This is a genomic window from Clostridium sp. NSJ-49, assembly GCF_014287725.1.
Lineage (GTDB): Bacteria > Bacillota > Clostridia > Clostridiales > Clostridiaceae > Clostridium > Clostridium disporicum_B.
This window is the reverse complement of sequence record NZ_JACOOP010000005.1, coordinates 1-112430: the sequence shown is the minus strand read 5'-3', so window position 1 is coordinate 112430 and position 112430 is coordinate 1. Positions and strand designations below refer to the sequence as shown.

General features: G+C 28.4%; 107 protein-coding genes, 2 tRNA genes, 1 pseudogene, 2 CRISPR repeat arrays and 1 riboswitch. Of the genes and pseudogenes, 12 read left to right on the top strand and 98 right to left on the bottom strand.

The genetic code is table 11. The features are described 5' to 3' along the window. Nucleotides 1-369: 369 nt before the first annotated feature. The 3 genes from H8S10_RS03000 to H8S10_RS02990 all read right to left on the bottom strand — a co-directional run bounded on the left by H8S10_RS03000 (nt 370) and on the right by H8S10_RS02990 (nt 2673). Nucleotides 370-1536: an ATP-binding protein gene (locus H8S10_RS03000; RefSeq protein WP_186837904.1), complete on the bottom strand. Its 1167-nt coding sequence runs from the start codon at nt 1534-1536 to the stop codon at nt 370-372. A 417-nt stretch (nt 1537-1953) separates the two neighbouring features. Beyond that, nucleotides 1954-2295 (bottom strand): hypothetical protein, encoded by a 342-nt coding sequence (locus H8S10_RS02995; RefSeq protein ID WP_186837903.1) that lies wholly within the window; start codon nt 2293-2295, stop codon nt 1954-1956. A gap of 186 nt (nt 2296-2481) precedes the next feature. Continuing rightward, complete coding sequence (locus H8S10_RS02990; protein ID WP_055267884.1) at nt 2482-2673, bottom strand: helix-turn-helix transcriptional regulator; 192 nt, start codon at nt 2671-2673, stop codon at nt 2482-2484. Between the two features lie 262 nt (nt 2674-2935). On the opposite strand from H8S10_RS02990, the gene H8S10_RS02985 reads away from it, so the two are divergent. Continuing rightward, complete coding sequence (locus H8S10_RS02985) at nt 2936-3274, top strand: helix-turn-helix transcriptional regulator (RefSeq protein WP_186837902.1); 339 nt, start codon at nt 2936-2938, stop codon at nt 3272-3274. A gap of 331 nt (nt 3275-3605) precedes the next feature. Here H8S10_RS02985 and H8S10_RS18245 read toward each other — a convergent pair whose 3' ends face one another. From H8S10_RS18245 to H8S10_RS02920, 14 genes are all read right to left on the bottom strand, one after another. Beyond that, the gene (locus H8S10_RS18245) at nt 3606-3734 is read right to left on the bottom strand and encodes a hypothetical protein (RefSeq protein WP_279287138.1); all 129 of its coding nucleotides are present in this window, start codon (nt 3732-3734) and stop codon (nt 3606-3608) included. Nucleotides 3735-3754: 20 nt separating this feature from the next. After that, a CRISPR array of direct repeats spans nt 3755-4503; the repeat unit is 30 nt; unit sequence ATTTAAATACAACTCTTGTTAAGGTTAATC. 192 nt (nt 4504-4695) lie between these two features. Then, nucleotides 4696-4986 (bottom strand): CRISPR-associated endonuclease Cas2, encoded by a 291-nt coding sequence (cas2, locus tag H8S10_RS02980; protein ID WP_055268091.1) that lies wholly within the window; start codon nt 4984-4986, stop codon nt 4696-4698. Beyond that, a complete protein-coding gene (gene cas1b / locus H8S10_RS02975; protein ID WP_055268089.1) occupies nt 4986-5984 on the bottom strand; it encodes a type I-B CRISPR-associated endonuclease Cas1b in 999 nt (332 codons plus the stop codon). Before cas1b ends, cas2 begins: the two co-directional genes overlap by 1 nt. Nucleotides 5985-5993: 9 nt before the next feature. After that, entirely contained in the window at nt 5994-6485 is a 492-nt protein-coding gene (gene cas4 / locus H8S10_RS02970) for a CRISPR-associated protein Cas4 (RefSeq protein ID WP_055268087.1), read from the bottom strand. 166 nt (nt 6486-6651) lie between these two features. Beyond that, nucleotides 6652-7944, bottom strand: coding sequence for an ATP-binding protein (locus H8S10_RS02965; protein WP_186837901.1), 1293 nt, complete (start codon nt 7942-7944; stop codon nt 6652-6654). 122 nt (nt 7945-8066) lie between these two features. After that, a CRISPR array of direct repeats spans nt 8067-8476; the repeat unit is 30 nt; unit sequence ATTTAAATACAACTCTTGTTATTGTTAATC. Between the two features lie 123 nt (nt 8477-8599). Further along, nucleotides 8600-11185 (bottom strand): CRISPR-associated helicase Cas3', encoded by a 2586-nt coding sequence (cas3, locus tag H8S10_RS02960; protein WP_186837900.1) that lies wholly within the window; start codon nt 11183-11185, stop codon nt 8600-8602. A gap of 38 nt (nt 11186-11223) precedes the next feature. Further along, a complete protein-coding gene (cas5b, locus tag H8S10_RS02955; protein WP_186837899.1) occupies nt 11224-11955 on the bottom strand; it encodes a type I-B CRISPR-associated protein Cas5b in 732 nt (243 codons plus the stop codon). 3 nt (nt 11956-11958) lie between these two features. Further along, the gene (locus H8S10_RS02950; RefSeq protein ID WP_186837898.1) at nt 11959-12936 is read right to left on the bottom strand and encodes a type I CRISPR-associated protein Cas7; all 978 of its coding nucleotides are present in this window, start codon (nt 12934-12936) and stop codon (nt 11959-11961) included. After that, nucleotides 12929-14725 carry a type I-B CRISPR-associated protein Cas8b/Csh1 gene (locus H8S10_RS02945; RefSeq protein ID WP_186837897.1) on the bottom strand — a complete coding sequence of 599 codons (1797 nt, stop codon included), beginning with the start codon at nt 14723-14725 and terminating at the stop codon, nt 12929-12931. Before H8S10_RS02945 ends, H8S10_RS02950 begins: the two co-directional genes overlap by 8 nt. Before the next feature lie 12 nt (nt 14726-14737). Continuing rightward, a complete protein-coding gene (gene cas6 / locus H8S10_RS02940; protein WP_186837896.1) occupies nt 14738-15436 on the bottom strand; it encodes a CRISPR-associated endoribonuclease Cas6 in 699 nt (232 codons plus the stop codon). A gap of 426 nt (nt 15437-15862) precedes the next feature. Continuing rightward, on the bottom strand, nt 15863-18238 hold the full coding sequence (locus H8S10_RS02935; RefSeq protein WP_186837895.1) for a virulence-associated E family protein: 2376 nt from the start codon (nt 18236-18238) through the stop codon (nt 15863-15865). 18 nt (nt 18239-18256) lie between these two features. Continuing rightward, the gene (locus H8S10_RS02930) at nt 18257-20218 is read right to left on the bottom strand and encodes a DNA polymerase (protein ID WP_186837894.1); all 1962 of its coding nucleotides are present in this window, start codon (nt 20216-20218) and stop codon (nt 18257-18259) included. Nucleotides 20219-20232: 14 nt separating this feature from the next. Continuing rightward, the gene (locus H8S10_RS02925; RefSeq protein WP_186837893.1) at nt 20233-20778 is read right to left on the bottom strand and encodes a DUF2815 family protein; all 546 of its coding nucleotides are present in this window, start codon (nt 20776-20778) and stop codon (nt 20233-20235) included. Nucleotides 20779-21133: 355 nt separating this feature from the next. Next, nucleotides 21134-21448: a hypothetical protein gene (locus H8S10_RS02920; protein WP_055268067.1), complete on the bottom strand. Its 315-nt coding sequence runs from the start codon at nt 21446-21448 to the stop codon at nt 21134-21136. A gap of 233 nt (nt 21449-21681) precedes the next feature. Between H8S10_RS02920 and H8S10_RS02915 the strand changes: the two genes are divergently transcribed. Then, nucleotides 21682-22341, top strand: a complete 660-nt coding sequence (locus H8S10_RS02915; RefSeq protein WP_055268065.1) for an HAD family hydrolase — start codon at nt 21682-21684, stop codon at nt 22339-22341. A gap of 102 nt (nt 22342-22443) precedes the next feature. On the opposite strand, the gene H8S10_RS02910 is transcribed toward H8S10_RS02915, so the two are convergent. The 12 genes from H8S10_RS02910 to H8S10_RS02855 all read right to left on the bottom strand — a co-directional run bounded on the left by H8S10_RS02910 (nt 22444) and on the right by H8S10_RS02855 (nt 31553). Further along, nucleotides 22444-23109, bottom strand: a complete 666-nt coding sequence (locus H8S10_RS02910) for a hypothetical protein (protein WP_186837892.1) — start codon at nt 23107-23109, stop codon at nt 22444-22446. A gap of 105 nt (nt 23110-23214) precedes the next feature. Continuing rightward, nucleotides 23215-24471 (bottom strand): ATP-binding protein, encoded by a 1257-nt coding sequence (locus tag H8S10_RS02905; protein ID WP_186837891.1) that lies wholly within the window; start codon nt 24469-24471, stop codon nt 23215-23217. Next, complete coding sequence (locus tag H8S10_RS02900; protein WP_186837890.1) at nt 24464-25141, bottom strand: response regulator transcription factor; 678 nt, start codon at nt 25139-25141, stop codon at nt 24464-24466. The genes H8S10_RS02905 and H8S10_RS02900 overlap by 8 nt, the downstream gene beginning before the upstream one ends. 12 nt (nt 25142-25153) lie before the next feature. Beyond that, nucleotides 25154-25699, bottom strand: a complete 546-nt coding sequence (locus H8S10_RS02895; protein WP_186837889.1) for a DUF4342 domain-containing protein — start codon at nt 25697-25699, stop codon at nt 25154-25156. Between the two features lie 169 nt (nt 25700-25868). Continuing rightward, nucleotides 25869-26282, bottom strand: coding sequence for a hypothetical protein (locus H8S10_RS02890; protein ID WP_055268055.1), 414 nt, complete (start codon nt 26280-26282; stop codon nt 25869-25871). 37 nt (nt 26283-26319) lie between these two features. Beyond that, nucleotides 26320-26706, bottom strand: a complete 387-nt coding sequence (locus H8S10_RS02885) for a HEPN domain-containing protein (protein ID WP_055268053.1) — start codon at nt 26704-26706, stop codon at nt 26320-26322. A 1-nt stretch (nt 26707) separates the two neighbouring features. Next, a complete protein-coding gene (locus H8S10_RS02880; RefSeq protein ID WP_055268051.1) occupies nt 26708-27064 on the bottom strand; it encodes a nucleotidyltransferase domain-containing protein in 357 nt (118 codons plus the stop codon). A 267-nt stretch (nt 27065-27331) separates the two neighbouring features. Further along, nucleotides 27332-27868 carry a DUF4342 domain-containing protein gene (locus tag H8S10_RS02875; RefSeq protein WP_186837888.1) on the bottom strand — a complete coding sequence of 179 codons (537 nt, stop codon included), beginning with the start codon at nt 27866-27868 and terminating at the stop codon, nt 27332-27334. Nucleotides 27869-28092: 224 nt separating this feature from the next. Next, a complete protein-coding gene (locus H8S10_RS02870; protein WP_055268047.1) occupies nt 28093-28344 on the bottom strand; it encodes a kinase to dihydroxyacetone kinase in 252 nt (83 codons plus the stop codon). Between the two features lie 190 nt (nt 28345-28534). Beyond that, on the bottom strand, nt 28535-29233 hold the full coding sequence (locus H8S10_RS02865; RefSeq protein WP_186837887.1) for a hypothetical protein: 699 nt from the start codon (nt 29231-29233) through the stop codon (nt 28535-28537). Nucleotides 29234-29472: 239 nt separating this feature from the next. Then, on the bottom strand, nt 29473-30360 hold the full coding sequence (locus H8S10_RS02860) for a PHP domain-containing protein (protein ID WP_186837886.1): 888 nt from the start codon (nt 30358-30360) through the stop codon (nt 29473-29475). Between the two features lie 11 nt (nt 30361-30371). Beyond that, nucleotides 30372-31553, bottom strand: coding sequence for an MFS transporter (locus H8S10_RS02855; protein ID WP_186837885.1), 1182 nt, complete (start codon nt 31551-31553; stop codon nt 30372-30374). Nucleotides 31554-31691: 138 nt separating this feature from the next. Between H8S10_RS02855 and H8S10_RS02850 the strand changes: the two genes are divergently transcribed. Both H8S10_RS02850 and H8S10_RS02845 read left to right on the top strand, forming a co-directional pair. Then, nucleotides 31692-32585: an AraC family transcriptional regulator gene (locus tag H8S10_RS02850; RefSeq protein WP_186837884.1), complete on the top strand. Its 894-nt coding sequence runs from the start codon at nt 31692-31694 to the stop codon at nt 32583-32585. 10 nt (nt 32586-32595) lie between these two features. Continuing rightward, the gene (locus H8S10_RS02845; RefSeq protein ID WP_243175821.1) at nt 32596-33414 is read left to right on the top strand and encodes a MurR/RpiR family transcriptional regulator; all 819 of its coding nucleotides are present in this window, start codon (nt 32596-32598) and stop codon (nt 33412-33414) included. Between the two features lie 306 nt (nt 33415-33720). Here the strand turns inward: H8S10_RS02845 and H8S10_RS02840 are convergent, their stop codons facing one another. Further along, nucleotides 33721-34581, bottom strand: coding sequence for a Cof-type HAD-IIB family hydrolase (locus H8S10_RS02840; RefSeq protein WP_186837906.1), 861 nt, complete (start codon nt 34579-34581; stop codon nt 33721-33723). A 536-nt stretch (nt 34582-35117) separates the two neighbouring features. Between H8S10_RS02840 and H8S10_RS02835 the strand changes: the two genes are divergently transcribed. Next, the gene (locus H8S10_RS02835; RefSeq protein WP_186837883.1) at nt 35118-35939 is read left to right on the top strand and encodes a nitroreductase family protein; all 822 of its coding nucleotides are present in this window, start codon (nt 35118-35120) and stop codon (nt 35937-35939) included. Between the two features lie 214 nt (nt 35940-36153). Here the strand turns inward: H8S10_RS02835 and H8S10_RS02830 are convergent, their stop codons facing one another. The 6 genes from H8S10_RS02830 to H8S10_RS02805 all read right to left on the bottom strand — a co-directional run bounded on the left by H8S10_RS02830 (nt 36154) and on the right by H8S10_RS02805 (nt 42824). Continuing rightward, nucleotides 36154-36804 carry a DUF305 domain-containing protein gene (locus tag H8S10_RS02830; protein WP_186837882.1) on the bottom strand — a complete coding sequence of 217 codons (651 nt, stop codon included), beginning with the start codon at nt 36802-36804 and terminating at the stop codon, nt 36154-36156. Nucleotides 36805-37061: 257 nt separating this feature from the next. Continuing rightward, on the bottom strand, nt 37062-37991 hold the full coding sequence (locus H8S10_RS02825) for an ATP-binding cassette domain-containing protein (RefSeq protein WP_055268031.1): 930 nt from the start codon (nt 37989-37991) through the stop codon (nt 37062-37064). After that, nucleotides 37960-39057, bottom strand: coding sequence for an ABC transporter ATP-binding protein (locus H8S10_RS02820; protein WP_186837881.1), 1098 nt, complete (start codon nt 39055-39057; stop codon nt 37960-37962). Before H8S10_RS02820 ends, H8S10_RS02825 begins: the two co-directional genes overlap by 32 nt. Nucleotides 39058-39070: 13 nt before the next feature. Next, nucleotides 39071-40138 (bottom strand): oligopeptide ABC transporter permease, encoded by a 1068-nt coding sequence (gene opp3C / locus H8S10_RS02815; RefSeq protein WP_055268027.1) that lies wholly within the window; start codon nt 40136-40138, stop codon nt 39071-39073. Further along, nucleotides 40131-41072, bottom strand: coding sequence for an ABC transporter permease (locus H8S10_RS02810; RefSeq protein WP_186837880.1), 942 nt, complete (start codon nt 41070-41072; stop codon nt 40131-40133). The genes opp3C and H8S10_RS02810 overlap by 8 nt, the downstream gene beginning before the upstream one ends. Nucleotides 41073-41141: 69 nt before the next feature. Continuing rightward, nucleotides 41142-42824 (bottom strand): peptide ABC transporter substrate-binding protein, encoded by a 1683-nt coding sequence (locus tag H8S10_RS02805; RefSeq protein ID WP_055268023.1) that lies wholly within the window; start codon nt 42822-42824, stop codon nt 41142-41144. Nucleotides 42825-43255: 431 nt separating this feature from the next. On the opposite strand from H8S10_RS02805, the gene H8S10_RS02800 reads away from it, so the two are divergent. Next, nucleotides 43256-43966, top strand: a complete 711-nt coding sequence (locus H8S10_RS02800; RefSeq protein ID WP_207731824.1) for a DUF434 domain-containing protein — start codon at nt 43256-43258, stop codon at nt 43964-43966. 147 nt (nt 43967-44113) lie between these two features. On the opposite strand, the gene H8S10_RS02795 is transcribed toward H8S10_RS02800, so the two are convergent. The 14 genes from H8S10_RS02795 to H8S10_RS02730 all read right to left on the bottom strand — a co-directional run bounded on the left by H8S10_RS02795 (nt 44114) and on the right by H8S10_RS02730 (nt 59128). Beyond that, complete coding sequence (locus tag H8S10_RS02795) at nt 44114-44899, bottom strand: glycyl-radical enzyme activating protein (protein ID WP_186837879.1); 786 nt, start codon at nt 44897-44899, stop codon at nt 44114-44116. A gap of 16 nt (nt 44900-44915) precedes the next feature. Continuing rightward, nucleotides 44916-47441, bottom strand: coding sequence for a glycyl radical protein (locus tag H8S10_RS02790; RefSeq protein WP_186837878.1), 2526 nt, complete (start codon nt 47439-47441; stop codon nt 44916-44918). A gap of 261 nt (nt 47442-47702) precedes the next feature. Then, nucleotides 47703-48332 carry an ATP-binding cassette domain-containing protein gene (locus tag H8S10_RS02785; RefSeq protein WP_186837877.1) on the bottom strand — a complete coding sequence of 210 codons (630 nt, stop codon included), beginning with the start codon at nt 48330-48332 and terminating at the stop codon, nt 47703-47705. Then, on the bottom strand, nt 48322-49263 hold the full coding sequence (locus H8S10_RS02780; protein ID WP_186837876.1) for an ABC transporter ATP-binding protein: 942 nt from the start codon (nt 49261-49263) through the stop codon (nt 48322-48324). The genes H8S10_RS02785 and H8S10_RS02780 overlap by 11 nt, the downstream gene beginning before the upstream one ends. 76 nt (nt 49264-49339) lie before the next feature. Continuing rightward, a complete protein-coding gene (locus tag H8S10_RS02775; RefSeq protein WP_186837875.1) occupies nt 49340-50206 on the bottom strand; it encodes an ABC transporter permease in 867 nt (288 codons plus the stop codon). Beyond that, nucleotides 50199-51182, bottom strand: a complete 984-nt coding sequence (locus H8S10_RS02770; protein ID WP_186837874.1) for an ABC transporter permease — start codon at nt 51180-51182, stop codon at nt 50199-50201. The genes H8S10_RS02775 and H8S10_RS02770 overlap by 8 nt, the downstream gene beginning before the upstream one ends. Then, the gene (locus H8S10_RS02765) at nt 51175-52815 is read right to left on the bottom strand and encodes an ABC transporter substrate-binding protein (RefSeq protein WP_186837873.1); all 1641 of its coding nucleotides are present in this window, start codon (nt 52813-52815) and stop codon (nt 51175-51177) included. The genes H8S10_RS02770 and H8S10_RS02765 overlap by 8 nt, the downstream gene beginning before the upstream one ends. A gap of 140 nt (nt 52816-52955) precedes the next feature. Continuing rightward, entirely contained in the window at nt 52956-53705 is a 750-nt protein-coding gene (locus H8S10_RS02760) for an ABC transporter permease (RefSeq protein ID WP_186837872.1), read from the bottom strand. Further along, nucleotides 53698-54612 (bottom strand): ATP-binding cassette domain-containing protein, encoded by a 915-nt coding sequence (locus tag H8S10_RS02755; RefSeq protein ID WP_186837871.1) that lies wholly within the window; start codon nt 54610-54612, stop codon nt 53698-53700. Before H8S10_RS02755 ends, H8S10_RS02760 begins: the two co-directional genes overlap by 8 nt. A gap of 157 nt (nt 54613-54769) precedes the next feature. Beyond that, nucleotides 54770-55384, bottom strand: coding sequence for a helix-turn-helix transcriptional regulator (locus H8S10_RS02750; protein WP_186837870.1), 615 nt, complete (start codon nt 55382-55384; stop codon nt 54770-54772). 414 nt (nt 55385-55798) lie between these two features. Further along, nucleotides 55799-57166 (bottom strand): 23S rRNA (uracil(1939)-C(5))-methyltransferase RlmD, encoded by a 1368-nt coding sequence (gene rlmD, locus H8S10_RS02745; RefSeq protein WP_186837869.1) that lies wholly within the window; start codon nt 57164-57166, stop codon nt 55799-55801. A 104-nt stretch (nt 57167-57270) separates the two neighbouring features. Continuing rightward, nucleotides 57271-57627: a hypothetical protein gene (locus tag H8S10_RS02740; protein ID WP_186837868.1), complete on the bottom strand. Its 357-nt coding sequence runs from the start codon at nt 57625-57627 to the stop codon at nt 57271-57273. 42 nt (nt 57628-57669) lie between these two features. Beyond that, nucleotides 57670-58332, bottom strand: a complete 663-nt coding sequence (locus tag H8S10_RS02735) for a hypothetical protein (protein ID WP_186837867.1) — start codon at nt 58330-58332, stop codon at nt 57670-57672. Between the two features lie 157 nt (nt 58333-58489). Next, nucleotides 58490-59128, bottom strand: a complete 639-nt coding sequence (locus H8S10_RS02730) for a helix-hairpin-helix domain-containing protein (RefSeq protein ID WP_186837866.1) — start codon at nt 59126-59128, stop codon at nt 58490-58492. A 156-nt stretch (nt 59129-59284) separates the two neighbouring features. Here H8S10_RS02730 and H8S10_RS02725 point away from each other — a divergent pair, with 156 nt between their 5' ends. Next, a complete protein-coding gene (locus H8S10_RS02725) occupies nt 59285-60568 on the top strand; it encodes a D-alanyl-D-alanine carboxypeptidase family protein (protein ID WP_186837865.1) in 1284 nt (427 codons plus the stop codon). A gap of 212 nt (nt 60569-60780) precedes the next feature. Here the strand turns inward: H8S10_RS02725 and H8S10_RS02720 are convergent, their stop codons facing one another. The 26 genes from H8S10_RS02720 to H8S10_RS02595 all read right to left on the bottom strand — a co-directional run bounded on the left by H8S10_RS02720 (nt 60781) and on the right by H8S10_RS02595 (nt 85527). Continuing rightward, on the bottom strand, nt 60781-61677 hold the full coding sequence (locus H8S10_RS02720) for an RluA family pseudouridine synthase (RefSeq protein ID WP_186837864.1): 897 nt from the start codon (nt 61675-61677) through the stop codon (nt 60781-60783). Nucleotides 61678-61695: 18 nt separating this feature from the next. Continuing rightward, on the bottom strand, nt 61696-63030 hold the full coding sequence (locus H8S10_RS02715) for an LCP family protein (protein WP_186837863.1): 1335 nt from the start codon (nt 63028-63030) through the stop codon (nt 61696-61698). Nucleotides 63031-63053: 23 nt separating this feature from the next. Next, on the bottom strand, nt 63054-63629 hold the full coding sequence (gene yqeK / locus H8S10_RS02710) for a bis(5'-nucleosyl)-tetraphosphatase (symmetrical) YqeK (RefSeq protein ID WP_186837862.1): 576 nt from the start codon (nt 63627-63629) through the stop codon (nt 63054-63056). Between the two features lie 2 nt (nt 63630-63631). After that, nucleotides 63632-64234 carry a nicotinate-nucleotide adenylyltransferase gene (gene nadD, locus H8S10_RS02705; protein WP_186837861.1) on the bottom strand — a complete coding sequence of 201 codons (603 nt, stop codon included), beginning with the start codon at nt 64232-64234 and terminating at the stop codon, nt 63632-63634. 2 nt (nt 64235-64236) lie between these two features. Beyond that, nucleotides 64237-64542 (bottom strand): ribosome assembly RNA-binding protein YhbY, encoded by a 306-nt coding sequence (gene yhbY, locus H8S10_RS02700; RefSeq protein WP_055265499.1) that lies wholly within the window; start codon nt 64540-64542, stop codon nt 64237-64239. A gap of 14 nt (nt 64543-64556) precedes the next feature. Next, nucleotides 64557-65843: a GTPase ObgE gene (gene obgE / locus H8S10_RS02695; protein ID WP_055265501.1), complete on the bottom strand. Its 1287-nt coding sequence runs from the start codon at nt 65841-65843 to the stop codon at nt 64557-64559. A gap of 250 nt (nt 65844-66093) precedes the next feature. Beyond that, nucleotides 66094-66393 (bottom strand): 50S ribosomal protein L27, encoded by a 300-nt coding sequence (rpmA, locus tag H8S10_RS02690; protein ID WP_055265503.1) that lies wholly within the window; start codon nt 66391-66393, stop codon nt 66094-66096. A 4-nt stretch (nt 66394-66397) separates the two neighbouring features. Next, nucleotides 66398-66772, bottom strand: a complete 375-nt coding sequence (locus H8S10_RS02685) for a ribosomal-processing cysteine protease Prp (RefSeq protein ID WP_186837860.1) — start codon at nt 66770-66772, stop codon at nt 66398-66400. An 8-nt stretch (nt 66773-66780) separates the two neighbouring features. Continuing rightward, nucleotides 66781-67092 carry a 50S ribosomal protein L21 gene (gene rplU, locus H8S10_RS02680; RefSeq protein ID WP_055265507.1) on the bottom strand — a complete coding sequence of 104 codons (312 nt, stop codon included), beginning with the start codon at nt 67090-67092 and terminating at the stop codon, nt 66781-66783. A gap of 141 nt (nt 67093-67233) precedes the next feature. Further along, nucleotides 67234-68667, bottom strand: coding sequence for an Rne/Rng family ribonuclease (locus H8S10_RS02675; RefSeq protein ID WP_186837859.1), 1434 nt, complete (start codon nt 68665-68667; stop codon nt 67234-67236). An 11-nt stretch (nt 68668-68678) separates the two neighbouring features. Then, nucleotides 68679-69380 (bottom strand): TIGR03936 family radical SAM-associated protein, encoded by a 702-nt coding sequence (locus H8S10_RS02670; protein WP_186837858.1) that lies wholly within the window; start codon nt 69378-69380, stop codon nt 68679-68681. Continuing rightward, nucleotides 69364-71217: a TIGR03960 family B12-binding radical SAM protein gene (locus H8S10_RS02665; RefSeq protein ID WP_055265513.1), complete on the bottom strand. Its 1854-nt coding sequence runs from the start codon at nt 71215-71217 to the stop codon at nt 69364-69366. The genes H8S10_RS02670 and H8S10_RS02665 overlap by 17 nt, the downstream gene beginning before the upstream one ends. Before the next feature lie 209 nt (nt 71218-71426). After that, a complete protein-coding gene (locus H8S10_RS02660) occupies nt 71427-72293 on the bottom strand; it encodes a site-2 protease family protein (protein WP_055265515.1) in 867 nt (288 codons plus the stop codon). A 45-nt stretch (nt 72294-72338) separates the two neighbouring features. Further along, nucleotides 72339-72755: a hypothetical protein gene (locus H8S10_RS02655; protein WP_055265517.1), complete on the bottom strand. Its 417-nt coding sequence runs from the start codon at nt 72753-72755 to the stop codon at nt 72339-72341. Between the two features lie 115 nt (nt 72756-72870). Continuing rightward, nucleotides 72871-74010: a rod shape-determining protein RodA gene (gene rodA, locus H8S10_RS02650; RefSeq protein ID WP_186837857.1), complete on the bottom strand. Its 1140-nt coding sequence runs from the start codon at nt 74008-74010 to the stop codon at nt 72871-72873. Between the two features lie 236 nt (nt 74011-74246). Then, nucleotides 74247-74516 carry a cell division topological specificity factor MinE gene (gene minE / locus H8S10_RS02645; protein WP_055265520.1) on the bottom strand — a complete coding sequence of 90 codons (270 nt, stop codon included), beginning with the start codon at nt 74514-74516 and terminating at the stop codon, nt 74247-74249. Between the two features lie 15 nt (nt 74517-74531). Then, nucleotides 74532-75329: a septum site-determining protein MinD gene (gene minD, locus H8S10_RS02640; RefSeq protein WP_055265522.1), complete on the bottom strand. Its 798-nt coding sequence runs from the start codon at nt 75327-75329 to the stop codon at nt 74532-74534. A gap of 16 nt (nt 75330-75345) precedes the next feature. Next, a complete protein-coding gene (gene minC / locus H8S10_RS02635) occupies nt 75346-75990 on the bottom strand; it encodes a septum site-determining protein MinC (RefSeq protein WP_055265524.1) in 645 nt (214 codons plus the stop codon). A gap of 192 nt (nt 75991-76182) precedes the next feature. Further along, nucleotides 76183-79134 (bottom strand): penicillin-binding transpeptidase domain-containing protein, encoded by a 2952-nt coding sequence (locus tag H8S10_RS02630; protein WP_186837856.1) that lies wholly within the window; start codon nt 79132-79134, stop codon nt 76183-76185. Next, nucleotides 79131-79622 (bottom strand): rod shape-determining protein MreD, encoded by a 492-nt coding sequence (gene mreD / locus H8S10_RS02625; RefSeq protein ID WP_055265528.1) that lies wholly within the window; start codon nt 79620-79622, stop codon nt 79131-79133. Before mreD ends, H8S10_RS02630 begins: the two co-directional genes overlap by 4 nt. A 10-nt stretch (nt 79623-79632) precedes the next feature. Beyond that, nucleotides 79633-80478: a rod shape-determining protein MreC gene (gene mreC / locus H8S10_RS02620; RefSeq protein ID WP_055265530.1), complete on the bottom strand. Its 846-nt coding sequence runs from the start codon at nt 80476-80478 to the stop codon at nt 79633-79635. Beyond that, nucleotides 80478-81497 (bottom strand): rod shape-determining protein, encoded by a 1020-nt coding sequence (locus H8S10_RS02615; protein ID WP_186837855.1) that lies wholly within the window; start codon nt 81495-81497, stop codon nt 80478-80480. The genes mreC and H8S10_RS02615 overlap by 1 nt, the downstream gene beginning before the upstream one ends. Before the next feature lie 18 nt (nt 81498-81515). Further along, on the bottom strand, nt 81516-82205 hold the full coding sequence (radC, locus tag H8S10_RS02610; protein WP_055265534.1) for a DNA repair protein RadC: 690 nt from the start codon (nt 82203-82205) through the stop codon (nt 81516-81518). Between the two features lie 36 nt (nt 82206-82241). Next, nucleotides 82242-82808 carry a Maf-like protein gene (locus tag H8S10_RS02605; protein WP_055265536.1) on the bottom strand — a complete coding sequence of 189 codons (567 nt, stop codon included), beginning with the start codon at nt 82806-82808 and terminating at the stop codon, nt 82242-82244. A 223-nt stretch (nt 82809-83031) separates the two neighbouring features. Then, nucleotides 83032-83772, bottom strand: a complete 741-nt coding sequence (locus H8S10_RS02600; protein WP_186837854.1) for an SPOR domain-containing protein — start codon at nt 83770-83772, stop codon at nt 83032-83034. A 303-nt stretch (nt 83773-84075) separates the two neighbouring features. Beyond that, nucleotides 84076-85527 carry an aminoacyl-histidine dipeptidase gene (locus H8S10_RS02595; RefSeq protein ID WP_055265540.1) on the bottom strand — a complete coding sequence of 484 codons (1452 nt, stop codon included), beginning with the start codon at nt 85525-85527 and terminating at the stop codon, nt 84076-84078. A gap of 126 nt (nt 85528-85653) precedes the next feature. Between H8S10_RS02595 and pyk the strand changes: the two genes are divergently transcribed. Continuing rightward, nucleotides 85654-87072: a pyruvate kinase gene (gene pyk, locus H8S10_RS02590; RefSeq protein WP_186837853.1), complete on the top strand. Its 1419-nt coding sequence runs from the start codon at nt 85654-85656 to the stop codon at nt 87070-87072. 35 nt (nt 87073-87107) lie between these two features. Here pyk and rpsA read toward each other — a convergent pair whose 3' ends face one another. The 9 genes from rpsA to H8S10_RS02545 all read right to left on the bottom strand — a co-directional run bounded on the left by rpsA (nt 87108) and on the right by H8S10_RS02545 (nt 96616). Continuing rightward, the gene (gene rpsA, locus H8S10_RS02585; protein ID WP_186837852.1) at nt 87108-88256 is read right to left on the bottom strand and encodes a 30S ribosomal protein S1; all 1149 of its coding nucleotides are present in this window, start codon (nt 88254-88256) and stop codon (nt 87108-87110) included. Nucleotides 88257-88551: 295 nt separating this feature from the next. Continuing rightward, a complete protein-coding gene (locus H8S10_RS02580; RefSeq protein WP_055265546.1) occupies nt 88552-88971 on the bottom strand; it encodes a CBS domain-containing protein in 420 nt (139 codons plus the stop codon). 104 nt (nt 88972-89075) lie between these two features. Continuing rightward, on the bottom strand, nt 89076-89975 hold the full coding sequence (locus tag H8S10_RS02575) for a 3'-5' exonuclease (RefSeq protein ID WP_186837851.1): 900 nt from the start codon (nt 89973-89975) through the stop codon (nt 89076-89078). Nucleotides 89976-89987: 12 nt separating this feature from the next. Beyond that, nucleotides 89988-91784, bottom strand: a complete 1797-nt coding sequence (locus tag H8S10_RS02570; protein ID WP_186837850.1) for a MutS family DNA mismatch repair protein — start codon at nt 91782-91784, stop codon at nt 89988-89990. A gap of 53 nt (nt 91785-91837) precedes the next feature. Continuing rightward, on the bottom strand, nt 91838-91987 hold the full coding sequence (locus H8S10_RS02565) for a hypothetical protein (protein ID WP_156334261.1): 150 nt from the start codon (nt 91985-91987) through the stop codon (nt 91838-91840). A gap of 45 nt (nt 91988-92032) precedes the next feature. Further along, a complete protein-coding gene (locus H8S10_RS02560; RefSeq protein ID WP_186837849.1) occupies nt 92033-94738 on the bottom strand; it encodes an AAA family ATPase in 2706 nt (901 codons plus the stop codon). Further along, nucleotides 94728-95858, bottom strand: a complete 1131-nt coding sequence (locus tag H8S10_RS02555; RefSeq protein WP_186837848.1) for a DNA repair exonuclease — start codon at nt 95856-95858, stop codon at nt 94728-94730. Before H8S10_RS02555 ends, H8S10_RS02560 begins: the two co-directional genes overlap by 11 nt. A gap of 191 nt (nt 95859-96049) precedes the next feature. Then, nucleotides 96050-96232, bottom strand: coding sequence for an alpha/beta-type small acid-soluble spore protein (locus H8S10_RS02550; RefSeq protein ID WP_032117290.1), 183 nt, complete (start codon nt 96230-96232; stop codon nt 96050-96052). Nucleotides 96233-96370: 138 nt separating this feature from the next. After that, entirely contained in the window at nt 96371-96616 is a 246-nt protein-coding gene (locus H8S10_RS02545) for a hypothetical protein (RefSeq protein WP_055265556.1), read from the bottom strand. A gap of 149 nt (nt 96617-96765) precedes the next feature. On the opposite strand from H8S10_RS02545, the gene H8S10_RS02540 reads away from it, so the two are divergent. Then, the gene (locus H8S10_RS02540) at nt 96766-97632 is read left to right on the top strand and encodes a phosphatase (protein WP_186837847.1); all 867 of its coding nucleotides are present in this window, start codon (nt 96766-96768) and stop codon (nt 97630-97632) included. A 26-nt stretch (nt 97633-97658) separates the two neighbouring features. Here the strand turns inward: H8S10_RS02540 and H8S10_RS02535 are convergent, their stop codons facing one another. The 11 genes from H8S10_RS02535 to H8S10_RS02485 all read right to left on the bottom strand — a co-directional run bounded on the left by H8S10_RS02535 (nt 97659) and on the right by H8S10_RS02485 (nt 108166). Next, entirely contained in the window at nt 97659-98507 is an 849-nt protein-coding gene (locus tag H8S10_RS02535; protein ID WP_186837846.1) for a PRD domain-containing protein, read from the bottom strand. Between the two features lie 246 nt (nt 98508-98753). Beyond that, nucleotides 98754-98828: transfer RNA gene (locus tag H8S10_RS02530), tRNA-Trp, on the bottom strand. 173 nt (nt 98829-99001) lie between these two features. Beyond that, complete coding sequence (locus H8S10_RS02525) at nt 99002-99316, bottom strand: PTS lactose/cellobiose transporter subunit IIA (protein WP_032117287.1); 315 nt, start codon at nt 99314-99316, stop codon at nt 99002-99004. A gap of 94 nt (nt 99317-99410) precedes the next feature. Then, entirely contained in the window at nt 99411-100742 is a 1332-nt protein-coding gene (locus H8S10_RS02520) for a PTS sugar transporter subunit IIC (RefSeq protein WP_055265562.1), read from the bottom strand. Nucleotides 100743-100785: 43 nt separating this feature from the next. Then, a complete protein-coding gene (locus H8S10_RS02515; RefSeq protein ID WP_055265564.1) occupies nt 100786-101091 on the bottom strand; it encodes a PTS sugar transporter subunit IIB in 306 nt (101 codons plus the stop codon). 68 nt (nt 101092-101159) lie between these two features. Next, complete coding sequence (locus H8S10_RS02510; protein WP_186837845.1) at nt 101160-102596, bottom strand: glycoside hydrolase family 1 protein; 1437 nt, start codon at nt 102594-102596, stop codon at nt 101160-101162. A gap of 265 nt (nt 102597-102861) precedes the next feature. After that, on the bottom strand, nt 102862-103602 hold the full coding sequence (locus H8S10_RS02505) for a MurR/RpiR family transcriptional regulator (protein ID WP_186837844.1): 741 nt from the start codon (nt 103600-103602) through the stop codon (nt 102862-102864). A gap of 200 nt (nt 103603-103802) precedes the next feature. After that, nucleotides 103803-105209: a GH1 family beta-glucosidase gene (locus H8S10_RS02500; RefSeq protein ID WP_055265573.1), complete on the bottom strand. Its 1407-nt coding sequence runs from the start codon at nt 105207-105209 to the stop codon at nt 103803-103805. Nucleotides 105210-105300: 91 nt separating this feature from the next. Beyond that, a complete protein-coding gene (locus H8S10_RS02495; RefSeq protein ID WP_055265575.1) occupies nt 105301-105537 on the bottom strand; it encodes a hypothetical protein in 237 nt (78 codons plus the stop codon). A gap of 201 nt (nt 105538-105738) precedes the next feature. Continuing rightward, nucleotides 105739-107895, bottom strand: a complete 2157-nt coding sequence (gene recQ / locus H8S10_RS02490; protein ID WP_186837843.1) for a DNA helicase RecQ — start codon at nt 107893-107895, stop codon at nt 105739-105741. Between the two features lie 196 nt (nt 107896-108091). After that, nucleotides 108092-108166 (bottom strand) — tRNA-Trp (locus H8S10_RS02485). 200 nt (nt 108167-108366) lie between these two features. On the opposite strand from H8S10_RS02485, the gene tsaE reads away from it, so the two are divergent. Genes tsaE through rimI form a run of 3 tightly spaced genes read left to right on the top strand, consistent with a single transcriptional unit; the run spans nt 108367 to nt 109974 of the window. After that, nucleotides 108367-108828 (top strand): tRNA (adenosine(37)-N6)-threonylcarbamoyltransferase complex ATPase subunit type 1 TsaE, encoded by a 462-nt coding sequence (tsaE, locus tag H8S10_RS02480; RefSeq protein WP_055265579.1) that lies wholly within the window; start codon nt 108367-108369, stop codon nt 108826-108828. Beyond that, nucleotides 108825-109541, top strand: a complete 717-nt coding sequence (tsaB, locus tag H8S10_RS02475; protein WP_186837842.1) for a tRNA (adenosine(37)-N6)-threonylcarbamoyltransferase complex dimerization subunit type 1 TsaB — start codon at nt 108825-108827, stop codon at nt 109539-109541. Before tsaE ends, tsaB begins: the two co-directional genes overlap by 4 nt. After that, nucleotides 109525-109974: a ribosomal protein S18-alanine N-acetyltransferase gene (gene rimI, locus H8S10_RS02470; protein WP_055265583.1), complete on the top strand. Its 450-nt coding sequence runs from the start codon at nt 109525-109527 to the stop codon at nt 109972-109974. The genes tsaB and rimI overlap by 17 nt, the downstream gene beginning before the upstream one ends. Nucleotides 109975-110070: 96 nt before the next feature. Here the strand turns inward: rimI and H8S10_RS02465 are convergent, their stop codons facing one another. Together H8S10_RS02465 and H8S10_RS02460 are read right to left on the bottom strand one after the other, a co-directional pair. Next, the gene (locus H8S10_RS02465) at nt 110071-110658 is read right to left on the bottom strand and encodes an ECF transporter S component (RefSeq protein ID WP_186837841.1); all 588 of its coding nucleotides are present in this window, start codon (nt 110656-110658) and stop codon (nt 110071-110073) included. A 181-nt stretch (nt 110659-110839) separates the two neighbouring features. Beyond that, nucleotides 110840-110956, bottom strand: a riboswitch (FMN riboswitch). Between the two features lie 72 nt (nt 110957-111028). Beyond that, nucleotides 111029-112309: pseudogene (locus tag H8S10_RS02460) on the bottom strand (helix-hairpin-helix domain-containing protein); the annotation flags it as partial. Between the last annotated feature and the right edge of the window lie 121 nt (nt 112310-112430).

The following is a 112430-nucleotide window of genomic DNA, read 5'->3' as shown; positions in this document are numbered from 1 at the left end:
ATAGCCAAATTAGCCATTTTTACATATCCATCAGATATTATAGCCATTCTAGATATCTTATCCCATTGACCTGTATACTTATTCCATAGCAGTATTAAGTTAATTTTTATTTATATTATAAATAATTTAATTAAATAAGTTATATATAGCTATATCTAATTTTATATATTTATTAAAATATAAGATAGAAGTACCTTTGAAGATACTGCTTCTTCTTTATTTATATATTCTATTAATTTATTATTGTTATTTTTAATTTTTCATCCTTCTTCATAAATTCTATACTATGCTTCATAAAAATTGACTAAAAAACTTTTAATATTTTAAAATAACTTTACTTTTAAAACGTAATTTTATTGTATGATAGTATTATTCATATATATCTGAAAGCTCCATAGTAATTCTTTCTTCTCTATTATTATGTATTTTAGTAAACCAAGTATTTTTCTGTAAATCTTCAATAACCACATCTGGCATTTCAATTATAAATTCACTACCTTTTCCTAACTCACTTTTAACATTAATCTTTCCTTTATGTGCCTCAACAAAGTGCTTTACAATAGCTAATCCTACTCCACAACCTTCATTTACTTTATTTAACCTTTTTTCGGAATTAGAAAATTCATCAAAAATTGTTTCTAATTTTTTTTCTGATATTCCATATCCATTATCTTTAACAGATATATTTACTTTATTATCTTTTAAGTATATCGTGACATTTATAATTCTATTTCCATAATTAAATTTTATTGAATTGGAAATTAAATTCATTATTATTCTTTCTAATTTTACCTTGTCAAATGATATTATTTTTTCTTCTATTTCAGTATCAAATATTATTCTTAAGTTTTTAAATCTCCCACAATTATTTATATCCAAACATATATCTTCTACTGTACTTACAATATCATAATTATGAAAATTAAATATAGTATTACCATTGTATGCGCTAGTTAAATCTATAAAATTATTTGATAACTTCAATATCCTCAAAGAATTTATCCTTATTCTTTCAATACTTTTCATTAATAAATTTTCATAATCACTTATATTAAAATCTTTTAATTTATTTTCTAAAAGTTGTATAGTTGTTATAATCACATTTATAGGTGTTCGAAATTCATGTTTTAAATTATAGAAGAAACCTTCTTTTAATTTATCTAATTCTTCTTTATATGAAATTGGCTTTTTTAAACTTAATATTCCCTTAACATTATTATTATCTATTATGGGAGCCTTATTAATTTCAAATATATACTTTTTATTATTTATATAGATAACTTCTTCATATTCAATAGCTGTTTTTCTTTTTACTACTTCATCATCTGTTTTTTTTATTTTATTAATGTTATATATTATTTCATCAATCTCATCACACTTTTTACCATAAAGTTTTTCTCTTTCATTTATTCCAAGTTGACTAGCATACTTTTTATTACAATAAATATACTTTCCTTCTAAATTTCTATAAGCTATTTGTAAAGGAATTAAATCTAATACTGATTCTATTTCCTCTATAGATAACCTTTCACTCATAAAACCCTCCCATTATTATACTTTGATCCCTATATCATCTCTGATACTCTCTAATATATAATGCTATTTCAATAGCTAATCTAAATGATTTATGTATTTTTATTCAACATTAGGAATATCTCCTTTGATAATAATCTGTTAATTGTAATTTATTGTTAAATTCATTAAAGCTGCTTGTCCTAATCTATTTAAAATCTTATATGTGATAATCTCAATTTATTTCACTATATTTAATTATTTATTAAAACTATTCAATATATCTCTATATCCCAGTAACAATCCTCAGATTTATATTGCTCTATTATTTAAATAACTAAACTATAGCTTGTATATTATAATTTTAGATTCTATAACTTTCTATTATCGTATTATTAAAAATAACTAAATTTTAAAATAAATATATTATAAGTTTAATTTTTAAATTATCTCCATAACAACTCTTTCTATATATGTCCGGTTGAAATCATTTACAAACGAAACAGCTCCTACAATTTTTCCTTTGTCATTTATATATATTACATATTCTTTAGTTCTAATCAAGATTTTCTCTTTATTACTTAAAGATATTGATTTAAAATGATTGCTTTGAAAAATATAATTATTCTCATTCCTAAAAATACTTTCATATGCTTTAATAATACATTTATTTAATAAAATATTAAATTTTGAATAAGCTTCTTCTTTATCTTCACTATAATAAATATTTTTCTTCTTCTGTAAATCATCTTCAATATAAATTATATAAATTATATGTTTCACTCCTCGCAAATAAAAAATAAGATATTTATAAATCTAATTATCTAATATTTTTTAATATACATTTAAATAATATAATTCATCACTTATAAATAAAGTTTTATATTTGTTTCAATATTTTAGTTAAACTAACCACTAGTTTTAAAAGCAATCTAACATATTTTTTAATATTTAATTATACATAAAAATCTAATCTAGAAATTCTTTTATATTTTTATCAAGCGAGTTTGCTATACTCCCTAGCGTTTTTATTGATGGACTAGTTCGCATTCTTTCAATATCAGATAAATATGTATTAGATATACCTGCTAATTCAGCTAATTTCTTTTGAGTAATATTTTTACTAATTCTAATATCTCTAATTTTACGTCCAATTTCCAAAATTTCACCCCCAAATAATATTTTACGTTAACAAAGTAAAAAATCAAGTTTTTTGGTGTTTTTTTACTTTATCAAAGTATTTTTTTGTCATTTATTTTATTTTAAAACATATTTTTTATTACTTTTTTAATTTTTAATAAAAATTATTAAATTTTATTTACTTTTTAAAACTATTATTTATCATTTATTTACTTTCTTAAATATTTGATTTATAATCTAATGTGAAAAATACGTAAATAACGTATTTTAGATGAGGTGTTTTATGAGTTTGGGAAAAAGATTGAAAAAATTTAGAAAATGTAACCGATTAAGTCTAAAAGAGTTATCCGCTTTAACTAATTTATCAATATCTTTTTTAAGTGACATTGAACATGATAGAAGCAATCCTTCGATTAATAATTTAAAAATATTATCATCAGCATTAAATATACCAATGTATCACTTATTAGAAGATCCGAATTCTCCCTCTTCAGATAACTCAATTGATTTTTCTGAGCTAGTACCTATTTTGATGGAGTTTGAAGATTGGGATAATGAAGATAAAATTGAACTTTTTTATTATTTAAAAGCAAAAAAAACTATCAGAGATTTAAAAAAATAATCTAAGACTTAAAATAATAAAATTAAAAAATATACCTTTATATTAATAGTTTTAATATAAAGGTATATTTTTATTTATTATGACTGATTAATTTGCATATTTTAATAGTTATTTGATTTTATTAATCTATTCATTTATTTTATCTTTCTAAAATCTATAAAAATATTATCCTTATTATACGATTCATTCTATCATAAGCTAAAACTATACTTTAATAACCATATTATAACTTATAATATGGAACAATAAGTGGAACAAGCTCCCTTTTTTCCTATACGCGTGTATATGCGTGTACGCGCACATGAATTCACTTATTTTTTATTATTCATACTTAAGCTATATATTCTTGTTCCTGGTAATCTTCTACTCTTACAAAAGCTCTTTGTTTATTGTATATAGGAAATCTAAGCATTCCCGTCTTATTTTTATCGTATGATTTCCAACCTTCAATCTTTGCCATTATAGAAGCTATCTCATAGTTTTCATTATTAGTTCTTGTTAAGGTTAATCTGCTACACTTAAAAACTTTCCACCCCCAACATAATCATTTAAATACAACTCTTGTTAAGGTTAATCCTCTGGTGATATGTAATTTATCTGCTAAATCTTTCATTTAAATACAACTATTGTTAAGGTTAATCGGGTGATTATACTGGAGCGTTGGAAGGAATTATTAAATTTAAATACAACTCTTGTTAAGGTTAATCTCTTTATCGTTTCTTATTAAAGCCCTTATTAACTCATTTAAATACAACTCTTGTTAAGGTTAATCGGAGTAAGAATTGGAGATTATTCTGTAACTAACAAATTTAAATACAACTCTTGTTAAGGTTAATCCAGAGATTTATCTAAATCATGTGTATGTTGGAACAAATTTAAATACAACTCTTGTTAAGGTTAATCATATAATTTTTTCTTGGATAATTATACTCGTTACTATTTAAATACAACTCTTGTTAAGGTTAATCATGAGTTAAGTATGAAGAAACTGTATGAAAAGATATTTAAATACAACTCTTGTTAAGGTTAATCTACCACCATAAATATCGCAATAATCCATAGCGTCTATTTAAATACAACTCTTGTTAAGGTTAATCGCAACAAAATCTTACAATAATAAACTCTCTATCTTTATTTAAATACAACTCTTGTTAAGGTTAATCAATGTTTGGGTTAAATATATCAGTTTATAAAAAATAATTTAAATACAACTCTTGTTAAGGTTAATCCAAAGTAAAATACCTACTTATAATTTTACCAATACTGCTAAGTGCTTACAACTACTACTTATACAAAATTTTTACCAACCGTTAATTACTTTTTACATTAGTGATTAATTATTACTGTAAAGCTAGAATTACTCCTAGTTAATAACATATTTTTATAATGTTCCACTTGGTAAAATTATTTCTTTAGATACTTTATATTATTAAATCCTCACCTGTTACAATTGATTTTCCACCAAATACTTCTTCATCAAATACATTATCATTTAGAAGTTTAATTATACATATGAAATCTTCATTTTTATCGGTAACTCTATCTAAATCTTTTTTCAATCTTATTAATTTAGAAGGTGTCATTTCTCCTCTAAAAACCGATTTTTGAAAATGTGATAAATATTTTTTACATACTTTAAAAACTTTATTTACTCTTTCTTCTTTTACATCATAAAATACAAAAGCATAATTATAATTTACTTTTTTAGACATTACATTCCCTCCTTAATACTGAAAGGAATAAATTCTTTATCTTCCAATATCCATTTTATTAATTTATAGCAATCAAGCTTTATCGCCGTCCTATAGCTAATATTTCGTTTTAATTTTGGATGCTTAAATACAGATTCTAATCTTCCCTCAAAAGCTTCTATAAATATTTTTCTACCTTCTTCGTTCAACAAACAATAGTTAACCTTCTTTTCAAAGTGTTTATCTACTTGAATTTTTCTATTATTAATTAAATCAAATATTGTTTTATAAACTATTACAGGTTTAAAAACTTCACTTATATCTAAACTTAATGAAAATCTTCCTTCTGATGGTTCATGTAGAAAACTTATTCTTTGATCTAGATGTGTTCGATATATAGATGAGATTGTCTTAGTATATAGCAACGTATTTCCAAAGGATATCATTGCATTTATAGGGTTATCTGGTGGTCTTTTCACCCTCTTATTCATTATAAAATCTTCAGGTAAAAATAATTTAAAATCTGAATAAAATCTCTGCCATACCTCACCTTCAACAGACATTAATTGATTAATATTTTCACTCTTTTCCACAGCTAATAAAAACTCTTTCCTTATCCAATCTATTGTTTCCTTTACTTCTTTCTTATTATGTTTATAATAATGATAAAGAACTTCACTTATATTTATTCCTATCCCTCTTACTATTGCTTTTGCAGCATATAATCTATCTTCATCAAATTTCCTAACTTGTTTTACCAATAATTTCCCGCTATTATATTGATTTCTTGGATAATATGTTCCACTATATCCCTGGTGATAATTAAAAAAATGTACTACTATATTATTGCTAGCTAAAAAATCTAGTAATTTCGTATTTATACTTACTTCATTTAAACAATATATTTCCTTTGTATTTTCAATTGGTATATAAACATTTTTACCATTCTTTCTGAAGCATAAAGAATTATCTTTTCTTGTTAACTCCCCCATAGATGTTATATATCTAGTACTCCCCATATCTCCTCCTTAAATATAGCAATATTCATAATAAGCACATTTCTTACATTTTGCTGAATTTAATACTTTTGGAACTTTACCACCTGTCAGCAATTTGTCTATATCTTCAATATAATTCAATAACTCTCTCTCTATTTCATTTGTTAATTCAAAATATAATATCTTATTATCGCTTTTATTTTTTTCAATACATTCTAATTTACCTCTTCTTACAATCCCTTTATCCTTTAATACCTTTAAATAATATAATAACTGCCATTTCGCAGCTTCTACATCAGCATCAGATTTTTTTACTTCAGTTAAATATTCTTTAGTTAACTTATCTATTTTTATGTTGTCTATAGATATCTCAGAATTTTCACTTGTAGCTTTCTCTTCATGCATAGCTTTACCTATCTTTACAATTTCACTATTATCTTCTAGATTCAATCTATTACCATGTAAATAACATTGCCTTCTACAATGAAAATAGTAATTTATTAATGTACCATTAACTTTCATTCCACCAAATCTCCTAAATCATTTTTTGTACATGCCTCTTATCTATAATGATTTCCACGAAATTGCATATATAATCACCTTATTAAAATAAATTAGAGCCAATAAAACTATTGATTTTATTGGCTCTAATTTATATTTATTCTCAAATACTATTAACATAAAATATCTAAATTAAAAATGCTGCATAAAGTGGAACTGACTTGATTCCATTTTCAAAGCCAAAGTTTTTAGCAGATACTCTTATTGCATATTTAGGCTGATATTTTTTTATAAACTGTTGTAAACTCTTTGCTCTTACATGTTCTGCTGCTTTTACTTCTATAGGTATTATGTTTCCATCTTTATCTTGAATTAAAAAATCTACTTCTGCACTTCCTTTAGATTCCCAATAATAAGGTATATATCCATTAGCATTCAACGTAAAGCATACATAATTTTCAGTTAATGTACCTTTAAAATCATTAAACACTACTCCTTCTGACAAAACAGCATTGGCCGGTATTCCAAATTTAGAGCAAAGTAATCCTGTGTCAGTCATATATACTTTAAATGAATTAAAGTCACTATATGCTGATAAAGGTAATTTTCCTTCATTACATTTTATACATTTTAATATTACTCCAGAAGATTTTAACCATTCTACAGGTGTTTCATACTCATGAGCTCTAGCTCCTGATTTTATAACCTTGTATTGAAATTTTTTATTTTCCTTAGCTAATTGAGCTGGAATACTATTAAATGTAGCCATTATTCTAGTGGTTTCATTTGGTGTTGCATATTTAGCCATATCTGCAACATATGAATCATTTATACCTTTCTGAGTTGCCAGAACAAAATCAAAATCCTTCTTTTCAATATACTCCTTAACTACAGCAGGCATTCCACCTATTACTAAGTACTCTCTATATATATCCATAGCCTTATTATGCAAAGATAATTCTGTATCATTATTAAAACATTCTTTTATAATATTAATTAAATCTTTTTCATTCATAGCCATTAAAAACTCTTCAAAATCAAGCGGATATAAAGTTTTTAAATCAACTTTTCCTACTGGAAATGAATACTGCTCTCTATTCACAGCAACTCCAAGTAAACTTCCAGCAGCAATTATATGATATTCATTTGCATTTTCATTAAAATATTTTAATGACGTCAATGCTCTTTCACATGCCTGTATTTCATCAAAAAATATTAAAGTTTTCTCTTTAAATATACTTTTTCCAGCATTAATAGAAAGCTCTCTTACTATTCTTTCAGGATCTAAATCTCTTTCAAATATTTTTATTAGTTCTCTATTATTTTCAAAGTTAAAATATACTACTGAATCATAATACTCTTTTCCAAAGGTTAATGCAGAATACGTCTTTCCAACCTGCCTTGCCCCTTGTAAAATTAAAGGCTTTCTATTAGAACTATTCTTCCAATTTATTAACCATTTTAAAACTTTACGTTCCATTTAATGTTACCTCACAACACTTTTTATAACTTAATTTTACGCTCTATCTACATTTTTATCAACTTATTCTTATTATATACATATATACTTTCTTTAAATACATTTATTCTTAATTTATATCTATTTAGATACAACTCTTGTTATTGTTAATCTTGTTCAAGATCCTAATCCTCCACCTAATAAACTTAATTTAAATACAACTCTTGTTATTGTTAATCTGTTTGGTAATAAATGGTAGGAGTAGGCAGAGATGGATTTAAATACAACTCTTGTTATTGTTAATCATACATTACTTGAAGATAGTGTTTACTTATCTTTATTTAAATACAACTCTTGTTATTGTTAATCTTTAACCGTTATAAAAATTTAGCACTTAATATGTTATTTAAATACAACTCTTGTTATTGTTAATCGGACGACAAATTGAAATTGGTGGTCGTAAGACAAAATTTAAATACAACTCTTGTTATTGTTAATCCATAGAAAATTCAAAGTTTCTATATATTTTAATCAACTTAGCTTATTGCTATATCTAGCATCTTTAATTTTTTACCAAGCAGCAATCAATATTTAAAAACTTAAGTTTTTTTATTCTAAACTCTATACAAATCCTAATATCTACCCTCATAACTATATAATTTCACTTGGTAAATATCTATATAAAATCCCCTATTCCAGTTATTAATTTTTCTTTATCTACCTTGCCATCTTTGAAGTAACTTTCACCATCTTCAAGATAATAAAGATCTCCAACAATCTCATTTGGCATTATATTGTTATTTTTTTGTACCTCATATATAAAGTTATTCATCTTAGCCCTAACATCTGATAGTTTCACTTCTTTTTCTGAATATTTCATTTTATTATCTCTTAATAACTCTATATACTGATTCCATATATCTTTACCATCTAAAACCTCTCCATTTTCTAATGGAATTTCTCTTGCAAGATAAACTGACTGTCTTTCCATAGTATCATCAATTAATTTCATTTTTTCTGCTACCTGTGAAAACTTTAGACCACCTACATCTTCTTTAAAAAATCTTTCAGTATTTAGATTTTCTCTTGTTGAATCATTATAGTTTTCTTTTAATCCTATAAGTATCTTCTCATAATACTTATTAAAATTTTTCGATATTAATATCTCTTTAACCCACTCATTTATAAGCGAATATTTTTTCTCTGCTCTAAAATCCCCTCTATAAATACTTTCTGCCTCATCTAAATTAAAGAAATATACTATTCCTTTATCTAGACATGAACGATTTATTCTACCCATAAATTGTTCATCACCATCTAATTTAGAAATATCCTTATACCCTATATCCATATCAATATCTACTCCAGCTTCAATAACTTGAGTTGCAACTAGTATTACTCCATTATGATTTAAATCCTTATCTTTTACTTCTTTTAATATTTTTGCTCTATCTATTGAGTTATCATCCCCTGTAAGTAAAAGCACCTTAGCTTCTAAATTTCTATCTATTAACTCTTTATAAAATTCATATGCAGTTTTTTTCTTTATAAATTCCATTAAGATTTTCTTTTTACTTTTACCCTGAATTGTTATATGCTCTAAAAGTTCTTCTCTCTCCTTATCTATAAGATTATAATTCACCTCTACCCTATTTTTAAAAAGTGGATTAGTAAAATATTTTTCTCTATTTTCTATTAAATTTACTGTTTGACCTTTTATTTCAGTTAATAAATCTAAATTAGGTAATGTTGCTGACATTATAATTACTTTTATATTTAATAACTTTGAAAATACTTTTAAGAATGATATTATCTCTGTCCATATTTCTAGCTTATAGCTTTGAATTTCATCTAATACAATTACACTATTGGCAAGTTGATGAAATGAAAATATCGATTTTTTATCATTATTAAACATTGTATTAAAGATCCCAACATGAGTTATTAAAATAAATGGATAATTCAAAAACTGCCTATTTAATAATGCTTCATCATATTTTTTAAATTCTTCTTCATCTAAGATATTATCCTCCTTTAATTCTTCCATCTTTATAGCTGTAACAGAATTGATAACAGCTATCTTATTTAAAACTTCTTTTTTATCTCCAAAAATTTTACTTAAATTAGCTTGATTTTGCTCTACCAAAGTATTAAATGGTGAAACATAATATATCTTTTTTAAGCTATTATTATTTTCTATTAACTTAAAACTTAAATTAGTAGAAATATTACTCTTCCCTCCACCGGTTGGGGCTTCTAGATAAAATATTTCTCCATCTTTATTTTCATTTAAAATTTTTTCTGCATCTAAAAACATCTCTGTCCTTAATACGTTTATATTTTTTTCATCTGAAAAGTCTTTTCTTTTACCATAATTACTTTTTTCATATTTTCTTATACGCTTATAAATTTTTGTATCTTTATAAACATCATAAAACTCATTTATGGCTGATATTTCTCCAAAATCATATACAACTACTCCACTCATAAATTCAGATGTTGAGTAAAAGTCACAGGCTAAAAGTATGGAAAATACTAATCGTCCATAAGTATATAGATATATTGAATCTTCTTTATCTAGTTTTTTTAAATATTTTAATGCAGCATCTCCTATATTCCATGCTTTAGTACTATTTAAAGAAAACTCATTACACAATACATCTTTGTAAGATTCGTTTAATACTGATATAGCTTTATTAGCATCACCATAATCTTCTCCATCTTTATTAAAGCTAGCTATAAATTTTTCAAATTGACTTAAATCACCATGATGTTTTGATATTAAATAAGCGTTCAAGTATAAAAGTTTCCTTAGCATTTTTTTGCTTTTGCCTTGTAAACTTTCTACTTCATCTAAAAAATAATCAATATAAATTACTGATGAAATTATTGAATGTTTACTTTTTATGTTCTTAAAATTATCTGTTTCAAAAAGTTCATTATCCATTTTATCTTTTTGGAATATGGGGTTTATTTTACCTACATCATGGAAGTTAACTATATTCACCAATAATTTTCTAAATAATTCTTTTCCTTCTATACTTACAGTTCTTAAAAATTTTTCTTCAAAATTTTTGAGTATAGTATCTAAATTTTTTGCATCATAAATCTTAAAGAAATATTTATTAGATAAATCTATATGATTTATTAATTTTTCATACTCATATTTATTTCCTACTGATTTTTTATGAGCATAAAAGTTATATTTACTATTTACTATTTCGCTGAAATCTATAATTTCTCTCTTATCTAAATATTCCATATATCACCTCATATAATGTAAGGAGGGTTAACCCCTCCTTAGAAAAATGCTATATTTTTATTACCTACAGTATAAATTTCATCTGTATTTATATCGTAAATTTCCATATTGGTATATATAAATGTTTCATATTCATACATATTAGTTTTTTCATTAAGTCTTATAGGTAAATTTTCTTTGTACTTATATGGCATATAATTCATATCAGCTACACTATCACCAAAATTCACATAAGATTTAGGACATAAAGAATCTATACTTTCTATTTCATCAGCAGCTTTTTCTGATTCATATATCTCTATTTCATCTATATTAGCTATATGGTCGTTTTTGCCTAAGTACGGTATAAATATACTTTTATAATTTGTTATATAATCGCAAATTTTTTCAGTATCTTTTGAGTCTACCAAGACATATATATTCCAAGAGGGTTTTTCAAGCCATTGCTCTTTTATTATTAAGTTTCCACCTTGCTCCTGTGATGCATATCCAACTGAATTATTAAATATTTGAATCTTCTTAGAAAAATCTCCTCTCGAACCTTCTTCAGGTTCTATGGCAACTTTTATATCTTTTAGCTTTTCATAAAATTCAGGATATTTATCAGTTTTACTCATTTGGTTATAGCCTTTATATCCTACTATTGCTCCTAATATTCCAAGTAAAGCTACTTTATGAATATTGGAATAAGTAAAATATAAATAAGTATTTACATCTGGCTTTTTAAAGAAAGCATTATCTCCATATAATCTAAATTTTAGAACCTTCATATCTTATACCTCTGTTTGTGTAAATATATCTAAAAGCTTAGCTCCTTCAATATCTGATTCAATTTCTGTTGTATATGGATTATAATAAACTTCAATACTTTTAATTTTATTACCTAACTTACCTAAAAGTTCTCCACATTTAACTTCTATAATATCCTTATTATCACCTTTTTCAAACTTTACATATTGAGAAAGGTTAGGTAAATATAAGTCTTGTTCTGTTTCTACGAATAATGCAAATTCATTTTCACAGCCTATCTTGGCATTAGTTGCATATGATGTAGCTGATACCAAAGCAGCATTCTTAAACTTCTTATAATCATCTTCAGTATAACCTTCAGTTACTCCTAGCTCCTTATATTCTTTATATGCTAATGGATTTATTGAAAATGGATAGAAATAATGAGCTTCTGTACTTACAATCTTTGTTCCAAGAGTTGAATTTTTCGCTTCTTCTGCATCTTCGTCTTTCTTTTGCTTCTTCTCTAAGTCTTTTCCATCTCTAAATGGTGATAATATTTGCTGCTCATCTGCTGCTGTATCTTCATACTTATTTAATCCTTGCCCTATTTGTATAGCTCCTGTAATTGATATATTATTTCCTTCTTCAGCAAATGTTGCCCCAAAGTTTTTTATATCTATAGAGTTAAATAAATTTTTTAATACTTCTGCTGTATCTTTTGTCTTCTTTAAATCTTCTACCGAAAATATTTGTTCATATCTTTCTTTTAAAGTTCTTGGTACTAATATTGATTCTACCATGCCTTTTTTCTTATCTTCCTTTTGGCTTAATTTCATAGATTTTATATAAAGAACTTTTTCTCCATTCTCATCCCACATCTTTTTCATAGGATATTTTAAAGCTTTATCACTTCCAAAAACCTCTCCATTAGATGTTGTTTTTGGATATCCTGTAAAATCAGCATTCCAATTAGCCATCTTTGATGATATTCCAATTACTCCATATACTCTCTTATTCATTACCTTGAACCTCCATATTCTCAATTATCTCATCTTCATTACTTTCATAAATTAAACTACTGTGCAGAAATCCTGCCATAATCATATCTTGATTTACCTTATTTTCAGGTGTATAAGATAAAACCATAGCATATAAATTTCTAAACCTTAGTGAATATAATTTAGGATCATAGCTATACTTTTTATATAACTTACTTAAGTTATTTTTTATTACTTCATTATTATTTGTATTAATAAATGGCCTTACTAAATGGTATGGTCTCTTAAGACCTTTACTCTTTGATATAAAATAACTTACTAATTGACCTATTGCAAAATAGTATTCATTATCTTCAGAAATGCTTTCAGTAACTTTTTCAGCATTTACCTTATTTCTTAAATTATCTTTCACAACCTTGATTATATCTACCATACTCTTTCCTCCCTCAAAATATCCTTTAAACGCACATCTTAAATTAAACTGTTTGCTCGCTTTTTGTATATAGCCATTTTCTATTGACCCTTTTACTAAACTTACAGATACCTTACCTAATAAATATCCTATTTCATTTGATTTTTTATTTTCCTTTAATCCATCCTTATATAACCAATTAAAAATAGCTTCTCTTGATATCAATAAATTTTTCTTTTGATTATTATCTTTTATTGATATATCTCCAGCATCAGTAAAATAATTGTTTATTAAGAATTTTGAAAAGAATATATTATCAAGTATTTTTTGAATATCTACTTTCTTTCTAAATGATCCATATTCAAAACCATCATCTGCTGATTCCTTTACTCCTAATACGTTTTCAAATACTAATTCTTTATTTAAAACATCAGAATATCCAACTATCTTATCATAATTTTGAATTTCTAATTCCATTCCTTTTTTTATTCTAAAGAAACTACCAGTAAATCCTTGGTCTGGAAGCTCTCCATTCTTCTTAGGATCAATTTCTTCATCATCAATGTACACATTAAGTTTTCCTTCTGCCGTGAAATTCATTAGATAATCAAAAAACTTTTTTTGTAATAAAACTTCATTACTATCAATGAGGTAAGGAACTTTTACCTTTCTAGTCTTATTTTCTAAATAAGGTTTTTTTGAATTTAATCCCATATTATCATTAGGTAATCCATATAAAACGTTTTCTATTTTCTCATTATAATCATTTTTATTATAGATATTAGGAATTATATATCTTTTGTTTTCTCTTTGATAATCTTCTATTGGATATTCAAAAAATATTTTTAAATAATCTTTACCTGGATATTCACTTCCTAAGTCAAAAATATTTTCTTTTATCCATTCCTTTATCTTATTAAGTAACTCAATATTTACTTCACCAATTTCTTCTTCGACTTCTTTATATATCTCTTTAGGTTTTCCTGACTTATATTTTAGATATGGATTAGCTAATATCTCATAATATCCATCTATTATTTCATTAGTAAGCTTTTTATCTTTATCATTTGCTGTAGGAAACTTATCTTTCTTTATAAAAAATGATAAATAATTATTACTGTGTATTATCTTTTTACCGTCAATTGGCTTATTCATTGTAATTAGAGTACTGTTGTAATCATATATTCTTATATTCTTTAACTTAACTTCTGACAAATTAAGTTTTCTATTTTTTTTATCAAATTTAACTTCTATAGGTTCATCTTTAATATAAAATTCATCTTTATCAGTTCCTATTATCAGATAAGTTCCATCTGCAGGAGTATAATTATCTAATATGAGTTTATCTCCATGTTTATCTAGTTGCTCTTTAAAAACTTCTAAACTTTCCTTTAACAATATTTCACCTCCCTATAACCACCTAAATCCTACAAATCCAGCTCCCCTAGAATTATTCTCACCTAAACCTGTTCCCAAAGCCATATAGGCTATAGTTTGAGATATTTCATCATCTGCAATATTCAGTTGAATCTTATCGCCTAGTAACTTAATATTTTTATAGTTAACTGCTATTGGCTTATTATTTTTAAACTCAAATCTTGTGTAAAACTCAAAATCTTCATCTATCTTATCACCAGTAAAGCTATTATATTTTTTTATCAAGTTAGTCTTAATCCTATTTTCAAATTCATCTAAGCTAATATTTCCTTTCCAATAGCCAGTACTATCTTTAATAACTATCGGAGTAATTGAAAATACCTTATCTATATGCTTTCTACTTATGATTTTAATATCAGTCTTTAACACTTTAATAAATTTAGTTGAAGTATTAGCTAAATTTTTAATAAGATATTTTGCTAAATCTTCATCTATAGTTCTTATTTGAAATGTATATATATTGTCTTCTTTATAAATTCCATCAGTTTCTAATGGATAAAATCCATTATTACAATAATTTTTGTAACAATTTTTATTATGAAACTCTAAAAACTCTTTATTTCTGCTTAGAGTTGAATCTATAACTTCTGATATAACTTCAAACATATTATTTTTATCTATATTTTTTAACAGATAATTCTTAACCGAAATCTCATAAACTCTAAATTCCATATAAATTTACACCTCCTTCTATATTTTACCACATTAATGTTTATTTTTACCATTTATGTTCAGAATATTTTGTCTATTAATTTTTATAGTTTTACTTATTATGAATTAATTCTAATCCTCTTAAGCACTAAGCTTTCTAATTCAGAAAACAAGTGGAATGAGTTATTGAATAAACTACTTTAAAACTCCTAAGTGTATGTACGTGTATGCATATTTACTAGTATCATATATTTTTTAATTCATATATAATTCTCATTCCACTCATTCCAAAAGGCTATAAACTAGTAATATCATTTGTTTACATAGGAATGATAACTGGAATAACCGTAATTCTCATTCCGCTCATTCCAATTTTTCTTTGGCTTATTAACTTTCTTATATTTATATTTTTTTATTTTTAAACTCATTCCTACCTCATTCCTATGCTCATTCCACTCTTACAAATGCTCTTTGTTTATTATATATAGGAAATCTCATAGTATTGGTTTTATTCCCTGAATAAAGTTCCCAACCTTCTATCTTAGACATTATTGCTGTTATCTCATATGAATCTGATTTTTTAAGACTGGACGCATCTTTTCCAAAGCATTCACACCATATTTCCATGGAACAAACAGCTTTTCGTTTTTCCGTTCCAACTTGGCCTCCTACCAAGTCATCTCCATTAAGAAATTTCCTTCTTTCATATAAGTTCATACTACTCCAATTATTAGGAAGTAGTTTATTTAAATACTCTCTCACAAGCCCCTCTCTATCGTCACTTTCCATAGCTTCACTTTGTTCTTTAGATGCTATTTCTAACACCTCTCCTTTTAGATATAGTTCCTCTCCTTGTTTATAAACATATAAAGCTTCAGCCCATATTTTATCTACATCTTCTAAGTCCCAAGGTGAACTTAACGCTTTATCTGGATCCACTGTAACTGGCCAAAATCTACGATTACCAGTAACATCTCGTAAAAAACCTCCTTTATTATTTGTAGTACCTACAATAATGCATTGTCTTGGATGGCTTTCTACATTTACTCCATAACTTGCTCTATATTTATCATCTGTTCTTGTTATAAATGATTTTACATTTTCAACTTCAGCTTTTCTCATACCAGCTAGTTCTCCAAGCTCCATAATCCAAAAACCTTGTAATTTCTCGGCAGCTGTTTTATCTTTCATATCTTCTAAAGTTAAATTATCAGAAAACCACTTACCACCAAGCTTTGAGAATAATGTGCTTTTTCCCATTCCTTGTTTACCATTTAAAATAAGTACAGAATCAAATTTAACTCCTGGTTCGTACACTCTAGCAATAGCTGCAACTAATGTTTTTCTAGTAACTTCCCTCGTATAGGCATTGTCCTCTGCCCCTAAATATTTTATTAATAGTGTTTCTAATCTTTCTTTTCCATCCCACTCTTCTAAATCTTCTAAATAATCTATTACAGGATGAAATGCTCTTTCTGTTGCTACAGCTAATAAAGCATCTTTTAATTTTGCTGGAGACCATATATTATATTTTTTTTCTAAATATATTTTTAATGAAGCTAAATCTGAATCGTTCCACCCCTCCTTTAATCTAATCCAAGGTAATTTACCTTTTACATCCAACATATCTTTATGTTTGTTATAAGCTATTCCATGTAAGTTTTTATCATTTCTTAATATTTTAACTATATTATTTAACGTATCTTTTATCTCACCTGTTAAATCAATTTCTAGTTTATTATCATTATCTTCAAGCTCTCCAAACTCTTGTCCTATATCTTTCATCTTTTCATTAGTAATTTGTTTTTGTACTAATTCATCTTTAGTACAAAATTTACGCATTGCTTTAAATGAAGGTAATCTTGAAGTTCTTGTATCTTCATCAATATTTGCATCTAACTCTGAAAACTTGTGGATTCTTACTAGATCAAAGGCGTTACAAAGAACATTTGCAGCCTTATCTGTGGCATGATGTGAATAGGCAAATTTATCTTCATAAATGACTAAGCCTGATGTTGAGTCTGCTTCAATATAGTCATATCTGCCTTTTATTAGACTTGGTTTATAGATATGGTTTAAAAATTTATCGATGGCTTCTTCCATAGTATATGCTCTACAGAAAGCACCTATCAAGCCTTCTTTTTCTAATGGATTTGATTGTTTGGCTAAAGCCTGCATTTGGTGTGAAATGTTATTTTTGATTACTTTATTTTGTCTTGATGATATGGGCCATTTACTGCTATCTCTATAATCTTCATATCTTGAAAGTATAGAATCTGGATTTAAAAACTCTCCATCCTGCTTTTCAAATATAAACTCACCATTACTAGATGTTGATGGCCAATACATAAGTCTTGCTGGTTCGTATGTTGAATCATCAAATTGCTCTATTCCAATATCTGAAGCTATAAGTCTCCCTATTGCTGTATATTCATCAGCATTTACATTTCTACTTAAAGGTATTATAAGTCGTAATCTATGCTTGTCTCTTTTATGCTTATGAGTTGAATAAATGCAACAGGCAAACTTAAATCTTTTTGTTACTTGCTCCCATAAATCATTTTCTGCATAATCTAAATCAAGGGTTAACATAGACCTAAACTCAACAGAATCTTTGCTACGTCTACCATCTTTAAGCTTTCCTCCTACGAAGCCTCCAACGTCTTTTATATCATCCTTCTTAGCCTTATTCATTTTGCCATATTCACCTACAGTTTCAACAGTTCTTATTGTCTTAGACACTTTATTCAAAAACTGCTCCCAAGTTATATCTACATTCTTAAAAACTTTATCTCTTCTTGAATTACCAATAGCTATAATCATAAACAATCAATCCTCTCTTTACTTTTTGTAATATTTACTTTCAAAACCTTCTGCATCAAGTGGTAGTCCTCTTGCCCAGATAGGAGTTTCTGTCATTATTTTTATAACTTCTTCTAAGGAACCTTGTCCTTCTTTTGCTTCTATTATTATTTCATCATGGACATGCATTACTATGTCATAGCCTTTATCTCTTAATCTAATCATAGCTTCACCAAGTATATCTCTTGCTATTGCTTGTACTATGTTTTCTACAAGCTTTGGCCCATATGTTTCGATTCTTTCCCACTTTTTAGCTGCACTAACTCCTTCGTATGTAATTGAATCTCCACCATATTTATTCTTTTCTATTCTCGGTTTAACATATGATAGTTTTCTACCACTAGGCAATGTAATAAACATTATGTCCCCTTGATAATATATTTTTATATACCCAACTATATTGACTTCTCTAGTCTTTAAAGCATTTATAGCAGCTTTATGTATGGCCCACCACAGTCTACCTATATTAGAGTTTGACAATCTCCATTTATTTACCAGGTCTTGAAGTTCATCTTCTTCAATTCCCATCTCAAGAGCTCCCATAGCTTTAAGTGCTCCTACTCCTCCCCCGTATCCAAGAGCTAATTCTGCAACTTTACCCTTTACTCTAAGATTCGACTCTTTAGTTATCATCTCTATAGGTACTTTGAAAAGCTTACTAGCACTAGCTTCATATATCTTTCCATGTGATTTAAATACATCAATTCTCCACTTTTCATCTGCAATATATGCAAGTATTCTCGCTTCTATAGCAGAGAAGTCAGCAATAATAAATCTAGCACTCTTCTTTGGGATAAATGCACTTCTGATTAGCTCTGATAATAATTGTGGTATATTATTAAATTTATCTTCTAATTTTAAAAAGTCTCCTTCTTTGACTAAATTACGAGCTGAATCCATATCTTCTAAATGATTTTGAGGAAGATTATGAACCTGAACAAGCTTCCCTGCCCATCTTCCAGTTCTATTTGCACCATAAAACTTAAACAATCCTCTAACTCTAAAATCTTTAGATACAGCTCTTTGTATAGCTTCATATTTTCTAACAGAGGTCTTTGATAACTTTAGTCTAAGTTCTAATAATTCTCTTACATCATCATCGCAATCTTCTAATATCTTTTTTATATTAACTTTTGATAATGACTTTATTTCAATTCCCTTTTCATATAACCACTTTTTAAGCTGAGTAACTGAATTAGGATTACTAAGTCCAGTAATATTCTTAGCTTCATTCAAGGACTTATTTTTATAAAGCTCATCACAGCTTATAGCTTTAGTAACAAGCTCCATATCTATATAAATACCTCTATCATTAATCTCTTGGTCTAAAACATAAAGCTTATGTTCATTTTCTATAACAGGAAATCTTTCAAGCTTCTTTCTTATAGCTCTCTCAACTTCTACATCCTTAATACAGTATTTCTTAAAAAGCTCCCACTTTTCTAAAGAATCCTTAGGATAATTTCTCATTAATTTACCTATCTGCCCTTCAAGGCTATACTGACTTTTATCATTTCTAATAGTACAAGGAACTGAAAAATATTTTATAAGCGCTTTCCCCTCCTTCATCTTTTGTTGCTCTAAATTTAGCATTTCTGCTACTGCTTCTAAAGATGATGGTAAACCTAAAGAAAGTGCATGTACCGCTGTACACCTCCAAGACTTAGATGATAAACTCTTATTAAGAAATCTACCTAAACATACTCTTTCAAAGTTTGCATTAAAGGCAGTTTTGATTATATTTTTATCTTCAATAGCCTCTAATATATTCGTAGGTATCTTTTCATCATTAGCTAAATCTATTATCTTTACCTCTTCATCATCAAAGGCATACGCAAATAAAAGAATCTCAAAATTTGAAGAAGCGGTGTAAGGATATACACCACTTTTTATTAAATCAACATCAGAATAGGTTTCTATATCTATAGATAAAATTCTCATACTACCTCTTCCCCCTAACTAAAAAATCCATCTACATCATAGGCTTGAAAATCATCTTTTGCAGTAGTACTTAAATCTAATCGCTCACCATCAGATAACTTTTGGACATTACCTAAACTACAAGCTACACCTGCATTATTATTAAATTGATATGGATAAAAAGATAAACTAACTCTTCCATAACATCCACTATAGACTTCAGCTTTATCTTTAATTTCATCTATATTAATATCAACAATCTGTGGTTTTATAGTGCTTTTTGCATTTATAAAAAAGCTATTTTTATACACAGGATTACCTGGCTTTTCCACATCACCATCTCTTAAAGGTGTTCTTAACTTTTTAGATTCTATAAGTCCAAACCTTTTTCTTCCATTTTCTTCCGATGCAAAAATAGCTTCTTCAATTTCAAGTATTGTCTTTTCATCAGACTTTGGAATTATAAGAGATAAACTATACTTCTCATTTTCACCATTAATAGACCTAGGTTCAAAAATATTTACATACGAGAATCTAACCTCCCCTGTTATTACCTTATTAACCCATTTTTTATTTTTCATATTACACTCTCCCCTTTTATTAATTAATTTAAATCTATTTATTTAAATGGCATTCACTATTTAAAAATGCCCTCACTAATTACATATGATAGAATTTATCTATTTTACAGATTTTTTATTATTTTTTTAATTTATTTGTAAAAATATTTTTCTTATAAATTTTAACTATTTATTTATTAAAAAATAATAATCTCTAGCAAAAAGAAAAAGCACATATCATAAAAATGATAGTGCTTTCCTCTATAATAATTTAATTATTTAGCAATTCCTTTAACCCATACTCTTATTTCATATATTTACTTATTAACTCATTTGCATTAAACACTTTAAAATTTACATTTATATAAATCCTGTACTACTCCTCAATCTTTTTATAGTTAGTCCAACTTTGTGCTAAAAACATAACAGGTGGAACTACTATTAATGCTGCAAATATAGCTATTGAAATAGCTACAAATTTATTCTTTAATAATCCACCTATCAATAAATTTATGCTATTGCATAAAAGCACTATCAATCCCATAGATATTGAAGTGTTTACGGTTCCTAAATTTCTTTCTTCCCTAAATATGCTTTTACATTTGCTACACTCTATTTTCCCGTATTTTCTTACCATTGATTTTATTCTATTTCTTAACTTAAATTTTGAATTGCATTCTGGACAAATCATAAAATCGCCTCCACTGTTCCCCTATATTTATAATTCTCATTAATCATGTACTTTTTTCTTCGTACATAAATTCTCAATAATACTATCTCCCAAAATACCTTCAGATTTAATTATACATAAAAATAAGTTTATATAAAGAAATTTTTACCAAAGCAAATAAATGTCTCCTTAAAAACTCTATCTACCTGTGGTAAACTTATACTAAATTATTAACCATCAATTTTTTTAGGGGGATGATTATCATAAAAAAATATATTTTATTTGACTTAGATGGAACTGTTACAGATCCAATGATAGGAATAACAAAATCAGTTCAATACGCATTAAATAAATTCGATATTGAAGTAGAAGACTTAAATGAACTTTGCAAATTTATAGGACCTCCATTAAAGGATTCATTTATGAATTTTTATAACTTTACTGAAGAAGATGCATTAAATGCTATCACTTACTACAGAGAGTATTTTTCAACTAAAGGACTTTATGAAAATACAGTTTATGAAAACTTTGAAGATATGCTTATCTCGTTAAAAGAAAAAAATAAATCTTTAATAATAGCTACTTCTAAACCAACAGTTTTTGCTGAAAAAATCCTTGAGCATTTTAATCTTAAAAAATATTTTGATTTTATTGCAGGAAGTAATCTTGATAATACTAGAACAAAAAAAGCTGATGTAATTAGCTATGCCTTAGAGCAACAAGGTATAACTGAAGTTTCAGAAATAATCATGATTGGTGATAGAGAGCATGATGTTATTGGTGCAAAAGCTTTAAACATTGAATCTATTGGAGTTTTACATGGATATGGCTCATATGATGAACTATCTAACAGTGGTGCAAATTATATTGTAAAAGATGTTAAAGAGCTTCACTCATTACTTCTAAGCTTATAATTATCTTACTTAATAGTTGAATAATATACATATTAATAAAAGATATCTCATAAATGTTTTTACAATCTATGAGATATCTTTCTTTATTATAATAAATATGCTTTATCCATGGAAATAACCTGTTCTTGCTGAAACTACAACAAATGGAACTTCTGAACCATCCTTATTTACATAAGCTTGATATAAATCTCCTTCTAAATGCTCTAATTTAACAACCTCTTCTCCATAGGTATCTTTTAAATCTTCTTTAAATAGCTCTTCCCAGTTGCTTAATATAGGTGCATTTAGTGTAATATATTTAGCAAACTCTTCTATATCACTTGAATTTCCACCTGATGCTATATAATTATCATACAAAGCTGCTATATTAACTTCATTTAAAAATCTTGTACTCCACTTATATTTTTCAGCCTCTGGCTTATCGCCTTGTCCATTAATAATATAATCTTTAACTTTCTCGCTAATATTCTCTTTATTTATACTATTATCTGAAGGTGATTGACTTTCTCCAGAAGTATTATTTGAAGACTCAATTGAACTATTATTATCAGAATCATTATCGTAATTCCCAGTTGTATTATTATCTTTATTATCTTTATTATCTTCTGTATTTTGTGTACTGTCTTTTTCCTCGTTAGTGTCATTACTATTTTCAGTAATTTCTTTATCTGCTTTATTATTTTGTCCTGATTTACCATCAGAATCTTTTAAAGAACAGGCAGTTAAAAACATTGTAGAAACTAATAAAGAAATAATAATCTTTTTCATAATATAAGTCCCCTTTTAATTTTAATTTTATCCCTATATATAATTCTACTCTAAATTAATTTAAAGTCAAAACTGTATAGAAATTACTTCTATACAGTTCTAAATTTAACTATACATTTGTGGTAAGTATACTGTTACTCTTGTTCCTATTTCTTTTCTACTTAAAACACTAAAGTATCCCTTATGATTATCAATAATCCATTTTGCTATAGATAACCCAAGACCTGTACCTCCATTTTTCCTAACTCTTGCTGTATCAGCTCTAAAGAAACGTTCAAATATATGGGGTACATCCTCTGCATCTATTCCTATTCCATTATCTTGAACAGAAAAATAAGGTTCTCCTTTGTGATTTCTTCCTACTTTAAGTATTATCTCTTCACCAGACTCTGTATATTTAGCTGCATTTTCAACTAATATTCTTGCTGTCTGCTTTAGTAATCCTATATCACCTTTAATACTTATATTTTCTGAATTAATGTAAGTATATATATGATTTTCATCTATCATTTTAGATTCTTCAAATACTTCACTTATCATATCATTAAGTAAGAATTCTGTTATTGTAAGCTGAGTTTTTCCATTAATACCTCTAGCTAGGAATAATAGCTGCTCAACTAGATTTTTCATATTTTCTGATTCAGACTTTATTGCCGTAATAGATTCTTCTAATACTTCTTCATCATTTTTTCCCCAACGGTCTAACATATTTGCATAGCCTTGAATTACAGATATAGGAGTTCTAAGTTCATGAGATGCATCAGAAACAAACCTTGCTTGTTGCCTATAAGAATCTCTCATTCTATCTAATAATTTATTTATTGCATCTTCTAACCCTTGAAGCTCACTATCTCCAATATGTATTCTTTCATCTGATGTTACTGGACTTATATTGGCTATAGCATCCTCAAGACTGTGGAATTTTTCTTCATCAAAAGCCATATTACTAAGCCTGCTTGCAGTTTCTGCTATATCATTAAGTGGCTTTAATCTCTTCCTAACTCTTGCTGTACCAAATATTATTTCTTCTACTAAAAATATTCCCTGAATTATTACTAATACTATAAATATTTTTCTTACAGTATATAAAAAATTACTGGCATCTTTAACTAAGGTTTTTCCATTGTCCCAAATTACTGTGTAGGTAGCTGTTTCTATAGGATAAAAATCAATATGTCTTTGTGCATTTTGTACTACCTCTCCAAAAAAGCTCTTTTCAGAATCCATACACCAAAGAACTATTAATACAAACATCAAACATGCATTAAGTATAAGAAACTTCAAAAATAAATCTCTTACAGATATGGCATTAAGTTTTATTGCAATAGATGTAACATTTTTATTTTTCTTAACTTTATTCATCTTTAATTACATATCCTACACCACGTACTGTAGTTATTATTTTAGTCTTAAAAGCATCATCAATCTTTGTTCTTAAAAATCTTACATAAACATCTATCACATTAGTTTCTCCAACATAATCATAACCACATACTTTTTCTATAAGTACATCTCTAGTTAAAACTATATTTTTATTTTCCATCAATATTTGAAGCAAAGTAAATTCTCTATTAGTTAATTCAACCTCTGTATTATCATAAGTTACCTTATGTCTCATCTTATCTAAAGTTAATAATCCACACCTTAATATATCTTCTTTTTTAACAGTAACTACTCTCTTTTTAAGAGCTGTTCTTATTCTTGCAAGTAGTTCCTCTATTGCAAAAGGCTTTGTTACATAATCATCTGCTCCTGCATCAAGTCCTGATACTTTATCCATAACAGCATCCCTTGCAGTTAACATTATTACTGGAACATCAGAAGCTCTTCTAAGCCTTCTTAATACTTCAAGTCCATTTATCTCTGGAAGCATAACATCTAATATTACAAGGTCAGCTTCCCCACTTTCAGCAATTTCAAGCCCCGTTCTACCATTGTTTGCTTTTATCACTTTATAACCTTCGTGCATTAATTCTAGCTCTATAAATCTAGCTATTTTTTCTTCATCTTCAACAATTAAAATTTTAACCATATATAAACCTCTCTATTTAAACTTCTTTTTTATATCTTGAGCTACTTTTAATAAATATCTAAAAGCTTCATTAACCTTATCTATTTTATCAGTATCAAATCTTTTTGAAAAAAGTGAAATTTCTATATCAAAGAATAACGCTACTATAATTAAAGGTATTATCACCCAAAATGCAAAAAATAAAAGTACAACCACAACTGTAAGTGGTATTTTTACTAATACTCTATTACTTTTTTTAACTTGAAGAAATATATTATTTCCAGTGTCTATAACCTTGCATATCGCTTCAAAAATCCCTTCAAAATTATCTTTGCTTTTAGAGTTATCACTATTTATATTATCATCATTATTATGAGTTTCCTCATGTTCAGTATAACTCTCTCTATACTCATTTGAATAAAATATACTAACAGAAGGACTGTTTACTTTTCCATGCTTCTCTAAGTAAAGCATAGCCTCTAATATATCCCAATTACTATTTTCTAAAGCTATCTTAGCTTCTTCATAACTTATATTAGCTTTCTCCCTTAATCTATCTACTAATTTTAATTTGTCCACAAACACTCCTCCATAACTGAAAGTCCAAATCCCTGATTTGGTATCTTGAAGAATCTCACTTAATTATATCATATACCATAAATTTCCCATATAATGTTAAAGTCTACTATATATCATTTTACCTAAAAATAAAGGAACAAGCTTTACACTTATTCCTCATAAAAACATATCACTTTTCTACCTTATTTAGTACAATAGTTTCTTCTTTATCATTCCACTTAATAAAAACTTCTAACGAATCTTTATTTCCATACTTTGATACATCACCATGTATCTTTTTATCATAATCATTCTCAAAGGTGAATCCTCCAAATACATCATTTGCTAACTCTCCATACTCCATATAACCACCACTACCATTTCCAGATAAGAACTCTGCATTAAAAGAAACATCTATAGGAAATTGCTCTTCACCTAAATATTTAATATTTAAGCTCTGCTTATCCTCTTCATCAAAAATCATCGTTGATTCCCAATTAAGGCTTTCACCATGGTAAGTTACCTTAGTTACATTATTACTTGTACAACCTGTAATAATAGATACTACTATAGTTAACGTAAGTATAGCTAAGTATTTTTTCAAATTTACACACCCTTTTACCCATAATACTATTAGTTTATTATTCTAACTCTTGTCTAATTACTTTTATCTCATTTAATAATTCATAAAACTTATCTATATATTCCAGATATTCTTCATGGGTTAAAACTTCATAATCATCTGAAGCATATCTTCTACTGAAATAAAAATCCTTTAAATCTCTACATAAACTTTTATACTTTTTTAATTCACTATAGTCTTGTAGATATAATACCTCTAATAATTTTACTAGGTTATGTTCTCTTGAAATCATTCCATATTTTTTTTGTATTATTGCTTTTAAATTTTTCTCTATACATTGTTGACAATGTACAAGAACTCCATCTTCAAGCCCTATACTATCTTTAGTAGAATCTATAAATTTTTCATCAATATCTGCAAAGTAAAACATATCTCTTTTTACCATATTACCACATCCTTATATCAATTAAATCTTTATATATAGCCTGTTCAAAACTTATGTCTCTTGTTAATTCAATATATCTATCCTTATTATATAATTTTATATCTACGTCACGATTTAACTTAAGTTCTTCTATTTTATCCTCTAAGCTATGTCTTAAATTACGTAATTCTTTTAAATCTTTATTTTCAGATATTAGAATCAGTATATCTATATCACTATTTTTTTTATACATTCCTTTTGATATTGAACCAAATAAATATACTTCTGGGTTATTTAATATCTCCATACAAACATTTTTAACTTTAATTATTTCACTTCTTAAATTACTCTCAATGCAATATTCCACATCTATTTTCATATTTTCCTACCTATATATTTTATAAATAATCTATCCTTTACTACATATATTTCTTATTTTTATTATATACCAGCAATATTTATTTATAAACACGAAGGCTAAAATATATTATATTATGACCTTCTGAGCGCACGGTCTTATATTACTTTTCAAAAATTATGAACTGATATACTTCCTTTCGTGAAAATCCCTCCAAAAGTTACTATTACATTATTATTTCATATATAAAAAAAGAGTCGTATAACACAACTCTTTTACTCTTAAATATTAACTATCATAACCTTCTTTAAAATCCTTTTTGATAGTATCTGCTGACTTTGATACTTCTTCAAAAACAGTATTTACTCCATCATAATTCATGCTTGGACCTGATATTGAATACTTATATCCACAGAATAATCCTACTACTAATAATACTATAGTTGGCACTGATAAGAATATTAATAAAAGTAATGATATTGTTAATGATATTCTTATTGGTTTTTCATTAGCTTTTCTTATTTCAAAGAAATTTTCATTTCCCTTTTTTATAAACTTACCTAAGAATTTGAACATTCTTCCGATAACTTCACCAATACCACCAAACTTCTCTTCATACTTTTTATTATCTTCCTTTTTCTCTTGCTCTTCTTCCTTTACTTCGATTATTGTAGTAGTTTCATTATTTTCTACTTTTCCTCTTCTCTCTAGGTAAATTATTGCATCTAAAAGGTCCCAATTACATATTTCTAAAACCTCTTGTGCTTCTTCTCTACTTACATTAGCTTTTCTCATTAATACTTCGATCATTTCATTTCTTTCCATAATATATAACCTCCAAAAATTAAGTTGCTCCTACAAATATATATTAGTAATGAGCTTCCGTTTCTTACTATGGTTATATACTACTTTTGGAAAATTAATCTTAAATATAAGAAAGATTAAAATTAGATTAAAAAATTAATTTTGATATAAATCTATAGTAAATATAAAAACTGCATAGAATAAATTTCTATACAGTTAGTTAGTTATTAATCAATATATTTATTTTATCCCTTAAGTCCTTTTGCTTGTCGCTCCATATTTTCAACAACAACATCAAATATTTCACCTAATGAAGCACAGTATTCAAGTAACTTCCATGGTGTATTAGTATGGAAATGAATCTTAATTAATTCATCATCACCAACAGCAAGTAAACAATCTCCTTCAATATTTGCTGTAATATAATCGTTGATTTCATCTTCTGAAAGGTTATTCCCCTCTATTAATAATTGAGTATCAAATTTATATTCAATCATAATCTACACTCCTTTTATCATCATATCTACAATACAATGCCCTTTTATTTTATTTTTATTTAATTATACAATATAATTCTATTATTTTACTTACTATAAAATAGCACAGTACACCAGCAAAAAACCAACATACTGACTTTAATTTTTCCTCCATAATTTTTCTCCATACAAACTTACTTTAATAATATAATTATCTAACATCATATTTATAGTCAGATACTGAACCCTCAAAAATAGTTTCATCATTATCATTAAATAATATATATTCAAATCCCTTTATCATATACGTAGAATTATTACTTTCTTCTGTTCTTAGTAATTCTTGACTTACATATATGGTTTTATTCTCTTTTGGATGTACTATATATTTTTCAGGTAAAGTTATATAGTCTTCTTTTATATCTGACTTTATTGATGATGGTGTCTTAATTTTTATGTAAAATTCTTGGGTTTCATTGTTGCAATTTTTTATGTATAACCTTCCATCTATACTTATTATTCCATTACCTTTATTAAAATTCATATAACTAATTTCTCTATCAAGATATATTGCATTTAAATCTTTATAAAATCCTTTATAAACTTGTGTACAGTTTGTCCAAAGCGTAGGAAAAATACTCATTAATACAATAGTTGAAATAAATCTTCTAATGGGAGTCCTAATTAATCTATTTTCTTTAATTTCATTAAGCTTATATAAACAATAATAAATTCCTCCAATAACTATAAAACCTGAATAATAAAATACCCAATTCTCTCCACTAATAGGCTTAAATATTCTTTGAATAAATACCTCTGGCGAGTTATTACTGTTTCCCATTAAAATAAACATTATTCCTAGACCACAAAAACATAGTATTCTTTTTTGTCCACTTGATAATTCTTTCAAAAAATTCCCCCCAATCAAAACATATTAATATATACTTTATTTAATAAAAAATATGTATTAACAAGAACTCCTATTACTCCAATTCCACATAAGCTTCCCGTAAATAAGATTCACCCACTTTATCACTTCTCATGACAACTTTATTTATATTATACTACATAATTTTGGTAATAAATAAAAACTGCATAGTTTTTATTAACTACACAGTTTTAAAATGAAAAAAATATAATTAGTATGCTTTATAATTTGAATTTTTTACTTAATTCATTTATTATTTTTTCTTCATTATCTTCACAGCTTATTCCACCAATACTTATACTTGGTTTTGTCTTACCATGAAAATCACTTCCACATGTCATAATCAAATTATTATTTATTGCAAAATCTTTATAAAAAGCTGTTTGCTTTTCATTATGATAACTACTATAAACCTCTAATCCTTTAACTCCTGCTTTAATAATTTTTTCTAATAAATCTTTATTTTCTTTTACATTATTGCCTGGATGAGCAAGTACAGGAATTCCTCCGTTATCTTCTACCACTTTGATAGCTTCTTTCAGAGAAATAAATTTTACTTCAGCATATGCAGGTTTTCCTTGTGAACAGTAATCCCAATAAAAATTAACATAAGGATTATCACTTCTCAGTCCACCTTCATAGTATGGATTAAGTAATTTATTTTCTTTATTTTTATCAAAAAGCATTGCAGCTTCAGCAATCATTTCTCCATTAACTACTCCGTTTTTGGACAGGCTATCTATTACTGAATCTTCAAAATTTATCCCTAGCTCTCTAACTAATCTCATACGCTCTTTAGATGCTACTTGCTCTTGAGCTATTATGTTTTCTTCTATTCTTTCAAAATCATCACTTTTGTAATCTACGTTATATCCCAAAAGATGAAGATTCACTCCATCAATAGTACAATCTAATTCTATTGCAGGAATTATTGTAATATCTTTATCATCACAATATTCTTTAGCTTCAGCTACACCTTTTGTTGAATTATGGTCTGCTATTGCAAAATACTTTACTCCCTTTTCTAAGCATAGTTCTGCTATTTTTTGTGGAGAAAACTCCCCATCATTACTATAATTTGAATGCATGTGTAAGTCTATATAACTCATAATTTCTCCCCTTATACTTCTTGTATATTTTCGCTACATCTACATACTTTACTAACTCTTTCTGATGTAGCTAACATAAGTATCATCAATATTATTAAGAAATATGGTAAAATGTTAAACCCTAAAACTCCAGATAAAAATCCAAATATCGGCGGTACAAATGTACTTCCTACATAAGCTGTAGCCATTTGAATTCCCATTATTCCTTGAGATAATTCTTTGCCAAATCTATTAGGAGTTTCATGGAGCATAGCAGGATATATTGGTGCACATCCAAGTCCTATTAATATTAATCCACATAATTGTAGACTATTAGAAAATGGCATCATAAGTAAAACAGCTCCAATAATACATATAACTTGTCCAATTCTTATCATTTGCTTATTATTTAGCTTAATAGCAAGAAAACCTGATAAAAATCTTCCGACTGTAATTCCTAAGTAATATAATGATACCCATTTTGCAGCCTTCTCTGCTGATAATCCATTATTAACAACAAGAAATGAACTCGCCCATAATCCTGTTGTTAATTCTATTGCACAATAGCAGAAAAATGATATAAGAGCTGGTTTTGCTCCTGGTAATTTTATTAAAGTAGATACCTTTACTTCTACATGAGTATCTTCATCATCATTATCCTTTACCTCAAACTTTTTCCATAATGGCAATGATGCAAATAAACATATAACTAATACTGCTTGAATAATTCCTATAGTTAGATACCCTAATCTCCATCCATTTTCTTTTAACAAATATAATGACATGATGAATGGTCCAGCTGTAGCCCCTATTCCCCAGAAACAATGAAGCCAGTTCATATGCTTTGCTTCATAACGTAGTGCTACAAAGTTATTTAATGCTGAATCTACTGCTCCTGCTCCTAATCCTAGTGGTATTCCAAGTATACATATCCATATAAAACTAGGTGAAAAATAAATTCCTAAAAGAGCTGCTGCTGTTAGAAATACACTAAATGTAGTTACTTTCCCTGTTCCAAACTTTTTAATAACCTTTCCACTAAAAAAGCTTGAAACTATAGTTCCTCCAGCAACTATCATAGTAACTACTCCAGCATAGGACATAGGTACTCCTAAATCTTGATGCAATGTTGGCCAAGCTGATCCTAATATTGCATCTGGTAGGCCTAAACTAATAAAGGCAATATAAATAATTACTAATAATACCGTTAACATATATAATCTCCCTTGTTCTCATCTATTTTTTATAACATTGTTTACATTATAATAATATTCCATATAATAGATATATAATATAAAAATTAACTAATATTTTATAACAATCGTATTTTTTATTATTTATCGGAGGTTTATATGATTGAAATGAAATTATTAAATGATAATTCAGAAGTTATCTCTTATAACTTTGAAGGATTTCCAATCCTTTCAAAACAATCACTACTTTCAGAATATCCTAATATGGCTGCCCCTAACCATTGGCATGATGATATAGAATTCATAGTAATTTTAGAAGGCAAAATGTCATACTCCATTAACGGAAAAAGCTATGAATTGAAAAAAGGGCAAGCTATCTTTGTAAATTCTGCACAAATGCATTATGGATATTCATGTGATGGTTCTGACTGTGATTTTATTTGTATAATATTCAACCCATTAATTCTTTCAGATATAGAGAGTATAAAAAACTCATATATAATTCCAATATGCACTGATACTTCACATCCTTTTTTTATATTTGATTCATCTATTGGATGGCAAAAAGATTTTATAGAGAAACTAACTAAAATTCATGAATTTTGTTCTGATAAAAAAGATGGTTTCGAGTTGCAAGTTATGGCTAATTTATATTCAATCTTCTATTGTCTTTATCATAACGTTAAAAACTCTAAAAGCTCTCAAGAAGCTTATTATGATAAGAACTTAGACTCTCTACATAATATGGTTGGATATATTCAGAGAAATTATAAAAATAAAATTACATTAAAAGAAATTGCATCATCAGGAAATGTATGCCGTAGCAATTGTTGCGAAATTTTTCAATCAACATTAAATAAATCTCCTATTTCTTATCTTATAGAATATCGTATAAATAAAAGTATTAAATTACTTAATAATACTTCATATACAATTACAGAAATAGCACTTAAATGTGGTTTTAATAGTTCAAGTTACTTTACTGAGATATTTCATAAACACCTAGGATGTACTCCTTCTCAGTATAGAAAAAATAATACTAATAAAGCTTAAGAGGTATCTCATGAATATTTTTACTCAATTAAGAAACACAAAAAACTTAACTAATAACGAAAAGCAAATAGTTGATTTTATCTTAGATAATCCTAATGCTTTTTTAAATATGAGCTCTGAGCAAATTTGCAAAGAATGCTTTGTTTCTACAACAACTTTATATCGTCTATGCCAAAAATTTAATCTATCAGGTTTATCAGACCTTAAAGTTAAAATGTCTGGCTCAATAAATAGCTATCTAAAAGAAAATAAAGATTTTGATTTTGACTTTCCTGTTAAACAGAACCAAAGCCACTATGAAATACTTACAAAGATAAGAGAAGATTATGATCAAACATTATTATCAACATTTAATCTATTCAATCTAGAACAATTAAGACTTTCTGTTAATGCCATGAAAAAAGCAAAACAAATTGATGTTTATACTTCTGCAGGTAATATATTTTTTGCTGAAAACTTTAAATTTCAAATGCAAGAAATAGGTATTACAATAAATGTGCCAGAAGAAGAATATAACCAAAGATTAGTCGCTTCATGTAGTGATGAAAATCACCTAGCTATAGTAATTTCATTTGGTGGTAGAGGTCTTTTAGTTAATAAGATTATTAAGACTCTAAAAGGAAATAAAACACCAATATTATTGATATCATCGACAGAAGATAGCCCAATTAAGGAATATGCCGATTATCAGTTATATCTATGTTCTAACGAAAATCATTATAATAAAATATCATCTTTATCAACTAGATTATCATTGCTTTATATATTAGATATACTATTTGCGTGCTACTTCAAAACTGACTATGATAAAAACTTAGAAAAAAATTAAATTATTATAAAAAACTGATAGAAAGTTAAATAAAGTGCGAGCTAAGACTCGCTAGTGAAAAGCCGACTCTGTCGAAGTGAAAGGCTACTACGTAGCGAGGAAAAGTTAACTACGTTAAGAGGAAAATGCTACTATAAGTAGCAGAGAAAAGCATTTTATCTCATTAGAGATCTTTTCCCTATTGCCATAGGCAATATTTTCTCCTCAGCTTTAGCTGACTTTTCCCCTTTGACGAAGTCAAACCTTTCACCAAAGTGCTTCGCACTTTATTTCATTTGCACTTATCTTATTCTTAACTCTACAGTATTAGCTATTAACCATGCAAAGTTCTGGCATATGCTCATGTAATGATACTGCTATTCCATCTTCTTCATTTGATGAAGTTATTTCATCTGCTATAGCTTTTAAGTCTTCTACAGCATTTGCCATAGCAACTCCGATTCCTGCATATTTAACCATTGATGCATCGTTATGCCCATCTCCAAAAGCAATCATTTCTTCTCTTTTATATCCCATTGGAATTAGGACTGTATCTAAAGCTTTAGCTTTATCAATTCCATTAGCAGTAAATTCAAAATAGAATGGTGCTGTAAACATACAACTTAATTTATCCTTAAAAGGCTCCATCATAGCTTTATAATTTTCTGCTAAATAATCTGCCTCTCCTGCAGTTAAAATTTTATTTAGTGGATAATCAGCAAATGCTGCTAAATCAGCTTTTTCACATAATTTAAACTTTCCTCCACGAGACTCGTATTGAATTATATTAAATGGTTTACCATTAACCTCTATCTCATTATCAAAAACATCATTAACATACATATAGTCGCCTTTATCAATCATAGGCTTAACTTTAAAATTTTTCATATGCTCAAGAACAGCTTGTCCCTCTTCTACTGTCATAGTTTGATTGAATAAAACTTCATTAGTCTCACAATCTACCACCTTTGCTCCATTAAAAGAAACTAAAAGACCGTTATATTTATCCATTTTTAATTCTTTAGCAAAATCCATTAATCCTGATGTAGGTCTCCCTGATGCTAGTATTAATTTTGCTCCTGCTTCTTGTGCTTTAAGTAAAGTTTCTTTAGTTTTTTCTGTAATTACCTTTTTACTATTAGTTAATGTTCCATCTACGTCCATTATTATTACTTTTATACTCATAATATTCTCCATTCCTTCCATTACTAATTATTACAATTGATAGATAAAGAAATTATCTTATATATAAATATTTTGAGGAATTATATCAAAATATTTATTAGTATGTGCTTTTTACCTTTAATAAAATAATTTTTCTTTATCTATCTCTACAAGAGAAATTATAATTAATATAAAAATAAAATAAATATTTTTGGAATCTAAAGAATTATTTTTTCATTTTTCTATACATATTTATAACTTTTTTGAAAAATCTTTATCATAATATCAACTTTTTCAACCTATTTAATTTATTATAAAGAAAAGACTATTATCTTAAGAAATAATAGAGATATTATTAACTTTATTAATAGTTACCATAGATTAAATTAAATTCTTATTAGCAGAATAACTAATAAGAATTTTTTCATAATCATACCTAATTTAACATAATAATTTAATTATTTGCACAAAATACTTTTAATATTACTACACACTAAATATATTTTCTCGCTGACTATCAATTTAATAGGCACATAATAAAATCAAAGGAGTGTTTTCAAATGTTTAAAGTAGATAGACACAAGTGTATAGCTTGTATGCAATGTATTAAGGATTGCCCTGCTCGTGTAATTTCATTAAAAGATGGAAAAGCAGATATTAATAATGAAGGTTGTATTAAATGTGGACACTGTATAGCAATATGTCCCGTAGATGCTGTTTCAACAGATGATTATAACATGAACGAGGTAATACCTTATGACAAAGAAACCTTTTCTGTAGACGCTGATAATCTCTTAAACTTTATTAAATTCAGAAGAAGCGTTAGAAGATTTAAAAATAAAGAAGTTGAAAAGGAAAAGATAATGAAAATTATCGAAGCTGGAAGATATACTCAAACTGCAACTAATAGCCAAGACGTTTCTTATATAGTAGTTACTGAAAAACTAAATAAACTTAAAGAATTAGCTTATGAAAGCTTAAAAAGAAAAGGTGAATATATATTAGCAAATTTAACACCTGAAACAGAACACCTTAAGAGATATGCTAATATGTGGCTATATAGTTATAATGAATTCAAGAAGGACCCAATAAAAAATGATAGACTATTCTTTAATGCTCCCCTTTCAATATTTGTTACTTCACCAAATCCACTAAATGGTGGTTTAGCATCTTCAAATATGGAACTTATGACTGATGCATTAGGTCTTGGAACCTTCTTTAGTGGCTTCCTACAAATTGCTGCTCAAGATAATAAAGAAATACTAGATTTACTTGGAATAGAAGATAGTAAATTAATAATTTCATGTTTAGTAATTGGATACCCTGATGTTAAATATCAAAGAACTGCCCCAAGAAAAACTGCCAATATTAATTGGATATAGCACTATAAGTCGGCATAATATGCCGACTTATCTATCATAATTGCTATTTATTTTACTTTATAATCATAAAATTGAAAAAGAATATCCTAATAAAAGAAGATGATTCATGTTCAATACATAAATTATCTTTTTTTAATTGCATTCCCATATAAAATTATTATGATTAACTATATAGGGTACATTTTAAATTGTATGAATATATGGTATTTTAATATTATTTAATTCCTGCTAATAATTCTTTAGCTTTACTTATTTGTTCTTTCTTAACATTTATAATATTTTCAGCTACTTTCTTAACTACTTCATTATCAGAATATTTTAAGTAAGTATTTGCTAACGCTATATCTGCTTCATTATTTAAATTCATTATATTTAAATAATTCTTAGCTGGATCTTCATATCTTTCATAAGCATATAAATTATTAAATCTACCTTTAAGTAAACTATTGAACTCTTTAACGTATGCCTCGTTTCCTTTAGTAGGTTTATTCATATCTTTAGCTAAATCTTTTTTTATGATTCTCATTTCTCTTAATTCACCATTTTCAGCAGATAATAAATCATTTGCATATTCAAGTACTTCAGGATTATCAGTATATCCTTGAATAATAGTAGAAAGCTGTATTTCTTCAGTATGTAATGCTATCATCTCATTAATAAAATTATAATCAATGTTTTCAGTAATAGGTAATACTTGCATAGTTTTTTCCATTCTCTTTATTATTCTTTCAGATTCATTATCAAACTCACTATACCTACTTTCTTCCATAACATAATCATTGTTAACTTCTGTCTTTTCTAAAGCATATACTGGTTTAACCATAAAACTAGTAAACAATAAAAGAACTAATAAATACTTTTTCATAATAGTGCCTCCTATAATATAACAATTTATTTTTTTTCATAAAAATACTACTGATATTACTAAACACTAAATATATTTCCCTGCTAATCATCAAATTATTATGTTATAGCAAAATTACAAAAAATTTCTAAAAAAAATGCTACCTTAAAACAATTTTAACAATAAAATTTTTATTAAAATAACTATTGTTTAACTGTTTTGAGGTAGCTATATATTATTAAGGAGGTATCTGTTAGCATAATAAAACAAAACTATCTTCAATTACTTACCCAACTTTTAAATTCTTCATCGGTAGCAAGAACGTAATGAGTTCCTCCTACATGTTGTTCTTTACCTTTACTATAATCTATTCCACTAGTCTCATAACAATACTCTTCTGCTATTCTCACTTTTTCTACTATAGGATTAGGATGTGGAATAGCTGATATTAAAGATTTTGTATATGGATGTATTGGATTTGAAAATATCTCTTCTGTAGTTCCTGTTTCTAATAGATTTCCTAAATGTAAAACACCAATTCTATCGGAGATATATTTAACCATTGATAAATCATGAGCTATAAATAAAAATGCTATATTTGTTTCTTCTTGTATATCCTTCATTAGGTTTACAACTTGAGCTTGAATTGATACATCTAATGCACTTATAGCTTCATCTGCAATTATAAGTTTTGGATTCATAATAAGAGCTCTTGCTATTCCTATACGCTGTCTTTGTCCTCCTGAAAATTGATGTGGATATCTACTTGCGTGCTCTCTTGATAATCCTACTTTTTCTAATATTTTATATACTTTTTCTTCTCTTTCTTTTTTATCTTTACATAATCCATGAATGTCTAGACCTTGAGCTATTATATCTAAAACCTTCTTACGAGGGTTTAAACATGCCATAGGGTCTTGGAAAATCATCTGCATATTTGTCCTAAGATGCTTTTCTTCTTTTTTAGAGAGTTTTCCTGTTACATCAACTCCATCAAAAGTTATCTTTCCTCCTGTAGGATTATATAAACGAATAATAGACCTTCCAATAGTAGACTTACCACTTCCTGATTCACCAACAAGTCCATAAGTCTCTCCTTGATAAATATTAAAGGAAACTCCATTAACAGCTCTTACCATAAACTTTTTATTTACTTTAAAATACTGCTTTAAATTTTCAACCTTTAGCAAAGGCTTCTTCTCTTCCATACAGGTCCGCCTCCTTTAACATTCTATCTATCTTTAACTTAAGCTCTTCTGGCATATCTATTTTTGGTGCTTTTTCGTGAAGCAACCAAGTTGCTGCATAATGAGTGTCTGAAACTTTAAACATAGGAGGCTCTAATCTATAGTCTATTTTTAATGCATACATATTTCTTGGTGCAAAGGCATCACCTTTAACAGGCATTAAAAGATTCGGTGGACTTCCTGGTATTGTGTACAGCTTATTGTCATCTGTATCTAAATCCGGCATTGCTGATAAAAGTCCCCAAGTGTATGGGTGCTTTGGCTCATAAAATATTTCATCTACCTTACCTTTTTCAACTATTTTACCTGCATACATTACTGCTACATAATCTGCAACCTTTGCCACAACTCCTAAATCATGAGTTATATATATTACTGATAGATTCATCTTTCTTTGAATGTCTTTTATAAGCTCTAATATTTTAGCTTGAATAGTAACGTCTAAAGCTGTCGTTGGCTCATCACATATTAAAAGGTCTGGGTTACAAGCAAGTGCTATAGCTATAACAACTCTTTGTCTCATTCCTCCTGAAAGCTGATGAGGATAGTTTTTCATACGCTTTTCAGCATCATTTATCCCAACAAGCTTTAATAGCTCTACAGCTCTATCATAAGCTTCCTTCTTAGACTTTTTATAGTGATAAATCATTCCCTCCATTATTTGTTTTCCGATTGTCATCGTAGGGTTTAGAGATGTCATAGGGTCTTGGAATATCATCGCTACCCTCTTCCCATTAATTCTATCTCTCATTTCTTTTTTAGATAGTTTTAATAAATCTACATCTATCTTTTCATCATCCCTATAATAAGTAAAATTAACAGTACCAGAATTTATTTCTCCATTATTGCTTAATATGCCCATAACAGATTTCATTGTAACTGACTTACCACTACCACTTTCACCTACTATAGCTAATGTTTCACCTCTATATAAATCAAGCTCTACTCCTCTAATTGCATTTACCTTACCTTGTGATGTTGTAAAAGATATGGATAAATCTCTAATTTCTAATACTTTTTCTCTCATCTACATCCACCTCCTACATTTCCTTCATCTTAGGGTCGAAAGCATCACGAAGTCCATCTGCTAGCATATTAAAGCTAAGCATTAATAGTGCTAAAACTACTACTGGTGGTATTATCATATAAGGATGTGTTGTAAATGACTTAAATGCTTCACTTATAAGTGAACCTAAAGATGCCATAGGTGCTGGAACTCCAAGTCCTATAAATGCCAAAAATGCTTCTGTAAATATTGCATTTGGAATTGAGAACATTGTATTTGTAATTATTTGACCAAAAATATTAGGTAATATCTCTTTAAAAATTATAAAGAAATTTCTTGCTCCTAAAGTTCTTGATGCTAATATAAATTCCTGTTCTTTTAATTTTAAAACTTGTGCTCTAGCTATACGACTCATACCAATCCATCCCGTAATCATAAGAGAAAATGTAATTGTTAAAAGTCCAGGCTTCAGTACAATTATAAGCAAAGTAACTATTACAAGATTAGGTATCCCATTTAATATTTCAGCAAATCTTTGCATTGCATTATCAATAGCTCCACCAAAATAACCTGAAATAAGTCCATAGCTTAGACCAAAAAGCATATCTATTAAAACTGCAACTAATGCTATATATAAAGATATCCTTGTTCCCATCCATGTCCTAGTAAATATATCTCTACCTAAAACATCAGTTCCAAACCAGTAATAAGTATCTTCAAGTCCTGTAACACTACCATTTGCTGATACATATTTATTAACTTCTACTACCCCTGATGATGTTGTCATCTTTTCACTACCATCAAATATCCCCAACTTCTCTAACCCTGGAATTCTTGGTGCTAAATTTTGATGAGCTATTATTTGAGAGTCATAAGTATGTTCATTTAATCCAACTCCAATTACAGCCATAAATATTATTAAAACTATACATATTAATCCGATTATTGCACCTTTATTTTTAACAAATCTACTCAATACATCTTTCCAATAAGGTTGACTAGCATAGGTAGTATCAATAGTAGCTACATTTTCTGAACCAACTAATTCAAAATCATCGTCTAAAAAATCTAATTCTATATCTCTTGCAACTACATTACTCATGGTTATCCTCCTTTGCTAATCTTATTCTTGGGTCAATTACTCCGTATAATATATCAACTATAAGCATTATTCCTATATACATTGCACTATAAATAAATGCTAAAGCCATAATTACGTTATAATCATTTGATTGTATAGCTGTAACTAAAAGGCTTCCTATTCCAGGAATAGAAAATATCTTCTCTATAACTAAACTACCTGTCATAAGACCTACAACAAGTGGTGCTAAAACTGTTATTATTGGAATTAATGCATTTCTTAATTCATGTCTAACTATTAATTTTGCTCCTTTTATCCCCTTACTTTCAGCTAAAAGTATATAATCTGAATCTATTACCTCTAGCATCTCTGTCCTTGTAAATCTAGCTATTGTAGCTACTGTAAACATACATAAAGCAATTGTCGGTAATATAGAAGATTTAAATGGTGTTCCGGTAGAATAAAGAAGTGGAAACCATTTTAATTTAAATCCTAAAGAATATGAAAGTGCTAAAGCAAATACATATGATGGTAAGCTAACACCTAAAACTGAGATTATTGTTGTTATTGTATCCCAAATTTTATTATGATTTAGTGCTTCTGTTATACCTAAAATCAATCCTACTATAGTTCCTAAAAGAACTGCTTGTCCTCCTATTTTTAGAGAAATAGGCAATCTTGTTTTAAGTAAAGTTGATATAGGTGTATTTTTAGCTATTGTGTATGAAACTCCAAAGTCACCAGTAATCATGTTCTTCACATAATTGAAAAATCTTATATATATAGGCTGATCTAATCCATATTTCGCATTTAATATAGCTATTTGATCTGCTGTTAATTTTTCATCATTAAATGGAGAGCCTGGCATAAATTCTAGCATTAAAAATAATACTAAAAGGATGGCTAATAGAGTTAACACCGCGATACATATTCTCTTAAACAAATATTTTTTCATCGTGTTTGCCTCCTTTAAACAATATTACAGTGGCTAAACTTAGACCACTGTAACATTTGTTAATACATCTTAATTTTTAGTAGCATTCTTAAATACTCTATTAATACCTACTGAGTGGAACTCAATTCCTGAAACATTACTCTTAATCATTACAGCATTACCTTTTTGGTAAACTGGGAATATAACTGCTTCATCCATTACTACAGCTTCAGCTTCTTTAAGTGCTTCCCATCTCTTTTCAACATCTAATGCTAATTCACCTTTTTTAGCTGATTGAATTACTGCATCATAATCTGGATTTGACCAGAAACCATAGTTGTTAGCACTATCTGTAGTCCACATATCTAAGTAAGTCATTGGGTCTGCATAGTCAGGTCCCCATCTAGTTAATCCTAATTCAAATGTACCTTCTTGCATTCTTTCAACTCTGTTCTTCTTAGGCATAACTTCAAGATTTATAGTAACACCTGGAAGTGTAGTTTGAATTTCTGCTTGAATAAATTGTGCTACATTTTGAGCTGATTCTGTATCTTCAACTATCATTGTATAAGTAAATGAATCTTTACCTAATTCTTCTTTAGCCTTTTCAAAATATTCTAAAGCTTTTACTTTATCACAAGAAAGATAAGTAGGAGTTCCGTCTCTAAAGTCCTTACCATCTGGTCCTGTTGCTAATAATGTTGGTACTGCAAAATCTGCTACTATAGAACCATCTTTTAATATATTATTTACTATCGCATCTTTATCAAAAGACATAGCTAATGCTTTTCTTAAATTTTCATTTTCTAATCCAGCGACAGTTTGGTTAGGAGATATATACCAAAGGTATCCAGCCATTATGTTGTTAAACTCAGAGTCTCCTTGGAATTGCTCTACTTGTTCACCAGAAAGTGTAGCTACATCTAAATCTCCGTTTTGGTAAGCAAGCATAGTTTGTTGTGCATCCTTAATTACTTGATATTTAATACCAGAAAGACTAACTGCATCAGCATCCCAATAATCTTCATTTTTAACTAACTCTATTGTTGTTGCTGCTGGTTCATATGAAGTAACTTTAAATGGTCCATTACAAAGAATAGTATCTGGACTTGTTGCAAAACTATCACCACATTGATTAAAGAACTCTTCATTTACTGGTAAAAATGAAGGGAAAGACATTAAGCTTTCAAAGAATGGAACTGGGGTATCCAATTCAATTTCTAAAGTCTTATCATCTTTAGCCACAACTCCTAATTCGTCTAAATCCATTTCCCCAGATGCAATTGCATCAGCATTTTTTATACCTGCAATTCCTACTATAAATGCATATTCACTTGCAACATTAGGATCTACAAGACGCTTCCATGCAAATACAAAATCATTTGCAGTTACAGGGGTTCCATTTGTCCATTTTGCGTCTTTTAAAGTAATTGTATACTTTAATCCATCTTCACTCTTTTCAACAGTGTCTGCTAACGCCTTAATAGGTGACCCTGCTTCATCTACAGAGAATAACCCTTCAGTTACTGCAGCTAAAACTTCAAATGAAGTTCCATCTGTTGCAATTTGTGGGTCCATTGATGCTACTTCAACATCGATATGAACCTTTAAACTATCACTACTTTGGCTAGCAGCTCCATCTGTAGATGCTGATTGATTAGAATCTCCAGATGAAGTTCCGCCTGATGATGTACTACTATTTCCACATGATATCAGCCCCAATGACAATGCAGAAACAAGTACCAAGGATAATAATTGTTTAATCTTTTTCATCCTTTTGCCCCCTTATTAATTTTTATAAAAAACAAAACGAGGTTATAGTCTTTTGTTTAAGTCTTAACCCCGTTGTTTATTATATATTATTATAATGAGTTTATTTAATATTTGTCAATAATTTCCATTAGTTTTTTTTAATCTATCAATGATTTTCGTATTACATTATTTTTTTAATAATTTACTTAATACTTTTAATACAAACGTTTTCCAAGACACATTTGTATAATTTTCGTAAATTAATCCTAAAACTTTATAAATCCTTTAAATAACTGATATATTATTCTACAATATTTTAATGAATACTGATATTATTATCTTTATATTATTTCTTACTTTCTATTTTGAATATTGATATTTTTACATTCTTAATCAGTTTTATGTATACACTACAACTATATAATTAATTATTGTAAGTTGGTGAATTTGATTTGAATAAAATATCAAAAAGAGGTTTTGATTTAAATGATAAAAGATGGTTTTCTGAAAAAGAACTTATTAGACTACGAAAAGCTCACGAAGAAATAAAGTGGCTACTTAATAGAGATTATAAACTTGAATCTATAATAAACTTTGTTGGAAGTAGATATCAATTTTCTACTAGGCAAAGAGATGCTTTAAAGCGTGCTACTTGTAGTTCTGCAAATGAACTACTGAGAAAATCTAAAGAAATTAGTATTAATGATATAAAAGGACAATCTCTTAATATAGATGGATTTAATTTAATAATTAATTTAGAAGTTGCATTATCCGGAGGGACCTTAATAATAGGTGATGATGGATTAGTAAGAGATTTAGCTGGCCTTAGAGGCACTTATAAACTTATTGATAAAACTGATATAACCTTAGACTATATATTTAATTTCTTAAAGTCTATAAATATTGAAAGCATTAATATATATTTAGATTCTCCTGTGTCTAATTCAGGAAATCTTAAAATTAAAATTTTTGAATATGCTGAAAAATATAATCTTAATACAAGTGTAGAATTAGTAAATAACGCTGACGTTATTTTAGAAAAATTAAATAACGTAGTTACAAGCGATGCTACTATTCTTGATAAATGTATCAGCCATTTTAACTTGAGCAAAACAATAATAGATAAGTATATACAAGATGCAAATATAATTTCTTTAACATGATTTCTATAACTATATCTTAATTATTAAATATATTTTTACTATTTTAATTTAAACAAATAAGTCAGCATTATTGATATGATTACATAAATATAATCTCATATCTCTATGCTGACTTTATATTTTAACTTTTAATTTATTAACTAGAGCCTATCCTCCAATTTGTCCTTTAAGACCTTCGTTTAATACTACTTCTAAAAGCATATCCATATAGTCACTACTTAAGGTTTCTACTCCGTCAAGTATATAATTTCTATCTAATCCTGTGTACTTATCTTGACCCATTCGATGATAAGGAAGTAGGTGTAATCTAGTTACTCCTTTTAATGTTTTTGCAAATCTTGCAATATCTCTTATTTCTTCCTTAGTATGATTGAATGTTGGAATTACAGGAACTCTTATAATTAAATCAGAGTCTGACTCTGCAATTATTTTAGCATTTTCTAAAATAACCTTATTATCTCTTCCAGTAAACTTCTTATGCTTTTCTGAATTAGTATGCTTAATATCCATCAGAACAGTATCAACTTCTGAAATTATATATTTTACTATATCAGAATCTACTGCTGCTGTGGTTTCTATTGCAGTAGAAATTCCAATCTCATTACACTCGTGAAGTAAAGCTTTTGCAAATTCAGGCTGACACATACACTCTCCTCCTGATAAAGTTATCCCTCCACCAGAACGTTTATAATATGCTCTATCTTGCTTTATTTTTTCTAATACCTCTCTTACAGTTACATCCTGTCCTATAATCTTATTCTTTCCAGCTACAATCATATTCTCAATATCAAATCTTTGAGATTCTGGATTACAGCACCATTGGCACCTTAAAATACATCCCTTTAAAAATACTATTGTTCTAATTCCTGGACCATCATGTATTGAGAACTTTTGTATATCAAAAATTCTTCCCTTTACATCTAAATTACTCATATTATATCTCACCCTTCTAGAAACCTCTTTGTTCTGTACGGTTAATTATGTCATCTTGTAATGACCTAGATAGTGACGTAAATAATGCACTATATCCAGCAACACGAACTACTAAAGTCTTATATTTTTCTGGATATTTTTGAGCTTCAATTAATGTTTCTCTACTTACTACATTAAATTGAATATGACTTCCCTTTTGGTCAAAATACCCTCTAATAAAGTTAACAAAAGCCTCAAGGCCTGTTCTTCCAGCTAAAACTGATGGATGGAATTTTTGATTAAATAACGTTCCATTAGATGCTATTCCATGGTCAAGTCTAGCTACAGAATTAGCTGCTGCTGTAGGGCCATTAACATCTTTACCAGCTGAAGGTGATACACCATCTGCCACTGGGGTATAAGCTAATCTTCCATCTGGAGTTGCACCTGTTTGTGCTCCTAGAGGTACATTAGCTGAAACTGGATAAAGTCCAGCTTGGTATTGACCTCCTCTTGGATTTTTATAATTTTCTAAAGGTTTAGTATATACATAAGCTACATCTCTAGCAAATTGGTCTACTTCCTTAATATCATTTCCGAACTTAGGAACAGCTTCAATCATTTCTAGTAATTTATCATATTTAGCTTTCTTAGAATTATCTAAACTATCTAATGCAATTGTAGCTGATACTTGTGCAACTACCTCTGCATTTATAGCATGTCCATCATTCTCTAATTCCTTAATAACTTCTCTTGTTAGCTCTTCAACTCTTTCTAAAGATATACCTCGTCCATAATTATTTTCAAGTGCATCCTTATACTCAGCTAATGTTACCTTCTTTTCATCAAAAACTAATTTTTTAATTGCATATAAAGAGTCTGCCATATTTGCAATACCAAACCCTTGTGGTCCTGTAAAGTTATATATTGCTCCACCTTCTTGAACGCTCTTTCCTCTACTTATACAATCATCAACCATTGATGATAAATAAGGTAATGGACACCTTTCCATATGTGCCATATCTATAGAGTTATCCGCATTAACTAATAATTCTATACAATATTTCATTTGCTTTTTATAAGCATCATAAAACTCTTCAAATGTATTCATCTTAGTTACATCACCAGTTTCAACTCCAACAAGCTCTCCTTTATCATAACCATTACTAAATACTAACTCTAATGGTCTACACATATTAAAGAACGCCGCATCATGCCATCCATCTGTCTTTCCAGCCTTTTGAGGCTCAACACAACCTATTATGTTATATTCTCTAGCATCTGCTAAAGTAAGTCCACGATTAAGTAATGATGGAATTATAACTTCATCATTGTAATATGCAGGTAATCCAATTCCTGTACGAGTTAATTTAGCTGCTTTTATTAATAATTCATGAGGACTTCCATTCCATACTCTAACTGATAATGATGGTTGAGGTAGCATTACGTGCATTGATGCTTCAATTGCCATAAAAGATAAATCATTAGTTACATCAATACCTCCTGCATCTTGCCCTCCAACTATCAAGTTTTGGAATAAACCATAACCTGCAAAACCTTCTGCTGAACCAGCATCTCTTACTTTATTTAAATCATTTAATTTTACCCATATACAATCCATTAATTCTTGGGCAAACTCTTTAGTTATTTTTCCTGCATCTAAATCTGCCTTATAATATGGATACATATATTGGTCAAATCTACCTGGAGATATAGAATGTCCACTAGACTCTACTTGAAGTAACATTTGCACAAACCAAAAAGATTGGCATGCTTCATAAAAACTTCTTGCTCCTTTTGCTGGAACTCTTGCACAGTTTGATGCTATTTGTAATAGCTCTGCTTTTCTATTATTATCTTTACATTCTTTAGCCATATTAAGAGCTAATTCAGCATAACGATTAGCATAGTCTATTACTGCTTCACAACTTTCTATAACAGACTTTAAGAAATGACTTCTCTTAGCATAATCTTCATCTGCCACATTACATTTAGAAAGTTCCTCTTTTACCTCTTTTATAATTCCTTCATATCCTACCTCTAAAACCTTTTCATACTTTACCGTAACATGTCCAACTCCATTGTAATAATAATTTCCTGGAGTAAATATGTTATGTTCCATTGCTCTTATAGTTTCATCAGCCATATATGATGTTGCTAATTCACTAGTAGTCTTACCTTTCCAATACTTATAAACTTCTCTTAATATCTCTTTATTATCTTCAGATATGTAAAAAGGATCTGCACTTCTAGTCTCAACAGTGTCAAATTCTTTTTCTAACCATTCATAAGAAAACTCAGGGAACACCTGACAGCTTCTCGGAGCTTTAGTAGCACTTCCTACAATTAATTCATTTTCACGAATAATTATAGGAATATTTTTTAATATATGAGAAAATGCCTTGGCTCTTCTAACTATTATAGGTTGGCCTTCAGTTTCTTTATAGGATTCTGTTAAAAGTACAGCTCTATCTGATTCTATCTCTGGCAATTTCTCGAATAACTTATCTACAAGTTTTTGTATTCTTGGACTTTTATTGATTTCATAAATACTTTGACTCATGTTATCCTCCCATTTGTATATTACCCTTTTCTTTAATTTCATTTTATACCTATACATATTAATATACTCTTTTTTAGAATTTTTTCAATATTTTTACACTAATTATTGTTGTTTTATCTTTGTTTGTGTTGTATCTTTTTGGGTGTAACAAAAATAAAAACCTCACATTTCTGCGAGATTTTTATTTATCTATATTATTTTTTGCATTTAATTCTACCATAGTTAATATTTTAAAATAATTTTTTATACTCCTCTTTGTTCTTATACTGCTATTTCTTCTTTTTTATTTAATTTAGGTAATTCTATAATTCTATCACACACTCTATTAGCTAATTCAATGTTATGTGTAACTACAAGCATCCCCAATTCATTCTCTTGCGAGATTTTTAAAAGAAAATTCCATATTTGAGCTTGAGTTATAACATCAAGCATAGTACTTATCTCATCACAAACTAAAAATTTTGTTTCTGGCCCTAAAACTCTTGCTATACAAAATCTTTGTAGCTCTCCACCGGACAATTCATTTGGCCATCTATTAAACCAAGACTTTTCTATACCCATTTCTTGCAAAATATTGTTATCAACTTCCCATGCTTCATTTAATATTTTTGCCATTTTCCATCTTGGATTAACTGACTTTTCAGGATGTTGATAAATCATTTGAATTGGGCAATATATATTTTGGGGAAGTGCCTTACCATCCCATAAGACTTCACCTTTTTCTGGCTTTATATATCCAGATATTATTTTAGCTAAGGTACTTTTTCCATATCCTGATGGACCAACTAATGCAACTCTTTCTTTTGAATCTATAGTAAAGCTAACATCTTCAAGTATCCAAGGAGAACTTTTATTGTAACGATAACTTACATTTTTAACTTCAAGTAGCATTAATACATCTCACCTCTCCACCTCTTAATTTTCTCATTTCAATATTTTTATTGCATTCTTCAGTTCTCATATGGCATCTATCTCCAAATAGACACCCTGTTGGTAAATTTCCTGCATACGGTTGAAATCCTGGTATAGATTTAAACTTATTTTGTGGTAAAGCATCTATGAATGCCTTGCTATATGGATGTCTCAATGCATCTTTCCCTTTTATAAAATCATCTACTTTTGCTATTTCAACTATTGTTCCTGAATAAAAGACAGCTATTCTATCAGCTACATTTAATGCTAAATCCACATCATGAGTAATTAAAAGAATACCACATCCATTATCTGCGATATCTCTGAAATGCTTCAAAGTATCCATCGCTAGTTCTATATTTAAACCTGGAGTTGGTTCATCTGCTATAATTAACTTTGCATCATTCATTACAGCTGTTGCTATTAATACTCTCCTAGCCATTCCCCCCGATAGTTGAAATGGGTATTTGTCTTCAACATTATCTTCTAAATCATATTTTTTAAATATTTCTTTTCGTTTTTTTTCACTTCCATTAATTCCGATAACTTGCTTTCCAATCTTCATTAATGGATCTAAAAATTCTACGGATTGTGGTATAAAAGATATATCTTTTCCTCTAAGCTTTTTTAATCTTTTTTCTGTTAAATTTTCTCCGTAAAACTTTATATCACCTTTTATATTTGAATTGCCTGGAAGTATCCCCATTATTGCATGGGCAAGAAGACTTTTTCCAGAACCGCTTGACCCTACAACTGCTACTATTTCGCCTTTTTTTACATTTATACTTAATTCATGAATAACTTCTAAATCATTTTTATTTAAACCTTTATCATACATATTAAAAGCTACTGATAAATTATTTACTTCTAATGCAAATTCATCATATACACTCTTTGCATTATTCCTCATACCTTCCTCCTTATTAAACTAATATTTATCATAATTAAGAATATTACCACCATCTCTTAATTATCAATTTTGAAAATTATTCATTACCACTATTCGGATTTATTAATTGTTTAAGATTTTCGCCAATTACATCAAATAGTAATACAACACTCAATAACATAAGCCCTGGGAATAATGCAAGCCACCACTTTCCTGTTGCAATATGTTTCATAGCTTCTGATAATATTACACCAATTGCTGGAACTTCAGCTGGAAGCCCAAACCCTAAAAATGTTATAGATGCTTCATGCATAATAGCATGTGGAAATAATAGAACAACTCCAATTAAATATACTGGAAGAACATGAGGTATAATATGACTTATTGCTACTTGAAATTTACTTTTTCCCATCTTATAAGCTGCTTGTACATATTGTGCAGAGCGAACCTGTAATACCTCAGCTCTAACAAGTCTAGTCAATCCTGTCCAATGAGTTAATGAAACAGCTACAGTAACTCCTACAGCTCCTCTTCCAAGCATAAATGATATTAATATTAATAAAATAAGATGGGGAATTCCCATGCAAAGATCTACACACCAGTTAATAAATCTATCATACCATCCACCTATAATTGCAGATGAAACGCCAAATAAAAGTGCGATAAATGAGCTTACTACAGATGCAAAAATACCAATTAATATACTATTAGATAATCCCTTAATACATCTCCAAAACATATCTCTTCCCATAAAATCTGTACCAAATAGATGTCCTAAAGAAGGGCTAATAAATTTTGCAGAGTAATCTACAGCATATTTATCTGGATTCATCATTAACCCTACAATCAAAATTGTTACTAAGTAAATCACTGAAATAGTTATATAAAATACTATCCTTTTTCTTCTATTAGAAAATATTTGTATTCTTTTTTCCCCTAAATTAACTGAAGGGTTTTTAAGCATGATATCCCTCCTCTTTTAACCTTGGGTCTAAAATTCCATATAATATATTCGCAATTAAATTACCTGCAAATACAAATATAGCACTAAATATTGCAATCCCAAGTAATAGTGGAACATCTCCATTTAGTCCAGCAGCTGTTGTTGCCGTACCTAATCCTGGGTAAGAAAATACTGTCTCTGCTAATGCCATTCCTCCAAAAAGTTCGCTAAAAGATGAAAACTGTTCTGTAATTGCTGGCAATGCTATATTCCTTACTCCATGCCTAATAATTAATTGAATAGTACTTTCACCTCTTGCTTTTGCAAAAAGTATAAAATCACTATTTAATATTTCTATTAATTTTTGTCGTGTAAATAATGTTATTTTTCCTATACTTAAAACACTTAATGTGAAAGCTGGTAATATAAGATGATATATTCTATCCCCAATGGTTACATCTGACGCTAATTTTCCCATTGGTGCTGCTAATCCTATAGGAAACCAACCTAACTTAACTGCAAATAAACTTAAAACTAATAAGCCAATCCAAAAGGTTGGTGCTGATTGAAGAATAAGACAAAAAACTTTTATAACCTTATCAAAAATACTACCTTTATATACACCAGCTAGAATTCCAATTATAAATCCTAAAACACCAGAAAATATCCAAGCTACCATCATTAGCACTATTGAATATTGGAATCTTTCTAAAATTACTGTACTAACAGGTTGTTTAAATGTTATTGATGTTCCTAAATCACCTTGCAATACATTTTTTCCCCATGTTATAAATCTTTCCACTGGAGGGTCATTTAACCCCCAGTGTTCTGCTATTTCATCTTTTGCCTCTTTTGAAAGTGTAGATTCTGTTCCTACATATGATGTTAATGGGTCTATTGGAGATGATGTAACTAAAATAAACGCTATAATACTAACTGCAATTAAAAGTGATATCATCCTTAAAAATGTTGAACCTATATACTTTAATCTATTCATTAATCCTCCAATCCTTCATATTACAAATAATTGGTGAACCATGACCATGAGGATGAGCTATTTGAGTATCTACTGAAATATCAATAGAATCATTAACAAAATAACTATGCTCAATATTTACTATATATAAATAAGGATAGTCTTCTGCTGAAACAGCTTGTACTTCTTTCCACTTTTTAATTGCATCTTCTTGATTATTAGAATCTATTGCTTCATCTATTAATTTATCTACCTCTTTATTAGAATATCCAACTGTATTGTCATAAGCACCAACTAAGAATAACTCTGAATAAAGTAATGATTTTAATACTGTTGGACTATATTGTCCCCATCCCCATACTATTCCAGCTGTATTAGCCTTTGCAGTAAGTTCATCCCATGTTCCTTGTTTTGCATTTATAGATATACCTAATTCCTTTGCATCTTCAGACACTGCAACTGCTAATAAGTAACGTTGTTGGTCATTAGATGGTGAATATACATCAAATTCACATTTTACTCCGTCTTTTTCTCTAATTCCATCTCCATCTGAATCAACCCATCCAGCATCTTCTAAAAGTTTTTTTGCTTCTTCCCTTTGATTATCTTCATAAACTAAAGGATTTCCCCAAGTTAAATTAGTAGTGAACCCAGTAGCTGGTTTTCCTATACCATTTAAAGCATTATTTATTATTGATTCTCTATCTATCCCTATACTTAAAGCTTTACGAACTGCAACATCAGAAGTAACATTATTCCCTACTGTTACTTCATTCCCATCAGGATTCTTAACTACTTGCTCTGGTATACATGGCAAACTTATATTACGAACATCCATTGTTTCAAGATTTTCTATATGCATTCCATCTATTTCTTCAAGCGCATAATTTGGTGCTACCATAACTATATCTAATTGACCTGATTTTGCATTTGAAAATGCAGCTTCATTATCCATCTTTACAAAAGTTACTTGCTTAATTTCTGGTGCTCCTTCATAGTAATCTTCATTTGCCTGAACTATTATTTGTTGGTCTGTATCATATTGAATAACTTTCCATGCTCCTGTACCAATTGGATACTTATCAAATGTTTCACTATCATAAGCATCACTTGGAACAATACCTAATAAAGCTACCGAATCAAAGAATGGAGAGTAACTTTCTGATAATTTAAATTCAACTGTATAATCATCTAAAGCAGTTACTGATTCCAATCTTGAAAGATCTACATTTTCATTATTTCCTTGATTCTCTTTAACAGTTTCATAAGTAAAAACTACATCCTCTGCTGTAAAATCTGAACCATCATGGAATTTAACTCCTTCTCTTAAATTGAATGTATAAACTAAAGAGTCATCACTTATTTGCCAATCAGTAGCTAAATCTCCTTCATATTCTGACCCTGAATTAACCCTTGTTAATGCACAATTAGTAAAAGAATATCCATAGCTCATTGCTCCCTTAATTGGGTCTAAACTTCCTTCAAATATATTAGTTCCAACATATGCAGATATACTATCTTTAGCTTCAGTATTAACTACTACTTCTGTATTATCATCTGTATTTTTACTTGCTCCTTCACTTGCATTGTTACACCCTACAAACATTAAACTCATTGCAAAAATTAAAGATAACGCAATACTCCTTTTTCTCAATTAAATTCCCCCTATAACATGTTTTAAATTGCTACATTACTGAAATTTTATCATTTGTATTTTTTTACCACAAGCTTGGTGGGGGGTTGTTTTTTACATTTATTTAAATTAAAAATTATATTCAATAAAATCAAGTATCACTATTTCAAATCCTCTTTTTTGAAGTGTTTAAATGTTAATAAAAATCCAGCTATAGATACAAAAGCAATGATTGCTATTGATAGAAAAATTGGATAGCCTGTACTTTGTATTTTACCCTCTATTAGAAAAAATGTAGCTGTCCATGGGTATAATGCTCCAAAATCTTGATTAGTAAGTGCTGCACTACCCATAACGATAACAGCTGAAGCAATCACAGGTGCAACAAATCCCTTGGTTTTTTGAGCTATATAAGCAAAGGGGGAAACCGTTAAAAACATTAGCATACTGCCAAGTAAAAATTTCAATAACCATTCGATAGCAATAACTAAGTTATATCCATCCATACTGAAAACAGCATGATATATTCCAGATAAAATGAGTATACCTGCCCCTGTTACAAAGGTAAGCATAACAATCCAAAGTAACAGAGTACAAAACTTGCCAAGCAGTAGCTTTGTTCTTGAAATCGGTATTGGCAGTATAGTTTTTAATGTATTTTCTGTATATTCACGACTGAATAAGTAGGCAGTTATTACCACATATATCATCATATTGGTTAAAAGCATCATATACAGCAAACTGTTATCATAAACGTTAGCCAGTGTGAAAACACGCTCTGGATGTTCAAAGTGAGTTTGCAATGATTCTATAAACATCATAAATGGCGTAGACATAACACCTAAAATACTTATAAGCACCATTTTTGAATGCTTTAACTTTAATAATTCGCAGTAAATAATATTAAGCAATGCTGCCACCTCCAATCAATCCTGAAAAATAATTCTCTAGGTTTTCCTCGTTTGTATTTATCTTTGTTACCAACAAACCATTCTCTACGAAAGCTTTATTGATTTCCCCTGAGTTATGAGTAAAATCATAAATTTTTATTGTATTACCTTGTATGGAGTAGTCTTTAATCTGATAGTGATTTTCTAATATTTTTGCGGCTATTTCCACATTAGACAAATCAAATTCAATATATCTACGATTACGCTTGTGAAGCTCTGCCATGTTAACTTCTTCTATCAAGCGACCTTCGTGCATGACACCGATAATATCCGCAATCTGTTCAATCTCATTTAAAACATGACTTGAAATTAAAATAGTAGTCCCTTTGCTATGACTTAGCTCAGACAGGAACGAGCGAATTTCAGAAATACCAATAGGGTCAAGTCCATTTATGGGTTCATCAAGTATCAGTAGTTCCGGTTCATGCATAATTGCTGCTGCAATACCAAGTCGCTGTTTCATACCTAATGAATAATCAGCAAACACTTTCCTTGTTTCCTTTTCTAACCCAACAACTCGAAGTGCCTCTTGTACCGAATCTTTACTAAGTTGTCCTCGCAATTTAGCAATAATTTTCAAATTTTCATATCCTGTCAAATTACTATAAAAACCTGGTGTTTCAATAATAGAACCTATTTTTCCGTAAAGACTATGAGTATGTTCCTTATAATCTGTACCGAATAATCGAATTGCTCCTCCTGTCGGATAAACAAGCTGTAACATCATCTTCATTGCGGTTGTTTTTCCTGCTCCGTTTCTGCCAAGTAAGCCGTAGATTTTGCCTTTTGGCACATGAAGATTAATATTATCAACAACGGTAGTTGTTCCATATTGTTTAGTAAGATTTTCTGTTTCAATGATATTCATATATATCTGTCCTCTCTGTTATTTTGTATGTTGTGTTGACCACAATTTTATTATCTGACCTTATATCATAAAAACCAAGAAACCTATCGTCACAATAGAAAATAGGCCCTGACACTTTTCGTGTCAGAGCCTATTTTCAAAGGTTTATGCTGTTTTTTCACTTTATTTTACTCTGCTTAAACAATACAAATATTTTCGTTATAAAAATCAAAAATAGAAATGTTGTCACATATGGTTCTCTTGCCATAGCAAAAAAGCAGGTTGCCACAACTCCTAATACTACAGAACATTTTGTGATGTAGTTGCACCATAACTCTCTATCAAGTCGGATGAATATAAGTTTAGCAATACCAATACTAATCAAAGCAATAAAAATAATCCAATAGATTGCAAGATTTATTGGTGTAGAGTCTGTAAATGATATCAGGTTAACGGAATAGATATAATCTCCTACTCGTTTTCCATATAGAGGCAAAATAATAAATACAATCGCCATCAAATCCAGTACTGCACCAAGGATGTTGTAAATCTTATCCATATTAGAACTATTTTCTGTTTCCGCAATATTGATTAGTTCTTCGCCAGACAACAATTCATCAATCGAAATGGAAAATAGTTTAGATATACTTTTTAGCGATTCAATATTTGGGTAGCCTTTTCCACTTTCCCATTTTGAAACTGCTGTTCTCGATACATATAATTGCTCTGCAAGTTGTTCCTGTGTTAAATTTCTCTGTTTTCTAAGCTGTTGTAGCTTTTCATTAAACTCCAAAAATAAATCTCCTTCCCTTGTAATAAGCTAATAAATCTTATTTAAAATTTTCCTAATTTTAATATAACATTTATTCTATAGTCTAAAAAAACGACATCTATTTTGTAGTCTAAACTATCAAGGTACCCTTGTTAGATATTTTTTTACAGGGTACCTTGATACATAATTTTTTAACCAAAATCATTAAAATACTCAAATTATTTAAAACAAAGCTTTTTCAGCACTCTATTTCTCCACTACGTTACGAAATGCGGACTTAAATTCTAAACTCAATCTTCACTATCGTTCGATTTCATTAAGAATTTAATGTCTCTTCGTAAGCCTAACTACTGTCTCAGCAGTAGACTGTCTCCAATCAGTGTTCGCTTACACTCCACTTCTTGGACAGTCCTTGCATGGACGGTTGTAAAAGACTTACTTCGTCGTTGCTCTCCTTGTAAGTCTAACAACCGTCTCAGCATGAGGTGTATTTGGGAACATATCTTTTACTGTACTCTTTTCTACAGTATAGCCATGTTCTAGTAATACATCTAAGTTCTCGACCATAGTCTTTGGATTACATGAAACGTAGATTATTTCTGGTGCGTTAAACTTAATTACGTAATCTAAAGCCTTTGGTGAAACTCCACTTCTTGGTGGGTCTAATATTATTATATCTGGTTTTACTTTAACCTTTTTAATTGTCTCTGCAACGTCTCCTGCTATAAATTCACAGTTATCAAGTCCATTAAGCTTTGCATTTTCTTTTGCAGCTTCAACAGCTTCTTCTATAAGTTCAAGCCCTATAACCTTTTTAGCGTTTGGTGCAGCTATTTGACCTATAGTTCCTGTTCCACAATAAAGGTCAAATACAACTTTATTTTCTCCATCTCCCATAAATTCTCTTACTAAGCTATAAAGGCTTTCTGCTCCTTTAGAATTAGTTTGGAAGAATGAGAATGGAGATATCTTAAACTTAAGTCCTAATAAGTTTTCTACTATATAATCTCTTCCAAATAGCACATTAACCTTTTCTGGTATAACTGCATCAGATAATGAATTATTCTCAGTATGTAATACAGAAACTAATTCACCCTTATATTCTAAAGACTTAAGTAATTCTGTATACTCTGTTAAATCAAAATCTATTTGAGTAGTTGTAACTAAGTTAACCATTAGCTCACCTGTATTAGTTGCTTTTCTAATTACAAGATGTCTTAAATACCCTTCTCTCTTCATTACTCTATAGTATGGTAGGTTTTGTTTTCTAAAATATTCTACTGTAGCTGTAAGCACTTTTCTGAAATCTTCATCAATTATCATACAGTGGTCTACTGTTAATACACCGAAAGATTTACCTTTCATATGCATACCTAAAGTAAGCTCTCCACCTTTTTCCATATCTCCAAAGGTAAATTCCATCTTATTTCTATACTCCCAATGATTTTCGCTACCTTTTACTCCAAGGTACATTCCCATTGGTAAATCCTTTGAATCAAAAAGCTCGCATATTTCATGGCTTAATAAATCTAATTGTTTATCATAAGTTAAATTTTGTGAGCTACACCCACCACAAACTCCAAAATGTGGACATGGTGCTGGTATTTCATATTCTGCTTTTTCTAAAACTTCTACAAGCTTTGCTTCAGCATAGTTTTCTCTATTTTTCTTTATAGTTCCCTTAATTACTTGACCAGGGAAAGCCCCTTTCACATAAATCTTTTTCCCCTCTAGTTCCCCAACTCCCATTGATGGAAATTCAATATTATCAATCTTTACTGTTACTTGGCTTCCTCTTCTCATAGTACACTCCTAAAAATTTATTTTTTGTTTAACAAAGGAAAAACCACCTAATAAATTTCGGTGGTGTAAGTTCTTCGTAATAAATCAAAGACTTATAAAATAACTTATCTCAATACTATTTTTTTCCCTACTGTTTTTCCTTGTAATATCTCTTGTGATATTGGATAGTATAATACATTACTAATTATAAATACTATAAGAAACACTTCATCTCTCATAGCTATTTTATAACCTAGTACTCCTAATATTAAATCAAATACAACGAAAAGAATCAACGCTATTCCTACTGCTAATATTTGGTCTAAACATCCTGCTAGAATAACTTTAAAGTAATGTGAAAACTTTCCTTTAACTGTTACTACCTCTTCATATACTTCTTCTTCTGCAACATTTTCAACTTCTTCTTCAGTTAGGATTTGCTCTAGTTCTTTTTCAACTAAATTTTCTTGATCTTTTTCCAAATCTTACTCCTCCAATATTAAGATAAGACAAAAATCATTCCCCTATTTAAACTGATACTCCTTAGTTTGTAAAGTATATAATAAGAAATCATCAGTTATTGATATTGTCTCTCTTACTCCATCTAAATTATTTTCTATTGTAGTTACATTATTATTTCCTGTTATCATGTCGTAGATTTGTTGATTTAGCTCACTATAATCTCTTCCAGTCACTCCTGTGAATGCTTCAGAGAACGTAGAAAAAGAAGTTGCTCCAAAGTCAAATGTTCCTTCTTCTTCAATAGCTTTTTTATCTAATATTGATGAAATTTTCATTACAAGTTCACCAGATGCTAAATCTGTACCATATTGCTTAAATCCATAGTACATACTTTCTATTCTGTTTGGTTCTGGATCTTCAATATCTATATTTATATGATTATCATTTATAGATAATCCGTTTGTATCTTCTTTTACTTCTTCTGTTATCTCATAATCTAATCCATAAAAAGTAGCTGTTTCTTCTACTCTTGATAATATTTCTTTATTTAATTCAGCAACTTCTTCTCTAGTAAGGTCTTGTGACCATTCTCCTGGAAGTGCCTCTCTAGCTTCAACTTTTATATTTGTAACATCATTATTAGCATTCTCTTTATTATTAGAACACCCTATCATTCCTAATATAAGTACTGTGCTTAATCCTATAGCAACTGTTCTTTTTATCACAATTAATACCCCCTACGATATTCTATTTATATTAACATTATTTTTTCCTAAATTTAATTAATTATATCATTTTATACGACTTATTGAAAGGTTTTCCTACGATTTTCACTGTAATTTCACTTTTATTTTGATATTTTTATATCATTTTTTAATATTTTTATAAAGTTATCTTTTCTTTTATCTTCTCGAATGTCTTTTCACCTATTCCATCTACATTTTTAATTTCATCAACAGATTTAAATCCACCATTCTTCTCTCTATATTCTATTATACTTTGAGCTTTTACATCTCCGATACCCGTGATTTTCTTTAGTTCATTTATATCTGCCAGATTAATATTTATTAAACCATTTGATTCTATAATAACTTCATTGAAAACCGTATTATTATTTTCATCATTTATGTTTGATATTATTACAAGTTCATGATTTTGAATTTTCTTAGCTCTATTTATATTTGTTATATTAGCCTCACTAGTTAATCCACCTGCTTTTTCTATTAAATCCTTAACTATACTTCCTTCTTGCAATTCATAAACATCTGGGATTAATACCTCTCCTTTAATTTCAACAAATATCATTGGAACATCTAACTTTTCTTCATTAGTCACTAAAGTTTCCATATTACTTATTGAATTATCGCTAATTTGTTCATCACTATCAACAAATATATTTTGCATATATTTATCCGAAAATACTTTGTTATTATTTTTACCATAAAGAATAATTGATGAAATAAATAAAATTGTTAATACTATTATTGTTGCAATTACTTTTTTATCTTTAAATTTGTCCATATACTAATTTCTCCTTATAAAGAAATAATATCTAATATTATTAACATATTTATCTAATTTAAACTTTTACATAGCAAAACATAATTTACTGTAGAATAAATTTTTCATTTTTGTTAAAATAATTCTGTAAAATAATTGATACGTGGGGAGAACTATATGAAAAAAACTTTAACAAGGTTCCTACTATTATTGTTTATTTGTACTCTATTTTTTACAAATATTACAATTGAAAATGTACATGCTGTGCCACTTTTAGAAGCACAAGGTGTTGTTTTAATGGATGGAAAATCAGGGGAAATACTATACTCTCAAAATGCCGATGTTCAATATGAACCTGCATCAATCACTAAAGTTATGACTGCCATAGTAGTATTAGAAAATACTAATTTAGATGACAAAGTTACTATAGGTACAAATCCACCTCTAGTTGACGGATCTGCAATCGGTATAAGAGAAGGGGAAGTTTATACTATTGAAGAGTTATTAATAGCTATGTTATTAGAATCTGCTAATGACTGTGCTGAAGCTCTTGCTGAATTCGTTTCTGGCTCAAATGCTGAATTTGGGAAACTTATGACTGAAAGAGCAAAAGAGTTAGGATGCACTAATTCTGTATTTAAAAATCCAAGTGGTTTGCATGAAGAAGGTCATCTTACAACTGCAAACGATATGGCTAAGATTATGAAATTTGCATTAAATTTTGATGATTTTAATAGAATATCAAGAATTATTTCATATCAATATGTTAATCACCCATATTCAGATGGTACTGAAAAATGGGCTACAAATAGAAATAACTGTTACGTAGACTGGTCTCAGTGGTATTACGAAAATTTATATTGTGGTAAAACTGGATGGACACCAGAAGCTAATCATACATATGTAGCTACAGCAGTTAAGGATGATGAGGTATTAGTAGCTTCATTCTTAAATGCTTATAATAAAGATACTCAATATACAAGCGTTGGACAATTATTTAATTGGGGATTTGATAACTTTAACTCAGTTAAGCTATTTAATAAGGGAGATATTGTTGGTGAATATCAGATTAGTGATAATACTTCTATTCCGCTATTAACTAATAAAGATATATACTATACTCTATCAGCTAATGAAGAACAAGATATTACAACTGCTTTTAATTATGCAGATAAAGATTACTCTGAAAGTTCAATAAAAAAAGGTGATGTACTATTCGATGCAACACTTATTGTTAATGGAGAGAAATATACTACTTTAGAACTTTTAAGTGGTTTAGATAGAGAATATACAACTAAGATTAAAATAGAAAATACAATTAACAAATATGCTTCAAACAAAATAATAATATCTATAATTTTAATATTAATTCTTTCATTATGTATCTATATATATATTCGTAAAAGAAAACTTAATAAAAGAAGAGATTTTATAAGAAAGAAATATAACTTAGATATTTAAAATTATAAGTACTATTTAGATTTAATCTAATATAAATATTTAAATTATAAAAGATAAAAAATATATTAATAAAAATGCCTTAGATAGATATTGGGTCTATCTAAGGCATTTTTTATGAGTAGTATATTAAATATTTAATTTATAATAATTATCTCGCTTTTGATTATAAAAACTTTTCATGTATTATAGAAACCTATACTATTTAAAAATTCTTATCTCAAAACTTTTAATAAATTATCAATATCCTCAGGCAAGTTTGCTCTTAGTGAAAGTTCTTCTTTAGTTCTTGGTGATTTAAAATCTAAGCCATAAGCATGTAATGCCTGTCTTTTCATATATTTATCATCATCTTCATATCCGTATAATGTATCTCCGTATATAGGATGACCAAGTGCCTTTAAATGCACTCTTATCTGGTGAGTTCTTCCTGTTTCTAATAAACATTCAACAACGTCAGCATCTTTTAATCTTTCAACTACCTTATAATGAGTTATACTTCTTTGTCCTCTTTCATCTATAACTCTTCTTATAGCCCCTTCTTCTTCTGGTCTATAAATAGGTAAATCTATAGTACCTTCTTCTTTTTCAAGATGACCATGCACAACAGCTAAATACCTCTTTTCTACATTATTCTCTTGCATCTCTTTTGATAATTCCATATGTGCATATTGATTCTTAGCAACTATTATAAGCCCTGATGTATCCATATCAAGACGGCTTACAAGTCTTACAATACAATCTTGGCCTGTTTCCTTAAAATAATATAATAATCCATTAGCCAAGGTACCTGATTGATATCTTTTAGTAGGATGAACAACCATATTTGGTCTTTTATTTATAACTATTATATCTTTATCCTCATATACAATATCTAAATCTATCTTTTCAGGTTCAATATTTTGACTTTCCTTTTTAGCTAAATTTATAAGTATTTTATCGTTATCTTTTAGTACATAATTCATTTTTACAGGAACATCATTAACAAAGATTCTTTTATCTATAGATGCACCTCTTATAAGTCTTGAAGATAATCCCATGTGAAATTTAAGGAACTCTCTTATCTTCATTCCCTCAAATTCTTTATGCACAACTCTCTCTAAAGTACTCATTATTACCTCCAAATTTATTTAAAATGAATCAAAGTCTTCTCCTAGAATTATTACAGCATCATAGCTACTGTATTCTTCACTATTATTTTTTTGGAAGTTATCAATTCCAGTATCAATTTTTAATTGCTCTTTTAAAGTCTTATCATTACACATTATTATAGATTTAGATCTCTTTTCAGCATTTCCTACTTCAACAGCATAATAACCTATATATTGCATTTCAGTTTTAACATTTCCTGCTAATCCATTTATTCTAGTTCCATTAAGCACTAGTATGTTATAGTCAGCTCTGGATTTATCATCTTCTAAAACTTCACCTGACTTAATAGATGCTAAAAGCTCTCTATTCATACTTGGGTCAACAATTAAAAATGATTCATCATATATTATTTCATCATATCCTTGAAGTGTATTCATTGATATTCCTGAGTTTGTTAAGAACTTTAATCCATAAGATATCATCTTATCTCCTGGCATATTTGTATCTATATTTTCCTTAACAACATCTAAAATCTTAGGTAACTTAAATATAATAGTTGGACTTAAGCATTTTTTTAAAACTTCCTTCATAAATGCTTGTTGATTCCTTATTCTTCCTAAGTCTCCATCAATAAATCCTGTACCATCATTATTTTTTCTCCATCTAAAGAACTCCTCTGCCTTTTTCCCATCTAAATGAACAGTTTCTCCTGCATTAAAGTGAATATGCAAGTCTTGAGCATCATCATCATAATCCATCTGCTGCTCTATATACATATCTACTCCACCAATAGCATCTATAAAGCTTCTAAATGCATTATAATCTATTTCAATCATATAATTTATATTGGTTTCTAAAAGTGATTCAACATGCTTTATAACTTCTTCTTCTCCACCTAATACATAAGCATTGTTTATTTTCCAATAAGGCCTTAGGTTTCCATATTCATCATAAGCATCCACTTGTATTAAAGTATCTCTTGGAATAGATACTATATTTATCTTTTTAGTGTTTGGATTATAATTAAGAACCATCATCGTATCTGTTCTTCTTATTGCCTTATTTTCATCCTGCTCTGCATCTCCTATATCCATACCTAATATAAGAATATTTACAGGTTCATTTTTTCTAGGAGTTATTCCTTCTTGTAAATCATTTTTTCTTAAAGCCAGAATAAATGATATTACTGAAAAGAACATTGTTGTAATTAAAACTAATAATAGCAAAATAAGAACAACTATAGTCAACCTAACTCTAGCTCTTCTTTTTGCTTTTTTTCTTAATTCTTTTTTTCTTTCAAAGTCTTCTCTAGCACTCCTAGTTATAAGCCTCGGATCTTTATTAGGTCTATTTTTATCACCATTACCCGCCATAATAACCCCCTCGTAATATAAAATTATAATTTTACATTGTTATATAATAAGTAATTTCTAGCCTTAAAAGTATTTCCGTCTATTGCCACACCTCTATCAAGTAAAAATTTAATAGTATGAGTTAATGCTTTTATCATAGCTAAATCCAAGTCTTCTCTAGCTACCTTTCTTAATTCATCTAGCCCATTAAATTTTCTTGATGGTTCAATTAAATCTGCTAAATATATGATTTTATCTAAATTGCTCATATTTTCTTTCCCAGTTGTGTGCCATCTCATAGCGCTTAATATTTCATCATCTTCTATTTTGAATACTTTTTTTCCTAATATAGGAGCAACTATAGCATGCCATAACTCCATATTTCTTTCTTCGTCAATAGTTAAGCTTATACCTTCTTCATCAATTAACTTTTTTAAATCAGTTACTTTCATGTTTTTAGCTATATCATGAGATAATGCTGCTATTTCAGCTTTAAACTTATCTTCACCATGTATTTCTGCTAATTCTATAGCTGTATTTACTACTCCAACAGTATGATTATATCTATTTTCAATAAGATTTTCTTTAAGATATTTGTTCATCTCATAGATGCTAATCATTCTTATTCCCCCTCATATAACCTATTATCAACTATATATTTTAAAACTTTGTCTGGAAGAAAGAAATCTACTCTCTTTCCTTCTTCCAGTCTTTCTCTTATCATTGAAGATGAAATATCAATATTAGCTACATTTAATAGGATAATATTTGCTTGATACCTTTCTTCTAATTTTCTCTTTTGATGTTCTAATTCTTCTACTGAAAATTGTCCCCTATTAAAAACAACAAAATTACAATTTTGTAGTACTTGGTCTGGATTCCTCCATTTCTCAATATCCATTAGAGAATCTCCACCAGCTATAAAATATAATTGTACATCATCACTCTTTAAGGCTTTTAGAGTTTCATAAGTAAAACTAAGCCCTTGCTTTTCAATTTCATAATCACTAACTATAAAATCTTTATAATCTTCTATGGCAAGCTTAACCATATCAAGCCTAAATGATGAATCTATAATAGAATTTTTCCTTTTATGTGGCGGATTACCTGCTGGCATAAATATTATAGTATCTAAATCTAGCTGTTCTTTAGCCTCATATGCAATATAAAGATGTGCTAAGTGAATAGGATTAAAAGTACCACCCATTATGCCATAGCGCTTCATAATTATTTTCTATTTCCTTGTGGTATTTCTATCTTAGGCTTCTTTTCTGACTTTTTGTATAATACTATCTTACTACCTATAGCTTGAATTCCTTCACAACCTATTCTTCTGCATATTTCATCAGAAGCTTCTCTAGCACCTAATCCACTATTTTCTAAAACTTTTATCTTTATAAGTTCTCTAGCTTCTAAAGCATCTTCTAATTGCTTTAAAAATGCTTCTTCTATACCATTTTTACCTATTTGGAATATAGGGTCCATAGTATTAGCTAACCCTCTTAAATAAGCTCTTTGTTTTCCTGTAATCATATAATAATATCCTCCTATAAGATGTATTCAAATTCAAAGTCGTTTAATCTTACCATATCTCCATCTTCAATTCCCATTTCTCTAAGCTTATCAAGAACACCTTTGTTTCTTAATACTTTATGGAAATATCTTAATGAGTCAGCATCATGAATATTAACTGCACTTAATAATCTATCAACGAATGATCCAGTAACAACATAAGTGTTGTATCCATCATTTTCTTCAATTTCAATTTCGTAAGTGAATCTCTTTTCTTCTTCTACGTATCTTTCTTCTTCTGGTATTTCTAAATCCATTATTGGAATTTCTGTTAACATCTTACCAGCTTCTTTTATAACTTCTTCAACTCCTGATTTAGTTGCTGCAGACATCTTAAACACCTTATCGAATCCTAATTCATTAACTTTTCTCTTAAAGTCTTCAAAAACTTCTTCATCATAAAGCATATCAGCCTTATTAGCTACAACTATTTGTGGTCTATCCCAAAGCTTTACAGAGTATTTCTTAAGTTCTTCATTTATCTTAACGAAGTCTTCAAAAGCATCTCTACCTTCAACTCCTGATATATCTACAACGTGAATTAGAAGTCTTGTTCTTTCTATATGTCTTAAGAAATCTAATCCTAATCCTACACCTTCAGCAGCCCCTTCTATAATTCCTGGGATATCTGCCATAACAAATGAATTTATTCCTTCTGCTTTAACAACTCCAAGATTTGGTTTTAGTGTAGTAAAGTGATAGTTTGCTATCTTTGGTTTTGCAGCAGTTACTGTTGAAAGTAAAGTAGACTTACCTACATTAGGGAATCCTACTAATCCAACGTCAGCAAGTAATTTTAATTCTAAAGTTAAAGTTCTTTCTTCTGCTGGCATACCTGGTTCAGCGAAGTGTGGTGCCTGTCTTGTTGGTGTACAGAACTTACAGTTACCTTTACCACCTTTACCTCCTCTTGCAATAACAAATGTATCGTCTTTATGAGAAAGGTCACAAATTACCTTATTAGTTTCAAAATCTCTAACTATAGTTCCCATTGGAACTCTTATGTATAGATCTTCTCCATCTTTACCATAGCATTTTGAACCTTGACCATTACCACCAGATTCAGCAACGAATTTTTTCTTATATTTGAAATCTAAAAGAGTAGTTAATCCAGTATCAACAGTAAAGATAACACTTCCACCTTTACCACCGTCTCCACCATCTGGTCCTCCTAATGGAACATACTTTTCTCTTCTGAAAGTAACTGCTCCATTACCGCCTGCACCTGACTTAACTAATATCTTGGCTCTATCTATAAACATAGTCTATACCTCCTAAGTATCTATAAACATAATAACTCATCTTTTATTATGCCATAACTTACTAATTTTTATAATTAATAATTAATAAATAAGAATTAATAATTACTGATGAAACTTCTATTAAACTTATTAATTTAAATTAAAAAATCCTTAGAATTTTTCATCTTAAATTCTTAACTTTTAATTATTAATTGTTAATTATTCGCGTATATTAATAAAAGCACCCATTGGGTGCTTTTATTTATATAAATTATTCTGCTATTTCTTGAACTTCTACAGGATAAATAGAAACTTTTTTCTTGTCTCTACCCATTCTTTCAAATCTTACGATTCCGTCTTCTTTAGCAAATAGAGTGTCATCTCCACCCTTACCTACGTTAACACCTGGGTGAATCTTAGTTCCTCTTTGTCTAACTAGTATGTTTCCAGCTAAAACGAATTCTCCGTCAGCAGCTTTAACACCAAGTCTCTTAGCTTCAGAGTCTCTACCGTTCTTAGAGCTACCTACCCCTTTCTTGTGGGCAAATAATTGAAGGTTCATTATCATCATCTCGTTACACCTCCTCATTTTTTAAATTTATATATTTATTCCGTTTATTTTTACCAAAACTAGCTTCTAAGGACATCATTAAGCTTTCCATAGACTTTTCAAAAGTCTTAAGTAAAACCTGCCCTTTTTCTATCTCATCTTTATTAAGCTCAGACAAATTCAAAGATAAATATCCATCATTTATTTCATACTTTACTGGAAGCTTTAAAACTTCCTCCATGCCTATTACAGCACTTTGAGATAAAACAGAAACTGAATTACATATTAAATCATATGCATCACCAATAGTGTTTTCAATTTCTTCTCTTGATAAAGCATGACCTGATATCTTAAATCCAAGAGATAAATTACCTTTTTGTAAAATAGTAACTTTAATCATAACTTAAATTAAGCTTCGATTTTTTCGATTACTAACTTAGTGTAAGGTTGTCTGTGACCGTTCTTTCTTCTGTAGTCCTTCTTAGCCTTGTACTTGAAAACTGTTACTTTCTTAGCCTTACCTTGAGCAACTACTTTAGCCACAACTTTAGCACCTTCAACAACTGGTGTACCAACTTTTAAAGTTTCACCGTTTGATACTGCTAAAACGTCTGTTAATTCAACTGTTGAGTCAACTTCTACATTTAGCTTTTCAACGTATATTACGTCTCCTTCGCTAACTTTGTATTGTTTTCCTCCTGTAGTTAATACTGCGTACATTAAAAACACCTCCTCTATTTACGGATTCGCCAATGTAGGTACAAAGATTTAACTTTGTTTTATTTAAAACCTTACTATGTGCGGTTCACTATGACATTTTATCACAAAATTATTCATCTTGTAAAGAAATTTATATAACTTTTAAACTGTTTTTATTTTGTAACTTTGGTAATTTTCTTTTTGACTTGAAAATATCAAAGGTTCAAGGTTATACCCCTCAAGATTATCTATAAAATTTAAATAAATTTCTTTATCTAATCCATCTATCCTAGCTAAAAAACCAACTAAATCTTCTTTTACACTTTCTTCGTAGCTTTCATCAAGTTCGATGTAAAAATCACTTATTGAATTTTCTCTATATGCTCTTAAAATCTCATTTTTAATTAAATTCTCTAAGTAGGATAGTTTTAATATATATCCATTAGATTTACACTTTTTACACCCTTCTTCTAAATACTCATATATAGATTTCCCTTTTCTTCTTCTAGAAATCTGTATTAAATCTAATTCAGTAAAAGGATATATTTTTGTATTTCCTTTATCTGATTCTAGAGATTTTTTTAGAGTTTTCATAACGATAGGTCTTTGTTTATCATCTCTCATATCAATGAAATCTACTACTATTATTCCACTTAAATTTCTTAGCTTAATCTGTCTACCAATTTCTTTAGCAGCTTCCATATTAGTTTCAAATATTGTTTTGTTAAAATCTCTAGCTTTTGTATGCTTACCACTATTTATATCTATAACATACATAGCTTCAGTTTTATCTATAACTATATATCCACCACTCGGTAAATTTACTTTCTTATGTCTAAGCTTTAGTATTTCCTTTTCGATTCCATAATAATCAAAAAGACTTATATCTTCTTCATAATATTTTATAGATATATTATCTTTATTTTTTATAAAACCTTCTATAATTTCAATTTGCTCTTTATCATCACAAATTATATTAGTTTTTATATTATCTAATTCCGAAAAAAACCTTACAATTAAATTATTACTATCTATTTTTCCTAAGTGAGTTGAATAGTTTAATTTTCTTTCTAACTCTTCCTTTTTCTTAAAAAGAATCTCTAAATCTTTTAAAATTTCTTCACTTTCTGCCTCTTCTGAGTCAGTTCTAAAAAGAACTTCAACATCTCTTGGTGGCTTTATAAGAGTAGTTAATTTTTGTCTAGCTTCTAATGATGTAATTCTTTTAGAAAGCTTTATACCTTCACTACCTAAAGTTAATACTGCATACTTTCCTGCTATGCTTGGTTTATGAGTTACCTTAGCACCTTTATTACCTATAGGTTCTTTTAAAATTTCAACTAATATATCTTGACCTTTTTTCACGCCAACTCTTTTTAATTCATCACTATAATACATATAGGCTTCTTTTTCTAATCCTATATCAATAAATATTGAATTAATAGAAGGTAGAATATTTTTTATTCTACCTTTATATATTTCACCAATTTGAGGGTCAGTAGAGTGTTCCTCAACTATACACTCTACTAATTCTCCATTTTCTTTTACTGCAATTTTTAAAAAGTCTTCTTCATTAAGAACAAATACTTCTTTCATCTTCCCACTTCCTAAATGCCTTTATATAGTGGAACATACTTATTCTTCTTTAATAAGTACATTTCTTCTCTTTTTATATTAACAAAGGCATCTTTGTTTATTCCATCAACCTTACTCTTAATATAAGTTACTAAAAGATCTGCTGAAAGATTTTCTCTACTACCTGTAGATATAAGAGTATTTATTATAAGTTCATTATCCTTAACCCAATATTTAAGCTCTTTAATAAGAGGTTTAATATCAGTTTCTTTTTCACCTTTTTTAGTCTTTTTAACTATATTAAATTCTTTTTCATTAAGCATAGAATCCATAGCTTCTGCTATACCTTCTTCACTATTTAACTTAAGTTTTATAGTGTATCTAGCAGCATCTAAAAGTGCCATTGTTTGAGGTAATCTCTTTACATTTTCTATTATTTCTATACCTTTAGCACAAATGAATTTAATTGTTGGAGGTGCAAATTCATTTAATGTATTTACTACTTCCTCTTCTTTTAACTCTTTAGTTAAAACTAAATCTAAATATTCTCCATCAGAGTAAACTCCAACTGAAAGTGGTTGTGCTATTGATAACGCCATATGTGGGTTAAATCCTTTTGAATATTCTATAGGAAGACCTGATCTTCTTATTATTCTTTGTATAGTTCTCATTAAATCTAAGTGACCTATAAACTTTATATCTTCACCTTTAGTAAACTTAATTACATAACGCACCTTCGAAACACTTCCCTTCCTTAAAGTTTACGTTGATTCCACAACCTGTACATCCTTCTCTACAGTTCTTAGTTAATTCTGCATTCTTAGCTTTTTCATTTTCTCTCTCAAGATACTTTCTATTTACACCGATATCGATGAAGTCCCATGGAAGTACTTCATCATAGCTTTTCTCTCTGTAAACATAGAAATCAGGATCTAAGTTGCAATCAGCCATAGCTTCATCCCAAATCTTCTTGCTAAAGAATTCTGACCATCCATCAAATTTAGCACCTTTTTCAAATGCTTTAATTAACACATCACAAGTTCTTCTGTCTCCTCTTGCAAATACTGCTTCCATGAATGAAGTTTCTTGTTCATGGTAATTATAATTAATGCTTCTTGAATTTATAGAATCCTTAACAGCCTTAATTCTTTCAGCAACTATTTCTGGCTTTTCCATTGGAGCCCATTGGAATGGAGTGAATGGCTTTGGAACTAAGATAGATGTACTTACTGTAATCTTTAATCCCTTACTTCTTTTTTCCTTTGGAGTTGCAAAGTAAACATCAGCTATCTTCTCAGCAAGCTCACCAATTCCCCTAGCATCTTCAGTAGTTTCGTATGGAAGTCCTACCATAAAGTATAACTTCATAGTGCTCCATCCTGATTCAAAGGCATTTTTAGCAGCTGCTAAAATTCTATCTTCAGTTAACCCCTTATTTATTATGTCTCTCATTCTTTGAGACCCAGCTTCTGGAGCAAAAGTTAACCCTGTTTTTCTAACCTTTTGGATTTCTTTTATTAAATCAACGTCAAAGGCATCTACTCTTATTGATGGAAGAGCCACACCAACTTTATTATCTTCATGTTCTGCTACAAGTTGAGTTATTAATCTTTGTATATCTGAATAATCACAAGTACTTAATGAAGCTAATGATATCTCTTGATATCCTGTAGCTTTAACAGCTTTTCTAGCTTGCTCTAATAAAGTATTTGTAGTCTTTTCTCTAACTGGTCTATAAATCATACCTGCTTGACAGAATCTACATCCATTAGTACATCCTCTAAATGTTTCTAAAACTATTCTATCGTGTACTATTTCAGTATAAGGAACAATCATTTCCTCTGGGAATGATACAGCATCAAAGTTATTAACTACTCTCTTTTGAACCTTAGCTGGTACATCATCATACTTTGGTTTAAATTCTTTTATAGTTCCATCTTCATTGTATGTAACATCATAAAGTGAAGGAACATAAATACCTCTTATCTTAGATATTTCTCTTAAGAATTCTTTCTTTTGTCCTTTTCCCTTGTACTTCTTGTATACATCAAGTACGTCATTCATCATTTCTTCACCTTCACCAATTTCGAAGAAATCAACGATGTCGTATAATGGTTCTGGATTATATGCACAAGGTCCACCAGCCATAATAATTGGCTCATCTTCGCCTCTTTCAGAAGCTCTTATAGTTATTCCGCTCATATCTAACATGTTTAATATATTTGTATAACTCATTTCATATTGAAGAGTGAACCCTAATATATCAAATTTATCTAATGAATCTTTAGTTTCTAAAGTATAAAGAGGAATATTATTTTCTCTCATTAGAGCTTCCATGTCTGGCCATGGAGCAAAAGTTCTTTCACAATATGTATCTGGTCTTTCATTTATTGTATGATAAAGAATTCTAGTTCCTAAATGGGACATTCCTACTTCATATACATCTGGGAAACAAAAAGCAAATCTTATGTCAACTTCATTTGGATTTTTTATAACTTGGTTTAATTCTCCCCCAACGTATCTAGCAGGCTTTTCAACTTTACATAAAATATCATCGCTTATTTTATTCATAAATACCTCCATTAGCTTAATGGCAAATTATCAATGGCAAATGGCAAATTATAAACTAGTATAGAATCTACATAATAAAATTCTTACTATTTATAAAAAACATAAAGAAACTGTATAAACAGTTTCATATTTTTATTTGCCATTCTCCATTTACCACTTGTCATTTATCAACTGTTAACATTCTAGCATATCCTCTATCTAAAAGTAAACTAACTACTATCGTTCTTATTCTTAACATAATCTTCTAAGGATATGTTTCCATATATTTTCAAAGCTTCAACAAGTTCATCTTCATTTAATACATATATTAATTTCATATCATCATCTAATACATAAAAGCTATTAAATCTATTTTTATCAATATAAGTTAGCAATTTTACTAGGCCTTGTTTGTAATATACTGATATAGTTCTATTCTCAATAAATCCATTTCTTATTATATTACTTCTTTTCTTAAATACATTTCCCATTAAAATATACATGGTTGCTTCTTCTTCTGTACTAGTTATATCAATCATTATTATACCTATAAGAAATAATGATATATTAAATTTCTTTAAAAAAATAGCTGCTGATACTGATATCAAAATAAAAAAAGCAGCTATTGTGTAGCTTATTATAGATATTATTTTCTGTGCCCTCTTATAAGTAATTTTTCTTGAAAGTATTATTTCCATTATCCTAGCTCCATCCAACGGATATGCTGGTAATAAGTTGAAAAAAGCTAAACCAAAATTCAGCTTAAATAAAATCTCAAAAATTTCTTTATTGGTATATTTAAACAATATCGCTGATACTATCATAATAATAATATTAGACATAGCACCTGACATATATATAATTAATTTATCTTTATTTGTAAGTTCTTCTAAATCCATAAGTTCGACTTTTGCTCCATAAATATGAAACTGCAAATTATTAAACTTACTTCCCTTCATTTTTGCAACTAAAATATGACTAAATTCATGAATTAGTATACATATACACGATAAAAGAAATGTTTTATCGATATTAATCAATACCGCTACAAGCAAAAATTCTGAAAGTAATATCTGCTTCCATCTTTTAAATTTCACACTATCAAATCCTTACTATTACTGTCCCTCCTATAATGATTTTACTTAATACGTAAAATCATCATTTATTAATTTTTCTTTAATCCAATCAATAGACTCTAAAAATTTATTTTTTATGGATTCTATCTTTATTTCTTTCGAATTAACATTAGCATTTGCATATGTATACTCTTGTTCTATACCATACTTAAACTTGGTATAGTACTGTCTAATATCATCATTCGTTGAATATTTTCCTCCAAAAGCAAATAAAAATAACATCATTGTTCCTACAAGCTGCATCATTAAGAGATTTGAAATAAAACTTTCATTTTTATTTCTTCTATTTTTTGAATAAACAGTACTACCTCTATATATAGGAATATCTTCATCATAACTAATTTTACTCTTGGAATTACTTATATTATGCTTTTTCTTGAGTCCTTCATAATATTCTTTATATTGAAAGCTATAATTACTCATCTCTCCTCCTAAAAAAATTGCTTATTTAATTATATTTTTTTTCAACTAAAAATATAACTTTATATCATTATTCTATAAATAAAAATAGAACTACTAAAAAGTAGTTCTATTAAATCTAAAAATATAATTTCTTTTTTCTCATACCAATATTTAAAACTAATCCTAATGATAAAATTGTAGTAAGAAGTGAGCTTCCTCCATAACTAACTAAAGGAAGAGTTATTCCGGTAATAGGCATTAAACCTATAGTCATCCCTATATTTTGCCATATAGCAAATAGTAAATATGAAGTCATTCCTATAGCTACTATATTTCCAAACATATCTTTTGAATCTCTTGCTATAGCTATCATCCTACAAATCAATATCCCATAAAGAGCTAGTAAAAATGCTGCTCCTAACAAGCCCCATTGCTCACCAATTTGAGCAAATATAAAATCAGTTTCAACTTCTGGAACATACTGTGATGCATAGCCATCAGCACTATCTTTAGACAATGAATTATGTGTCCCTAAAAAACCTCCAGAACCTATTCCAATTAATGATTGTCTTAAGTGATATCCTTCTTCTGAACTATTAGCCTCTGGATTTTGGAATGATATAATTCTCATCTTTTGATATGGCTGAATTAATCCTGAGTTCCACACAAGAACAATTGCCACTACTAATCCAGTAAGACCACCGATGATTATTCTCTTATCTAATCCACCTGCAAAAAATACTCCTACAACCATAAAGAATAAAACCATCGTCATTCCCATATCTGGTTGAATTACTATTAAAGCTGCCGGTATTATAGCGTAAACAGCTAATATACAGAAGTTTTTAAAATTATTTATATTGCCATCCATATCTTCTAGCTTTTTACCCATCATCATTATTGTTGCTACTTTAGCAAGCTCTGCAGGCTGAAATGATACTATACCTAAATTAATCCATCCTTGTGCACCATTTACCGCCTTACCAATTATTAATACAAGCACTAGTAACACAATTGATGCCCAATAAAACAATGGTGTAAATCCTTTAATTATACTATAATCTAACGCCATTATTAAATATAATGCAACTAAAGATACCCCGAAAAATAATGACTGTTTAATTACATATGTAGTATTATAAGCATAAGGTTTTGTAGCTAAATATATATTAAGTATCCCAAATAATACAATTGTTACAATTGAAAAAAGCATCCATTTATCAATCTCTTTAAATTTCTTTTTATCCATTTTAAATTGAGATAATGGTATTATCATTTAATTGACCTCCACATTCTCTAGTATTTTTTTATTATATCCTATTTCTACTTTTTTCTCCATAAATATTTATTCTATATTATTCTTTTTAATAAAAATTTAATAAAGATATTCAAATAAGTATATAAAATCATAAAACAATAAAATACATTACTCTAACTTAAATAATAAATATATATTAAAAAAGAAGCCAGGATAACACTGACTTCTAAATTATTATCTATTAATTATTAAACTTATCTACTTTTTAAGTTCCTTATTGGAATATTAGCAACAAGTGCTGGCCCACTATTCCCTTCTTCATCCTCAGCCCTGTTAAAGGATATATCAACATCCTCACCATCTATTTCTATATACTTAGAAATAACCTCTAGTATTTCTTCTCTTATTTTATCTAACATCTCTGGAGCTAATGATCCCCTATCATGTATAAGTATCAATCTTAATCTATCTTTTGCAACTTCTTTTGGTGTAACTTTGTTTGAAAATACCTTTAAAAAATTCATAACCCCTCACTCCTCCTAGCTTCTCTTAAATAACTTCTTAAAAGCTGAGAAGAATCCACTTGATTCAGTACTTAAATCTAATAATTGAACTTCTTCACCCATAATTCTCTTAGAAATATTTCTAAAGGCTTGTCCTGATTTAGACTCTTGGTCTAATACTATTGGCTCACCTTTATTAGTTGATACTGTAATTCCTCTATCGTCAGGCACAACCCCTAAAAGCTTAACCGATAAAGTTTCAATTATATCTGGGACATCAAGCATATCACCTTTTTTAGTCATTTCATAATTCAATCTATTTACTATTACAGCGTGGTCTTCTAAGCCTTTAGCGTCTAACTTTCCAATAACTCTGTCAGCATCTCTAACTGAAGTAATTTCTGGATTAACTACTACTATTGCCTTATCAGCTCCAACAACTGAATTTTCAAATCCTTGCTCAATACCTGCTGGAGAATCTATTAAAACATAATCAAATTCTTCTTTTAAGTTATTTACTATATTTAACATATCATGAGTGCTGATATCATCTTTATCTTTAGTTTGAGCTGTAGGTAAAAGACATAGGTTTGGATATCTCTTATCTTTTATTAAAGCTTGTTTTAATCTACATCTATTTTCAATAACATCCATTATCGTATAAACTATTCTATTTTCTAACCCCATAAGTACATCAAGGTTTCTAAGACCGGTATCTCCATCAACCACTACTACTTTTTTACCTAAAGCAGCTAATGCTGTACCTAGGTTTGCTGTAGTTGTAGTCTTTCCTACTCCACCTTTACCTGATGTAATAACTATAGAAACTCCCATTTTTATCCCTCCACATTTAATATATATATTTATTTGGTAAATATGGCTCCACCACTATGGCTCCATCTTTAATTTTTGCAACTTCTGGATAAGAAGGTTTAATCCCATCCTCAGGTGATATAGTTACTATATTACTTATCTGTAGCAATTCAGGTTGCAGAGAAAATGCAGCGACAATTGACTTCTCATTTCCACTAAATCCAGCCCTAACTTGTCCTTTTATGCTTCCTAATACTATTATATTTCCTCCTGCAACGACTTCAGCTCCGCTATTTATGTCGCCTATTATCACAATATTTCCCGGGTAATTAATTAATTGTCCACCTCTTACAGTTTTCTTTATAAATTTTGTTTTCCCTTCATAAATTCCATTAAAAACCTTATTATCTTCCCCTTTTTTTATACTTATGTCTTCAAAAACGCAATCTCTTATACATATTTTATCAAAAAGTTCATCCTTAAGCTTAGCTATTTCTGACTCGGTAACATGTTTAAAATTAGCTGTAAGCTTTACTATGGAATTTCTATAAAATCCTTTTCCTATAGATAAAGTATTTACTAAAGCTTCAATAACTTCATCAAAGGTAGCAAACTTTTCTATATCAATTATCGCGTTTATACCTTCTTTATTACCTCTAACTTGTATTCTGCTATCTTTCATTGGTTACCCTCCACCAATTTAATACAAACTTTTTAAATAAATTATCTTTTAAATTATAGCATATATTTACAATTAATAATATAATGTCTATTAACTATTTTTTACTTTTTTCATAAAAAATCACTTATTTTGTAGTATAATCATACAAAATAAGTGATTTGTAATAAATTTATTATTATATTGCTTTATTTTTTATTCAGCAGTAGCATTTCCCTCTGCTTCACTAGTATTGTCTTTTGGTGCATTTTGCACATACTTAACAAAGCTTTCAGAGTTAGATGCGTATGAAGGATTTAGTTTTAACAACTCATCTTTGAAATATGCTTCATAAATAGCCTTATGAATTGGAGCTCCATCACTACCTTTATTTCCATCATATAATGTACTAAATATAGCAATCTGAGGATCATCCATAGGTGCAAAACTTATATAGTTACCATATGGTTTTCTTCCTTGCTCATCATATTGCTCTTGTGTTCCAAAGTCAGCTGTACCTGTCTTACCACAAACAGCTATTGGGAAGTTTCCTTCACCAAAACATTGATATGCCATACCATTTTCTGAACTAGTATTAACTCTACGCATACCTTCTTTAACCGCTTGTAAATATTCACTCGGTATTTCTAAGTTATCAACAACTTCAGGTTTAAATTCTTGAATAATTTCACCTGTTGGAGAAGTTATTTTATCAACTAACATAACTTTATGTCTTTCTCCTCCATTAGCTAATGTTGCTACATAATTAGCTAATTGCAGTGGGGTAAGGTTATTCATCCCTTGACCAATAGCATCCATTACTATTTGAGCAAAAGAAGTTATTTGTGTTGTTTGTTCACTTATAATATACTCTGCTATAGCATTTGATACTGAATCTACTTGTTCATCTGAATCTACTTTTTTACCTGTTTTCGCTTCATAATCTGTAACTGATTGCTTATATTTATCAGATACTTTCATAAATGTTTTTATCTCTGGAGCCATCAAGTTAGCAACTTCAGTATAATCATTCATCTGTTCATCAGTTCCAACTTTTTGAAGAATCTCTTTTATCTTATTTTTTATTGCTTCTTTTGCATTTTTAAGTTCTTCAGAATCATCTTCATTTTTAGATATATCTAACGGAATAAATATATATTGTCCTGAACTTGAAACTCCTTTTTGTAGTGATTCTACTAATGAATACATAGGTGTATCAATTATTTTATTTTTCCAAGATGTAAAGTTATATGTTTGCCCAAAGCCTTCTTCTATCTCTATTCCAGTGCTAGGGTTAGACGCTTGTGGTGAATTAGGATCAACACCTAATCCAAATTTCCAAACATACTTTGCTAAAGAATCTAGAGCCTCAACATCTCTTCCATTTTTATCCCACAATCTGTAACCAGTCTCATAATAGAAGTAGTTTGAAGACTTTTGTAAAGCTAATCTAAGGTCAGTAGCCCCATTAGCTTTATGTTGGAAGTTTTCAGCTCCAAATCCATCTCTCTCCCACCAACCTGAAGTATCATTCATACTTTCTGTAGTAGTAATTACTCCCTCCATAAGTCCTGCAATAGATGTTAATGGTTTAAATACAGATCCTGGAGGTATTTTTCCCAAAGTAGCGTAATTAAACATAGGTCTAGGATAAATATCATAAAAATCTTCTCTTAAACCATCTTCATTTAAAGGAAATAATTCATCTAAAGATTTTGTTGCATTGGTTTTCTTAATATGCTCAGTTCCAAACTTAGTCAAATCTGGACTGAAGTACTGCTCATATTTTTCATCGCTAAGCTCTCCAGCTATCGCAAAATCATTTGGGTCATAATCTGGATAACTAGCCATAGCTAAAACTCTTCCTGTTTTTACTTCAATTGCTATTACAGCACCTCTTGTAGCACTTGGCTGTGTTTGTCTTATTCTTTCTAAAGTATCTTTTAATGCTTCCTGTGCTGCGTATTGTACATCCTTATCTATAGTTAGATGAACATTATTACCTGGATAAGATTCTAGCTGAAATAATGTTTCTGTTTCTCTTCCCTGTGAATTTACTTTTACAGTTGTTCCACCTTTATTACCTTTTAATTGATCTTCAAAAGCAGCCTCTATTCCTGAAGCTCCAACTAAGTCAGTAGATGAATCATATCCCATAAGTTCATATACTGTTTCCTCTGACCCTGTAATAGATGAAACATATCCTAATATATGCGAAGCTAAATTTCCAAAAGGATAGTATCTTACCGGCTCTAAGCTAACATCTACTCCTGGTAAATCACTAAGCTTTTGATATATTATAAATGCAGTATCACGTTTAATATTATTAGCTATAGTAACAGCCTTATATCCTTCATAACTCTGCATTTTAATTGCATCTTTAACAACCATGTAGTTTCTTATTTCTTCTAAAGAATACTCCTTTAATAGTTCTTCAGTTACTCTTTTACCATACTCAACAGATTCTTTCACATAATCTCTATTTTTAGATGTTTGATCTATTGTAGTATCTACAAAACTATTTGCTAAAGCTTTTTTTTCAGCACTTGTATATCCTTCTGGTAGAAGCATTTCATATAGATTATAATTATCGACTAAATAATAAAATGTATCATCTATTGAAATACTTAAAAGAGCATCATTTATAGCATTTAACTGTTCATCTGTAAAATCTCCTTTATGATCTTTATACAAAGTATTTTGTACTAAATCATTAAGACCTCTATCCTTTTTAAATCTTAATTCAACTAATTTTTGTGCTTCAGTATCAGAAGTTTTAAAATTATAATAGAACTTTCCACTAGAATTTATTTTTAATAATAAATCATCTAAAAACTTTTCATTATTTTCTTTTAATATATTAAATATCTTGCTCATTGAAGAATAAAAAGCCTTATCCGCTTCGTCTGTTTGCATATATGTTAATACATAATTTTGCTTGTTGGTAGCTAGTACATTACCATCGCTATCATAAATAATACCTCTTGGAGCCTTTTCCGAAATAAATCTAGTGGACCCGGTATCAGCTTTTTCCTTATAATCTTGATGTTTATATACTTGAAGATATAAAAGCTTGCCAATTATAACACTAAAAATAATGGCCATAATTACATAAAATACAGTATATGTTGACCCTTTTTTCTTCTTATTCGGTTTATTTACTATCATCTAAACCTCCACTCATCTTTCTTCCAAAACTTTTTAGAAGTAGTTAAAACAAATTTATACCCAATTAACATTACTATAGTATTTAATACTGCACTTACTATGGCCATATTAAAATCTACCTTTTTATCGAAAGCTATAAACAATATAGCTATCATTATAATTTTTAATATTGATATAATGAAACACGATATAACAGGAATTAATCTATTGTTTTTTAATATTCCTTCTCCAATCTTTGCCGCTAAAAGGCATAAAAGAAAGTTAACCAACAAATTTATCCCAAATCCATTAATAAAAAATAAGTCTTGTAATACCCCACTAACTATTCCAATAAACATGGCATCTTTTTTTCCATTTATTATAGAAAAAGCTATGGCAAATACAAATAATATACTTGGATATCCTTGCATTATACTATAACTTGGAAGTATTGTATTTTCTAATATTAACAAAAATAATGCTATAGCTACTATAACTATTCTTTTCATAAGCTACCTCTTAATCATATTTAACATTTACTTTATCTTTCGGAACTACTATAAATAATTCCTCTAACTTATTAAAATCAACATAAGGTTTAACTAAAGCATTTTTCATGACCATTACATTATCTGTTTCTACAGAAACAACTTCACCAATCCTTATTTCTTTTGGATATATCATACCCAATCCTGATGTTAAAATAACATCGCCTTCTTTAATTTCTGAATCTATAGGCAAATTATAAACCTTAACAAGGTCTTCATTTTTATTTTCCTTATATCCTCTTAAAATCCCTGTAGTTTCACGTGTACTATCTACCATTACTGAAACTGCCATATTTTCGTTTAATATAGTCTCAACTATAGAGTAATTACTTTCCGCTTTCGTAACCTTCCCTACAAGTCCTTGATAATTTATTATTATCATATCCTTTTCAACGCCATCGTTAGTTCCTTTATCAATTATATACCCATTAGATACAGTTCCCCCACTATATCCAATTATATTAACACCTATATAATCATAATTATTCTTATTTTCTTTAAAATTTAATACTTCTCTTAATCTTTCATTTTCATCTTTTAAAGCTTTATATTCAATCATTTGATTTTCTAATTCAGAGTTTTTTATCTTAAGTTCTTCATTTTCTTGTTTAACTTTAGAAAAATTCACAAAAAACTCTACAGAACTTTTTAATTTATCATTTGCTTTATAAACAATTTTTTGTAAAGGGCTAACCACTGCTCCTATGCCACTAGATATACTATCAGATCCATTTTTAACTGAAAAAATAATTATGCCTAAAAATGTAACTGACAGTACTATAATAGTTACTGCCAGTTTGTTCTTAAAAGGTTTCATTATTGACCTCTTTGTGTTTTGCTTAATTCATCGAAGTTATCTAGTGCTTTTCCTGCTCCTAAAACAACACAATCAAGTGGTGATTCAGCAATGTGTACAGGCATATTTGTTTCGTGGTTTATTAATTCATCTAAGCCTTTTAAAAGAGCTCCTCCACCAGCTAGCATAATTCCTTTTTCCATTATATCTGCTGCTAATTCAGGTGGTGTTTTTTCTAACGTAGTTTTTATAGACTCAATTATTGAGTATACAGGTTCTTTTAAAGCTTCTCTTACTTGATCCTCAGAAATTGTTACAATCTTAGGTAGTCCTGTTATCATATCTCTACCCTTAATGTCCATTGTAGCATTTTCTTCATCAATCTTATATGCTGAACCTAATTCCATCTTTATTTGTTCTGCTGTTCTTTCACCTATCATTAAGTTAAATTCTTTTTTAACGTATGCTATTATAGATTGGTCTAATTCATCTCCAGCAACTCTTAAAGATTTGCTTACAACAATTCCTCCTAAAGATATAATAGCTACTTCAGTAGTTCCTCCACCGATATCAACTATCATACTTCCTGTAGGTTCTCCAACTGGAAGACCTGCTCCAATAGCTGCTGCCATTGGTTCTTCCATAAGAACAACATCTCTTGCTCCAGCAAACTTAGCTGCTTCTTCGATAGCTCTTCTTTCAACTTCTGTTACTCCTGATGGATAACATACTATTATTCTTGGGCTTGTAAATGCACTTTTACTTGAAACTTTTTCTATAAGTTTCTTAAGCATTGTTTGAGCAACCTCAAAATCAGCTATAACCCCATCTTTTAAAGGTCTAATCGCTACTATATTTCCTGGTGTTCTACCTATCATTAACTTCGCTTCAGCACCTACTGCTAAAGGTCTTTTTGTATCGCTATTTATTGCAACAACTGAAGTTTCGCTTAATACTACACCTTTTCCTTTTACGAAAACTAAAGTATTAGCTGTTCCTAAGTCTATACCCATGTCTTTATTACTAGTGAAAAATCCCATGTGAATTCCCCTTTCAATCTATATAATTCCTTTTTCTTTTAAGCTTATATAATTATTATTTCCAATAATAATGTGATCTAACAGTTTAATTCCCATTAAATCACCACACTGCTTTATTCTTAATGTAACATTTATGTCTTCTTTACTTGGAGTAGGGTCGCCTGAAGGATGATTATGACAAATAATAATATTTGCACTCCCTCTTTGAACCGCTTCTCGAAATATCTCTCTTGGATGTACTATTGATGAATTTAAGCTTCCTTTAAATACATCTTTAACTCCAATAACAGTATTTTTTGTGTTTAGAAGTATAAGTTTTAATACTTCTTGATTTAAGTTGTTCATCTCATTTATCAATAGCATGGAAATATCTTTTGGAGAAGATATCTTAAAATCATCATTTTGAGACCTTAAAGTTCTAAACCGTCTAAACAGTTCCATCATAGCTATTATTTGACAAGCTTTGACCTCTTTTATACCCTTTATCTTTTTTATCTCTTCTAGATTAATATGTAGTAGACCATCTAAGCCCCCAACGTCAGACAATAACCGTGTACTAAGAGAAATTATATTCTCACCTTTTGTTCCACTTCTTAATAACACTGCTAATAATTCAGCATTAGCTAAATCATCGGCACCATATTTTAAAAGTTTTTCCATAGGTCTTTCGTTTTTAGGTATATCACTTATCTTGATATTATTTTGCATAATATTCTCCTTTAATGATTAATATCCCTACCCCTATTATATAACTTCTTTTATTATTTTATTAAGACGATTTAACGGTAATCCAACTACATTGTAATAACAACCATTAATCTTCTCAACAAAAAGAGCTCCTAATCCTTGTATTCCATAAGCTCCAGCCTTGTCTAAAGGCTCCTTTGAATTTATGTAATTAATTATTTCTTCATGAGTTAACTCACTAAATTTTACTTCTGTGAATACAGCCTCACTTTTCATAATATTATTAGTAGTATTTATTACAGCTATTCCCGAATAAACTCTATGAATTTTATTACTAAGTAGTTTTAGCATATTATAAGCATCATCTGCATTTTTTGGTTTCCCTAAAATCTTACCATCTATTACAACAACAGTATCTGCTGCAATTATAATTGAATCTTTTTTAGCTTGTGAAGCTACATCTTTTCCTTTACCTTCTGCTAAAGTTTTAACGTAATCTTCTACATCCCCATTAAACTTTACACTATCTTCATCAAAATTACTTACAATAACATCAAAGTTATCTACTATCTTAGTAAGCAACTCCTGCCTTCTTGGTGAGGCTGATGCTAAGATATAATGCATATTATCACATCCTACAGAGTTTATTTTTATTCTTCCCAATTTTAGGCTTGTCTTACTCATTATTTTAAAAAACTTCTATTTTTTAAAATGAAAAGAGAAAAATGCTATATATAACCCTATTTTTCTAATATAGTTTATCACTTAATAGGAGTTCTAACAAGCATTTTCCTCGTTTTATACAAATTTTTATAATTTTTTAATTATTTTTCCTCATGCAATTTATTTACTTAAAACTTAATAATACTTCATATAAATAATCAATTTCAGATGATACATTTTCCTTAGTTAATTCTTCAGGTAATCCTTTAATATAATCTTTTAAACTTTGTAAAACTTCAATATTTTCTCCCGAAGATATATTATCTAATGTATCTATCCAACTCTTAAACTCCTCTGTATTAACATGATCTACCCCATCATCAAAAGTAGTTGTTAATATTTTTAAATATCCATCACAAATCGCAGATACTTGAGCTTCTATAGGATCATTTTCATTTAAACTAAAAGTAATCTTTACGCTTTCAACTCCTTTTAATCCTAGCTCTTGAATTGCTGAATCAACATTTTCACTAGTATAGATACCAGTAAGTACCCTATACTTATCTGATTCTTCAGCTATAAAAGCTCTTCCTTCTGATGCTATTTTTGCATAAGTCTGATCTGCATTATCTTTCTTAGAAAAATATCCACATTGTAAGAAATAATATTCACTAGTATTCTCACCTTCTGAAACAATCGTTTCACCTTCTTGTTGTTGTCCATTTCCTTCTGTTGATACTTCTATTCCATCAGTTATTTCAGCTCCAACCTGTGCAGAATCATTAATAGGGAGCACCTTCCACACTATCCATGCTACTCCTAATCCAATCATACACGATGCAATAATCCCAACTAACAATGATGCAATAAACTTCCAAACACCATTGTTTCTTCTTCTTTTATAATTATATTTTGTATACTTCATTCTCCTCCTTTTAACCCTCCTTACTGAAACTAGCCATATTTTTTTCTTAAGTAATCTATATTAATATATATTCTCTCATTCCAGTTAATATACATTATGTAATAAAAAATTACTTTCTAAAATAAAAAAAGTACCTAAAGATATTTGTTGTTTTGCTTTATCTTTAGGTTACTTCTTATTTATCATTATTAAATTTTCTATCTACTACAATATTAATATACCTTTTATCTCATCTGACTTTTCTCTTTGAAAAAACCTATATTTCACATCATAGTAGTAACCTTTAATATCAAAAATACCAAACTACTTTATTTCTTCTAATATCTTTAATAAGTAATCCCATGTATTTTTAACTGAAGTTATGCTCATATGTTCCTGTGGAGTATGAACATCATAAAGATTTGGTCCAAAACTTATCATATCTAAGTTTCCAAGCTTTTCATTAAATAATCCACATTCAACACCAGCATGTATAGCAACTATTTTTGCTTCTTTTCCTGTCATATCTTTATATACCTTTTGGCATATCTCTCTCATCTTTGAATTTGGATCATACTCCCAACCTGGATAGTCAGATTTACTACTAAATTCTGCTCCAATAATTTCTGTTATAGTTTTTATTCTTAATTCTATCTCTTTCTTTAATGATGGAACTGAACTTCTAACAGCAGAATCAAATTCAACATAATCTTCATTCGTGCTTAATACACCTAAATTAGTTGAACTTTCTACTAATCCATCAATTTCAGTACTTCTTGTATTTACTCCATTTGGATATAAGTATAATAAATTAATAACTTTATCTGTTGTATCTTTATTAAATTCTTTTGACTCATCTACAGAAACCTTATTAACTACTACCTTTAAACCTGGATCTTGTGCTTTAAGCTCATTAGCAAATACGTCTGCAAGTTCATTAACTATTGAAGTAACTTTATCTACATTAGAATTATCTAAAGATATTATAACTTCTGCTTCCCTTGGTATAGCATTATTCTTAGATCCACCATTTATTTTAACTATGTTAAATTCTAATTCATCTTTTAAAGCTTTAAGTATTCTACCTAAAATCTTATTAGAGTTACCTCTTTCCTTAATTATGTCCATTCCTGAGTGTCCGCCTTTAAGTCCACTTATGTTAATTGACATAGTAGCTTTGTCTGCTCTGTCTTGCCATTCTATTTTGATAGCTGAGTTAGTTCTTACTCCACCTGCACAACTTACTAATAATTCACCTTCTTCTTCATTATCAAGGTTTATTAATAATTTCCCATCAAGATTATCTTTAGAAACAGCCATAGCTCCAGACATTCCTGTTTCTTCATCAGTAGTTATTAATACTTCTAAAGCTGGATGTGGTATAGAATTATCTGCAAGTAAAGCCATTCCATATGCAACAGCTATTCCATTATCAGCTCCTAATGTTGTATCTGTAGCATATATATAATCATCAACTATTCTTAACTTTAAAGGATCTTTTTCAAAATCATGGTCTGTTCCATTATTCTTTTCACATACCATATCCATGTGACCTTGAATAATTACTGTTGGTGCATTTTCATATCCTTTTGATGCTGGCTTTTTTATTATTATATTTAATGCTTCATCTTGAATAGTTTCAAGCCCAAGCTCTTTTCCAAAATTCAATAAGTAATCACTTATAGCTTTCTCATTACCTGATCCTCTTGGTATGTCAGATATTTTTTCAAAAAAATCAAAAACTAATTTTGGTTCTAAATTTTGTAAAACTTTCATATTTATTACTCCTTTTATCCTAAATTATGTTAGAATTATTGTATAAGAAAAAGTATATCATACTATATATAATACTTAAAATATTTATACTTTATTTTCTTATTTTACTAAATGTGAGGTGTTTTTATGCAAAGGACTAAGATGATATTCACTATTGGACCTGCAAGTGACAACGAGGAAATTCTAAGAAAATTTATTCAAATCGGAATGAGTGTAGCTAGACTTAATTTTTCACACGGGACTCATGAAACACACAAACAAAAGATTGATCTAATAAAAAAAATTAGAAAAGAACTAAACTCTCCAACTGCTATTATGTTGGATATAAAAGGACCAAAGATTAGAACACATAACTTTATAAATGATGGAGTTGAACTTATTGATGGACAAGCATTTACTTTTATATGTGATGATGAAATATTAGGTGACAATGAAAAATGTTCCATATCTTATGCTGCTCTTTACAAAGATGTGTCTATCGGAGGAAGTATTTTAGTAGATGATGGTCTATTAAAATTTAGAATCGATGAGATTAAAGGAACACATATTATATGTACTGTTATTGTTGGTGGAGTAATAAAAAATCATAAAGGTGTCAACGTTCCTAATGTAGACATTAATCTGCCTTCTATAACTGATAAAGATAAAGAAGATCTTATTTTTGGTTGTAAAATGGGTGTTGACTTTATTGCAGCCTCTTTTGTAAGAAAAGCTTCTGACATTGTTGAAGTTCGTAATATATTAAATGAACATGGTGGAGAGCATATTCAAATCATAGGTAAAATAGAAAGCCAAGAAGGTGTAAATAATATCGATGAAATTTTAAAACAAGCTGATGGTATTATGGTTGCTAGAGGAGATATGGGAGTTGAAATTCCTATTGAACGAGTACCTATAATTCAAAAAAATATAATAAGAAAATGTAATGAAGCTGGTAAAATAGTAATTACAGCTACTCAAATGCTTGATTCTATGATTAGAAATTCTCTTCCTACAAGAGCTGAAGCTTGTGATATATGTAATGCTATTTTTGACGGAACAGATGCAATAATGCTTAGTGGTGAAAGTGCTAGTGGAGCATTTCCAATAGAAGCTGCAACAACAATGGCAACTATAGCTCAAGAAACCGAAAAACACATAGATTATGTATACCTAAACCAACGATTAAGAGAACCAGCTATGGGTGATTTTGCTGAAGCGATAAGTTATTCTGCTTGTAGAACATCAAATGTATTAAATGCCAAAGCTATAGTAGCTGCAACAACTTCTGGTTCAACAGCTAAACTTATATCTAAATATAGACCAAAATGCCCTATAATAGCTATTACCCCTAATGAGTATGTATTAAGAAGATTAAATTTAACTTTTGGGATAATACCTTTATTATGTCAACAATTTGAAACTACTGATGAAATAATCGCTGAATCTAAAAAAGTTGCTAAAAAACTTTCATGTGCAAATGATGGTGATAATATATTAATAGCTGCTGGATTCCCAACAACTCACACTGGTGGTACTAATATGCTTAAAATAGAAAAAATATAAAAAAACTGCCATAAGGCAGTTTTTTATCTATAAAATTAATTATCGAAAAGACCTTTAAATAAATCTCCTAAAGTTACTTCTTCATCTGAATCATTATATTGTAAATATTCATTTGATCTTTCAATAGCATCTTTTATGCTTAATGAAATTTTTCTATCATTTTTATTTACATCAAGAACCTTAACTTTAACTTTTTGTCCTACAGTTAATACATCTGAAGCCTTAGCAATATTTTCATCTGTAATCTCATTAATATGAACTAATCCTTCAATACCACTATATATTTCTACAAAAGCACCAAAGCTAACTAATTTAGCAACAGTTCCTTCTATAACTTCACCTACTTTTATATTATCTCCATAAACTTTCCATGGTTCTTGGTTAACATCCTTTAATATTAAAGAAACTCTTTCATTTTCAGCATCTATATTTCCAACAAATACAGTTACCTTATCTCCAACATTAACTATATCTTCAACTCTTTTAACTCTTTCCCATGATAAATCATTTATATGAACTAATCCTGTTATTCCTCCAATATCAACGATAGCTCCTACCTTTAATATCTTTTTAACAGTACCTTCTCTTTTTTCACCTTCTTTAAGATTGTTCCAAAGAGCTTTCTTTTCAACTTGATATTGCTCTTCTTCAATTACTCTTCTAGAAGCGACAACTTTTCTATTTCTCATGTCTAATTCTATTAATTTAACTTCAAGTTCTTTTCCGATGAAGTTTTTAAAATCAACTCTTTCTCTTGAAAGTTGTGAACCTGGAATAAATACCCTTATTGATCCATAATAAGCTACAACTCCGCCTTTCACTTCTTCTTTAACTCTAACCTTTATAGTTTCTCCACTTTCAAAGGCTTTCTTTATCTCTTCTTTCTCAGTTATTTGAAGTGCTCTTACTCTTGATAATTGAACATATCCTTCACCATCATTTGGAGAAATAACATATACATCAATGCTATCTCCCTTTTGAACTACTTCTAGAGGTGATTTATCATCATTAGTTAATTCTTCTCTTGAAATAACTCCATCAAAAGCATAGTTTATGTTAACCGCTACTTCCTTATCGTTTACATCTATAACCTGACCTTTTAATATATCCCCTGATTTAATTCTTTTAACGTCAAATTCTTTTAATAAATCCTTCATTGAATCTTCTCTTAATTCTTCTGACATCTTCTACACTCCTTTAAATTACATTATAATAATTATTTTAAGCTAATATGGTATTTTATACAATACTTACTTATAGTGAGGCCCTAAATTTCAATTTAGTTAATCTAGCTTAATTGAAAATCTAAATCTTAAATTTAGTAATTTGAAATTATGCTGTAAGTGTACACCTATGAATGTATATGAGTAGTGTATTTCCTTTCATTATAAATAGATTTACAATTTAATTTATTCAAATAAAAAAAGTGCCTATTGGCACTTTTAAACTTTAACTCTTAAGTTTTATTTATTAATTCTTTTAAACTACGCTTTTTTCCTTACGTATAATATTATAGCAATAGTTAATTATATCACTACGCTTAATTATCCCAATAAATATTCCATTATCATCAATTACTGGAACAAAATTTTGTGTTGTTGCTAAATTTATTATACTTTCAACATCAGCATTTATTGATACTGATTTATGTTTCTTTCTTCTTGGTATTTCATTTATTTTAATTGTTCCTGTGTTTTTAAAATTTAAGTCTGGTGTACTTTTTAATTTTCTAAGTAAATCACCTTCTGTTAAAGTTCCAACATATTTTCCGTTTCTATCTATCAAAGGTATTGCAGTATATCCATGATGGTCCATACGCTCCATAACTTGTCTCATTGTCGCATCTAAATATTCATATATTACTTCATTCTTCGGTGTTAAAAGAAATGCAATATTCATATATAATCTTCCATCCCCTTAAAGGTTAAATTTTATTACACTTTCATTTTATCACATATCTTATCCTATTTGTTACTCTTTATATATATTTAATAAATTATTAATTAATGCTTGTCTTTTAATCTATTTTCATATCTAGAATATTCTATTTCATCAATAAATGATAAAATCTCTTGATATATTATTTTTCCACCTAGACTACGTTTAACTATTAATTCACTTAATAGTTTATTATTACATCTATTACATACACCAATGCTTACAAATCTCCATCCCATTAATTTAAAGGGATATTCACAATCTATTTTTTTATTACATCTTGGACATAATTGCTTTACCTTATCATAATCAATTTCATGATCACTTAAAGTCTCAACATCTAAAGCTGGCATTTCATATATATTATTAACTATATATTTTTCTATAGCTCTAGTATTATATAAATGTTTAAATACATTAAATTCGTAAACAGCATCATTTAAAGCATCATGTAGTTTTTCTCCATCAAACTTTATTTTTAAATGCTTTAATGCATTACTTAAACTTAATGATTTTTTAAATCCTAAAATGTTCGTAGTATACTCCTGCAAATCTAAATATTTGTTTATCCATGATATATCTCTATAATTGTAGTGATTTGCATTTCTTATTATTTCTACTATATCATCTTTTGCCCAAGAGCATACTATATCCCCTTCATCTACTATTTCCTTTAATTTTTCAATACCTTCTATAAAAGAAACCCCATCCTTTAAATTTTCTTCTTTTATTCCTGTAATATCTAAAATATTAGGATTTAATACTGGTATAACTGATGGTTTTATATATACTTTCAAACTATCCATAGGCTTCATATATTTATCAACTTTTATAGCCCCAATTTCTATAATTTCATTAACTAAATCCAATTTCTTTAGATTTGGAATTTCATTGTATATATTAGGAAAACATTTATGTATTCCACTTAAATTATTAAATTCCAAATCTATTATGATAAAAGCCAAATCTTCCTCCCCCTAACTTATCTCAATACCCGCTAACTTCATCAAATGTTTTGCATTATGAGTCTTACTAATACCACTTCTCAATTTATAATCGAACTTTATTTTATTATCTTCATAATACTCTTGGAAATTAAAATTTATTAACCATTTCCTTGTATTTTCTAACTCACACAGTTCTAAATCATGAGTAGAAACTAATCCAATAGCTCCACTCTTAACTAATTGATCTATTAATATCTTAGCTCCATCATGCCTATCACTAGAATTAGTTCCTTTAAATATTTCATCTAATAAGAAAAATACATCTTCTCCTCTTTTTCCTGCATCTATTAATAATTTAACTCTTAATATTTCAGCATAAAATGATGATATACTCTCCTCTAAATTATCTTCTGTTCTCATACAAGTATATATATTATAAATTCCACACTTAAAAGAATCACTAAATGTAGGTAATCCTAAATATGCTAGAATCATATTAAATCCGATAGTTCTTAAAAATGTACTTTTACCAGACATATTAGACCCTGTTATTAATGCTACTCTTTTCTCATTATTTAAAGTAAAATCATTTACTACAGCCTTATTACCTAGCATCGGATGCCCTACTGATTTTGCTACTATTATCTTATCAGCTGATATTGCAGGATATGACCAATTTGGATTTTCAAAAGCTAAGTTAGATAAACTAACTAAGGCTTCTACCTCTCCCATTATATTCAGCCATTCTTCAAGATACTTACCATTTTTCTCTTTCCATTCTTCTAAATTATTTAATATAAAAATATCTGAAAGAAATAAAACATTTATTATTAAATAATATGCATTACTAACGCTATCGCCCATCCAACTTATAATATTTTTAAGTTTTTTCATCTCTTTCTTACAGTCTAAATCATTACTTTCTAATTGTCTCTTTAGTTCTCTAAGCCTATAGCTTTTAAATTGTTCATCTTGTATAAGAGATAATAAATTACTATATTGATTTACTTTAGACTTATTACTTATAAACAAGTTAATTACATGGCTTAAATTTCTTGTTAGTAATTTTACCACTAAATAATTTATTGCAAACACTAAAAGTAAATACGTACCCGGCATCTTATTAGTTAGTGCTAAAATTATAAATATAGTAGTACTTGCTATAAAAAAGTAAGGTATATACTTTATTGTTAATCTACTTGATTTTTCTTCCTTTGCCCACTTTAATAATTCATCAATATTACTATTTTTGTTTCTTTTTAATTCATAGGAATCTACAAATAAATTAGTTGCAAACTCTCTTTTTTCACTTAACTCTTGTATTGCTTTTTGTTCATTTTCTATAGTAAGTCTATTTAAACTATAATTCATATTAAGTTTTTTAGCTAAAGCTTTTCTACCAAATAAAGTGTTTGTAGTATTTATCCACTGAAACAAAGAATTCTTTCCAAATATATCTAAGTCTTTTGAGAATCTATGCTCTTTATTGATATATTCTTCTCCTATATCCTCAAAGTTCTTCCATTCTCCATTTATTCTCTTTAATCCATTTTTATTGTATTCTAAAAGAATATTTAATTTCTTTTTTTCATTTAATTTATTATTATGCATAAATGCTACAATTAAAAATACAACAAATGATACTAAAAACGTAAGCAACATTCCCATAATATTATTACTTTTATATAGAAGATATAATAACCCTATACAGATAATAACTATAGCTAATCTAATAGATGAATATACTATTAATGTTTTTTCTAGTTTATTTAAAATATTTTTATTTTCTTCAATTTTTGCTTTATAAAATTCATATGGTTTTGACATTCTTACTACCTCTCCTAATTCTCTATATTATAAGTTTAGACTAAATTTCCTTTTTAATCCACAAAAAAATAAAGTGGAATCCACTTTATTTTTTCTACTCTAAACAAATTGCTTTTATCCTTAAAATTATTATCATCTTGAAAATTAATAATTGTAATAAATAATAATATAGCTACTATAATAATTAACAATATCTTTTTCATAAAATCCCTTCCATTTTTACTATATTATCTATATAATTTCCAAACTTATAATAAAATATAATTATGATTTATACCTTTTTCCTTCAAATAAGATTCTTCTCTATTTTGACAAGTAAATATTAATATCTGAATAAAACTCTCAGAAGCTAAATAGCTTAATATAGTTTTAATTCTGTTATCATCATATTGAGTAAAAGCATCATCTAAATATAAGGTTACATCTTTACTATTAAATATCATCTCTATAAATGCAACTCTCAATGCTAAATACAATTGATCATTAGCTCCATTACTTAAAAGTTGTGATGATAAAACTTCATCATTATATACTACCTTCATTTCGTATTTATCAGAAACTAAAACGTTACTATATTTGTTATCACTAAACTCTTTAAATAACGAGTTTACTTTTTTATTTAATATTGGTCCAAAGTCATTTCTTAATCCATCATAAGATTGATTTAATACTTCTTTTGCTAATTCTACAGCTTTTAAATTTTTTTCTTCTTCATTTATATTATCTTCTATATTAGTAATTTCATCTTCAATTTCAGCTATGTTACGTTTGCCTTTAAATAAATTCTCTATTTTGTTTTCTAAATCCTTTATATCTTTTTCAATTTGAATTAATTCATTGGATTTTCTTTTTATTTCTGAATCAACTTCCTCTTCATCTTTAAAACTAAACTTAAAATCCACATCAATTATTTCTTTTATCTCATTCTTAATTTTTTCAATATCTTTATCTTTTATTAAGGCTAAATAAGTTTCTTCTACCGATAATAAGCTTCTATGAATTTCTCTTTTTTGATTTATTTTACGCTTTAATTCATCTAACCTTTCTCCTACTTCGATAATATCAATACCTTCTAATCCTACATATTTTAATTTTTCAAAAATTGTATCTTTTTTTGCTTCTAATTGTTTCTCAAAATCACGTAATACTTCTTCATCACTTTTTGCATCATGCTTTAAAGAATTACAATTTTTATTAATTTCCTCAAACTTATATATATCATCTATTAAAACATCTATATTGTCTGCTTTAGATATTTTTAAATAATCATCAATTTTTTCTTTGTTAGCATTGAATTTATCATTAGCATCATCTAAGTTTAACAGCTCTTTTTGATTGTATTTTTCACTAATTTTTACTTCTATATTTTCTTTAATACCTAAATACTCATTATATAATTTTAAATATCTTATAAGTTGTCCAAAATCTATAACTCCAACTATTTTATTATACTGTTCTAGGTTTAACTCTATTTCCTCTACATCTTTCTTTAAGGAATTTATATAAGATTTTTCTTTTAACTCTATTATTCTGTTGACTAAAAATAATAATAAAATACTCAATGCAGACATTGTAAATAAACTTATTCTGATACCAATACTGTTCGATACTAATCCTAAAACAAAAAATATTACTGCTAATAATCCTATAGATACCTTTATATACTTATTATTTAAAATACTATTATTTTTTTTATTTTCCATAGCAAACTTTAAACTCTTCAACTTTTCTTCATATATTTCAAGTTCACTCTCTACATTTTTCCTAATATCTTCTATCTTATAAGCATCTCCAATATGCTCTTTAGCTAATATTGCTTTATTTTTAAGTAAAGTAATTTCTTTATCTATTTTTCTATTAATCTCTATTTTTTCTCTTAAAGAATCCTGTTCAATTTTTAATTTTATCAACTCTTTAGAAATATCTTCACCTAATTCTTCTATATATTTATATTCTTTTAGCGGTTCTTCCGACCTCTTTAATTCATCTAATTTAGAATCTAATTTAACCTTAGCCTTTTCTCTTAAATCTAATAATCTTAAATACATAGAGTATTCTTCTTTTAATAAATCAACTGTCTCTAATAATACTTCATCATTATTATTAATTAAAAACTTACTAATATTTTTTTCTTTTTTTTGAAGCTCCTCTTTTTTTCTTGAATACTTTATAATATCCTCATATTCTTCTTGCAATTTAATCTTTTTTAAATATTTTTTATAACAGTCTAAATTTGAAAGTTCATTCTTTGTATTTTCTCTTTCTTCTTTTAAATTTAGTAGCTCTTTTTCATTATCTAAATTCTGTTCTGCTAAATTATATCTTTCATGTCTTTCAGCTAATAATAAACTATACTTTTCTCTTAGCTTATCTAAATATCCACTCTTTCTAATATTACTTAAATACTTCTTATAATTGTCTAACATTATAAAAGCCTTATCTACCGTTACATCTCCTTCTGAAACTCCTACAGAATTTAATATCTTATCTAAAATCTCTTCATCTTTATCTTTATTTACTTCACTTCCTAATTGTCTTATAAAAAGCGTTTTTATAAATGTAGATCTATTAATATTTAAAAAATACTTTCCTGGTTCTTCTGAATTTATATCCTTAACTTCATCTCCTGTTAAAGCATTTATTATTAATGAAGTATCTTCTTTCTTGGTTTTGCCAAAAGTCCTTTTTATAATATAAGTTTTATCTTTAAATTCGACCCAAAGCTCTCCCTTAATTACCTCTCCAGATAACGGCATATACCTTAATCTTTCATTTACCCTTAAATCTTTACCTCTATTACTACTAAATCCATATAACCATATCTTTATAAAAGATTGAATAGTACTCTTTCCAGTTTCATTTTCGCCATAAATTATATTAATTCCATTATCAAACTCTACAACTTTGTTTTTTAACCCTCCAAAGGCAATAATATTAACTTTTTTAATTATCATTTAATTTCACCTCTTCCTCTGAAAGGCTCTGCAATCCAATTTTTAATGCTCTATTTATTATTTCCTTTTCATCTTCATTTGCTTCTTTAAGCTTTTCTAACATTCTCTTTATAAACTTACCTCTTATAGAATAATCATTAGCTAACTCATCTAAACTCATTTCTACAGTTGTTTTATTTAAAACTTTTATAAAGTAATAATCATTTTTTAATTTTTCTACTAAAGTTTTAATATCTAAATATAAGTGACTTTTTATATCACCAGTAAGTGTGATCTTAAATAGATTGTTTAACCTATCTTTTTCATCTAGAATACTAAGTAATTTTTCTTTAATATCTTCATATGTATCACATTCCGATATATCAATATCTTTAACTATATATTCTCTTTTATTAATAGGAATAAATTTTAAATCTACGCCTCCCTTATATACCTCACCTAAAATAACTCCTTTTTTCCCTACTTCATCAAATCCACGACCTTGAGGGCAGCCACTATAAGCATAATAAGAATTTTCTTCTTTTAATATTCCTGAAAATTTATGAATGTGTCCTAATGCTATATAATCCATATAAGAATTCCTTATATCTTTTAAAGAAATTGGATTATAGTCATTTTTAGCATCCTTAGTAGATATATCTCCATGCAATACCATCATATTTATTTTTGAAGTATCTAACTCTTCAATATTAATTAAAGTTTCTCTCTCATACTTTTTTGTAAATCCAGCTCCATACACTACTAATTCTAATTCACTTATTTCTTTTTTACTCATCTTCCCTGTAAAAATATGAACATTGCTTGGCCAATTAATCATATTATAAAAAGATTTTTCATAATAAGGATCATGGTTTCCTGGAGCTATAAATATATATTTATCTTTTATTCTTTTTAATTGATTAATAATAAAAATTAACGTTGTTTTATTTACTGTAAAATTATCAAATAAATCTCCTGCAATAAATAGTACTTGTACATTTTCTTCTATAGTTAAATCTATTATTCTTTTAAATGTCTCTAATAATTCTTCTCTACAATTGTTTGCAATTTCTTTACTCAACTCTTTAAAAGGAGTATCAAAATGTATATCTGAACAATGTAAAATTTTAACCTTTCTCATATTATCCCCCTTAACGAACCTTTGTTCTTATTTTACCATATTTTGTGTAAAAGAAAAAGAGATGCAAACTCTGCATCTCTTTCCCTTTAGCGAATAATAGATTTTCAATACTTTTCTGGCGGTAAATTCTCCATAAGATATCACCCTCTCAAGATATTGACCATCTTTTAGTGTGTTTCCTTAGTGGTGCTTTACTTTAATCCACTTTCGTATTGTTCTACCATTCTTTTAACCATTTCACCACCAACGGAACCACATTGTCTAGATGTTAAGTTACCATTATAATCTGTAAATGGTACTCCTAACTCATTCGCTACTTCGTTCTTAAATGCGCTTAACCCATTTTTTGCTTCTGGAACTAATGCTTTTGACATGTCTGATTCCTCCCTTGGTTTCATGAATTATAAACAGTAACTAATAGAATATTGTTATATTTTATTTTGTTTCCTGTCTACACTATTATATTGCCCTGAGATGACTTTTATATTACAAGAAAATACTGGAATATATAATTAATTATTTACCTTCTTTTTAAATTGCTTTGCAACTAAATCTCTTATTATAGCTATAATTATTGCTATTTGGAATGATAACCCTAATGTTATAAGTTGCAGATAACTAAAACTATCTACTTTAAATATTATATAAGTTTCAACTGCCCATACTAAAAAGGATATTAATGCACCCTTCTTACCAGCTATGACAGCACTTAATATTATAGTTAAAAAAATTACTAATTGAATATACATAAAATCCATAAAAACACCTACCCTTTTTTCTCAAATACTGTCCACTTTTTCTAAATTTTAAACATATTTCATTGCTTTAATAAAGCTATAAAATATTGCTTGAATAATAAAAGTTTAAATAACAAAAAATATTATAAATTCTATAAATGGAGGTATATATGAACAGTAAATTTTTAAAGAAATTATCCATACTATCTACAATCCTTATATCATCTTCGGCTTTAATAGGTGCTTTTCCTAAAGCAGACAGTAATTCGTATATTTTTAAGAAAAATAAGGATGTTATTATATTAGATAGCGACTTAAAAACACCTTTGCCTAATAGATTTAGAGATGTCACACTTCTTAATATTTCAGGAAGTGCTCAATTTACTAATGATCAAGTAGAACCATTGAAAAAGGCTATAAATAAAGAAAATATATGCATTGTAGATTTGAGGCAAGAATCTCATGGACTATTAAATGATTTAGCTATAAGCTATCATAACTTCTATAAACTAATTAATAATGGTTTTGATTCAGTAGAAACTATAGAAAAAGAAAATTCAGAACTTAATAAAATAAAAACTAATTCTCAAGTTAATATATTTCACGAAAATGGTAAATTATATAAATGCTTAGAAGCAGAATCTGTTTGCACTGAAGAAAAGGCTGTAACAGATTGTGGTATGCAATATAAACGTTTTGCAGTTAGAGATGGAGGAGTTCCTACACCTGATACTGTTGATGAATTCGTAGACTTCATAAAAAATAAGCCAGATGATCTCCACTTACATTTTCATTGTCATGCAGGTGAAGGACGAACTACTACTTTTATGGTACTCTACCAAATAATGAATAATCAAAATAACTTAACATTAGATCAAATTCTTTCTTATCAGTATAATATTGGAGGAGTTGTATTAACAAATGATGGTTATAGGTTAGGTTTTCTTGATTCATTTTATGAATATATACAAGAAAATAAAGATTCTAATTACGCCACTCCATACTCTCAATGGATAGTCAAAGATGTTAAATGCTAAAAAAGAGACGGAAAACCGTCTCTTTTTTAATTATCATATCTAGACACTGATACAATTCTTTGAATATGTAGTGTTAGATATACTATTTCATTACTATTAACGTCATACTTATAGTTATTTACTATATATTCTTTTATCTTCAGTGTACAATTATAAGCTTCAGGATAGCTTTTAATTACCATATTAATAAATTCGTCTTCCGAAGCATTATCCTGATTATTTTCAATTATTCTTTTGGAAAAATATTTTAAATGCGTAAGCAATCTATCATAATTTAAATCATCTTCTTTAAATTCTAATGAAAAATAATATCTTATTATATTTAATATATCTTTAACTATTTTAGTAGATTCTATAGAGTTACTTGTTGATTGGTTTAAGCTTGCATTAATAAAATGTAATGCTATAAATCCAGCTTCATCCTCTGGCAATTCAATTTTTAATTTCCTATTTAAAAATTCTAATGCCCATAATGCTACTTTATATTCTTTCTTATGAACTCTTCTAATTTCATTTAGTAATTCATTTTTTATCATCATATTCTTCTTATATCTTTTTATTGCAAACGCTATATGATCTGATAAAGATATATATATTTGCTTATCAAATTTTGCATTTAATTCTTTACTAGCATGAGATATTATTTCATGAGATAACTGAAAAACTCCATCTGGTATTTGATTTATTAACTTTTTAAATTTATTTCCTAATGTTTTATCATCTAAAACAAATGTTTTTTCAATTTTACTTTCATCCACTTCTTGACCTATTTTTTTATTAAAAGCAATTCCACTTCCTAAAAGGATTATTTCTTTTTTTGTTTTAGGATCTATTGATACAACAACATTATTATTTAATACTTTTTCTATTATCATAAATAATACTCCTATTAATTCCCCTTTTTAAGACTTTAAAATCTCAGTATAAATCACTAAAAATTTTACACCATATTATTACTAATATCCTATATATCTATAACCTTATATTTAAATATACCATATAATTCATTTATTTTTTATTCTTAAAATAAAATTTTTTCTTATTTCTCTTCTATAATATTATAAACAATTAAATGTAAATTCATAAGAAAAACAAAAAAAGACTTAGATAAACTAAGTCTTTGGCAGGGGCAGTAGGATTTGAACCCACAACCAATGGTTTTGGAGACCACTACTCTACCGTTGAGCCATACCCCTTTAACATAAATTATTTTATCAAAAATATATTTCTTTGTCAACTTATAAATAATTAATTAAATGATATTAATAAATATAATAGATACTTATATAGTGTAAAAACGTTTTTATTGCTTGTACAATAAAGAACTTACATCTTTACACTATATGTATCTTTAATTTCTAATTAAATATTAAGCTCTATTTAAGCTCTTGTGCATTTCGATCATTTCAAATGCTAAATCTTTTATAGTTTCTGCGCTTATTAATTGGTCTTCAGCATGCATTATTATTAAAGAGAATTCTAGCTTTTCGCCTGCTGCTTCTTTTTGAATTAATCCAGCATGAGCGTGGTGTCCTTGTAATAAGAATTGTTTAGCTTCTTCTAATTTTTGTTCTGCTAATTCATAATTACCTTGTCTACCTTCTCTTATTGCTTCCATAGCTAAAGATTTACCCATTCCTACATTGCTTATGATTTCAAATGCTACTAATTCTAATTCGTTCATAGTTCTTCTCCTTTAATATACACTAATTCTAGTTACTTAATGTAACTAGAATTAGTATACTATATTCTTACTTATTATTCTATATTTTTATATACTAAACTATTTCTGCATAGTCGTTTGTTTCATTCATTTTCTCTGCTGCTTTGTTAGAAGCAATTACGAATGGTGCATAAAGTAATACGCTCACACCTAAACAAACAAATCCAATTACTAGAGCCATGAAATTACCACCTGTACCTAAGAAAGGTATTAATGGTCCTGGTGTTGTCCAAGGTACTGAATATGCTACTGGAGGTATTAACTCAAATTTAATTGCAAAATATCCTATGAATACATTTGCTACTGGTACTAATACGAATGGTATTAAGAACATTGGGTTTAATACTATTGGTAAACCAAATATTACTGATTCATTGATATTGAATAAACCTGGAGCTAGTGATAATTTTGCGATATCCTTTTGATCTCTTTGTCTACTAAAGATAAATATTGCTATAATTAATCCTAAAGTCATTCCTGATCCACCGTAGTTACCAAATGCATCATATAAAGCCCAAGTGTTTGGATAAGGAGCTCCCCAAGCTGTTCCCATTTCAGAAACGAACTTTAAGTTTGCTGCATTAGCTTCTGCAAATACTACGTCTCTAACTGCTTGTACTGTATTAGGTCCATGAATACCCATAACCCATAGTATATTTGATATAATACCAAATGCAACTACTGACCATATACTATCACCTAATTTAGTTAACGGTGCTTGTAATACGTTATATACTAATGTATGGATTCCGCCACCATCTGTAACTTGTAATATAATATAATTTAATACTGAGAATCCAATTGTAACTATAATAATTGGAAGTAATACTTTAAATGTTCTTGCAACTGCTGGAGGCACTTGCTCTGGCATTTTAATTTCTAACTTTGAAGTCTTTGTAAGTCTTGTTAATATTTCACCTACTAATAATCCTACTATAATTGCAACGAATAAACCTTGTGGTCCCATATAAGTTGTTTGTAAACCACCATCTACTGCTGATGGATAAATTATAAAGAATACTGAAAGTGCAGTTAATCCTGTTAATAAATCATCTCCACCAAGTGATTTTGCAAGGTTTCTAGCTATTAAGAAAACAACTAAAACTGCTAAAATATCAGTTGAACCTTTTAATACTGGTGAGAATATTGCTTGATAATCAGCTAAGTTAGGTATTAATTCACCTAAATTTAATAGATTAGCTATGAATCCATCTGGTGATAATAAAACGAAGTTTAATAAAATCATTAACGAACCAGCCATCGTTAATGGGAATGTTAATATAAATGCGTCTCTTACTGCACATATATGTCTTTGTGCATTTAGTTTTGCCGCTACAGGCACTAGTGCTCTTTCAATAACACTATTAAATTTGTCCATAAAATTCATCTTTAAGTCCCCCTTAATTTTTAATTATAATAAATATTATTTATTATTCTCCAATTTTTGCTATAACTTGTTCTAATATAGCTTTTCCGTTCATTGTTCCGTATAATCTCATATCAATTACATCTACTGGGATTCTTCCGTTTACTAAAGCATCTACTTGTGGTTTTTGGAATCTAACTTGTGGTCCTAATAATACTATGTCTACCTTGTCTATTACTGATGAGCATTCAGATACTGGTAAAGCATTTATTTCTATTTCTAATCCCCTGTCTTTTGCTGCTGCCTTCATTTTGTTTACTAAAAGGCTTGTTGACATTCCAGCTGCACATACTAATAAAATATTTTTCATGATAATTCCTCCTTAAATTTAAACATTTTTTTATTTTTAATTTGATATATTAATTTTTAATTATAAACTCATAAAACTTGACCATTTGTTTCTATTACCTTTTTGTACCAATAGAAACTTTTCTTTTTAAATCGCCTTAAATCCTTTACATTCGACTCGTCTCTATCTACATATACAAATCCATAACGTTTTTGGTAACCATTTAACCAACTTAATAAATCTGTAAAAGACCAAGTACAGTATCCTAATAGTTCAGCTCCATCTGTAATAGCTTCTTGACAAGCTTTTATATGATTTCTTATGTAATCTATTCTATAATCATCATTAACTTGTCCATCTTCTAATCTATCAAACTCTCCCAAACCGTTTTCAGTGATAAGTATAGGTAGCCTATATCTACTATTTATTCTTCTAATACCTATTCTTAATCCTGTAGGATCTATCTCCCAATCCCAATTTGTTGAATCTAGATGAGGATTTTTTACTGTTTTGAAAACACCAGGAACTCCATAATTTTTTGATGTTCCCTTCTTACCTGAAGTATTTATTTCCTCAAAATTACTTATTCCATCTATTTCATTTGCTTCAACAGTTTCACTTCTATAATAGTTGATTCCTATAAAATCAGGTTTTCCTCTTTCTAAAAGTTCAATGTCACCATCTTCGATTTCTGGTGCTACACCTTGTCTCTCATATCTGCTTAAAGTAAATGTTGGATATGTTCCCCAACAATATATATCTAACCACCAGTGACAATTCATATCTTCAGCATTCTCTCTTGCTAGAACATCATCTGTTTTGCAAGTATATGCATAATTAGGTGTAAAAGCAAAGCTTGGCCCAATCATTCCATTAGGTACATATTTTCTAAACGATTCAATCGCTTTTGCATTTGCTAAACTTGCAATGTGATTTGCATTTAGCATTCTCTTATCATCCTTTACCATTGGTGGATGAAGTGCTAATTTATATCCTAATAATATAAATACATTTTGTTCATTTAATGTTATCCAATACTTTACCCTGTCTCCATATCTCTTATAAAGAGTTATGCAATAATTATTGAAGTCATCAATAATCTCTCTTGATTCCCAACCACCATATAAGTCTTGAAGTTTTTGTGGCAAATCCCAATGATATATTGTAATTATTGGTTTAATATCATTTTTTATTAACTCATTTATTAAGTTATCATAAAACTTTAAACCATCTTCATTAACTTGTCCTCTTCCATCTGGAAAGATACGACTCCATGATATTGAAAATCTGTATGCTTTTAATCCCATTTCTTTCATTAAAGCAACATCTTCTTTATATCTGTTATAATGATCAACTGCAATATCACCATTTGTTGATTTATATGTTGTTCCATCTAGCTTACTAAATGTATCCCATATGCTTAAGCCTTTTCCATCTTTGTTAAAGGCACCTTCAACTTGATATGCTGCCGAGGCACTCCCCCATAGAAATCCATCTTTAAATTTATCTAATTCTGAATGAATCACTATCGCTTCACCTCTTTTCCTTCCCTGTGACTATAGTATACTACATAAATTTAAAATTTGTAATCATTTTCAAGTCGTAAAAAACAAGTACAGTTACTTTAAAATTTGTTACTTTTTTGTAACACTTTGTTTTTTTGACATTTTTGCATTAACCTCACTGGAACCTTTTATTTAAAGCTCTTTCAATAATTGTATATACATTTAAAAAATTGTATATAAAAAAAGAAAATACACATTGTTTTGTGTATTTTCTAAAAAATCATATTTATTTATTAGGATATTGTAAATAGTAGTTATATAATCTTTTTCCTATTAATTCAATTATATACAAAACCGGAACTTGAGTACTTATATCATAGTCTTCAACTTTTGCTCGTTGAATATAATAACTTAAATTTATATCTGACATCTTAGCCAAAGTACAATTTTCATTATTAGTTATACTAACAATTGAACTTTTTTCTTTTTTCAACTTATTAACATGATCTATAACCGTCGGTGTTTCACCTGATACAGAAAATACAATTGCTACACTATTTTCATAATGTTTACACTTTGTCGGATAAAAAGGATCATCTAAATAAATAGCAAATTTACCTACTGATGATAAATATCTTGCTGCGTACTTAGCTAATATTCCTGAACCCCCTATTCCAACAAATACTACGCTCTCAGCCCCACTAACAATTTCACAAATTTGTTTTATTTTATTCTTAAAATCTTCTGTCTCTGTTTTCTTTAAAAAGTCAATTAGCATAGCTGTATTATCAGTTAATTGATTACTTTTTCCGTTTTCTATGTATAGCTTTAGCTTAACCTTAAATTCTGAAAATCCATCGCAATTTAACTTTTTACAAAATCTTAAAATTGTAGTAGTAGAAACATGGGCTTCATTTGCTAATTCTCTAATTCTCATATAAATAACTTTTTCACTATTTTTTATTATATAGCTATATAGAGATAATTCTAATTCATTTAAACTTTGAATCTTATCGTGACTAAACATACTTCTACTTCCCCTTTTTTCTTTAGCGTACTTTTTATATTATTGTAATATAATTTTGTTTTTTTGGAAAATACTTATAATAAAAAATCTTATTTATATATTACCCAATATTTATGTGTATATTAATATTATAATTTTTAAGAAAAAATGACAAGTACTAGGAAATTCTTCCTAATTACTTGTCATATCTTTTTTATATTTTATAGTTCTTCGCCTCTAGTCTCAATTATTTCCTTATACCAGTGGAAAGATGCTTTTTTCTTTCTTTCAAGGTTATTTTTATGGTCTACATATATAAATCCATATTGTTTCTTATATCCATTTAACCAGCTTAATAAATCTATAACTGACCAAGCATAATATCCCTTCATATTTATTCCTTCTTGAATAGCCATCTTAACAGCTCTTAAATGCTCTTCAATATATTTTATTCTTGGAATATCTACTATTTCATCTTCAATTATTGGATCTTCATCCCCTAATCCATTTTCAGTGATGTACATCTTAACATCACCGTATCTTTCTTTAAGAAGTCTTAATCCATCTAAGAAACCTTCTGGTGATATTTCCCATCCCCATTTAGTATACTTTTTATCTTCCATCATAACAGTTTTATAAACGCCATCAAATGAAGGATTTCCTGGAGCTCCTGTTGAATTTTCTCTTGTTCTCTCTACATCTTCTTCTACATCATTTTTCATAATTCTTTGAGGTTGATAGTAGTTTAATCCTATAAAATCGTTCTTATCAGCAGAGCTCTTAATTACTGCTAATTCTTCTTCTGTCCAATCTGGAGTAAAGCCTAACTTTTCAATATACTTTACAACATACTCAGGATATTCACCCTTTAATATTGGATCATAGTACCAGTGCATGTCTACTTCTCTAGCATGCATAGTAGCTTTTATATTTTCTGGGTTTTCATCAATACTAAATGCTGGTGAGAATACATGAGTTATACCTATTTCTCCATATTGTTTTAAGCTCTTATATAATTCAATTGATCTAGCATGAGCTGTAAATACATTATGTGTAGCTTGGAAGTATTTCTTGACATCTCCAACTATTGCTGGTGGATGAGCTCCTGCTAAGTATCCTAATCCACAGAATACTACAGTTTCATTAAATGTAATCCAATGTTTAACTCTATCTCCAAAAGCCTTGAAACATACTTCTGCATATTTAACAAATGCATCTACTGTTTCTTTATTTGTCCATCCACCTTTTTCTTCTAAAACTTGTGGTAAATCCCAATGATATAATGTTACAAAAGGAACTATTCCATATTTTAAACATTCATTAATTACATTATTATAGAATTCTAATCCTTTTTCATTTACTTCTCCAACTCCATTTGGAATTATTCTTGGCCAAGAAATTGAAAATCTATAGGATTCTAATCCCATTTCTGCCATAAGTTTTATATCTTCTTTATATCTATGATAGTGATCTACTGCTACATCACCATTTGTTCCTTCAAAAGTTTTTCCTGGTATCTTAGAGAAAACATCCCAGTTAGAAAGGCCTTTTCCGTCTTCATTCCATGCTCCTTCAACCTGATATGATGCTGATGCTGCTCCAAATAAAAAGTCCTTTGGAAATTTCATTTTACTCTCTCCCTTGTTTCTTATTTTTTTACTACTTCATTTTATTGCTTTAATTCTTACTATATATACTTGTCCTAAATTAGGATATTAACTATTTTACATGTATTGTGTAATAAAGTGCACTTGCATATTTTGATTTAGTCTTAAATGATGTCTTTAAATGACCTTCAAGTTCTGATTTTTCTAAATCTGACTCTGCAGTATAAACAACCTTTATTCTATTAGAACCGTCTTTTAAAGTTAATTTAACTTTATCATCTTCATAGTTATCAAAAAACTCTCTTATGAACTTCATTTGAGCTCCATTCATTTCTATTGTATACGTCATAAATAATCACACCTTTTTTCTATTTTATTTCTTTTATTTGATTACATTGTACAACTAAATGCATAAAATTGTAATAGTTTTCAAAGATAATAAAACAAATACCTACTATTTAAAATTTGTTTCTTATTTGTAACATATTGTTTCATACATCTCTAGTAAATAAAAAAAATAAGCTAATATGTATCAGCTTATTTTTCTAAGTTATATATTGTTATTCATAATGAATTTCTTTAAAATTACGGCCTTTATTGCATTATAAGTTATGTTTTCAGGGACTCTTTCTTTTATTGGCTTTAAAGTATTTGCCCCTACTTCTTCTATAGCTTTATCAATAATAGCTTCTTCTTCATCTGTAAAAAAATCACTAAAGTTTATATCAAACCCCAAGTCATTATTATCAGCTAAGTATTGTTCTATATGATTAAATATAGTTTGAATAGTAATACCTCTTTCCTTAGCTACATCCTCAAAACTTATATTTTTTCTTAACATATTAACAGTTGTAACATAAGATTTTTCTTTTATATCACCTTTACTCTTTGTCTCTCTTACTTCTTTAGTTGTAGTATTAAATACAAAGTTTACGTTAATATTATTTTCATTTATATATTTTCTTATAGCTTCCATAAATATTTCGCCATACTTTTCAAGCTTAGCTTTACCAACTCCACTAATATCTAAAAATTGTTCTTCTGTTATTGGCATTCTTGTACTAAACTCTTTTAATGTATTATCACCAAATATAATATATGGAGGTATTTTCTCTTCTGACGCTATCTCCATTCTTATAATTCTCAATATATTAAACAATTCATTATTTTTAGATACTGTTTTCTTAACATTAATTTGTCTTACAAATACTTGTCTTTGACCTTTAACTATTTCTACAGACTTATTGTTTAAAGTAACTACAGGGTACTCTCCCCTATAATTAAGATATCCATAAGATATTAATATATTTATAAATTCAGATAATTTATCTTTAGTGTAATTTTTCATTATATTATAAGTAGATAATTTATCTAACCCTAATTCAATAACCTTCTTATTTGTAGAACCTCTAAGAACATCCACAATCATACCTATTCCATATTTTTGTCCCATTCTATAAGCACATGAAATAACTTTTTGAGCATCTTCTGTTTTATCAACTAACTCACCTTGAGCTTCACAATTGCTGCAATTATTACAATCTTCCTCAACTTCTTCTCCAAAATATTTTAAGATAAATTTTCTATAACATTCTTGGCTATATACAAAATTAATCATCGTTTGTAATTTTGAAAGCTCATTCTCTTTTCTTACAGGATCCACAGTTCCAGCATCTATAATATATCTTTGAGTCTGAACATCTGATGGAGAAAATAACATTATACACTCACTATTTTCTCCGTCTCTTCCAGCTCTACCTATCTCTTGATAATAGCCTTCAATATTTTTAGGCATATTATAGTGAATTACATATCTTATATTAGGTTTATCTATTCCCATTCCGAAGGCATTAGTAGCTATTATAATCTTTGATTTATCATATATAAAATCTTCTTGTGCTCTTTTTCTTTCTTCATCTCCTAATCCAGCATGATACTTTTCAACATCTATACCCTTTTGAATTAGGAAGCTATGAAGGTTATCAACCTCTTTTCTAGTCGCACAATATATAATACCTGATTCATCTTTATTTTTTTCTATATAATCTAATAAATAATTTTTTCTAATTACACCCTTTTCAACTACTATCTTTAAATTTTCTCTATCAAAGCCTGATATAAAAATCTTTGGATTTTTAAGAGTTAATTTTTCTATTATATCTCTTCTTACTTCTTCTGTAGCAGTAGCTGTAAATGCTGTTACTATAGGCCTTTTAGTTAGTAATGAAATAAATCTACTAATTCTCCTATAGCTAACTCTAAAATCATGTCCCCATTGTGATACGCAATGAGCTTCATCTATTGCAATTTGAGATATTTCTATCTGAGTTATCAAAGTTAAAAATTCATTAGACTCTAATCTTTCTGGCGCTACATATAATATCTTTATTTCTCCATTTTTAACTTTTCCTAATATATCATTTATTTCTAAATTACTTAATGATGAATTTATATACGCAGACTGTATCCCTATGTTATTTATACTATCTACTTGGTCTTTCATTAATGAAATAAGAGGTGATATTACTAATGTTATACCATCTAAAAGCATAGCTGGTACCTGATAGCATATAGATTTACCTCCACCAGTTGGCATTATTGTCAATACATCATTACCTTTTAGTATTTCACTAATAATTTCTTCTTGCTTTCCTCTAAAGGAGTTATATCCATAATACTTTTTTAATATCTCTAAAGCTTTCTCCATAGCTATCTCCAATCTATAATCTTTACCTCTTAATTCTATACATAATTTTTATTTTAAAACACTTATATTATATTTTTATAGTGTAATTTACAATAACAAAATTAACATTTTTATTGTCAGTCACATTCATCTAGCTAAATTTAAATTTAGAGCTTTACGCAAAAAAACTAGCAAGCTTCGCTTACTAGTTTCTATTTGGCAGGGGCAGTAGGATTTGAACCCACAACCAATGGTTTTGGAGACCACTACTCTACCGTTGAGCCATACCCCTAAGACATAAGTTATTATATAATATATTTTTATTAAAATCAACATTTTTTATAGTATTTTTTTATAATTCTTTTCTTTTTTCACCTTTTTGGATAAAATAAAAGATAGTTAATAATTAAGAGTTAAAAGTTAAGAGTTAAAAATTTATTATAGTTAAGTTTATTGCTCTCTTACTATTAACTATATACTGGAGGATTTTTTATGATTTTTTCTGTTAATAGCGTTGATCAAACTACTGCTATTGGATTAGAGTTAGGTAAGATTTTAAAATCAGGTGATATAGTATGTTTAACCGGTGATTTAGGAACTGGTAAAACTCACATAACTAAAGGTATAGCTAAAGGTTTAGGAATTGATGACCATATTACTAGTCCTACATTTACTATAGTAAATGAATATGATTCTGGAAGATTAAAATTTTATCACTTTGACGTTTATAGAGTATCTGATCCTGACGAGATATATGCTATAGGTTTTGATGATTATATATTTTCAGATGGTGTTTCAGTAATCGAATGGGCTAATTATATAGAAGATATTTTACCTAATGAATATCTACATATTCATATAGAAAAAGACTTAGATAAAGGTGAAAACTTTAGAAATATTACATTAAAGCCATATGGCGAAAGATATGATTATATAAAGGAGTTAAAAATATGATAGTTTTAAGTATGGATTCTTCATCCTTGGTAACAACTGTTGCTCTTCTTAGAGATGAACATGTACTAGGTGAATTTACTATTAATTTTAAAAGAGAACATTCTGTTATTTTAATGGAAAAAGTAGAAGAACTTCTTAAGGATTGCGAAGTTGATATAAATGATGTTGATGGGTTTGTAGTATCAAAAGGTCCTGGTTCATTTACAGGATTAAGAATTGGCATGGCTACTGTAAAAGGGTTAAGCATGGGAAGTAATAAACCTTATGTTAGCATTTCTAGTTTAGATGCTTTAGCATATTCTCTTATAAACTTCGATGGACTTATATGTCCAATGATGGATGCATTGAGAGATAGTGTATTTACTTGCATTTACAAAAATGTCGATGGCAAATTAACTAAAGTTATAGATTATTCTGCTCTTTCTTTAGAAGAGTTAGCTACTGAAATAAATTCTAAAGGAGAAAAAGTTATATTTACTGGTGATGGTGTTTATAAACACAAGGATTATTTAAAAGAAAATATTCCTAATGCTATATTTGCACCAAACCACTTAAATATTATAAAAGCTTCTTCACTTGGAGAACTTGGAATGATTGAATTAAAGAATGGAAACTTTGATGATAAGAATTCAGCTCCTCTTTACTTAAAGAAACCTCAAGCAGTAAGAGAATTAGAACAAAGGTTGGCTATGAAAAATGAAAATAGATTATAAACTCATGGATAGTTCTCATATTAATGGTGTTTTTGAATTAAGCAAAATATGTTTTAACGTTCCTTGGAGCTTAGATTCTATAACTTATGAAATAGAAAACCCATTAGCAAAATATGTAATTGCCGAAGATTTATCCACAAAGGAAGTAATTGGTTATGCAGGTGTGTGGATAGTTGCTGGTGAAGGTGATATTACTAATATAGCTGTTAATCCATCTTATAGAAAAAAAGGAATAGCTTCTAATCTCTTAATAAAGCTCTTGGAAGTTTGTAAAGAACATAATTGTACAGATATAACATTAGAAGTGAGAACATCTAATATAGCTGCTCAAAATCTTTATAAAAAGTTTAATTTTAAAGAAGAAGGTATAAGAAAAAAGTATTATTCTGATAATGGAGAAGATGCTATTATAATGTGGAAAAGAGATAATTAACCACAAATAACGAATGGCAAATGACAAATTAAAGTAGAAACTTCTACGAGGTTTCAAAAAATAATTTGCCATTTGCCATTTTTACTTTATCATTTACTAAGCTATTTGTTTTTTGCTTTTTCCAAAGTTACTATCAACCTTGAATATTGCAACAGATACCTTTTTATATAAAAGATATGTTATTACTGATACTATTAGAGCTTTTACTCCATTGAAAGGTAATAGCCCTACCGTAATATATTTACTTAATTCTGCTGGATTCATTTTCATTCCATATGCAGGTAATAATAAATATACATTTGCTACAATTCCTAGTACTTCCATAACAAGCCCACCAACTATCATACCGATAATAGCTGTTTTCTTACTCTTGTTTCTATTATAAATCCACGCCGCTGGAACAACTAAAGCTAACCCAACAATAATATTTGCTAATTCTCCAATAAATCCTGTTTGTGTTCCCTTAACTAGGAATCTCAATAATACCTTTAAGATAACTATAGCTCCACCAGCTACTGGACCATAAGCAAATCCACCCATTAAAGCTGGAACTTCACTTAAATCAATTTTTAACCATGGGAATAATGGTATTATTGGAAAATCGAAATACATTAATACAACAGCAATAGCCACCAGCAAAGAAATTTTAATCATTTTGTTTACATTTTTGTTTGAATTATTCATTTTACTCTCCTCCCAAAAGTTATCCTCTGGGGTAATTTGTTAGAATTCAAATTGCTTGTCTTATCTATATTTTGCTTAAATTAAAATTTTTAATACATAAAAACCCTGATGAAAATTCACCAGGGCATAAAAAAACAAGCTAATTAGATTAAATGCAAAAATAGCATCAATTTTTCTAACTTACTACCTTCTTTCATCCAGACTTTACTGTCGGCTTCGGAGTTTCACCGAATCATACTCTTTCGAGCTCGCGGGCTATACCGCCGGTAGGGAATTACACCCTGCCCTGAAGATAATTTTATTAAATTATTATTTCACTTATATTATATTCTCTCATATTACTATTTTCAATAGTTTTTTCAATTTTTTTCTATTTATCTATATCTTTCATTGTTAATGAAATTCTCTTTCTTTTTTCATCAACTTCCATTATTTTAACTTTAATAACATCGCCTACTTTAACTATATCTAATGGATGCTTTACAAATCTATTTGCCATTTGACTTTTATGAACAAGACCATCTTGATGCACTCCAATATCTACAAACGCACCAAAGTCAGATACATTTCTTACCGTACCCATAAGAATCATTCCTGGCGTTAAATCTTTTATATCTACAACACCAGTTTTTAATATTGGTTTTGGCATATCTTCTCTTGGATCTCTACCTGGCTTTTGTAATTCTTTTATAATATCTTTTAAAGTAATTTCTCCAACTTCTAATTCCTTTATTATATTATTTAATCCTTTTTCAGAAACTCTTTCGTTTATATCATCTAATTTTCTATTCTTTAAATCTTCTTTAGTATATCCTAACATTTCAATAAGTTTAGTTGCTACTCCATATGATTCTGGATGAACTGAAGTATTATCTAAAGGTTCTTTGCTTTCCATAACTCTTAAGAAACCAGCACATTGTTCAAATGCCTTTTGACCTAACCTTTTAACCTTTAATAATTCCTTTCTAGAAGTAAATCCACCAACTTCATCTCTATACGCTACAATATTATTAGCTATTGCTGAATTTATACCAGCAACATAAGTTAGTAATGATGGTGTAGCAGTATTTAAATCTACTCCAACTTTATTAACAGAATCCTCAACAACCCCAGTTAACGATTCATCTAATCTTTTAGGGGCAACATCATGTTGATATTGGCCTACTCCTAAAGCTTTTGGCTCTATTTTTACAAGCTCAGCCATTGGATCTTGAAGTCTTCTACCAATCGAAATTGCTCCTCTTATAGTAACGTCTAAATCTGGATACTCCTTAGTTGCAAGCTCTGATGCTGAATATACTGATGCTCCTGATTCGGAAACTATAACATAAACCAATTCCTTGCCTGTTTCTTGTTTAATTTCAGATATCATCTCTGAAATAACTTCCTCTGATTCTCTTGATGCTGTTCCATTACCAAGAGATATTACTTCTACATCATATTTATTTATAAGCTCTTTTAAAATCTTTTTAGTTCCACTTACATCATTCTTAGGTAATGTAGGATATACAGTGGCCTTCTCTAAAAATTTACCAGTAGAATCTAATACAGCTACCTTACATCCTGTTCTAAATCCTGGGTCAAATCCCATGACAACTTTTCCTTTTATAGGTGGCTGCATAAGTAATGACTTTAAATTCTCTTTAAATATTAGGCTCTGTTAGATTAAATTGTTGATATTGTACTCAAAATAGGGTTGTACAAATTACAACCCTATCTAACTATAAACTCTGTTTAGATTCCCTAACAATATTTCTATTGCAAAGGTCTAT

Coding starts and splice junctions, on each gene's coding strand:
- H8S10_RS03000 (WP_186837904.1), bottom strand. CDS start 1,536: ATGAGTGAAAGGTTATCTATAGAGGAAATAGAATCAGTATTAGATTTA.
- H8S10_RS02985 (WP_186837902.1), top strand. CDS start 2,936: ATGAGTTTGGGAAAAAGATTGAAAAAATTTAGAAAATGTAACCGATTA.
- H8S10_RS18245 (WP_279287138.1), bottom strand. CDS start 3,734: ATGGCAAAGATTGAAGGTTGGAAATCATACGATAAAAATAAGACGGGA.
- cas2 (WP_055268091.1), bottom strand. CDS start 4,986: ATGTCTAAAAAAGTAAATTATAATTATGCTTTTGTATTTTATGATGTA.
- cas1b (WP_055268089.1), bottom strand. CDS start 5,984: ATGGGGAGTACTAGATATATAACATCTATGGGGGAGTTAACAAGAAAA.
- cas4 (WP_055268087.1), bottom strand. CDS start 6,485: ATGAAAGTTAATGGTACATTAATAAATTACTATTTTCATTGTAGAAGG.
- H8S10_RS02965 (WP_186837901.1), bottom strand. CDS start 7,944: ATGGAACGTAAAGTTTTAAAATGGTTAATAAATTGGAAGAATAGTTCT.
- cas3 (WP_186837900.1), bottom strand. CDS start 11,185: ATGGAATATTTAGATAAGAGAGAAATTATAGATTTCAGCGAAATAGTA.
- cas5b (WP_186837899.1), bottom strand. CDS start 11,955: ATGAAGGTTCTAAAATTTAGATTATATGGAGATAATGCTTTCTTTAAA.
- H8S10_RS02950 (WP_186837898.1), bottom strand. CDS start 12,936: ATGAATAAGAGAGTATATGGAGTAATTGGAATATCATCAAAGATGGCT.
- cas6 (WP_186837896.1), bottom strand. CDS start 15,436: ATGGAATTTAGAGTTTATGAGATTTCGGTTAAGAATTATCTGTTAAAA.
- H8S10_RS02935 (WP_186837895.1), bottom strand. CDS start 18,238: ATGATTATAGCTATTGGTAATTCAAGAAGAGATAAAGTTTTTAAGAAT.
- H8S10_RS02930 (WP_186837894.1), bottom strand. CDS start 20,218: ATGAGAATTTTATCTATAGATATAGAAACCTATTCTGATGTTGATTTA.
- H8S10_RS02925 (WP_186837893.1), bottom strand. CDS start 20,778: ATGAAAAATAAAAAATGGGTTAATAAGGTAATAACAGGGGAGGTTAGA.
- H8S10_RS02920 (WP_055268067.1), bottom strand. CDS start 21,448: ATGATTTGTCCAGAATGCAATTCAAAATTTAAGTTAAGAAATAGAATA.
- H8S10_RS02915 (WP_055268065.1), top strand. CDS start 21,682: ATGATTATCATAAAAAAATATATTTTATTTGACTTAGATGGAACTGTT.
- H8S10_RS02910 (WP_186837892.1), bottom strand. CDS start 23,109: ATGAAAAAGATTATTATTTCTTTATTAGTTTCTACAATGTTTTTAACT.
- H8S10_RS02905 (WP_186837891.1), bottom strand. CDS start 24,471: ATGAATAAAGTTAAGAAAAATAAAAATGTTACATCTATTGCAATAAAA.
- H8S10_RS02900 (WP_186837890.1), bottom strand. CDS start 25,141: ATGGTTAAAATTTTAATTGTTGAAGATGAAGAAAAAATAGCTAGATTT.
- H8S10_RS02885 (WP_055268053.1), bottom strand. CDS start 26,706: ATGGTAAAAAGAGATATGTTTTACTTTGCAGATATTGATGAAAAATTT.
- H8S10_RS02880 (WP_055268051.1), bottom strand. CDS start 27,064: ATGAAAATAGATGTGGAATATTGCATTGAGAGTAATTTAAGAAGTGAA.
- H8S10_RS02875 (WP_186837888.1), bottom strand. CDS start 27,868: ATGGAAAGAAATGAAATGATCGAAGTATTAATGAGAAAAGCTAATGTA.
- H8S10_RS02870 (WP_055268047.1), bottom strand. CDS start 28,344: ATGATTGAATATAAATTTGATACTCAATTATTAATAGAGGGGAATAAC.
- H8S10_RS02860 (WP_186837886.1), bottom strand. CDS start 30,360: ATGAGTTATATAGACTTACACATGCATTCAAATTATAGTAATGATGGG.
- H8S10_RS02855 (WP_186837885.1), bottom strand. CDS start 31,553: ATGTTAACGGTATTATTAGTAATTATTTATATTGCCTTTATTAGTTTA.
- H8S10_RS02850 (WP_186837884.1), top strand. CDS start 31,692: ATGATTGAAATGAAATTATTAAATGATAATTCAGAAGTTATCTCTTAT.
- H8S10_RS02845 (WP_243175821.1), top strand. CDS start 32,596: ATGAATATTTTTACTCAATTAAGAAACACAAAAAACTTAACTAATAAC.
- H8S10_RS02835 (WP_186837883.1), top strand. CDS start 35,118: ATGTTTAAAGTAGATAGACACAAGTGTATAGCTTGTATGCAATGTATT.
- H8S10_RS02830 (WP_186837882.1), bottom strand. CDS start 36,804: ATGAAAAAGTATTTATTAGTTCTTTTATTGTTTACTAGTTTTATGGTT.
- H8S10_RS02825 (WP_055268031.1), bottom strand. CDS start 37,991: ATGGAAGAGAAGAAGCCTTTGCTAAAGGTTGAAAATTTAAAGCAGTAT.
- H8S10_RS02820 (WP_186837881.1), bottom strand. CDS start 39,057: ATGAGAGAAAAAGTATTAGAAATTAGAGATTTATCCATATCTTTTACA.
- opp3C (WP_055268027.1), bottom strand. CDS start 40,138: ATGAGTAATGTAGTTGCAAGAGATATAGAATTAGATTTTTTAGACGAT.
- H8S10_RS02810 (WP_186837880.1), bottom strand. CDS start 41,072: ATGAAAAAATATTTGTTTAAGAGAATATGTATCGCGGTGTTAACTCTA.
- H8S10_RS02805 (WP_055268023.1), bottom strand. CDS start 42,824: ATGAAAAAGATTAAACAATTATTATCCTTGGTACTTGTTTCTGCATTG.
- H8S10_RS02795 (WP_186837879.1), bottom strand. CDS start 44,899: ATGAGTAATTTAGATGTAAAGGGAAGAATTTTTGATATACAAAAGTTC.
- H8S10_RS02790 (WP_186837878.1), bottom strand. CDS start 47,441: ATGAGTCAAAGTATTTATGAAATCAATAAAAGTCCAAGAATACAAAAA.
- H8S10_RS02785 (WP_186837877.1), bottom strand. CDS start 48,332: ATGCTACTTGAAGTTAAAAATGTAAGTTATCGTTACAATAAAAGTTCT.
- H8S10_RS02780 (WP_186837876.1), bottom strand. CDS start 49,263: ATGAGGAATAATGCAAAGAGTGTATATGATGAATTTGCATTAGAAGTA.
- H8S10_RS02775 (WP_186837875.1), bottom strand. CDS start 50,206: ATGCTTAAAAACCCTTCAGTTAATTTAGGGGAAAAAAGAATACAAATA.
- H8S10_RS02770 (WP_186837874.1), bottom strand. CDS start 51,182: ATGAATAGATTAAAGTATATAGGTTCAACATTTTTAAGGATGATATCA.
- H8S10_RS02755 (WP_186837871.1), bottom strand. CDS start 54,612: ATGAATATCATTGAAACAGAAAATCTTACTAAACAATATGGAACAACT.
- rlmD (WP_186837869.1), bottom strand. CDS start 57,166: ATGAGAAGAGGAAGCCAAGTAACAGTAAAGATTGATAATATTGAATTT.
- H8S10_RS02730 (WP_186837866.1), bottom strand. CDS start 59,128: ATGGACAAATTTAAAGATAAAAAAGTAATTGCAACAATAATAGTATTA.
- H8S10_RS02725 (WP_186837865.1), top strand. CDS start 59,285: ATGAAAAAAACTTTAACAAGGTTCCTACTATTATTGTTTATTTGTACT.
- H8S10_RS02720 (WP_186837864.1), bottom strand. CDS start 61,677: ATGAGTACTTTAGAGAGAGTTGTGCATAAAGAATTTGAGGGAATGAAG.
- H8S10_RS02715 (WP_186837863.1), bottom strand. CDS start 63,030: ATGGCGGGTAATGGTGATAAAAATAGACCTAATAAAGATCCGAGGCTT.
- yqeK (WP_186837862.1), bottom strand. CDS start 63,629: ATGATTAGCATCTATGAGATGAACAAATATCTTAAAGAAAATCTTATT.
- nadD (WP_186837861.1), bottom strand. CDS start 64,234: ATGAAGCGCTATGGCATAATGGGTGGTACTTTTAATCCTATTCACTTA.
- yhbY (WP_055265499.1), bottom strand. CDS start 64,542: ATGATTACAGGAAAACAAAGAGCTTATTTAAGAGGGTTAGCTAATACT.
- obgE (WP_055265501.1), bottom strand. CDS start 65,843: ATGTTTATAGATAGAGCCAAGATATTAGTTAAGTCAGGTGCAGGCGGT.
- rpmA (WP_055265503.1), bottom strand. CDS start 66,393: ATGATGATAATGAACCTTCAATTATTTGCCCACAAGAAAGGGGTAGGT.
- H8S10_RS02685 (WP_186837860.1), bottom strand. CDS start 66,772: ATGATTAAAGTTACTATTTTACAAAAAGGTAATTTATCTCTTGGATTT.
- rplU (WP_055265507.1), bottom strand. CDS start 67,092: ATGTACGCAGTATTAACTACAGGAGGAAAACAATACAAAGTTAGCGAA.
- H8S10_RS02675 (WP_186837859.1), bottom strand. CDS start 68,667: ATGAAAGAAGTATTTGTTCTTAATGAAGAAGACTTTTTAAAAATTGCA.
- H8S10_RS02665 (WP_055265513.1), bottom strand. CDS start 71,217: ATGAATAAAATAAGCGATGATATTTTATGTAAAGTTGAAAAGCCTGCT.
- H8S10_RS02655 (WP_055265517.1), bottom strand. CDS start 72,755: ATGAGTAATTATAGCTTTCAATATAAAGAATATTATGAAGGACTCAAG.
- rodA (WP_186837857.1), bottom strand. CDS start 74,010: ATGATAATACCATTATCTCAATTTAAAATGGATAAAAAGAAATTTAAA.
- minE (WP_055265520.1), bottom strand. CDS start 74,516: ATGAATTTTTTAAAGGTATTTTCAAACAAAGTTACACCAAAAGAAGTT.
- minD (WP_055265522.1), bottom strand. CDS start 75,329: ATGGGAGTTTCTATAGTTATTACATCAGGTAAAGGTGGAGTAGGAAAG.
- minC (WP_055265524.1), bottom strand. CDS start 75,990: ATGAAAGATAGCAGAATACAAGTTAGAGGTAATAAAGAAGGTATAAAC.
- H8S10_RS02630 (WP_186837856.1), bottom strand. CDS start 79,134: ATGATAGTAAATAAACCGAATAAGAAGAAAAAAGGGTCAACATATACT.
- mreD (WP_055265528.1), bottom strand. CDS start 79,622: ATGAAAAGAATAGTTATAGTAGCTATAGCATTATTTTTGTTAATATTA.
- mreC (WP_055265530.1), bottom strand. CDS start 80,478: ATGAAACCTTTTAAGAACAAACTGGCAGTAACTATTATAGTACTGTCA.
- H8S10_RS02615 (WP_186837855.1), bottom strand. CDS start 81,497: ATGGGATTTTTCACTAGTAATAAAGACATGGGTATAGACTTAGGAACA.
- radC (WP_055265534.1), bottom strand. CDS start 82,205: ATGCAAAATAATATCAAGATAAGTGATATACCTAAAAACGAAAGACCT.
- H8S10_RS02605 (WP_055265536.1), bottom strand. CDS start 82,808: ATGCATTATATCTTAGCATCAGCCTCACCAAGAAGGCAGGAGTTGCTT.
- H8S10_RS02600 (WP_186837854.1), bottom strand. CDS start 83,772: ATGAAGTATACAAAATATAATTATAAAAGAAGAAGAAACAATGGTGTT.
- H8S10_RS02595 (WP_055265540.1), bottom strand. CDS start 85,527: ATGAAAGTTTTACAAAATTTAGAACCAAAATTAGTTTTTGATTTTTTT.
- pyk (WP_186837853.1), top strand. CDS start 85,654: ATGCAAAGGACTAAGATGATATTCACTATTGGACCTGCAAGTGACAAC.
- rpsA (WP_186837852.1), bottom strand. CDS start 88,256: ATGTCAGAAGAATTAAGAGAAGATTCAATGAAGGATTTATTAAAAGAA.
- H8S10_RS02580 (WP_055265546.1), bottom strand. CDS start 88,971: ATGAATATTGCATTTCTTTTAACACCGAAGAATGAAGTAATATATGAA.
- H8S10_RS02570 (WP_186837850.1), bottom strand. CDS start 91,784: ATGTCAAAACCATATGAATTTTATAAAGCAAAAATTGAAGAAAATAAA.
- H8S10_RS02565 (WP_156334261.1), bottom strand. CDS start 91,987: ATGAAAAAGATATTGTTAATTATTATAGTAGCTATATTATTATTTATT.
- H8S10_RS02560 (WP_186837849.1), bottom strand. CDS start 94,738: ATGATAATTAAAAAAGTTAATATTATTGCCTTTGGAGGGTTAAAAAAC.
- H8S10_RS02555 (WP_186837848.1), bottom strand. CDS start 95,858: ATGAGAAAGGTTAAAATTTTACATTGTTCAGATATACATTTTGATACT.
- H8S10_RS02550 (WP_032117290.1), bottom strand. CDS start 96,232: ATGTCAAAAGCATTAGTTCCAGAAGCAAAAAATGGGTTAAGCGCATTT.
- H8S10_RS02545 (WP_055265556.1), bottom strand. CDS start 96,616: ATGGATTTTATGTATATTCAATTAGTAATTTTTTTAACTATAATATTA.
- H8S10_RS02540 (WP_186837847.1), top strand. CDS start 96,766: ATGAACAGTAAATTTTTAAAGAAATTATCCATACTATCTACAATCCTT.
- H8S10_RS02535 (WP_186837846.1), bottom strand. CDS start 98,507: ATGATAATAGAAAAAGTATTAAATAATAATGTTGTTGTATCAATAGAT.
- H8S10_RS02525 (WP_032117287.1), bottom strand. CDS start 99,316: ATGAACGAATTAGAATTAGTAGCATTTGAAATCATAAGCAATGTAGGA.
- H8S10_RS02520 (WP_055265562.1), bottom strand. CDS start 100,742: ATGAATTTTATGGACAAATTTAATAGTGTTATTGAAAGAGCACTAGTG.
- H8S10_RS02515 (WP_055265564.1), bottom strand. CDS start 101,091: ATGAAAAATATTTTATTAGTATGTGCAGCTGGAATGTCAACAAGCCTT.
- H8S10_RS02505 (WP_186837844.1), bottom strand. CDS start 103,602: ATGTTTAGTCACGATAAGATTCAAAGTTTAAATGAATTAGAATTATCT.
- H8S10_RS02500 (WP_055265573.1), bottom strand. CDS start 105,209: ATGAAATTTCCAAAGGACTTTTTATTTGGAGCAGCATCAGCATCATAT.
- H8S10_RS02495 (WP_055265575.1), bottom strand. CDS start 105,537: ATGACGTATACAATAGAAATGAATGGAGCTCAAATGAAGTTCATAAGA.
- recQ (WP_186837843.1), bottom strand. CDS start 107,895: ATGGAGAAAGCTTTAGAGATATTAAAAAAGTATTATGGATATAACTCC.
- tsaE (WP_055265579.1), top strand. CDS start 108,367: ATGATTTTTTCTGTTAATAGCGTTGATCAAACTACTGCTATTGGATTA.
- tsaB (WP_186837842.1), top strand. CDS start 108,825: ATGATAGTTTTAAGTATGGATTCTTCATCCTTGGTAACAACTGTTGCT.
- rimI (WP_055265583.1), top strand. CDS start 109,525: ATGAAAATAGATTATAAACTCATGGATAGTTCTCATATTAATGGTGTT.
- H8S10_RS02465 (WP_186837841.1), bottom strand. CDS start 110,658: ATGAATAATTCAAACAAAAATGTAAACAAAATGATTAAAATTTCTTTG.